The organism is Bartonella grahamii ATCC 700132 (assembly GCF_000518085.1).
Lineage (GTDB): Bacteria > Pseudomonadota > Alphaproteobacteria > Rhizobiales > Rhizobiaceae > Bartonella > Bartonella grahamii.
Genome location: NZ_JACX01000006.1, coordinates 1 through 115,343, shown reverse-complemented (window position 1 = coordinate 115,343; position 115,343 = coordinate 1). Strand labels below are relative to the sequence as shown.

The window sequence follows — 115,343 nt, the reverse complement described above, 5'->3', positions numbered from 1 at the left end:
CATAGCAGTCAATGAGGAAAATGCAGCAGGTGGTCGTGTTGTTACAGCTCCAACAAATGGGGCAGCTGGTGTTGTCCCAGCAGTTTTGCGTTATTATCTTCAATTTAATGATGATTCAGATCGAGAGGGAATACATAATTTTCTATTAACGGCAGCAGCTATAGGCGGTGTTATCAAACATAATGCCTCTATTTCTGGTGCAGAAGTTGGGTGTCAAGGTGAAGTTGGAACGGCATCTTCAATGGCCGCAGCAGGGTTGACCGCAGCGTTAGGTGGAACGCCAGCTCAAATTGAAAATGCGGCAGAAATTGCGCTTGAACATCATTTGGGAATGACATGTGATCCTGTTGCAGGTCTTGTACAAGTTCCTTGTATTGAGCGTAATGCAATGGGAGCTGTTAAGGCGGTAACGGCTTCTTCTCTTGCATTATATGGTAATGGAGATCATTTTGTTTCTCTTGATGCTTGTATAGAAACAATGCGCCAAACTGGTCATGATATGAGTGAACGCTATAAAGAGACAAGTAAAGGTGGTCTTGCAGTCAATACAATATCTTGTTAGGAGCTGAAACATTTTTCAATCCATAACTGGAATTTTTGGGAGGGGGATCGTATTTCCTGATAAAGCTTATGTTTTTTTGTTACTTATAAATCAAAATTCCACTTTAATGCAACAGCAGCTTGAAATAAATTCGAGATGATTCAGTGTTTTCTTAACGAATAGTAGCTTTGGCATGCAAGTTTGGAGGGGGAGTAGTATCAGTATCTATCTGATTTGTCTCTAAAATGGGAAAAAGTCTAATTTAGAAAAAATAAAAAAGCGTAAAGTAAAATTAGTGATCAGTCTGCCATTATTTTTTAGCTGGGTTTTATGGCTTTTAAAAGTTTCCATAGCCATATCTTTTAAGTAATGGAAGATTATACCTGAGTATCCAAGGAAAATTTGTGTTAAATCTGAATAATTATGATGAGGAGAGAGAATTTTAAAGATTTTAATTTTTAGAAGTGAAGATCTTTTGATACCTAGTATGGTAAAAAATACTTTGAAAAGAAATGCTAATTTACAATAATTAAGAGATATATTGGAAATATCTTTTTTATTTATAAATTCTGTACCGTCAAAAAACTAAAATAAATAATAGCGTATACATTAAAAAATATTTATCAAAATTCTCATGAGAATAGAATGCACACGATAGAACATTATCGTGTTACTCATTCATGAGTTTGTTTTAAAGAAATATCTCTCAACGCTCCCAAACTCATTTCGCGATGGCACCTGTGAATGGTATAACAGTAAATCCATTGAGCTGTCCCCATCTTTATGCTTAATAAAAAGAGTACGCTGGCACGATTACACACTTTACCATCCCCCCCTGTATGGGACCAAAGCCCTTGGCATTTAAAACGGTTCATTATAGGCATTTTGAGTCTTTTTGGTACGGTCTCACGCCACACACTAATCTCGCTCGTAATATGCAAGAGAACGGTTTGGATTGATTCAACATAAACAAATTTCAAATGAGAGAATCTTACGATATTCGAGATTCTTATCTAACATGCAAAATAATGAACTATCTTTATAAATCAGTATCTTGCATATGAATAGTGTAATGTAAGTTTTCCATGAATGGTATAAAACCTATAGAGTATTAGCAGCTTTATTTATAGAGGGAGAAGACCAGCACTATCATCCTTTTTTTATAGTTTAATGCCAATCTTGCTCGTGATGAGCAAGCGAACGATTTTGACTGATTGAATATAAGAAGGAAAATAAGAGAATTTTACGAAAACTTCTTATTCAATATGCAAAAAATAAATTATAAATTAAAATCTTATGGAAATCGTTATCATGATATTTAATCTGATAATTTCTTTTACGTTTTTTCATCGATAGTATTTATATTTCCCAATTTTCGTTGTCTGTTAAAAGAAATAAAAGTAAGAGGAGTTAGATTATTTTTTACAGCGTTTATGTTGTAGAGGAGACCGTTATTAAGAGGGAGTTTCTTTATTGAACTTTTACAATAATCCCTAAAATGATAAGCTTTCATCCAATGAAGCTATTCATTTTTTTCCAAAAAGATATCAAGAATAATTTTTATATTAAATCAAAAGTGGAAAAATATTGGGTGTTTTTTATGTCCTTAATAATGGTTTTATTGAAAGCTTGGAGGTATTAGATAGTTGGAAAAGCTGTCAGCACAATTCCATAATTTAAGAAAAAAGTATGTTTATCAAAGGGTTTTCTAAGGCTGTAGATAATGGTTAATAATAAAATAATTTTTTAGAGATGGTCTGTAGAATTAAATATTTGTTGCTCCTAGACGGATTTTAATAGGCACATTACCAGTTTGGCTAGCAACGCGTAAATGAATGCGTACAGGAGGCATTACGAGACGACGATTGCGTATTGTTTGGCAAATGAGAAGGTTAACAAGAGATTGTGTATCTAATGCAGTCGAATTATATTTTAAACCAGTAAGTTTTGCGGCAGCATCGTGAAGAGAACGCAATGAAAGGAGGGATGATTGCTTCAATAAAATTTCTTTTTTATGGAATGAAGCAAAAGCATTATCTGTCATAATACTATCCTTAACGCAGAATTCAAAAATTTTTAGTAGGCTACAGTATAGCAGTTAAAATTTGCTTTCTTTAATGTAGAGCAGGCATCAAATGCAGCTTTTTTTGATTGAAACCCTGTAAAGCGCGCTCGGTAATAACGCTGCCCACTTTTTTCAAACAGTTGCATGTGTGAAGATGCGTGCTTTAAAGTAGAAAAAGCTATATTTTTTGCTTTTAAAAGTAAAGTTTTTGCTTGTTCTTCACTAGGAAGAGAACCAATTTGGATAGCCCATCCGGCATTTGTGGACAAAGAGGCTGTTACAATTTTATGAGTCTCAACTGGTATAGTTTTTTGAGGGTTTGGTATTGGTATAATTACCTTATTTACAGCCGTTATCGCGATATTGGAGTTTTTAGGTTGTTCTGCAAATGCTGTCAACATAGTCGAAATTTCATCGTCAAAATTACTTGAATCAGCTTTAATGGTCGGTATAGGAGTATTGGCGCCAGTCGGTAAGTGATAGCGTACAGAAGCCATTAAACGTTCACCACTTTTCATTTGGCTTGCTTTAGGCAAATATTGATTCAATAGGCTAGCCATATGCTCGTCACGTGCAGTAGATGATTTCCCTCCCATAACAACAGCGACAACAGAGCGCCCATCAAGACGCATTGAAGTTGCTAAATTAGAACCTGACATTTGTGTGTATCCTGTTTTAATTCCATCGACACCTTTCATTATTTTAACGAGTTTATTGTGGCTGTTAATTTTATGCCCACGGAAATTAAAACTTTTTGTTTTGAACAATTTATATTGTTTTGGAAAATGTTTACGTAAAGCTAATGACAAAGTCGCTATATCTCGTGCTGTAGAATAATTGTGCACATCCGGAAGTCCTGAAGCATTTGCGAAATGTGTATGTTTCATGCCAAGTTTACGAGCTTTTATAGTCATCATTTGAGCGAATTTTTTTTCACTACCTCCAAGATATTCTGCAATGGCAGCAGCAACATCATTTGCGGATCTTGTAATGAGTGCTTTAGCTGCTGATTCTGCAGAAATTGTTTGGCCTGCTTTAAACCCAATTTTTGTCGGTGGACGCATTGCTGCATAATGTGAAACGGGAATTGGTGTATTTGGTGTCACACGACGCATCTGCATAGCTTCAAAGAGTAAGTACAATGTCATCATCTTTGTTAAAGAAGCAGGATAACGTTTCAGTGTTGCATTGGCTTGAAATAGAGTTTTTCCCGTAGTAGCATCTATAACAATAGCCGCATACTTATCAGGATAGGCTCCTTGAGGTGTGGCTGATGCCCAACAGTAAGAAAAAGCTAACACAACAAAAGAAATTGCTATTGTTTTACAGTAGCGCATAATTTTTTGATAATTAATATACACTTGCAGTATCCTATTTCTCCATTTATCCTGAAAAACTTCTATAAAGCTTCCTTTTCTGTAATTTGTTGATGCAGTTTAGACGAATGGTATTACTAATTTGTTTACAGAAGTTATTTTATGAGTGAGTGATTGAAGTCTAACCATAGAGGGAATCTTTTTCTAATACATACAGGTATTGCAATAGTCATGAAAGAATTTAAAATTAATAAAAAATGTGCTGCATGGAAAACGATAATGGGACAGATCCTCATAATAAACTCTATAGCTCATATTATGCATAATGAAAAGGGCAAGAATTGGGATGAAGTTAGGCATGGTGCGGTTATAATGCCTAAGGCTAGAGCAAAACTTGAAAAACCTAAATTATGTCGAGTTTTTTTGCTTAATGATGATTACACACCTATGGATTTTGTTGTTTTCGTTTTGAAGAACTTTTTTAAAAAAAGTTTCGAAGAGGCAACGCGAATAATGTTAAATGTTCATCACAGTGGGATAGGAGAATGTGGAACTTATACTTATGAAGTCGCTGAAATGAAAATATTACAAGTGAGGGAATGTGCGCGTCAAAATGAACATCCGTTACAATGTGTAATGGAATGGAAGTGAGGAATTATGCCATCTTTTACACCTAGTCTTGAAGAGGTTTTGCATCGTGCATTAACAATTGCTACTCAAGCACGGCATGAATACGCAACATTAGAGCATCTTCTACTTGCGCTGTTAGATGATGCCGATGCAAATTCCGTTATTCAGGCTTGCCAAGTAGATGTGGAGGAATTGCGAGAGCGCTTAACCAATTATCTTCGCTCAGAGTTAGATGAACAGATTAGAGCTGATGAGGATACGAAGCCTACAGCTTTTTTCCAGCGTGTTATCCAACGTGCGGTGATTCATGCACAATCAGCTGGAAAAGATGAAGTGTCGGGGGCAAATGTTCTTGTTGCAATTTTTTCTGAACGTGAAAGCCATGCAGCATATTTTCTTCAAGAAATGGGAATGACACGCTATGATGCTGTACGTTTTATTTCGCATGGTATCACACGTGATGATGGGTTATCCATGTTACTTGAAGGACTTGAAGAGCAATTAGATCAGCAGATTTCGGATAATGGTGAAAGAGGAACAAGTGCTTTAACGAATTATTGTGTTGACCTCAATTGTAAAGCACTTAATGGAAAAATTGATTTATTAATTGGCCGTGAAATAGAAATTTCACGCATGATTCAGATTTTATGTCGAAGGTCAAAAAACAATCCGCTTTTGGTTGGTGATCCTGGAGTGGGGAAAACCGCTATAATTGAGGGATTAGCAAAGCGCATTGTTGATGGGCAAGTGCCTGAAGTTTTATCAAATGCAACAATATTTTCTCTTGATATGGGGGGACTTGTTGCTGGTACACGTTATCGCGGTGATTTTGAAGAACGCTTAAAGCAAGTTATTAAAGAGTTTGAGCTGTATCCAGATGCTATTTTATTTATTGATGAAATTCATACCTTAATTGGAGCAGGAGCGACATTAGGGGGAAATATGGATGCAGCAAATCTTTTAAAACCTGTATTATCTTCTGGAACTATGCGATGTATTGGTTCGACGACTTACAGAGAATATCGCAAATTCTTTGAACAAGATCGTGCTTTAGAGCGTCGTTTTCAGAAGATTGATATTAATGAACCTTCTGTTACAGATGCGATTAAGATTTTGCAGGGGATGAAGCCTTACTTTGAAGATTTTCATCAGATTAAATATACAGATCAGGCGATGAAGGCATCCGTAGAATTATCTTCACGTTATATAATTGACCGTAGGTTACCTGACAAAGCAATTGATATTATTGATGAAAGTGGCGCAGCGCAAAAGCTTTTGCCACAAAAACAACGCAAGAAGAGTATAGGTGTTAAAGAAATTGAGGCTACTGTTGCTACAATTGCAAGAATTCCACCAAAAACAGTTTCTCGGAATGATCAGAAGATATTGAGTAAGCTTGAAAGAGAACTCAAACATGTTGTTTATGGGCAAGATCAGGCAATTTCCGTCTTAGTTTCATCCATAAAATTGGCGCGAGCAGGTTTACGCGAACCGGATAAACCAATAGGAAGTTATTTATTTTCAGGACCAACAGGTGTAGGAAAAACTGAAGTTGCAAAACAGCTTGCATCATCTTTAGGCATTGAATTATTGCGTTTTGATATGTCAGAATATATGGAACGGCATACGGTAGCACGTTTAATCGGAGCTCCTCCAGGTTATATAGGGTTTGATCAAGGAGGTCTTCTTACAGATGCTGTTGATCAGAAGCCTCACGCGGTCCTATTGCTAGATGAGATTGAGAAAGCACATCCAGAGTTATTTAATATTTTATTGCAGGTAATGGATTATGGTAGATTAACAGACCATAATGGTAAGAAAATTGATTTCCGCAATGTTATTTTGATTATGACAACCAATGCTGGTGCTTCAGATATGGCAAAATCAGCTATTGGATTTGGGAAAGTACATCGTGATGGTGAGGATATAGAAGCAATCAATCGGTTATTTACACCAGAGTTTCGTAATCGGTTAGATGCAATTATTCCGTTTGCACCTTTATCTCATTTAATCATCAATCAGATAGTGCAAAAATTTATTTTTCAGCTTGAAGCACAATTAGCTGATAGGGGAATTTGTTTTGAATTAAGCCCTTCTGCAACTTTATGGCTTTCCAATAAGGGATACGATTCTCAGATGGGAGCACGCCCATTAGGGCGTGTTATACAAGAATATATTAAAAAGCCATTAGCTGATGAAATTTTATTTGGAAAGTTACGCAACGGTGGCATTGTTCGCGTATTGACACAAAAATCAAATGGCAAAAAAGAAAGCTTACAGTTAGAAATTTCATCTTCCGATATATCTGCAAGTTCAAAGAAAAGTAAAATGGAAAATTTTACAAAAAAACGTGTAGGAAAAAAAAGCACAACAACTTAAGAGTGTGTTATAAGGCTGCACGGATTTTCTTTGCATTCTCTTCAAGTATTTCTGTGGGCGTTATTATATTATTATGAGGGGTAAGTTCTATTCCCTCCATACGTGGTATAATATGGAAATGGAGGTGATAAACGGTTTGTTGACTAGCTGCTTCATTAAATTGCATGACAGTTATGCCATCTGCTTGAAAGGCTTTTTTGACGGCATTTGCAATTTTTTGAACAGCTTTAATAACAGGAAATAATGTTTCAGTATCTGCATCAAGTAAGTTTCTAGAGCCTTTTTTAGGAATGACCAGCGTATGACCTGGTGCCTGTGGCATGATATCCATAAATCCAATAACATCATCATCTTCGTAGACACGAACAGAAGGGATTTCATTGCGAATCAATTTAGCAAAAATATTGTTATTATCATAAGCTTGTTTCATACAAATATTTCCTTTTATTGCAAGTTTAAGATTTTAATTAAAAACGAAAAAATACAAATTTTATCAGAGTGTAAGACAAAGAAGTGTTTTGACTTTAGTTATATTTAGGATGGTGCACTGTCTTATATAAAGGCTTAGATTTCTATGATGGCTTCAACTTCTACAGGAACATCCATAGGAAGAGAGGAAACACCAATAGCAGAACGGGCGTGTTTTCCAATTTCACCAAGAATATTGACGAATAAATTAGAAGCTCCATTGGCAACAAAAGGAATATCGGTAAAATGAGAATCTACAGCCACAAAAACAGTAATTTTTACCACACGTTTTATTTTATTTAAGTCACCCAGAGTTGCTTGGAGTTGAGCGAGAATATTGAGAGCGCAAGCTTCGGATGCTTTTTGGGCTTGTTCGGTATTCACAGTTGCACCAACTTTACCGATGGCTATTGGTTTTCCATTAATAAGAGGGAGTTGTCCAGAAATAAAGAGTTGATTGCCACTTTGTGAAGTGGTGATGTAATTGGCAAGGGGGGAGATTACTTCAGGAAGAGTGATTCCGAATTTCTCTAAGTTTTTTTCAATCATATTGGTCATAATTTAAACTCCATAGCTGCTCTATAATACATTCATTGTATAATCTATTTTTTGATTTAAGGAAATGTGTGGTTAATTGAGAAATTAGCCTTTTTTGCCTTATTGTATGATGTTATGCAACGGGGATAAAGTTTGGAATTTGGGAATGATTAGATCATTATTTATAATAATTTTATATATTGTTTTTTTATGTACAGCGAGAGCTGAAGAGCCTATTTTTATTGTGCCTCATCGAGCAATTTATGATTTTCATCTCGATAGCGTTTCTCATGACATGACAATTTCTGCGATGTCAGGGCGAATGGTTTACGAGCTTACTGGTTCGGCATGCCAAGGCTATAGCACACGTTTTCGTTTTATTAGTCGTATTCACATTGAAGATATGCCGGTACGTTTAACGGATCAACAGACGACGAGTTATGAAACAGGAGACAGCCGTACATTTCGTTTTAATATTACAGATCAAGAGGGAGAAGAGGTTGCGCATCGTGCTGAGGGGGTCGCGAAGCGTACTCAAGATGGTATTACAGTTACCTTAAAAAAGCCAAAAGAAAAAGAGTATAAGCTTGCAATGGCTGAATTTCCAATGATGCAACTAAAAAATATTATCCGCCATGCAAAAGCAGGGCATCATTTTTACAATGTTACTGTATTTGATGGGACAAATAAAGCAGATAAAGTTATAAAAGAAAGTATCGTCATAGGGGAAAAGAAGGCGCTTTTATCTGATAGCGAAACGGAAAAAGTGAGAAAATTGGATAAAGATGAATATTGGCCTGTTACAATTTCTTATTTTGATGATGGAGAAAATAAAGATGGTTTGCCGGTTTATCGTAGCAGTTTTCTCTTACATGAGAATGGTATCATGCGTGATCTTCATATAGATTATGGAACTTTTTCAGTGCGTGCAAAATTGAACAGTCTCGAATTCTTGGAACTTGGAAAAGATCTTACTCAATGTGAAAATGCAAATATTAAATGATTAAAGAAAATGACTTGAAAAAGAATCAAATATTAGTATGTTTGCGCTATTCCACACGCGGAGTTTGGGTGTTTGCAAATAATTTGTGAGAAAATTCTAGCAAGCATCTGCCGGTAGTAGGTTTTCCTGCTTTTTCCGCGGAGGTTGAACCGGAAAGGATAAGATTTATGGCACTACCCGATTTTACTATGCACCAGCTTTTAGAAGCAGGTGTTCATTTTGGTCACCAGACTCATCGTTGGAATCCCAAAATGACTCCCTATATTTATGGTCAGCGTAATAATATCCATATTATTGACCTTGCTCAGACCGTTCCGCTTTTACACCAAGCGCTTAAACTTGTTTCAGATACTGTTGCGCGTGGTGGTCGTATTCTCTTTGTTGGTACGAAACGGCAAGCATCTGACATTATTGCTGATGCGGCGAATCGTTCTGCCCAGTATTACGTTAATGCACGCTGGCTTGGCGGCATGCTCACAAACTGGAAAACGATTTCCAATTCGATACATCGTTTGCGAAAGCTTGACAAAATTCTTGCTGCTGAGGCGCAAGGTTTTACCAAAAAAGAACGTTTAAATCTTGAACGTGACCGTGAAAAGCTTAATCGTGCGCTTGGTGGTATTAAAGATATGGGATCTGTTCCAGATCTTATATTTGTCATCGATACGAATAAAGAAAATATTGCCCTTCAGGAAGCAAAACGTTTAGGCATTCCTGTTATTGCTATTATTGATACAAATTGCGATCCTGATGATGTAACGCATCCGATACCAGGTAATGATGATGCTTCACGTGCAATTTCTCTTTATTGCGATCTTTTTGCTCGTGCCGCCCTTGATGGTATTGCACGCCAGCAAGGAGCAATGGGTATCGATTTAGGAGCTCAAGTTGATGCGCCTGTGGAGCCTATTTTGGAAGAAAATGCGGTTGCAGAAGTTTCTGAATAATATAAAACGCCTAATTAAGGTACTTTTATTGTCTAAAGAAGAAGTTATAGGCGTGCAGAGGGGTTTTGCACGCTTTCACTATTACAAAATAAAGAGGCAAATATGAGCATTACTGCTGCACAAGTAAAAGAACTTCGAGAACTATCTGGCGCTGGTATGATGGACTGTAAAGCCGCTCTAGCTGAAACCAGTGGTGATATGGAAGCTGCTGTTGATTGGCTTCGTAAAAAAGGAATAGCTAAAGCAGATAAAAAGGCCGGTCGTACAGCAGCTGAAGGATTAATCGGAGTCGTATCAAAAGATTTAAATGCGGTTTTGGTTGAGATTAATTCTGAAACAGATTTTGTTGCACGCAATGCCGGATTCCAAGATATCGTGCGCAATGTAGCAACTGCTGCTTTAGATACGCCAGGTGATGTTGAATCTGTTTCTGTTTCTCTTTATCCAGGTTCTGAGAAGACTGTAGAGCTTACGATTAAAGATGCAATTGGTACAATTGGCGAAAATATGACATTTCGTCGTTCCGCTAAATTGTCTGTTGAGAATGGTGTTGTTGCGACTTATATACACAATAGTGTAGCTGATGGTCTTGGTAAGCTTGGTGTTTTGGTTGCAATTGAAACAACAGGAAATAAAGAGGCTGCTCTTGCTTTTGGTCGGCAGGTTGCGATGCATATTGCAGCAACCAATCCCTTAGCGCTTACAGCACAAGATGTTGATGCTGCTGCTGTTGAACGTGAAAAAGCAATTTTTTCAGATCAAGCACGTCAGTCTGGAAAGCCTGAAAATATCATTGAAAAAATGGTAGAAGGACGTATGCGTAAGTTTTTTGAAGAGGTTGTTTTGCTTTCTCAAGCTTTCGTTATGAATCCTGATATGACTGTTGAGGCAGCTTTAAAGGATGCTGAAAAATCAATTGGTGCACCAGCAAAAATTACAGGCTTTATTCGTTTTGCATTGGGTGAAGGTGTGGAAAAAGAGGAGTCTGATTTTGCTGCAGAGGTTGCTGCTGCTGTAAAAGGCTAGTTATTGCAAACTCTTGATTAGAGATTTAAAGTCATATCGTTGGTTGTAGAATCTCTGATGGGGACAATGTAATTGTTGAGAGGGCGTCACGTGAAAAAAGTGGTGCCCTTCGTGATGTCAAAAGCAAAAAGTAAATGTGCTTTTGGGGAGATTATTAATGGCATTAGCACTTCCGTATAAACGTATTCTTTTAAAGGCTTCTGGCGAAGCTCTTATGGGGGGGCAAAGTTTTGGCATTGATGTTTCTGTTGTAGATCGTATTGCCGCTGATATTGCAGAAGTGCGCACAATGGGGATAGAAGTTGCGGTTGTTATCGGTGGGGGAAATATTTTTCGTGGCGTTGCTGTTGCTTCACATGGTGGAGACCGAGTGACAGGTGATCATATGGGAATGCTTGCAACTGCTATCAACTCTTTAGCATTGCGAACATCTTTGACAAAATTAGGGGTTGAAACTGTTGTACTCTCTGCGATTGCTATGCCACAAATTTGTGAAAGTTTTTCGCAACGTAAAGCAATAGCTTATATGAATCAGGGAAAAGTTGTTATTTTTGCGGGCGGTACAGGAAATCCATTTTTTACCACTGATTCTGCTGCTACTTTACGTGCAGCTGAGATTGGTGCGGACGTCCTTCTTAAAGGAACACAAGTTGATGGTATTTATTCAGCAGATCCAAAGATAGACCCTACGGCTAAGCGTTTTGACCAATTAACACATGTTGAAGTGTTACAATGGGGATTATCTGTTATGGATTCAACGGCGGTCACTTTAGCACGTGAGAACAATGTACCGATTATTGTGTATTCCATTCATGAAAAAGGCGGTTTGGCTAAGGTCTTGAATGGAACAGGACGCTTTACAATAGTATCAGAATAAGGGTAAGCTTCAAAGGACAATTGAAGGAGACAGAAATATGAATGTTACATCAATTATGGATGATCTGAAACGTCGCATGGATGGTGCTATTACGGCTTTTAAACATGAATTAGGTGGTTTGCGGACTGGACGTGCATCGGCCAGTTTATTAGAGCCGTTGACCGTTGAATCTTATGGTTCTGTTGTGCACATAAATCAGGTTGCTAATATTTCTGTTCCCGAACCTCGGATGCTTTCTGTTTCTGTATGGGATAAAACGATGGTAGGAGCTGTAGAGCGCGCTATTCGCGATTCTGGTCTTGGTTTAAATCCCATAACTGATGGTACGAATTTACGTATTCCTTTGCCTGAGTTGAATGAAGAGCGCCGTAAAGAGCTTGTAAAAATTGCACATCACTATGCAGAGCAAGCGCGTGTTGCTACACGTCATGTTCGTCGGGATGGTATGGACAATTTGAAAAAGTTAGAAAAAGATGGTGAAATTGGACAAGATGAAGCCCATAGTTTGTCTGAAAAAGTTCAAAAACTCACAGATGAAACGATTGCTGATATTGATAAAATTTTAGCCGTAAAAGAATCTGAAATTATGCACGTTTAAGACGATTTTGTTGTTAGAAAAGGATGTTTACTCCCAGCCTGTAAATTGTTTCTATAGATAAGGGAAGTGGTGTGCTCTGTGATAACAAGGTGTGATGCAGGAAGGTATTTTATCATTTTGATATGGGAGAGATTGATTTGAAAGGGCAGATGTTTTAATTTTTTAATCTGCGTGGTAAATCATGTCCTTTGCTGGAAGACGCTATTGAGCAGCATGGTGAAGGCTTTCAGTTTAGCATGTCTTTGTTAAACAGCATAATAAAAGCATTCTTAGAAATTATTTAAATATTCTAAGATGAGGGTTGGGGAAAGAATATAACACAAAAAAACAAGCCTAACCTTTCTCTTATTTTCCATTATAAAACATGTGAGTATAATCGATGAAGCAGATGCTATATGGTGTAATTCGTTTTTTTACGACGAATATTTGATAGAGAAGTGTTTTTATATGAAACCTATATTAGTTAATTTATATGGGGCATAGGTAGCTGCTTTTTCATTTTATATTTGAGAAAATATTAAAAAAATATTTTAGGATCAATCTTGACGGAGATTTTCGAAGCTGTTTTCATTGATTATTTGTCTCATAAGCGCTATCTTGGTAAACTGAATTGTTTATGATAAATTATAAGGGAGATTTATACAAGTATGAAATAAAAATATTGCGTAGGGAGGTTTTTCTTACGTCAATTTTAGAGCTTGCATTTTCTATTTTTATTGTTTGGATGTTGTTTTGTCTAATTTGGTTTATCGTGTTCTGACAGCTTTTGTGCTTGGTTTTATTGCATTGTATCTAACATGGTTGGGAGGAATCTCCTTTTTTTTATTTGTATGGTGTATTGGCGGTTTTGTTCTTTATGAGTGGATGAGTATTACTAAAGAGAAATGGTGTATTTTACAAAAAATATTAGCAAGTACCTTTTATTTGATCTTTGGCTTTTTTTTAGTGTTGAGTGTATCTGCTTCATTGATTTTTTGTGTTTTAATCGTTTTGGCTGCGGTGTTGGCTATTATATCTATAAAAAAGAGTGGTTGGGTTTTTTGTGGTTTTTTATATGCATCTTTTCCTGTTGTTGCTTTATGCTTTCTACGGGATCATGAAATATTGGGGTTCCAAGTTGTTATTTTCTTATTTACGATAGTGTGGGGAACAGATATTGGCGGGTATTTTATCGGACGTGCATTAGGTGGACCTAAATTAGCACCACAATTTTCTCCTAATAAAACATGGTCAGGAGCACTTGGTGGTACATTTGTCGGAGTTTTCGGTGGTATATGGGCTGCTTTTGGATTTTTTGATATAAATTTAGCAAGTTTTTTTGTGCCACTCCTTACACTTGTTTTGTCAATTGTTTCACAATTGAGTGATTTAGGGCAATCATGGCTCAAAAGACGGTTTTCTGTTAAAGATTCTAGTTCTTTATTGCCTGGACATGGTGGTTTTATGGATCGTATAGATGGATTGGTAGGGGCAGCTTTTCTTCTTTATTTAATTGGTTCATTTATGTCTGATATGGATGCACCTTTTAATCTTTTTAGTATGATCTAATTGGGAGAAGGTAGTTTGGGACTTTTAAATTATATCGTCACTATGGGTGATTTTCTTTTAAGAAGTTTGAGTATTCTTTTCATCATTATGATTATCATTTTTGTGCACGAATTTGGGCATTATCTCATTGCTCGATGGTGTGGTATTAAGGCGTTAGTTTTTTCGCTTGGATTTGGGCCAGAAATAGCGAGTTATACAGATAAGCATGGCACGAAGTGGCGCTTAGCACTTATCCCCGTAGGAGGGTATGTAAAGTTTGTTGGGGATGAGGAAAAAAACGATACGGTATCATCCCAATCATCTCTGATTGTTGACGGTTCATTTGCTAGTGCGCATGCTTGGAAAAAAGCAGCAACTGTTTTTGCCGGTCCTTTTTTCAATGCCCTTTTTACTGTTGTTATTCTAACATTTTTTTTCTTTATCTATGGTCGTGTAGCCATTGAGCCCGTTGTTGGTTCTTTGGTAAAAGATAGCCCTGCTCTTCAGTCTGGTTTGGAGTTAGGTGATCGTTTTGTTGAAATGGATGGACGACGGGTTGAAAGTTTTGAAGATTTGATGAATTATGTGGCTTTTCACGGAAGAGAACCCATAGAGTTTAAAATAGAACGCATGGGGCGATTCTTTACAACGGTGATTACTCCGAAAATCGTTGAGCGAGATGATGGATTTGGTAATCGAACACGAAGTGCTATGATAGGTGTAGGTGTTCCTATTGATTTAAATAATCCTGCACATTTAGATCCAACTTATATAAAACATATTCGCTATGGTTTTGTAACAGCTGTAAGAGAAGCGTCAGACCGTACTGTGTTTATCGTCACTCAAACCGTTCTTTTTATGAGTCGTTTAATAGGAGGAAAAGAGGACCGTTGTCGGCTAAGTGGACCTTCTAAAACCGTTAAAATTGCTTGGAAAGTGAGCGAGACAGGTTTTGTCTCTTTGTTGAATTTGGCAGCTTTTCTTTCAATAAGTGTTGGGCTTATTAACCTTTTTCCGATTCTACCGCTTGATGGTGGGCATCTTTTATTGCATGTCATTGAGGTCATTACTGGGAGGGAAATATCTGCTAAAATCCAGGGAATTATTTTTCGTTTAGGTTTTTCCATTCTTCTCCTTTTTATGATCTTTGTCTTTTTTAATGATTATTTTTGTTGGTTTAGCTAATTAAATTATGGAAAACGCTTTATAAATTGAGTAATAATAGCGAAAACAAATTGAAGGTTGTTTACCATGTCTGCAAAATGTTGTGGCGTCGTACATTATAATGAGTAATTAAGGAATGAAAAGTTTCGCTGTAAAAAGGTTGTTATGGCAGTTAGCTTTTTAAGGCATCATGTCCAAGGAACAAGAGTAAGGTAAAAAAGCCAATGACTACAAATTCAAAGTTTTTAAATGCAGCATCTATATTGGTGTTAAAAATGGGGATGATTGCCCCAGCAACGGTTTTTATGTCAATTGCTGCGGTTGGAGAAATACAAGCATCTGTAGTCCGTTCTATTGAGGTTCGTGGGAATAAGTTTGTAAGTTCTCAGGCGATTCGAGACAATATGGGGATTAAGGCTGGACAAGGGGTTTCCAGTGCTGATGTTGATAATGCTGTGAAGAATCTTTTCGAATTGGGTTTATTTTATGATGTTAAAATAAATCCGGTAGGTGATAAATTGGTTGTATTCGTAAAAGAATATGAGGTTGTCAATCAGATATTGTTTCAGGGAAATAAATCTTTTAAAGATCCAGATCTTAAGCGGTTTATTTCTTTAAAACCGAATGAGCCTTTTAATTCTGCTAAGCTTTCTGCTGATATAAATACAATTCGTGAAGCTTATAAAACTCTTGGTCGTAATAATATCACTGTCAACGTTCAAACGATTAACCTTGGAAAAGGGCGAGTTAATGTAGTATTTAATGTTGTTGAAGGGCAAAAAACAAAGATTGGTGATATCACTTTTAAGGGGAATAGTGTCTTTGGAAGTCGCCGTTTGCGTGATGTGATTTCAACAAAAACTTCAGGAATTTTTTCGAAGTTGTTGGGAGGTGATGTTTACAGTGAAGAGCGTCTCGCTGCTGATGAAGAAGCTTTACGTCGCTTTTATTATAATCGTGGTTATGCAGATTTTCGTGTAGTCTCTTCTAAAGCGACTTTTGATGCAGCAAGCAATACATATAAAATTTCTTTCGTTCTTGATGAGGGTGTGCGCTATAAAATTAGTGATATTCAGGTTGAAAGTGATGTTGATGGAATTGACGTTCAATCTGTGAAAAGGGGGCTTAAAACCCAGCCAGGTGATGTTTATAGTGCAGAAGATATTGAACAGTCTGTTGCAATTATTAATAACAAGGTTGCTGATTCGGGATATGCTTTTGCTAAAGTTGAGCCGCGGGGAAATCGTAATTTAGCAAATCATACAATTTCAATTTTATATAATATTGAACAGGGTACACGTGCTTATATTCAGCGTATTGATATACGTGGCAATGAGAAAACGCGTGATTACGTCATTCGCCGTGAGATTGATTTAAACGAAGGGGATGCTTACAATCAAACTTTATTACAGCGGGCAAAACGTCGTCTAGAAAGTTTAGGTTTCTTCAAAGCCGTTAATATTTCAATGGTTCCCACAGATCAATCTGACCAAGTTATTTTGGTAATAGATGTCGTTGAAGCTTCAACAGGAGATCTCTCTCTTTCTGGAGGGTATACAACAGGGGGAACAAGTCCTGGTATGTCACTTGAAGTTTCTGTTACTGAACGTAATCTTGGGGGACGTGGTCAATATGTTCGTTTAGGATTAGGTGCGGGGCAAGAAAAATCTCGTAATTATAATTTATCATTTGTTGATCCTTATTTCTTAGGGTATCGTTTATCTGCTGGCGTTGATGTTTTTCGTAGTACTTATCGTGCTGATAAGGCCTATGATGTACGACAGACAGGTGGATCGCTACGGTTTTCATTACCTATTAATAATCAATTATCTGCTAATGTAGCTTATTCTTATGTACAGGAAGAATATGATTTTGGCGGAGAGTACGATTTTGACAAAGAGAGTGACGTAATAGAATTATATGGGAAATATTCTGGTGCGATTGTTCAAGCTGCAAAACAAAGCCCTTGGAAACGTTCATCAATTAGTTATGGTTTCACCTATAATACGATTGATGATATGAGATCCCCTCATGATGGGTGGTACGTGCATCTTCTTCAGGAATATGCAGGGCTTGGTGGAAGTGCAAAGTTCTTGAAGACCACGGGTAAGGCGATGATGTACAAGACTCTTTCTGACCAGAAGGATATTGTTGGTTTGCTTTCCTTTGGGGGTGGTTATATCCACGGAATGGGCCGAGATGGTGTTCGTATTTTCGATATGTTTAAAGCGAATACTGATATGATTCGAGGGTTCAAATATAATGGAATAGGTCCGCGTCAGGTTTCCAGTAAGGGTGAGGTTTATTTCTTGGGGGGAACAACATATATGAATGCGACTGCTGAAGTACAGTTTCCTATCCCTGTTGTGCCTGAAGGGTTCGGGTTGCGCGGTGCTTTATTTGCGGATATTGCCACGCTTTATGGCAATAATTATAAAGCCGTTTTTAAGGGTGAACCGTCTGTTACCAATACCAAAAGTGCTTGGCGTTCATCTGCAGGTGTGAGTTTGATGTGGGATTCTCCGTTTGGTCCTTTGCGTTTTGATTATGCTTGGCCAATAACGAAGCAGGAAGGTGATCGTTTGCAACAATTGAATTTTGGTATTTCTACGAAGTTCTGATTTGAGCGATTTTAAGAAGGAAAAACTTGAAGAGAATAGCTTAAGCTGGGAGAGAAAGTGTTTTGATGGCGGATACATTTTTTTTTACGCCGTCCCGGCAATTGACAGTTGCAAATGTTGCTGAGTTGACGGGTGCAAAGCTTCTTAATCCAGAGTTTTCTCATAAAGTTATCAATACTCTTTCTTCACTTGAGAGTGCTGTGGAAGGTTCTCTTGTTTTTGTAGAGCATCGGAAGTTTTCTGATGCTTTACTGGACAGTTCCGCTGTTGCTGTTTTTTGTACGAATGAGATTGTTTTTAAAGTTCCCGAAACTATGGCAATTTTGGTAACATCCACACCACAGCGTGACTTTGCTCAGATTGGTCGTATTTTGTTTCCAGATTCTGTCAAGCCAATGCCTTGGTTAGGATCGAAGGGGATTTCATCGCATGCGCATATTCATCCAACGGCTAAGTTGGCACATGATGTGTGTATTGAAGCGGGAGCTGTTATTGGTAGAAATGTTGAGATTGGTGCAGGAACTCTTATTTCATCCACAGCTGTTATCGGTGAAAATTGCCGTATTGGATGTGACTGCTATATTGCTCCTAAGGTAACAGTTCAGTGTTCTATAATAGGTGATAAGGTTCAGCTTTATCCTGGTGTTTGCATTGGGCAAGATGGTTTTGGTTATGTTGGGGGCATTTCTGGAATCGAGAAAGTTCCACAGCTGGGTCGCGTTATTATTGAGGATGGTGTAGAAGTTGGTGCGAACACGACAATTGATCGTGGGACATTTCAAGATACTGTTATTGGTAAAGGAAGCAAGATTGATAATCTTGTACAAATTGCCCACAATGTAAAAATCGGCCGCTATTGTCTTATTGCCGCTCAATGTGGCATTGCGGGAAGTACATCGATAGGGGATATGTCTCAGCTTGGCGGAGGTGTTGGAGTAGCCGATCACATCATAATAGGTAAATGTGTTCAGATTGCTGCTCGTAGTGGTGTTATGAATGACATTCCGGATGGCGAAAAATGGGGAGGTAGTCCAGCGCGACCATTTAAACAATGGTTTCGTGAAGTAGCGACATTGCGCAGTATGGGAAAAGTTAAAAAGGAGAAACGCTGATATGATCAGCAGTGAAAAGACTAAAAACTTAGAGGCTGTCGATATTGAAAAACTATTATCAATATTACCGCACCGTTATCCATTTTTATTAATTGATCGTATCGTTGATATTGATGGTGAGCAAGAAGCGATTGGTATTAAAAATATAACGATTAATGAGCCGCATTTTACGGGACATTTTCCCGCGAAGCCTGTTATGCCTGGAGTTTTGATTTTAGAAGCTATGGCACAAACAGCAGGAGCAATAGCACTTTTAAATTTAGGTAATAAGCAAACAAATTTAGTTTACCTTATGACGGTTGATAATGCAAAATTTCGTAAGCCGGTTATGCCTGGTGATCAGCTCAAGATTCATGTTCAGCTCTTGAAAAAAAGATCTGGTATGAGACGTTTTTCGTGCGTTGCAAAAGTAGAAGATGTCCGCGTCGCTGAAGCAGAAATTGCTGCGATGATTGTCGAACAAGAATAAAAGATATTTGATGGGAATTTAAAAATGTCCGGTACGAAAATCCATCCAACTGCTCTTGTGGAGAATGGAGCGCAGCTTGGTGAGAATGTACAAGTTGGACCGTTTTGTCATATTAGTTCAGATGCTGTTATTGGTGATGGATGCAGTTTGATGAGTCATGTTGTGATAATGGGGAAGACAACGTTAGGAGCCAAGAGTAAAGTATTTTCTCATGCAGTTTTGGGAGCAGATCCGCAAAATAATAAACATAAGGGAGGGGCTACGACTCTTTCGATTGGTGAAAACTGCACGATTCGTGAAGGCGTAACAATGCATAGGGGTTCCGATTCGAGTGTAGGAATGACAGTTGTTGGTGATAATTGCCAATTTTTTTGTTATGCGCATATTGCTCATGATTGCCATGTAGGGAATCATGTAACATTCGCAAATAATGTGATGATAGCTGGTCATGTTATTATTGGTGATTATGTGATTATTGGTGGGGGTGCTGCTGTGCATCAATTTGTTCGTGTTGGGCATCATGCATTTATTGGTGGTGTATCGGCATTGGTTGGTGATCTCATTCCCTATGGAACAGCTGTTGGGGTACAGGCAAAACTTGCTGGCCTCAATATTATCGGCATGAAGCGTGCAGGACTTGAGCGTCAAGATATTCATGCACTCCGTCATGCGGTTGCTATGCTTTTTGATCATAGCAAACCATTTAAAGAGCGTGTCAGTGATGTTGCTTCTTTCTATTCTTCTTCTCAGTCTGTTCTTGATATAGTTAATTTTATTAAGGAAGAAGGAAAACGTTTTTATTGTACACCAAAATTTGAAGGTGATAGAGTAAAAGAACGTAAGGATTAAAAATGCCTATGTGGGGAGCCAGAAGTTTTCTTTCCGGCCGTACTGCTATTATAGCAGGAAATGGTGTTCTACCGATTACTGTTGCGCAGGCTCTTGAGAAGAATGGAGAGAATCCTTTTCTTGTTCTTTTGCGTGGTGAGGCAGATTCTGTTCTTTATCGCTATGAGCATTGCGAGCTATCAATTGTGGAGTTAGCGCGACTCGTTAAAATCTTAAAAGAGGCTGGAGTTTATAATGTTGTTTTGGCAGGTGGTGTGAAAAAGCGCCCACTTCTTAAACAATTGCGACTGGACTGGACAACATTTTTAGCTCTCCCTAAGTTAATCGGAGCTTTGAAGAGAGGGGATGATGCGTTATTAAAAGCTTTTATACGGATTATTGAAGCGTATGGTTTTCGTGTTGTTGGTGCTCACGAGATAGTCGCAGATCTTTTAGCTCCCGTAGAGTTTGATTTAACAGTGCGGCGTGCTACGCGAAAAGAAAAAAAAGATATTTTTTTAGCAGCAGAAGCAGCAAAGCTGTTAGGTCAATTAGATATCGGGCAAGCCGTTGTCGTTGTCCAAGGAAGGGTGGTTGCACTGGAGGGCGCTGAGGGAACTGATAATATGTTGTGGCGTGTTTGTGAAATGCGAGAAAGAGGGCAAATTCCCCTTAAAGGTGGCGTTCTTGTAAAATGTGCAAAACCACAACAGGATAATCGCGTTGATTTACCATCAATTGGGCCCGCGACAATAATGAATATTGCAAAGAGTGGTTTATCTGGTGTTGCGGTGGAGGCAAATAGAAGTCTAATATTATCGGTGAAAACAACAATAGAAAAAGCCAACAAATATTCTCTATTTATAGAGACATTTGAAAAGTTTGGTCATGAATAATTGTTTTTTAAAGATTGCTGTGGTTTCAGGGGAGGAATCTGGTGATTTACTTGCGTCCGATTTAATTTCTTGTTTATCACAACAAACAGGATGCAATATTCATTTGATTGGTGTTGGGGGGAGGCATTTAAAGGCATTAGGTTTAAAAAGCTTTTTTGATTCCCATGATATTGCTTTAATAGGTTTAAAGGAGGTATTGAAAAAACTACCATTATTGTTGCTACATATTCGCAATTTATCCAAATTTATTGCACAAGAACAACCTGATTGCCTCATTATTATTGATAGTCCTGATTTCACGCATCGTGTTGCAAAAAAGGTGCGCGTTTTAGCGCCTTCTATTCCTATCATTAAATATGTTGCACCAACCGTTTGGGCATGGCGTCCAGAGCGCGCTAAAGCTATGCGCAAGTTTGTTGACCATGTTTTAGCGGTTTTTCCTTTTGAAGAAAAGATTATGCAAGATTTGGGTGGTCCTCCCACGACCTATGTTGGACATCGTCTTTTGACATATCCTCCCCTTTTGATAGTTCAGTCAGAAAAAAAATGCCAATTAGAACAAAGAAATTTGATCGATACACAAACATCATCGCCTACATTAGTTATTTTACCAGGATCACGCAATTTAGAAATTCGTTCTTTAATGCCTATTTTTCGAGAAACAGTAGAGATTCTTGTAAAACGTATTCCTCATTTACGTATTATTTTACCAACCTTACCACGTTTAGCGGATAAAATTCGTGATTTTGTACAAGGCTGGAAAAGCAAAGTGGAAATTGTAGTTGGTGAAGATGCAAAATGGCGTGCTTTTGCACAAGCAGATGTTGCACTTGCAGCATCTGGAACGGTTTCACTTGAATTAGCATTAGCTAAAATTCCAACGGTCCTTTGCTATAAACTTGATCGTTTTTCTAAATTCTTTATTTTCCCTAAAATAATTTTATGGAGTGCAGCTCTTCCCAATATTATTTCTGATAAGCCTATTGTACCGGAATATTTTGATGAATTTCTACGCCCAGGCATGTTAGCAAGACAAGTAGAACAACTTTTGTTTAATCCTTTAATACGACAGGCACAACTCGATGCCTTTGAGATGATAGAACAGAAAATGAAAACTGAAGTACCATCGGGGGTTGTTGGCGCACAAACAATTATCACTCTTTTAAAAAGCAGGAATAAAATTGTATAAATAAAGCAATATGTTAATAATTAATATTTAATTTTAGCAAGAAAATTACAAGCACGTTGGCTTTTAGGATTAGTAAAAAATTCTTCAGAGGCTGTATCTTCAATAATTTTTCCATTTTCTAGAAAGAGTATTCTTTCTGAGACTTTACGTGCGAAGCCCATTTCATGGGTAACACAAAGCATTGTGATCCCTGTATCGGCCAATCGAGCCATCACGTCTAAAACTTCTCCCACACTTTCTGGATCAAGAGCAGAGGTTGGTTCATCAAAAAGCATGACTTCAGGTTCCATACAAAGTGCACGGGCAATCGCAACACGTTGCTGTTGCCCACCAGAAAGTTGTAAAGGATATTTTTCACAGTGTTTTTCAATACCAACATGCGTTAAGTAACGAATTGCCCGTTCTTGTGCTTGTTGTTTGGAAAGTCCTTGAACTGTCATAGGTGCTAAAATACAATTTTGTATAACGCTCATGTGGGGAAATAAATTAAAATTCTGAAAGACCATTCCTATCTTACGAAGAACATTTTTTTGCTGTTGTATAGGAGCGGTATGGATATCAACATTATGGATACAGATTGAACCCTTTTGTGCTTGTTCTAATTGATTAATACAACGGATTAACGTTGATTTTCCTGATCCCGATGGTCCACAAATAACGATATGTTCACCAGCTTGAACATTAAAGTTGATATCATGTAGGACCTGAAAGTTTCCATACCATTTATTTAGATTTCGAATAGAGATCACAGGGTTTTTACAGGGAGAGATCGATTTATTATTTTTCAAATTCATCTTATTTTATTCTTTCATTGATGAATAACTTGATTAATTTAATATTTTTGTTTGTAAAGTTTTTTATGATCATTTTATTTACCGTAAATATCGAGTGAGGCGCTGTTCGATAAAAACAATAAAACGATGAATGAGTTCAACGATGAAGAGATAGATAAGAGCAGCCCAAACGTAAACTTGAAAATCGAAAGTCCGTGAATAAGTGAGTTTAGCAACCCCCATTAAATCATAAACAGTAATAAGTGAGGCAAGAGCACTGGATTTAATCATTAAAATCAACTCATTTCCTAGGGGGCGTAATGCTACAATCATTGCTTGTGGAAGAATAACTCTAAAAAATGTGACAGAGTTACTTAGACCTAAAGCTTTTGATGCTTCACGTTGCCCAGTTGTTACGGATAGAAAACTTCCTTTAAAGATCTCAGATTGATAGGCAGCAGAATTGAGAGTAAAAATAAAAAGACAACAATACCACGCGTTTTGAAAAAACCACCACAAACCAACCTTCTGCCAGAAGTCGTTCATTGAACCAAGTCCATAATAAAAAAGGAAGAGTTGAGCTAATAAAGGAGAGCCACGGAAAAAATAGACATAAGCATTTGCACAATACTGTAAAAATGTATTTTTTGATAAACGTGCAAAAGCGATAAGCATACCAAGGAAAAAACCAAGAGAACAAGAAATAGAAACAAGCTCAACAGTAACAATAAAGCCATTAATAAATTTTGGTCCATAATGGCTTAAAAGATCAGGATTGAAAAGGAAATAAAGCCACTCAGGAATCATTGACGTAGCACCTTTTTATCGCCTATTTGAGTGTATGTTTCTAAATGGCGTAAGATTGCAGTAAAAACCGCTGAAAATAACAAATAGAGTAAGCATGCTACAAGATAAAATAGCATGGGTTTATTGGTAGCAGCGACAGCTAAGTTCGTTTGTCGCATGAGGTCAACAAGTGCGATGGTTGAAACAAGGGATGTATCTTTCAGTAAAGTAAGCCAGTTATTAGAAAGTCCTGGCAAGGCATTTCGGATGAGCTGAGGGAAGACAATACGAAAAAATGTGGTTGACCGTGAAAGGCCTAAAGCTTTAGCCGCTTCATATTGGCCTTTATCAAAAATATTAAATGCTCCAAGCCAAACTTCACAAGAAAAAGCTGCAAGAACCATACTAAGCGCAAGAACACCAGCAACAAAAGCATTGATACTGAACATGATTTCAAAATTAAAATAGTCAAAGACATTTTGAATAAGGCTTTGTAACCCGTAGTAAACTAAAAACAAAGTTAAAAGCTCTGGTAGTCCACGAAATACCGTTGAAAAGAGGCGTGCCATCGCTTTGGCCATCTTAATATTGGATCGAATCATCACTGCATTTAGAAGACCTAGAGGAAGTCCTAGAAGTCCACAACATAATGCCAATGACAATGTCATTCCTGCACTAGAAAGTATAACCGCTCCCCATCCACCATTGCTAAATGATAGCAATGCTAAATTTTCAATCATTCTTGTGTTCCTCATGAAAGAGTTAGATAATATTTTTTAGAAATAACTAGCGGGTTTTATTTAAACATCATATTGATATTTAATAGATATCACTTGTAAAATATTTTCTCATAATTTTCTCATAAGTTCCATCTAAACGGATTTCTTTTAGCGCCTTATTGAACTTATTTTTAAGATCATTATTATTTTGACGCAGTGCAATTGCAACAGGAAATTTTGTTTCTTCTAGAGTTCCTAGGAGGAGACAGCAATCTTTTCCTTCATTTTTAAGCCAATTTAATGCTTGTAATTTATCAACAATAATCACATCAAGTCGATGATTTAAAAGGTCACGATTCACTTCTATTGTGGAAGGGTAGAGTTTAATTTTCACCTCTTCAGAAGCATAATGATCTTCTGCATAGAAAGCTTGTGTTGTATTTGATTGTACACCAAGATTTTTACCTCTAAAGTCTTGTGTTGAGATTTCTTTAATTCCCGAAGCTTTGGTAACAATAACAGCCAGTGCTGTATCGTAGTAAGGATCTGTGAAGTCAATTTTTTGTAAGCGCTCTTGTGTGAGAGAGAGGGAGGCAATGATAGCATCATATTTTTTTGCAATAAGTCCAGGAATCATTCCCTCGAAGTCTTGTGTGACAACAGTACACTCAACATTCATTTTTTTACAAAGTGCATAAGATATATCAATATCAAGTCCCTGCAATTTATTATTTGAGTCAATATAACTAAAGGGAGGGTAGGTGCCTTCACTCGCAATTTTTAATGTTTTCGCATCAGCCAATTGGGTGAATAGTGCGGCGCTTATTATAAGAGCTCCTGCTAATAGTTTCATGATGTTCTCCTATTGGATAAGCGGGCAAATATGAAATCACTATGTTTTTATAATCTGTAAGCTTTTTGGGAGCAATTCAAAAATTTATTGATGTTTATTTTAGATCATTATGTTGGACATTATTATCAAAAAAATTATCTTTTTTATTGATAAAAAAAGAATAAATATCTTATTGCTTGTATGACAGGTTAATTTTCACGAAATGATTGATTTAAATCATTTCATGAGTAGAAACTAAGGATTTTTCTTGAAAGTAAGGCTATTCAATTTTGAACATAAAGAAAAAATTAGATTTTGATACGATAAAAATACAACCTTATCGTTGTCATTATATTCTATAAAATGTTTAGATATCGAGGAACAATTAAAAACTATTTTGATAAATGTAAATTTTCTTATAAAACTGCCGAATTTCCAATTATCTTTGCATGTCCAATAAAGAGTTAAAAAATACTCCTTAAATATAAAGACTGAATTTTAATTCATAGTGATATCTAATCGATATTGAAAGTAAAATATTTTTTCATAATTTTTTCATAGGTTCCATCGGCGCGGATTTCTTCTATTGCTTTATTAAAACTGTTTTTAAGATCGTTATTATTTTGACGGAGTGCAATTGCAACAGGAAATTTTGTTTCTTCTAGAGTTCCTAGGAGGATACAGCAATCTTTTCCTTCATTTTCAAGCCAATTTAATGCTTTTAATTTATCAAAGATAATGATATCAAGCCGATGGCTTAAAAGATCACGATTAGCTTCTATTGCTGTAGGATAAAGTTTGATATTCACTCTTTCAGAGGCATAATGATCTTCCGCATATGCAGCTTGTGTTGTATTCGATTGTACTCCAAGATTTTTACCTCTAAAGTTTTGTGTTGAGATTTCTTTAATTCCCGAATTTTTGGTAACGATAACAGCGAGTACAGTATTGTAGTAAGGATCTGTAAAATCAATTTTTTGTAAGCGCTCTTTTGTAGGAGAAAGGGAAGAAACGATAGCATCGTATTTTTTGGCAAGAAGACCAGGAATCATCCCCTCGAAGTCTTGTGTGACAATAGTACATTCAACATTCATTTTTTTACAAAGCGCATAAGATATATCAATATCAAACCCTTGAAGTTCGTTATTTGAGTCAATATAACTAAATGGCGGATAAGAGGCATCGCTTGCAATTTTCAGCGTTTGAGAATTGGCCGATAGGGTAAACAGTGTTGCGCTTATTATAAGAGCTCCTGCTAATAACTTCATTATGTTCTCCTATTAGATAAGCTGGCAAATATGAAACCATCATGCATTTTTATAATCTGTAAGCTCTTTTGGAGCAATGTAAAAAATTTATCTGTGTTCATTTTGCTATCATTATGCTGGATATCATTATCAAAAAAATGATTTATTTTTATCAAGTATGGGAATAAAAAATACAGGAAAGAAGTACACCTCTTGTTGATTATATGATGATTTTTAATATTTTTATTTAAAAATCAATAAGTTAGATTTAAAAGGAAAAATATTAACTTAAATACAAAGAAAATTTCAGCTCTGAACAGGATAAAATGTAAAGTATTTTTATTCTAATCTACTTGAAAAGGGATAAGAAGTTTTTGGCATTTTAAAGAAGCACTTAATGTAAGCCTTTTGCAATTTTATCTGGAGAAGATAGAAAGTAAAATTCTTACATTGCTAGATTTTAATATGTAATAAGGTTTTTAAACATGAGGGAATGACAGGAAATACACTTCCATTAAAGATAATGAGAATTATAAGGTAAAATTTTCAATTTCTTTTTGCTAAATGTTTGGCTAACTTGCAGAAGAGTATTCTCAATTTAAAACTTAGAATTTTTTAGTAAATTTTTATGATGATGTTACCTCTGTAGAAAGAGTTTTAAAATCACGTTTTATAAAAATTCTCAAAGGATATTTTTGGATTATTTCCAATAAAGCTTCAGTAAACTGAAGCTTTATTGATTTCTTTTTTTAATTTGCACGTTCGTCTATAGGAACATAGTCACGCATAGCATAGCCTGTGTAGAGTTGTCGAGGACGACCAATTTTTTGTGCAGGGTCTTCAATCATTTCTTTCCATTGTGCCACCCACCCGACACTGCGCGCCAATGCAAAAAGAACAGTAAACATTTCAGTTGGAAAACCTAGAGCTTTTAATGTAATGCCGGAATAGAAATCAACATTGGGATAAAGCTTTTTCTCAATAAAATATTCATCACTTAAGGCAATTTTTTCAAGTTCTATTGCAATATCAAGAAGTGGGTCATCTTGAATGTTGAGTTCTTTTAAAACTTCATGACAGGTTTTTTGCATGATTTTTGCACGTGGGTCATAATTTTTATAGACACGGTGCCCAAAGCCCATAAGGCGGAAAGGATCATTTTTATCTTTTGCACGTGCAATAAATTCAGGAATTCTTTCAATAGAACCTATTTCTTGTAGCATTTTTAAACATGCTTCATTGGCACCACCATGTGCTGGTCCCCAAAGGCATGCAACACCTGCTGCAATACAGGCAAACGGATTAGCACCCGAGGATCCAGCAAGACGTACCGTAGATGTAGAAGCATTTTGTTCATGATCTGCATGAAGGATAAAGATTTGATCCATCGCCCGAGCAAGCACAGGGTTTGTTTTATATTCTTCACAAGGAACAGCAAAGCACATACGGAGGAAATTTGCAGCATAACTAAGATCATTACGTGGATAAACAAATGCTTGTCCGATACTGTATTTATAGGCCATAGCAGCAAGCGTTGGAACTTTTGAGATAAGACGAACAGAAGCAATCATTCTCTGGTGAGGATCTGTAATATCAATAGAGTCGTGATAGAACGCAGACATAGCGCCAAGGCAGGCAACCATGACGGCCATAGGATGAGAATCACGGCGGAAGCCATGGAAGAAGCGTGCAAACTGTTCGTGTACCATGGTATGCTGCATAATACATCGATCAAATTCATTTTTTTCTTGCTGTGTTGGGAGTTCACCATAAAGTAAAAGATAACAACTTTCGAGAAAGTCTCCTTTTTCAGCTAATTGATCAATAGGATAACCACGATAAAGCAATATGCCTTTATCACCGTCGATATAAGTAATTTTTGATTCACAAGAAGCTGTTGAAGTAAAACCAGGATCATAAGTAAAAATATCGGCTTTTTTGTAGAGAGAAGCAATTTCAATGACTTCAGGTCCACTCGTGCCTTTACGCAAGGGAAGCTCTACTTTTTTATCATTCACAATAATATATGCGTTATTCTCAGACATTCGGTATTCCTTTCAGATCCTTCACTTCTAAAAATTAAGACTCTGCTTCATCAGAGTGGGGGATGTATAACTGAAGCTTTTCTTACTTATATTTAAGGGTAGATTGCCTCTAAAAGTGAGTACATGCAATCTAAAAATATTTCCTTATTGATCATTATTACTCAATAAAAAATGTATTTCAATGATATAACATAAAAAACTCTTCTAGGGCGCGTTGAGATATCTGTATAGATCCCTATTTGAGGAAATATACTCAGTACACATTATGAGCATATTGTTGTGATAAGTTGGTCCTTGATGCGATGAAGGGATTCATCGCGTCCTAATAAAATAAGAACATCCAAAACACTTGGTGATGTTGCAGATCCTGTAAGAGCTGCGCGAAGTGGTTGGGCGATAGATCCAAATTTGAGATTCTGTGTTTGTACACAAGAGCGAAGTGTTTCATCTAGGGTTTTTGTATCCCAAGAGGGGCAAGCTTTCAGGGCAAGATAAAGACCATTTAAAATGGTTCGTCCATTTTTATCTAAGAGCATTTGTGCTTTTTCATCAAGTTGTAAAGGTCGTTGCGTAAAAATGAAGGAGGCATTGTCAATCAGTTCGCACAGTGTTTTTGAACGTTCTTTCAAATGCGGGATTGCTTTTAAAAATTGAACACGGCGTTTTTCATCAAGTCTTTCAATAATTTGTGCTCCCCTATCGGTTTCTGGTAGAATATTAAGAGCGGCATCAAAAAGTTCTTGATCATTACTCATGCGCATATAGTGTCCGTTGATGGAACCGAGCTTTTTGAGATCAAAACGAGCAGCACCTTTGTTAATATCCTCAATGTCAAACCAAGAAATCATATCTTTAAGCGACATCAGTTCGTCATCACCATGACTCCAACCTAAACGGACAAGGTAATTGCGCAAAGCAGCAGGAAGATATCCCATTGTTCGGTAGGCATCAACTCCGAGTGCACCATGCCGCTTTGATAATTTTGCACCGTTCTCACCATGGATAAGAGGAATGTGTGCCATAACAGGAATATCCCATCCCATTGCCTTAAAGATGATCATTTGTCGGGCAGCATTGGTAAGATGATCATCCCCACGTATAATATGTGTGATGCCCATATCATGATCATCAACGACAACAGCATGCATATAAGTAGGCGAACCATCAGAACGCAAAATAATAAAGTCATCGAGATCTTTATTAGGAAAACGAACATCACCTTGAACACGATCATTTACAATCGTTTCTCCTTCTTCAGGGGCTTTGATGCGAATAACAGGCTTAACACCTTTAGGAGCTTCAGAACGATCACGGTCCCGCCAACGTCCATCATAACGTGGTGGGCGCCCTTCTGCACGGGCTTTTTCACGCATTTCAGCTAACTCCTCAGGTGAAGCATAACAATAATATGCTTTGCCGTCTTTGACCAACTGTTCGGCGATTTGTCGGTGACGTTCAGCACGTTCAAATTGCGAAATAGGGGTGCCATCATAACTAAGTCCCATCCAGTGTAAGCCATCTATAATAGCTTTTACAGCTGCTTCTGTTGAGCGCTCTCGGTCTGTATCTTCAATTCTTAAAAGCATTTTTCCACCGGTATGTTTTGCATAAAGCCAATTAAAAAGAGCAGTACGAGCGCCACCAATATGAAGGAAGCCAGTGGGTGAAGGGGCAAAACGAGTAATAACAGACACGAAATATTTTCCTTTAAACTGAGATATTACTTATAGAATTTTATAGAAAAATCATGTTAGCATAGGTGATGGGGTGTGCAATAGCCATATTGCGAGTTAAAGTGGGGGGCGGATGTTTTATCAAAGTAAAGTTAAAGAGGGTTTATCCGAAAAATCTGTTACAGAAAGAAAAAAGCCATGTCAAATAGGGCAGAGTATTTTTTCTAGATATGATGATGCAAAGAACGGCAGTTATAACCAACAAAAACTTTTTTTATTGACACTCTCAAAAGAAGTAATCATTCGTTTTCGCAAATGGCTAGAAGATTGTATCAATAAAGAAGTTTCTTTTGGTATCCTTTTTTCGCTGATTTTAGTCTTTTTTGCCCTAGGAATCATTTTTTACTTTCATTTAGAGTGGGAGCCAAGTTGGGGACAATTGGGGGCGTTGGTCAGTATTTTTCTGGGAATATTCTATGTTGCACGTTTTTATCGAAAAATATGGATTCCCGTGGGATTTTTATTTTGTATTACATTGGGTGCTTTGGCGGCAAAAATAGAAACGTGGCGTATTGCAACACCCATGTTAAGCAGTGACATCGTCACCACATTGACGGGAAGAATTGTTTCTATTGAGTCAGGCACCAAAGGGGGATTTCGTTTAGTTTTGGATGTTTTTAGTACAGAAAAGCCCATATTATGCCATAGTCTTCATCGTATTCGTTTATCGGCAAGATATTTGCCATCTGGCTTAGAAATTGGTGATGGACTATATGGGAAAGTTAAGATTCGTGCATTTTCTGGGCCAGTGCGTCCAGGAGGCTACGATTTTAGTTTTCATAATTATTTTAAAAGAATTGGGGCACAAGGCGTTTATTTAGGAAAACCAAGAAAAATATCGGTTTCGCAGCCTGATGGAATATTCGCTATCATTCTACAGAAAATTGAAAATTTACGCACGAAGATGACACAAAGAATCCGTATAGCCCTTGAAGGAGAAAAGGGGAGTGTTGCTGCTGCTCTCATAACAGGGCAGCGTGCTGGCATTTCAAATGAGACAAATGAAGCATTACGTACGGCTGGATTAGCCCATATTTTATCAATATCAGGTTTACATATGGCGTTGTTAAGCGGCATAGTTCTTTTGAGTATTCGTAGTTTTTTAGCATTTTTTCCAGTTTTTTCTTCCTATTATTCCAGTAAAAAATTTGCTGCTATCGTTGCGTTTATGATAACAGCTTTTTATTTGTTATTGTCGGGCTTAGCAATATCAGCGCAAAGAAGTTTTGTGATGATTGCTGTTATGTTGGTTGCTATATTGTGTAATCGCTCTGCTATAACAATGCGTAATTTTTCTATTGCAGGGTTGATAACTCTGGCGATGACACCCCATGAAATATTAGGTCCTAGCTTTCAAATGTCCTTTTCTGCGACTGCTGCTTTGATAGCTTTTTTTGATTGGTGGAGTGGAAGATCATTTTTTCGTAAAAGAAAAACAACCCCCTCTTATGTTGGAGGAGGAGTGATAAATTTTGCTTTCTTATCAATGCTTTCAACATGTGCTTCTTCCCTTGTTGCAGGGAGTGCAAGTGGAATTTATGCTGCTTATCATTTTTCTAATACGGCATCTTTGAGCATTATCAGTAATGCTTTTGCTTTGCCTGTCATTTCAATTTTTGTCATTCCTTTTGGATTAATTGCAGTCCTCGCAATGTTAGGAGGATTCGAATGGCTCCCCCTTCAAATTATGGGGTTTGGTGTTGATCTTGTGATAAAGATTGCGCATGCTATCAAGGCTATTTCTCCTGATTTGAATCCTGGTTTTATGCCGTTATCTGCGTTGGTTTTATTGAGCATAGGCTTGGTTGGACTGACTTTTTGCAAAACACCCATCCGGCTCTTTTTTAATTTGTTTATTTTGGCTGGTATTTCTATTTGTGTAATGCATTCACCTGTACAACTGATTATAGCAGATAATATGCGTCTCGTGGGCGTTATCTATGATAAAAAATTATATATTGATCGTTACCATATTTCTAAGTTCACGACATCCATATGGAAAAAGTCATTTCGTGTGAATGAAACGATTAAACCAACAAAATATGGTCCTTCATTGCACGGACAATTTATTTGTGATTATCATGTATGTACGTCATTATTAGAGAATGGATTAAAAGTAGTTGTTTTACAGAGAGAAACAGATCAATGTGTAGAGGCAGATATTCTCATTCAGACATTTGTAATGCGTAATCCAACATGTTATAAGAAGGCAAAAATAATATTTACGCCTCAACAATTGTTATCACGAGGAAGCGTTATGATGACCAAAGGTGGAGATATTATTTGGTCTTCGCTAGGGTTTCATAGACCATGGAATATGCACAGACAGCATTCATAAAAAATATAATCTATCATATTTTGCTTCACATTTGGATAATGACAAAACAAAAAATAATAGAAAACTTTTCTGATAAAATTTTGCGGTATTTAAATTAGTAAGTTTATCAAAGTCATTGAAACGAGATAATAACCTACAGTTTTCTAGAAACAGATGATTTTTATATCTGATCATTTTAAATTTTTCAAAAAAATTGATATGTGCATCTTTGTGCATCCTATTGATAGCACAAGATAAATCAAAAATTTTTATTGAATGAGAAAAATGCTAACAAATTTTCTCAAAGAAATAAAAAAGATAATTGTTGATTATTCTATTTTATTCTTATCATATATTTCTATAACGAGTAACATGCTCTTCAAGCAAAAGATGATGGTAAATTTAAATAGATTGCGTCAAGAGGTTATCTTTTATTATCATTATTATCGGTGGTAATAGGGGTGATAAATGCTGCTTATACGGATAAAAGGCAAAGTCATTCATGGATGTTCAGCAGTTAAAAAAAATGGCAGCTATTAAAGCGCTTGAATTTATTGAAGATGATATGCGGCTTGGTATTGGATCTGGTTCGACAGTCAATGAATTTATTCGTCTTCTTGGTGAGCGTGTTTCGGATGGTTTGCGAGTGACTGGTGTTGCTACTTCACGATATTCTGAACAACTCTGTCGTAAGTTTGGAGTGCCTGTTAGCACTTTAGAACAAATACCTGAACTGGATCTTGATATTGACGGAGCAGATGAAATTGGTCCTGAGATGATGCTCATAAAAGGTGGAGGGGGAGCATTGTTGTATGAAAAAATTGTAGCATCGGCATCCCGTGCAATGCTTGTCATTGCTGATGAAACAAAGGTGGTAAAACGACTTGGTGCTTTTGCACTACCAATTGAAGTTAATCCATTTGGTATCCATACAACACGCAGAGCCATCGAAAAAGTCGCTGATGACTTAGGGCTTTCTGGAGAAATTGTATTGCGAATGAATGGAAAAAATCCTTTTGAAACAGATGGGGGGCATTTTATTCTTGATGCATTTTGGGGCTGCATTTTGCAACCAAAACCATTATCGGACGCACTTCTTGCCATTCCTGGTGTTGTTGAGCATGGCCTTTTTTTGGGATTGGCTTCACGTGCAATTGTAGCTATGGTTGATGGTCAAACAAAAATTTTAGAATCTTTTGATTTTTAGAGAAGACAGTTTCATGACGATATGTTAGCACAATACAATAAATCAAAGAGTATTGAAATTTTGAATAAATAACGCATTTGAATTATAATTAATTATCGGGGTAATCATTAAATGAAAACAATATTTTCTTTTCAGCGTTTTGTCGTATATTTAGGTGTAGTTGCAGTTTTTATTGTGAATATTGGAATGGCTTATGCACAAGGTGTGAGCGATCAACATTTAGCTTCAGCTAGAAAGGCTATAAGTGCCATTCACGCAACAGATCAGTTTGATAGTTTTTTACCAAATGCGGTAGATGATCTTAAAACTGCACTGATGAGGGATGATCCAAATTTGGCAGAGGCTATTTCTGATATTGTTGATAAGCAGGCGCTTGCTTTAATTAAAAGGCGCTCTGATCTAGAAAAAGAGATTGCTCATGTATATGCAAAATATTTTACTCAAAAAGAGCTTGATGCAATAACAGCATTCTACAGTTCTGATACCGGTAAAAAGTTTTTGACAGAAGTTCCCAATATCGCACGTGATTCTTATTCAGCATTTGATGTATGGCGTTCTGCGCTTATGCGGGATTTTGTAGAAAATGTGAAAAAAGAGATGTCTGAAATACTTAATTTGAATAATTCTACTATGCCTACAAATATACCTATAAAATCAGAATCTTCAGAAAATAAAAAATAGCTTGATTGATATCATGACAACCACTGGGCAATTTCTGACTTTTTAAATAGCGGCGGTTTTCCCGCCGTTTTTAATATTTTAATGAGAGTAGGTCTTTTTAGAATACGGCTTTATAAAAAAATGCTTCTTCAAAAGAAAAAAAGACTTTCATTTGATAATAAATGATCTTAGCCTATTCTTGCAGATACATAAGAAGGAATAATTCGTGGGCTCTTTTGACTTTGATTTATTTGTTATTGGAAGTGGTTCTGGTGGAGTGCGTGCAGCACGGCTTGCTGGAGGACTCGGTAAGCGTGTTGCTATAGCAGAGGAATATCGGATAGGGGGCACTTGTGTTATTCGTGGTTGTGTTCCCAAAAAACTTTATGTTTATGCATCACAATATGTAAAAGAATTTAAGAAAAGTGTTGGTTTTGGGTGGAAATATGCGGATCCAATTTTTAGTTGGGAAAAGTTGGTTGCAGCTAAAAATAAAGAAATATCAAGGTTAGAAGGGCTGTATCGTAAGGGATTAGAGAATAACAATGTGCATATTTATGAAAGTCGTGCTACTTTTGTAGATGATCACACATTAGAGCTTTCTGCCACGGGTGAGCGGGTAAGTGCAGAAAAAATTTTGATTGCAACAGGGGCAAAAGTTGCACCAAATACTTCCATAGAAGGCGGTGGATTTTGCCTCACTTCTAATGAGATTTTTGACCTTGATCAACTTCCAAAATCAATAGTCATTGTTGGTGGAGGGTATATTGGTGTTGAATTTGCTAATATTTTTCATGAATTAGGTGTAAAAACAACGCTGCTCCATCGTGGTGATTTAATCCTTCGTGGTTTTGATCATGATTTGCGGCAATTGCTCAGCGATGAAATGACTGAAAAAGGGATTTCTATTCTCTATGGTGTAACAATTTCTAAAGTGCAGGCTGCAGAAAATTGTTATGAAGTTATTTTATCAAATGGGCAAACGATTAGTGCCGATCAGATTATGTTGGCTACGGGGCGTGTACCAAATACAACAGGTTTAAGACTTGAGCGAGCAGGTGTTCAAGTGGATGAATTTGGTGCAGTTGTTGTTGATGAAAGAATGACAACGAATGTACCCCATATTTGGGCTGTTGGTGATGTAACAGGTCATATTCAATTAACACCTGTTGCGATTCATGATGCAATGTGTTTCGTGAAGACTGCGTTTGAGAATATTCCCACGACACCTGATTATGATTTAATTACGACGGCAGTTTTTTCTCAGCCAGAGATTGGAACAGTTGGTCTTTCAGAAGAAGATGCGGTACGTCGTTATAAGCGTCTTGAAATTTATCGTACAGTTTTTCGTCCTATGCGTAATGTTCTTTCTGATAGTTCAGAGAAAATGCTTATGAAACTCATTGTTGATGGTGAAAGCCGTATTGTTGTGGGCGCTCATATTTTAGGGGAAAACGCTGGTGAGATGGCACAGCTTATTGGGATAGCTCTCAAAGGAAAGCTGACGAAGGATATCTTTGATGAAACGATGGCAGTGCATCCAACGATGGCAGAAGAATTGGTAACGATGTATAAACCAAGTTATATATATGAAAATGGGAAGAAAATAGAAAGTTAAACAGCATATATTGCGGTAAAAAGCTTTTGATATGCCAATCTGTAAGATTAATCTTTAGAGAGAGTGTAATGATAAAAGAATGGGCACCTGACTCTTGGAGAACAAGGCCAATTAAACAAGTTCCGACTTATCCGGATAAGTCTATGTTAGAGGATGTTGAACGAAAACTGAGAAGTTATCCTCCTTTAGTTTTTGCTGGTGAAGCACGTGATTTAAAAAATGAATTAGCAGCTGTTGCAAAAGGACAAGCTTTTTTATTGCAAGGTGGTGATTGTGCCGAAAGCTTTGCAGAACATGAAGCTGATAATATCCGTGATTTTTTTCGTGTATTTTTGCAAATGGCGATTGTTTTAACCTTTGGTAGTTCTAAACCGGTTGTTAAAATTGGTCGTATTGCTGGTCAATTTGCAAAGCCCCGCTCTTCTGATATCGAAAGCAAAGAGGGAGTTGAATTTCCTGCTTATCGGGGGGATATTATTAATGGCATTGAGTTTGAAGCCGATTCTCGTATTCCAGATCCGCAACGGATGTCTATGGCTTATCGCCAATCTGCGGCAACACTTAATCTATTGCGTGCTTTTTCACAAGGTGGCTATGCTAATTTAGAAAATGTACACACATGGATGTTGAGTTTTGTTTCTAACAGTCCGCAGGGGGAACGTTATGAATTATTGGCAGAGCGTATTTCTGAAGCAATTGATTTTATGCGTTCCATAGGGATTACATCCAAAACACATTCTTCATTGCGTGAAACATCTTTTTATACCAGTCATGAAGCACTTTTGCTTGGTTATGAAGAGGCTTTGACTCGGATTGATTCAACTTCAGGAAATTGGTATGCAACATCCGGTCATATGTTATGGATTGGTGACCGTACACGTCAGATTGACCATGCTCACGTTGAATATTGTCGCGGCATTAAAAATCCTATAGGATTAAAATGTGGTCCTTCCATTGAGTCTGATGAGCTTTTAAAATTAATTGATATTTTAAATCCAGAAAACGAGCTGGGGCGGCTTACTCTCATTACGCGTTTTGGGTATGATAAAGTTGAAAATTATCTGCCTAAACTTATCCGTGCCGTTGAACGTGAGAAGCGTGCGGTTATATGGTCATGTGATCCAATGCATGGCAATACGATTACTGCCAATGGTTATAAGACGCGTCCCTTTGATTATGTTTTAAAAGAAGTAGAGAATTTTTTTGCAGTACATCATGGAGAGGGAACTTATCCAGGAGGTATCCATATTGAGATGACAGGTCGTGATGTTACTGAATGTACAGGAGGGGCGCATGCTATTTCTGTAGACGATTTATCTGATCGTTATCATACGCAATGTGATCCACGGTTAAATGCAGATCAAGCGTTAGAATTGGCTTTTCTTGTTGCTGAACTCCTTAAAAAAAATCGTGTGACTGATTCGTTAGGAATTGCTGTTGGTGGGTAGGAAAAAATTTCCTAATATACTTTTAGGTCATTATGGCAGAAGAGAATTTTTAAAAAAGTGATATTTCCTGATGATGAAGAATAAGTTGTGGTTGCTAAACTGATGAAATGATACAAAGGCTTATGAAAAATGATTTTCGGGTATCAATTGCCCAATTAAATCCTATTGTTGGTGATATTGAGGGGAATTTTTCTTTAGCTGCCATGGCACATCAAAAGGCCAAAGAAGAGGGGGCTGATCTTGTTTTATTCACGGAACTTTTTATAAGCGCTTATCCGCCGGAAGATCTTGTTCTAAAACCTGCTTTTACAAAAACATGTGAAGAGACTGTTAAGAAATTAGCAAAGATAACCGTAGGCGGACCAGGAATTGTCATTGGTCTTCCATTAAGACGCAATGGCAATATTTACAACGGTGTCATGCTTCTTGATGAAGGGCGAGTCATTGCCGAAAGTTTGAAGTTTGATCTACCTAATTATGCTGAATTTGATGAAAAGCGTTTATTTTCTTCAGGCCCACGACCTGAGCCTCTTATCTATCGTGGGGTAGGACTAGGAATAGTGATTTGTGAAGATATTTGGAATGATTCTTCACTTTGTGCGGAGCTTGGTAATAAAGGAGCGGAAATTATTCTTGTCCTTAACGGATCTCCCTACGATCGTAATAAAACCTTAAAACGTATAGATGTTGTTCATACGCAAGCTCTACGATCTGGGGTACCAATTATTTATGCTAATCAAGTTGGTGGTCAAGATGAGCTCGTTTTTGATGGTGGGTCTTTTGCCTTGAATGGAGAAGGAAAAAAGATATTTCAAATGAAGCACTTTGATAGCCATATTGCTTTGAGCCATTGGCAAAAAATAACGACGGGATGGCACTGTATTTCAGGTCCTAATGAAAGTCTTCTCAATGGATTAGCGGCCGATTATCAAGCTTGTGTTTTAGGTTTGAGAGATTACGTTAATAAAAATCGCTTTAAGGATGTTATTCTTGGTCTTTCAGGAGGAGTTGATTCAGCCCTGTGTGCGGCAATGGCGGTGGATGCTCTTGGCTCTGAGAGAGTTCGCACCATTATGATGCCTTATCACTATACTTCACAAGAATCGTTAAAAGATGCTAAAGAGTGTGCACAACTTCTAGGATGTCATTATGAAATAATACCGATTGAGCAACCTGTTGAAGCTTTTTTGAACGCAATGGCGCCAGTTTTTTTAGGGTTGCCGTCTGATGTGACAGAAGAAAATCTTCAAAGCCGTGTACGTGGAACTATTTTAATGGCACTTTCCAATAAATTTGGCTCAATGGTAGTGACAACAGGCAATAAGTCGGAAATGGCTGTGGGATATGCAACACTGTATGGTGATATGAATGGCGGGTTTAATCCTCTTAAAGATATTTATAAAATGCAGGTTTATGCATTAGCTGAGTGGCGCAATAAAAATCACTTGCACAATTTGAAAGGACCAGAAGGAATTGTCATTCCATCCAATATTATAGAAAAAGCGCCTTCTGCAGAGCTGCGGGAAAATCAAAAAGATGAAGATTCTCTTCCGCCTTATCCTATTCTAGATGATATCTTGCAATCTCTTATAGAAAATGACATGAGTATTTGTGATATTATTAAACGTGGGTATTCACGGGAAACTGTTGAGAAAGTTGAACAGCTTCTTTATGGTGCCGAATATAAAAGACGACAATCTGCACCCGGTGTAAAAATCAGTTACAAGAATTTCGGACGCGATCGTCGCTATCCCATAGTCAATCATTTTCGCGATAAAAATTGAGTATTATTTTATGGTTAAAGTTCGTTTTGCTCCCTCTCCAACAGGTTATATTCATATTGGCAATATCCGTATTGCGCTTTTCAATTGGCTTTATGCGCAAGCGCATAATGGAGCATTTATCTTGCGCTATGATGATACAGATGTTGAACGTTCTAAACAAGAATATATCGATGCTATTGCTGTTGACCTTGAATGGCTTGGTATTCAACCAGATGCAATTTATTACCAATCTAAGCGATTTAATCGATATGATGAAGTTGCGGAAATTCTCAAACAACGCGGGCTTCTTTATCCCTGTTATGAGACTGCAGAAGAATTAGAACGGCGTCGTAAAATCCAGCTTTCACGCAAATTGCCTCCTATTTATGACCGTGCAGCATTAAAATTGACAGCAGAAGAGAAAAAAAACTTTGAATCACAAGGTCGTAAACCCCATTGGCGTTTTCTTCTCCCTAATTTTGAAAATGATCCTCTACAAACAAAGCGAACAGAAGTTTGTTGGAATGATGCAGTAAAGGGAAAGCAGACGATTGATTTGGCTTCTCTTTCAGATCCTGTTCTTATTCGTGAAGATGGAAGCTATCTTTATACATTGCCGTCTGTTGTTGATGATGTAGATATGGCTATTACGCATATTATTCGTGGGGATGATCATATTACAAATACAGGCGCTCAAATTGCTCTTTTTAAAGCTCTTAATGCAGAATTACCGGTTTTTGGCCATATCAATTTATTGGCAACAGTTTTAGGAAAAGGACTTTCAAAACGTAACAATGATCTTTCTATTCGTTCTCTACGGGAAGAAGGATTTGAATCTATAGCTGTTCAATGCCTTGCCGTTTTGATTGGGACATCGCAAAATGTGCATCCCTATCCCAATCAAGCAGCGCTTTTAGAGCATTTTAATCTCCAAGATACGTCAAGATCCGTTGCAAAATTTGATATTGCTGATCTTCTTGCTTTGAATAGTCATCTTGTCCATGAGTTAAACTATGAGGAAGTAAAAATGCGCCTTAAAAAACTTTCTATTGAGGGAGATAAGGCGGAATATTTCTGGAATGCGATAAGAAGTAATATTAATAAAGTCAATGATGCTGTTTTGTGGTGGAAAATCATTCATGATGAACAGAATTTTGATACAGTGGCACTAGAGGATCGTGCTTTTGTGCGCCAATCACTCGATTTCTTACCTGAAGGTGCTTTGAATGAGGAAAGTTGGAAAATTTGGACAACAGCATTAAAAGAAAAAATAGGTCGAAAAGGAAAAGCTTTATTTATGCCATTACGTCAGGCACTTACAGGCATGGATCATGGACCTGAAATGGGAAAAATTTTGCAGCTTTTAGGGCGTGAAAAGGTAGCAGAAAGACTCTCTAGGAAATAAGAGCGGCTTTTTTTAAAGCATTTCGTTCATTTTACTCTTAAAGAGAGTAAAGAACGGGTTTATTTACACGTTTTTATAAGCATGAAAGCAGGAATTTCATCACCAAATCCAAGGGGCGTGTAATTCTTATTTTTTCGTGGGCGTTGTTGCTCAGATGGCTTCTCTTTATTATTTGCATTTTTGATATATTCTGTTTTATTCTCTTCTACAGATTTTTTAGTGTGAGCAACAGGCTCTTTTTGAGCAGTTTTCTTTGATGATTTTGAAGATTTTTTCTTTACAACAATATCTTCTGTTTGATCATCGGCTATTAAAGTTGAGAGATCTCCATTGAGCCATTCAATTTTTTCATTACTCATTTCCTCAATGGCATTGATATATTTTTGATCAGCTTTTGTGACAATTGTAAAAGCTTTTCCGCTACGATTTGCACGCCCTGTACGACCAATTCGATGGATATAGTCTTCAGCATGTGTAGGGACATCATAGTTAAATACATGACTTACAGCTGGGATATCAAGTCCACGGGCGGCAACATCAGATGCAACAAGAAGCGTGAGTTTATTGTCTTTAAAATCGGCCAATGTGCTCATGCGCGAGTATTGGTCCATATCTCCATGAAGTGCACCTACACTAAAATTATGCCTGACGAGAGATCTAAAAAGTTCAGAGATATCTCTTTTTCGATTACAGAAAATAATAGCGTTTTGAAGCTCAGCACCTTCATTATGAATAAGTTCTCGCAAAACAGCTCTTTTATCCCATGACTTACTTCCAGATTTGACGAGCCGTTGTGTAATTGTGGTTGCGGTTGAGGATGCTTTTGTAACTTCAACAGATACAGGAGAATGTAAAAATTGTTTCGTTAGTTTTGTAATTTCTGGCGCCATTGTTGCAGAAAAGAACAAAGTTTGACGCGTAAAAGGAGTTAGCTTACAGATGCGTTCAATATCAGGAATAAAGCCCATATCCAACATGCGATCAGCTTCATCAATAACAAGGATTTCAACGCCCATCAGGAGCAGTTTACCGCGCTCGCAATGATCAAGAAGGCGTCCTGGCGTTGCGATAAGAACATCAGCTCCCCGTTCAAGTTTGCGATCTTGGAGTTCAAAAGAAACTCCACCAATCAAAAGAGCAACATTTAAACGATGATTTATTCCGTATTTATCGAAATTTTCTTCAACTTGAGCTGCAATTTCTCGTGTTGGTTCTAAGATGAGCGTACGGGGCATTCGTGCTCTTGCACGACCTTTTTCAAGGAGAGTGAGCATAGGCAATACGAAAGAAGCGGTTTTACCTGTTCCCGTTTGGGCGATTCCTAAAACGTCTTTTCTTTGAAGGACATGCGGAATTGTTTCACTTTGAATAGGTGTTGGAGTTGTATATCCCGCTGATTTCACCGCATTAATAACCTTTGCGGAAAGACCTAAATCATCAAAACTGTTTAAAGATGGTATCATTTTTTTATCAATTGCTCTGTGATTTTAACTGCGCTACCTAAATGATGATTATAACCAATATTCTACACTCTTAAAAAGTGTTAAGATGTTTTCACAAAAAAACTAACTATAACAATCATATACATATAAAACGCATAATACAATCATTAATAGCGAAATTGTTCTGATAAAATGCGCTCATCCCATGAATGATTTGAGTCAAAAAGGATTGAAGCTGTTACTTCTGTTGCCATTGAAATAGTAACTGAATGAACAGATTTAACTTCAATATTATCTGCAGCAGCGTTGACAGGGCGTTTGTCAGGTTCAAGCATATCAAAGCGCACTATTACTGTATTGGGAAGCAAAGCTCCATGCCAACGCCGAGGGCGAAAAGGACTAACGGGAGTGAGGGCCATAAGGGGGGCCATAAGAGGTAAGATAGGTCCTTGTGCTGATAAATTATAGGCGGTCGATCCAGCTGGTGTAGCGACGAGAACACCATCACAACTTAATTGTTCCATGCGTACGTTGTTATCAATGGTGATGCGAATTTTTGCGGCTTGATAAGATTGCCGAAAGAGGGATACTTCATTAATTGCAAGCGCCTCGATAGAATCTTGACATTCAGATTTTGCAATCATGCGCAAGGGATGAATTTCTTTTTTATGTGCGACAGCAATACGATTGGGCAATTTTTTTTCATGAAATTCATTCATAAGAAATCCTACAGAACCTTGATTCATACCATAAATAGGTTTGCCTGTGTTCATGACGTCTCGTACGGTTTGTAACATTGTCCCATCACCACCGATTGCAACAACAATATCAGTTTCTTCCAGAGAAGAATGACCATAAACGGAAATTAATTTATGGGTAGCTTTGATAGCGTCCTCAGTTTCTGCGGAAATAAAATGAAAGCGACTTGGTAATGTAGTCATTAAAAAATTATCCTGATATTTATAATGTATGTTGTAACTTATTTTTGAGAGTTTTGAAGTTGTAACAAAAGCTCTTTTTATAATAAAAAGAGCATTGAATAAAGAGAAGTTATTTCAAGGTAAAGTATCATTGAAAAGTAAGAGGAGTGCGTTGTTAGATAAGTTACAAACAAGTAATTTTTTTATTAGAATGATAATTTAGCATTGAAGCTAAGAGTATGATTAGTTAAAAGACCATAACTGATTTTAATAATCAGTTTTAAGCACCCGTAGCTCAGCTGGATAGAGCGCTGCCCTCCGAAGGCAGAGGTCACAGATTCGAATTCTGTCGGGTGCACCAAATTCTTCAACTTCATATCATCCTAAATAACAATATTACCTAAAAAGAAGCCAATTTCCTCTTTTATGAAAATGGTCATTTGATTTGTTTATTAAGTTTTATAGCGAATAAGCAAATGATTTTAAGAGAAGTAAAATTTACGGCTGCGTATATAATTTTTCGATTAGTCATTTTGAATATCGAGATAAAAAAGCAAGATTATCTAAATATGCTTTCAATTTAACTATAACATATATAACATAAAAATACATATTAATTCAATATGTTATTGTATAATTGATCTGGCGATATTGATAGTAGATAGCTAAATATATTGTTCTGAGCATTAAAATAGATAGCTAAATTTGCTTTTGTTCTATTTTTGGAGCTAAAGGCTGTTATGGTGAGGTGGAACGCGGATGAGGATTATCACCAGTTAAAGGAATATTAATGGGGAAAAAAATAATCGTCAAGATTTGAATTGTTTCAAAACGCTGTATTCGGTATGGTTATTATGGTTTTGAGAATGGGTATCGGGAAATTTCTCTATACACCAATATTGCCGGTTATATTGGATGAGGGATTGTTTACCTTTAATCAACTTTCTTATATAGCTAGCGCTAATTATGGTGGTTATTTAGTTGGGAGTATGTTCGTTACGTTTGGCAGAATTGGGAATATATCTCTTTCTCCTCACATGCTATCTTGTGCAGCTATAGTAATGAGTGCACTTATTATTTCCATGGCGTTAACACTTGGTCCTTTTGATCCGATTTGCTTCTGGTGTTGCGAGTGTAGCAATGATGGTTTTGGGTTCTATAATGGTCATGCAGCATAGCCATAATAGGCGGATTATTGCTTCGTTTTATGCAGGTGTAGGAGTTGGTATTCTACTAGGTAATGAATATGTTATTATTAGTTTGAACAGGACGCTTGATGCGACAAACATTTGGTTTGAAGTCGGCTTAATGTTTGTTCAAAACTTTTAAAAACATACAGGTTTAATTATGACAACAATATCAAAAAATATCCCCGTTATTTATTCCATTGCAAATGAAATCGCTCCTGTTAATAAGAAAAAACATCCCAAAAATATGAATTGACCACTCAAATGGATTTCGTGACTGGTCATATATTATATCGCATTTGTGCTTTAAAAGATTTTGGTGATGTAAAAAAGCGATCTAGATGGTTTTATTGAAAATGAAAGCAACCTCTCTCATGGTGGCAATTACTGGGTTGCTGATAATGCCTGTGTTGTAAAATCTGGTCGTGTTTATGAAAATGCAAGGGGCAATGGCAATGCTGCCATTGGTGGCTATGTGTATGGCAATGCCCTTATATGTGATAAAACCCGCGTGTATTTTGGTGCTCATATTTATAACAATGCTCATCTTTCTTATAACGTTTGAGTTTATCATTATGTGCGGGTTTATGGAAATGCAAAATTATCCGCTAGTCTACCTATTCATAGCAATGCCGAGGTTTATGATCATGCTGTTGTTAGTATGGCAAAGTTTATGGCAATGCCAAGATCTCTAGTTATTTCGTGATTAGAGGTAATGTATATGGCAATGCAAGAATAAAAAGACATAGCGATTTATATTCGCTTCCCATAAATTGTGAGGTTTATGAAAGTGATAATGTTGCCAAGATTGATAAACAGAATAAATGACAGGCGTGGGGAGCGCCTTTTTGATGGCTATAAAAACCTGTCATAAAAGAAAGCTGTGTCAATTGATATGATGCGGCTTTTAAATAGAGGTGCTACAGATCATACAAAAGAAATCAATAATGAATGCATATATACAACATATCATATTGCAAGCGCTCTATTTTATTGATTAAAACTTATCAAAAGGAACATAAATGACAGGTATGATTTTTAATCACTCATTTGAATTACAGAACCTATAAACACTTTGTTTATGGTTATAAAACGTATTAAGAATAACGCCCTCATTTTTGAGGGGGCATTTGAAACAAAGCACATTATCAAAATGCCTCTTTTAAAACGTTTTTTGCTTGTTTGCTTGCGTTATATCATTAAAAGACTTTTGATTTCATAAGACATAACATTATCAATTTTATTATCTGTTGTGATGATACTATCTATATAATGCCAGCTTGTCATTTACTAACTTTTTTAGTAAGCCCCGCTTTAAAATCGACTTGTCTTTAAATCCTTTTATGTGTTCTTAATGAATTAAAATCATATCTTATGATAGCTTCAAATGATTATTTCTTTTAAGGTTTCGCTCAAAAAAAAGTAAAACCCATACTATTCTTTAAGTGCATGCAATTTATGTTATCGATAATTCCAAACGATTACGTTTTTAACAATGCGATTTGTGTGTGATAAAAACGTATCATAAAATTTATGAACTGTTATGAATGATAGCTGCGTTTTACTTCATTTGAATGTTTACATGCCTTATAACACTTGCATCATAATTTGCTTTTTATAGTCTATTCATACATGGCAATTGTTTATAAAAAATGGTCAATTGAATCACGTATAAAGTGTGAATTCTAAATGGAATTCATATAAAATAATTTCACACAAACTATTGACTTTGTTGTTTGTTTTTTATGATAAGATTCCATCTCGTTTAGAGGTTGCAAAAGAAATCACCAAAGACCTTATTGATAAGATTCTTCTCTTATACGGTGTTATCAATTTTATTGCAGAAAGCTGCTTCGCTTTTGACTTTTGATATGGATACAACCTTTTTTGAGGTAGAGCAAAGAATTTTTTAGCCATGGAGAGTGCAACAGCGCTCTTCAAAAATCTTGATTGGTCTGTTGAGAAAATTAAAGAGGTAGATAATTATTCAGCACGTTATCAACTACCAGATCGTGAAGTACAAGTTCTTTATAATGACGCAATTATCAAAGGTTATCCGCAATTTGATGTTGGATTTTCGATTAGTACTGGTATTTTAGCTGCTGCCTGCATGGTAATTGACCCCTATCAATTCTCAGCACTTACAAGATCTAAAACTTGACTTTGATAAAAAGTGGTTGAGAGTTTGTGAAGAAGAAATATATGCGGATTGGTTGAAATTAGAGCTTGATTATGTCTTGAAATGGGTGATGGAAAAAATTGATCTTCATAAATGCTTTTGTTCCAGATATGGAGCACTACCTTGGCAAAAGAGTGAAGTTGAGGCACATAAGGTTATCAAGATAGATGATGCAGATTATAGCTACTTCATATTGGTGCACTGGCTTTATTGGGTGATGTTGCAACCTTACAATCTTATTATCAAAGTTTCAGTGCAGGGGATCATTTAGGCTTTGATGAAAATACCCAAAAGATTCATCTTGAACGTGCATTGGCTTTAGCCAAAGAAGTGGTGAAATCTAAGAAACTCAGCTACACTTTAATTGCAAAAGTAGCAAAAAATATGAGCCATGTGGAAGAAAAAACAAAGTTCTTAATAAGAGCTTTCCAGAGAGGTGGAGCTTCATTCTTGGAAGGAAAAAAATAGCTAAATTTATCGAAACAAAAGATAAGAAATATCAAGAAGATCTCAAAAAATTATAGGAACCAGAGTCTAGTTTAACGCTGCCATTATCAGTTGAGTGAACCCAACAATGGCGGAGTTCTATCCATTGGCGGAAATCTGATGTTTGAAAGATGATTTCTTGATGTGAAGCTAATGTTATAATAAATAATTATTATAAATCAATATGTTGTATATATTCATAATTTTTGAGATTAATGACCAGTGACAAATAATTTTGCATCATTTTTTCTTTTACAGCTTTTTGTAAATCATCAATGAAAATTTTTATAATGGAAAGTTTATTGATAACATAACTTTTGTATGTTCATTACTTTACGCTTAAAAAATATAAAAATAATGAAATGAAATTAAGTCATCAACTTCTTATTCTTTTCAATTTTTAATCATAAAAAAATCTTTTTATTCATCTTGCTTATAAAAAGAATTAGCTTTTTTCTGGTAAGACAATTGGAGAAATAAGGATTTTAGATATGTTTCGGCGTTCCATTTCAATCACTTTAAAGTGTAAACCATCAGTTTCAAAACTTTCTCCCTCATTTGGTAAATGACCAAACTGCCAAAGCATAAAGCCTGCCAGAGTCGTATAACGATCTGCTTCATCCACAAGGTTACGCCCAAGATAACCACTTAAACGGCGGATATCAGCATATCCCTCAACAAGAAGACTGCCATTTTCAAGTCGTTCTGCGATCATGAGTGCTTCATCGTCATCAGGAAAGTCTCCTGCAATAGCTTCAAGAATATCAGTTGGTGTTGCAATTCCTTCAAAAGATCCATGCTCATCAACAATAATTGCAAGCTGAATCGAAGAATGACGTAATTGCTCCATCAATCGTAAAACACTTGTATTTTCATGAACAACGAGGGGTTCTCGCATAGCTTTTTTCCAATTAATCTTTTTCCCCTCAGCCAAATTCAAAAGAAGATCTTTTGTCAATGCAACGCCAACAAATTCATCTACTTTTTCACGCGCAAGAATTAAGCGGCTATGTTTAACCTTTTGTAATTCTTCACGCATTTCATTTTCATCAGCATTTAAATCTAACCACTCAATCTCATTACGTGGCGACATGATAGAGCGAACAGGGCGATCAGCTAAATCGAGAACACCACGAATCATCTCCTTTTCTTCTGGTCTAAACAACTCAGAAGCTGCAGCCTGTTCAGCAATAACATCTACAGTCTCAGCAAGATGACTATCTTTACTTCCTCCTCCTAAGAGCCTCAAAACAGCATCAGCTGTTCTACTGCGTAGATCATTTGTTTTAATCATTTTTTCACGGTTACGACGTCCAATTTGATTAAAAGCTTCGATGAGAACAGAAAAACCAATAGCAGCATACAAATACCCTTTGGGAATATGAAAACCAAATCCTTCAACAATGAGAGTAAAACCAATCATCATCAAAAAACCAAGACAGAGGATTACAATAGTGGGATGACGATTAATAAAACGCATAAGAACACCAGATCCGCACATCATTACTCCCATAGCAGCTATGACTGCGATATACATAACTGTTGCCTGCTCTTTTGCAATCATACCTGTTGCGGTAATAATACTGTCTAGTGAAAAAACGGCATCCAGCACCACGATTTGAACAATTACTTGCCAAAAAACAGCATAAGCAACACCTGTTTTTCTTTCATGTGATACCCCTTCTAACCTTTCATGTAATTCTAGCGTTCCCTTTGCTAGCAAAAAGGCTCCACCACCGATTAAAATAAAGCTATGCCAACTAAAGACAAAAGATGAAAGTGAAAGAATTACCCTATCGAGTCTCATAACCCATCCGATAACAGTAAGAAGGAAGAGCCGCATAATTAATGCTAAAGTAAGACCTAGAAAGCGTGCGCGGTCACGCAAATGCAGTGGCAATTTTTCAGCTAAAATTGCAATAAAGATAAGGTTATCTATTCCTAAAACAATTTCGAGAAAAACCAGCGTGATCAAACCAAACCACGCATGGGGATCAGTGATCCATTCCATCATTCCTTACCTTTTAGAAGCTTAAAAGCGCGCGATTGACAAAAAAAATTCATAGGCTTTTATTCGTATATTGGATCATGAACATTGAATGTAAAAAAATTTATATTCAACGAAAAAAACAGCAAAATATTGCTTGAATGCATGTGATTATTGATAAAACAAAATGATGCCCCATCCCGCTTACAACCACAAGAAGGTTCCTCTAAATTTTGCTCGGGCATTATGCTCGATAATCCTCCAACTATGGGTTCTGTATAACAATCAGAACATTCATTTATAAAGCTTCCTATAATGGGTTTATTTTTATATAAGATCAAGTGGTGAATATCATATTTTTAACCTTACAGACAATGAGTCTATATAACAAACAACAAAATATCTGGACATCGATCCTTAGGAGCGTTATAGAAACGCTCATTCTCATCTTTTGAGAAGCTTATGGGTGATTAGCTCAGTCGGTAGAGCAGCTGACTCTTAATCAGCGGGTCGTGGGTTCGATCCCCTCATCACCCACCATTTGATTTGATACCATAAATAACGTATTGATTGCGTAAATTTTTTAAGATACGAGTTGCTAAATAAAATTGGGAAGTAGGATTTTCCCATATGCGTTTGTTTAAAAGTAAAGATTGTTGATATAGCTTAGTCATCAGGTTTTGTACTTTTAGGGGGCTTAAAGATCTTTTAATGTTGTTTCTTTTTTTTAATCGCAATTGGTAAGGAGAAGTTTCTTACCGACAATTGTGTTATTTAAAGGGGTATAAAAATCAACAGTTTTCACTTCTTTTAATATAAATTGACTAAAATTTTTTGGATTTTTGGCATATTGTTTAAAGATAGAAGAAACTTTACATTTTAGTCGTGTCAGCAGCGTGGATATTTTTTGATAACTCTCCCGCTTAAACAAAAAATCTCTGTAATAATCATCAGTATTCCAAGAGGGTGAATCAAGATAAAACAAAGTAATTAGCTGGACATAACAGGAATAAAATTAGATCAGTTTAATGGTTTAAAGCTAATATCCTGCTAAACGACAGAAAATAAGCTTTAATAAGGATTCAAGTTCTAAAATATTAAACCGTGCAGTTACGTTATGCTGTTTTCCCGTTAGCTTAACCGCTAAAAAGATAAACATTAAGAAAGCTGCTCAGAATCATTATAATATATTGATTTATAATAATTAATTATTCTTTATTTAAAAAAACTTTATTATAATAAACTTCTTTTTTTTCAATCCCTCTTATAATGAATTAATTAAAATTATTACTTCTGCATCATAAATGAGATTAACGTGTGGATAAAGACTATTGAAGAAAAGCATAAAAATGATTCTTATTAACGTTCTTAAGCGTCAAAAGTTATCACAACATTGGAAAAATAGTATAATGGCGCAGGCTTTCTCTTTTATTAAGTATAAAGATGATGGTGCAACAATGGCTTTACTATTATACTATTTATGGGTGTTACTGTGTAATGGGGAAGAGCACTGAGAGATGAAAATTTCGTAAAGTTTTTCTTGTATTTTTATTATGATCGTTTAGGAAAAATTCTTTTATTAAAAGGGTTAAGTATTCTTGATTTATATACTTTTTCTTTTTTTAATAATAAAATGAAGTTATTTTCAGATAGAGGTTTTTAAATTTGAGTATTTTTTTTTGCAATGATGTGCTTTATCCAACATAAAAATCGATTACATAATAAAATAGTACTTTTAATATTCAAGTTTATGGGAGTTTTTTTGAAGGAAAATAGATAAATATTTCTATATTTTTCGTAAAGTAAGATTCTTATAAAAGGGGACCTTCAAGTTTCAATGTAAAAAAGATAAATAAAAATAATGATTGTATTAATTTACATATACAATCGATTAGCATGGATGATAATCCTTTATAGGCACACAAAAAAGAAGTAGTTGATAGCCTTTTATTTATTCAGGAGGTGTTTTGGGGGCTCTTTTCCAGTATTGATGCGCTTCAAAAATGGCGACCACAAATAATGAAATGATAAGCGGTATAATCAAATAAAACATTCTAAAGACAATAAGTGCTGCAATAACATCGGTTGGATTTATATTGGGCATGCCTGTTATGAAGAGAGCTTCAAGAACTCCTACTCCTCCTGCTGGAGCATTGGAGAGAAGAGTTATCGTAAAAGATGCTAGGAAAACACCGAGAACAGAGATAAAATGAATATCTGCGTTGTGTGGGAGAACAGCATATATAATTCCTGCTGCTCCTAAAAGCTCTAGAGGGCTAATGAGAAGCTGTTGAATAACAATTTTCAACCGTGGATAGGAAAGTTGAATTTTCTTACCCAAGCGTAAGGGTTTTAACTGAAGCCAGCTGCCAAACGTATAAAGTGCTATACAGCTGAGTAAAATTGCTCCAACCGTCGTTCCTAGCCATTCAGGAAGTTCTTTATGAATGAGGGTGATAATTTCGGGTTGTAGCACCAAAACGATTCCCAAAAGTAAGACTGTGCCGATTACAAAAGTAAAAGAACAGAAACCTACTAATATTGCGATTTCTGTTCCGTTTAATCCTTTCATTTTATAGGCACGATAACGCACAACGGCACCAGAAAAAACTGAAGCACCGATATTGTGTGAAAGAGCGTAGGTTGTAAATGAACATATAGCGATAAAAATCCAAGAAATTTTATGGCCTAGATGTTGCAAGGCAATTCGATCATATCCAGCAAGAGCAGCATAAGCTAGGAGAGAACATAAGCAGGCTAATAACCAGTGCTGTGCATTTAAATCGCTCAAGCGCTCCAATACATCCCCAAATGAAATGGCAGAGAGTTTCATATAAAGAATCCGAATAGATATCAGCATTGCTAAGATACCAATCAATGGCCATATAAATTGCTTTATTTTCACGATTCTTTACCCATTTTATGTTTTCTGTAAATTTTCATGATTGAGCATATTCTGTACAGATCTTCGTTCCATTATATACTCCATAATGCCATTGGCAACTTCTTCATCATCCGTTACTACAACATCAGCACCTAAATCAATGAGATATGCTGTTTCTGTGTCGGATAATGCATGTGTGATTATCTGGATATCTTTCTTCATACCACGTATATTCACGATACATTCTCCTACTTCAATGGTGCTTCGCATTGTAATAACAACTTTATGTGCATTATTTATATTTGCTGCGTTCATTATTTCTTGTTGAATGATATTGCCGCAAATAGCCTCAAAGCCATCTGCAATCGCTTTATCAGAGAGGCGTTTTGATTCTTCTACGATCACTACAGGGTTACCTCTATTTATTAAAGATAATGCAACACATTTACCAATACGACCATAGCCAATAATTACGATATGGTTATTTTTTAAGGTCATCGGTAAAAAATCTTGGTCAGGATCTTGTGGATCAATATCAATAATTGTTTGGGCATTTTGTGAAGATGCAGAATTTTTTTCTAGACGTTTTTTAATTTTATTACAGGCAATGAAAACAAGAGGATTGAGCAAAATAGAAAAAATTGCTCCTCCAAGAATTAAATCATGAGCGTCATTGTTTAAAAGTCCTAAGCTTAAACTTAAACCAGCAAGGATAAAGGAAAATTCTCCGATTTGGGCAAGGCTTGCAGAAATAGTCAAAGCTGTTGCATTAGAATAGCGAAAAGCCTTAACGATGAAAAAGGCAACAGCAGATTTTCCGATTACGATAATGAATAAGGTTGCTAAGAGAGGAAAAAAATGAGTTAAGAGTTTCTCTGGGTCAAATAACATGCCTACAGAAACAAAAAAGAGAACAGAAAAGGCATCGCGCAGTGGTAAAGATTCTTCCGCGGCACGGTGGCTTAATTCTGATTCGCTCATGACCATACCAGCAAAAAAAGCACCAAGAGAAAGAGAAACACCAAATAAATGAGCAGCTCCGAAAGCTACTCCTAATGCAATAGCAAAAACGCTAAGACGAAATAATTCACGTGATCCCGATTGTGCGCTCATTTTTAAAAGCCATGGGATAACGCGTCGCCCAATGACGAGCATAAGTGCAATAAATACAATCACTTTCAGGATGGTGAGACCAAAAATACCCCAAATACTTAAATCCAACCATTGAACAAGAGGATCCAACGCTTCTTTTTTGGTGTTGCTGAGGGCACTTGCCAAGGAAGGGATGAGGACAAGTATAAGGACCATTGCTAAATCCTCAATAATCAACCATCCAACGGCAATGCGTCCTTTTTCTGTTTCAATAAGATGACGCTCTTGCAAAGCACGTAGAAGGATAACAGTACTTGCTATGGATAAAGCAAGGCCGAAGATCAAACTACCACCGAAGCCCCATCCCATAATCAAACCAAGGCACAAACCTAGAAAAGTAGAAAATGCCATTTGTGCAATAGCAGCGGGGACAGCAATAGCTTTGACAGATAAAAGATCTTTTAATGAAAAGTGGAGCCCAACACCAAACATCAGCAAAATAATACCAATTTCAGCAAGTTGATTAATGATGACGGAATCTATTTTAAATCCGCCTGTATTGGGTCCCACAATAACACCGGCTAACAAATAGCCTACAAGTGGTGAAATACGCAAACGGCTAGCAATCATTCCCAAGAGAAATGCTAAACATAAACCTGCAACAATAGTTGTGATAAGTGGTGTGTCGTGGAGCATGGATTATTTACTATTCTTGATCAAAAAGCGAATAAATGAAAATGACTATATTTCTATGAGAAGAGAAGCGAAATGTATCATATGTATCAAAGGGCATTTTTATTTCACTTTGGTATTTGCACGATTATTTCGCTCACGCCACCAATTTCCTAGCAGGAGTAAAATAGGAGCAGCAATAAAGATAGAGGATGATGTTGCAATAATAATCCCAAAGACCATGGGCAATGCAAAATTATGAACAGCACTTCCACCCCATATCGCCATGGGGAGCATAGCAAGAATTGTTGTGGCTGATGTAAAAAAACAACGTACAAGAACCTGATTAATTGACAGATCAATCAGCTCGCGCAACGGCATTTTTTTATAAAGACGCATATTTTCGCGCATCCTATCATAGACGACAACTTTATCATTTATAGAATATCCAACAATTGTTAAGAGTGCAGCGATAGCCGTTAAATTAAAATCAAATTGAAATAAAGCAAAAAAGCCAATCATTTTTGTGGTGTCTAGAATGAGAGTGATAATTGCTCCAATAGCAAAGAACCATTCGAAGCGTAACCATATATAGAGAGACATGGCAATAGCCGCAAGGATAACAGCAGTAAAAGCAGCTGTGGCAAGCTCGCCTGAAATTTTGGGACCAACAACTTCTATTTGATCGAATGTGGTATCGGGATAGATATTTTGTACAGCTGTTTTTACCTTATCAATGGCGATGGTTTGTTGTGCTTCGCTACCGCTTTGTTTCTGCATGCGAATTAATACGGTGCTTTCGTTATCAATATTTTGCAAGGTAACTTCACCAATATTAAGAGTAGAAAGCTTGGAACGCAGAGTTGCTAGATCTGCTGGTGCTTTCGTGGTAATACTCATTTGGCTTCCGCCAATGAAATCAATTCCGAAGTTCAATCCAGGCTTAAAAAAGAGAAAGACTGAAGCCATTGATAAAACAATTGAGACGCCAATACCAATGAAACGTGCTTTCATAAAGTGGAAAGTTGTGTTTTCTGGCATGATGTTGAAAGCAGAGTGAATATGCAATTTTTTAATTTTCCATTTACGAACGATCCAAATCATGATGATGCGTACAATGGTGATATTTGTAAACATGGAGATGATAATACCAAGCAACATTGTTACGGCAAAACCACGAACGGGACCGGTACCAAACCAAAATAGTAAGACAGTCGCTATAATTGCCGTAACATTTGCATCAACAATGGTTGCAAAAGCGTGTTTAAATCCACGATCTAGGGCTGCAAAAGCACTCACACCTTTTCGACTTTCTTCACGGATACGTTCATTGATGAGAATATTAGCATCAACGGCAATACCGATGCCTAAAATAATACCAGCAATACCAGGTAGCGTAAGCGTAGCTCCCAAAAGACTCAGTGCAGCAAATGTTAAAATCGTGTGCAGAGCTAGTGCTATATTGGCAATTAATCCCCAAATGCGGTAGAGAAGAAAAATAAAAATTGCAACAAGAATAAAGCCAATTATGCCGGTGTAAAGTCCCATTTGGATGGCATCAGCACCAAGATTTGGACCTACGGTTCTCTCTTCAATGACCGTGAGTGGTGCGGGGAGGGAACCAGCACGAAGCAGAGCAGCCAGAGTTGAGGCTTCTTTGGGGTCAAAGTTTCCTGTAATTTGACCTTGTCCATTGGGAATGACACTATTGATGGTAGGAGCGGTTAAAACCTTATTATCCAGAACAATGGCAAAAGGACGGTTAATATTTTGTCGTGTTATATCGGCAAATATTTTTGCACCAGCGGAATCTAGAGTAAATGAAATAATGGAACGCCCTGGTATTTGGGGGTCAAAACCTGCACGGGCATCTTTCAGGACATTTCCATCTAAAGCGATTTGATCATAAATTGCATAGTGTTGTGTTGCATCAGTATATCCAGGAAGAATAGAAACACCTATAGGGGGATTATTGGGGTCCACATTAGAAGGAACAAGATGAAAACTCATCTTAGCGGTTGTTCCTAAAAGATCACGTAGTTGTTTTGGATCTTGTAGTCCGGGCAATTGGACCATAATACGATCGTTTCCGACCTTTTGGATGGCTGGTTCTGAAACACCAACTTGATCTATACGGCGACGGATGATTTCTAAGCTTTGTTCAATAGCATTGCTTACACGGTCTTTTATACCAGCTTCCGTTAATGTGACGCGGAGAGTTTCATTTTGAGCACTGATCGTGATGTTATGTTCTGTTGTACCAAAGCTACTGTGTATGGGGGTTATTAATGTTTTCAAAGCAGAGAGTGCTTTTTCAGTTTGCGATGGATCAGAAATAAGGGCAATAATGCTATCTTCAACGATACGCACACTTGAGGTGCGGATTTGTTTTTCACGCAATACATTGCGTACACTGCTTAAAACTATGTGTAACTGATCGCGTTTTAACGTTTTGCTATCAACCTCGAGCAGGAGAGAAGAGCCTCCTTGAAGGTCAAGACCAAGTGCTACACGGGTGTCGGGTAAGAATTTCGAGTTTTTAACTTGTTCGTATGAAAATAAATTGGGCAAGGCAACATAAATGCTGCTTAAAAGAATAAAACAATAAAGGGTAGTTAACCAACCAGGTGTACGCATGATATATTCCGCTAATAGGCAATCTAACAGTTATTTAAAGTTAAAAGCACAAGTAAAATAAGATGATCGTTTTATAATTCAAGGAAGAGAATTTAAGTGTGTTCATTAGGAGGAGCGCGTTTATTTGAGAAATATTGCGTTTTAACGCTACGAAATCGTGTATCAATAGCTGGAATCTTTACTAAAAAGAAATCCAATGTTAGGATTTTTTGAAAGGTTCTCGTAAAAATAGATTCTGTATGGAGTGTTACAAGTTTTTTGTTTTCAGTTGTGGTAACATTCAACTGATCACATTTATTGTGTAAATCAAATCTATTCGTTTTAATGATATTATTGGTGTGTGATTGTTTGATTAAATAAGCACGCGTTCCTAGGTTGCTCGTCAAGAATACACCTAAACTGGATAGAAAAATCCAAGTTGTCAAAGGAAGAAAATTTTCTTTTTTGCAATAGAGGTGCAAAAAACACATGCTAGAGTGCCTTCTTTAATCTTATTGAGTTCAGCTTATTTATTATTCTTTTCTCTTATTATCAGTATTATAGGATAAGGGAAAGCTTTTATAAGATTATTCTACAAAAGTTGAAAATATCTGCTTTATACCATATTAAGGAGGGGGGGGATAAAATCCTTTTTGTGCGCATAAGGTCGATATGTATTCATTTTGTAGAGAAAACATCCACATACTTTTCCTTCTTTTGGGGATTATCTTTGTATTTAATTCTGGTGCGTGGGGGAATAGGGGTGCACAAAATACAATTGTCGAACAAACAATAGATTCTTATTCAGTTGATGAAATTATTCAACAACAACAGTTGATTATTGAGACTCTTGAAGAAAATAGTGAAACTTTAAAAAGAGATTTTGACAGAAAATCAGAAGATGAGCGTTCTTTAGAAGAATTGCGGTTACGTGCACAAGATATCAGTGAACGTGCTATTGAGGCAGCATTTGTTTTGCGTCCTCCTCTTAATGAGATTAATACACTTCTTGATCAATTAACAGAGCTCCATCGTGACGTAAAAAAACTGAAAAGCTCAGTGAAAGAGTATTCTTACTTGATAGAGCAAAAAGCTAAAATTAACAGTATCATGCTTCGTTTTGAAGAAATTTTCTTAGCGGCAAATAGAATAGCTGAACTTTCTATTTCTCAATCTCGGGAGCTTTTTAAACGCACGCTTACGTATAGGCTTGAGTTTTCGATTCCGATGGTTAAACAGCTCGCCCAAAAAACAAAAGAGGCTTCATCAGATTTTCTTTTTTTGTTAAATTCTTGGTGGAGTTTTATATTTTATTTCAAGTTATTACAACTATTTCTTTCCTTTTTAATTCCACTTTTTATCACTTTGGGTCTTTCGTATTTTTCTCGAAAAGTTCTTGTTCATGTGTATTGCCACTTTAGGAAGTCTAATGAGGAAATATCTTATTTACAACGCTTATTGATCGCCTTTATTTCAGTTCTCTTACCTTCGCTTATATGTACTTTTTGCGTTTATCTTGTGTTGTTTTTGTTTCGTAGTTTTAACTTAGATCTAGGTAAGCTTATAACAGTTTTTGATATGATAGGTTGTCAGATTATTTTAGTATTTTTAATCAATCGCTTAGCAATTGTTCTTTTATCTTCGAATATGCCCCATGCGCGTCTTCTCAGTATTGCACCATCGTCTGCTTATCAATTAGTGATTTTACTCACTTCTTTAGCGGGTGTGTTGGCATTTGATGCTGTTCTTGATAGTATTTATCAAATCATTTCAGCGCCTCTATCTTTGACAATTGCTAAAAGTTTTATTGCTGTTTTTCTTGTAGCGGTATTGCTGTTTATAATATCATTTGTACCTTTGCAATTTAGACGTAGGCGTTTTCAAGGAGAAAAAAAAGAGCCTTACTTTTGTCCATTTTATATACGCATTCCTCTTATTGGCTTGGGATTAGTGCTCTTTGTGTTGAATTTTTTAGGCTATGTTGGTCTTGCACGTTTTATTATGCAGAAAATTATGATTGGTGGAGTATTTTTAGTTCTCATGTATTTAGGAATACAAAGCGCTCAAGCACTTGGAACTAAAGGCCAATTTATGAAAACAACGGTTGGTCATCTTTTGATGCAGAGGTTTCATTTAGAAGAAAAAACGATGAATCAATTGGGAGTTTTTGTGAGCGTTTTTCTCAATTTATTTGTTGTTGTATTTTGTGCAATGCCAATTGCTGTACAGTTTGGATTTTCCTATTCTGATTTGAAAGCAGTACTATGGCAATTGGTTACCGGTTTTCAGATTGGAAATATTACTCTTTCTTTGATTTCTATTGTAACAGGAATTATTTCTTTTTGTGTTTGCTGGTTTCTTATTCGCCGATTTATTGGTTGGTTAGATAGTGTGGTGTTGGTTCATGGAGAGTTCGATTCTGGTATACGTAATTCTATCAAAACAGTGATAAGTTATGGAGGCGTTGTTGTGTCTGCTTTGACGGGATTGTCAATGGCAGGTTTGGATCTTAGAAATTTCGCTCTCATTGCTGGAGGACTTTCACTTGGTATAGGTTTTGGTTTACAGAATATTGTCCAAAACTTTGTCTCTGGACTTATTATTTTAGTTGGAAGACCATTTAAAATAGGAGACTATATAGAATCTGGATCAGTGGGTGGTGTTGTTAAGCGTATTAGTGTGCGTGCAACGGAACTTGAGACCATTCAGCGTAAGACGATTATCATTCCCAATTCAAGCCTTATTAATAACAACGTTAGTAATTGGACTAGACGTAATAAAGTAGGACGAATTGATATACCAGTTACTGTATCATCTAAGGTTGCTCCAGAGCATGTTGCTGAAATTTTGTTGGAGATTGCTTTTGCGACAGAAGGCGTTTTAAAAAATCCTACCCCGCAGGTGAGTTTTACAGCATTTGATCATAAGAGTTTTTCCTTTAATTTAGCTATTTATGTGCCTAATATTACTTCACCTTCTCATGTGACCAATGCTCTTCGATTTGTCTTATATAAGCGTTTTGCTGAGGAAGGAATCTTAGAATGCTGAAATATATTTATGCTTTGATTATAGTTATTCTGTTGAATATTTTTACCATAACAGCTTTTGCCGCAACAGTGAAGAATACAGATTTAAAGGTACAATCTCTCGTTGTTGTCGAGGGAAGTATACCTTCAAAAGTTTCTTTAAATACTCATCAAACAATTACAATTTGTATGAAGGGATGTTTTATAACTTTTCCTAATAAAGACCGTTTTGCAATAAAGGCAGATGATAATATAGAAATCAGTAGGGGAAGAGCAATTTTTAAATAAAATGATTGAGAATTTTTATTTGGAGATAAGATTTAGAAGGATAATGATATTGTCGTATTAATAATCTCATCCTTTAAAAATGGTAGAAAAAAGGTATGATTTTAGTATAAAGTAAGTATATTTTTATACTATATAGAATCTACAGTATGCATTTGGGATATAAGAATATTGAGGTATTTATAATATTTCTAATGAATATCGATTTTCTAAAAATATTTACACCATTTTTAGAATTTTTCTTACGAAAAAAGGTGTAAAATATACTATTTTGTGATTTTTTTTGCATTTATTTTGATACAAAATGTTTTATATTTCCTTGTTTAAAAAATATAATAGGTATTTTTATTAAATAATTTGTTATTTTAAGTATTCATTATTCTAATATTTTAAAATTTATTTGATAATATTAAATTTTGATGTAAAGATATATTAATCTAGTGATAGATTTAAATGTAACTATAAAGGAGTACATGAGATTTTGCAGCATAAGATTTTATAAAACTTTGTTTTTCTATTTTCTAAATGTGATTTTTGATTATATTTAAATTTAGCAATGGGGTATAATTTTATGAATACAAAATTTATAACAGCATCTGTTTTTTCTTTAATTTCACCTTCTATAGTACAGGCTGCAGATGTGGTGGCTCATGAAGAGCCAGTACATGTTGCCTCAGAAGTTGTTGCTTCTTCACCTTTTTCTTGGGCAGGTATTTATTTCGGGGGGCAAGTGGGTGGCTTTTCAAGTAAGACTTCTGCGATAACGCGTGATGTTAATATTCCTCTCTATCCTGATGAAGAGAGTAAAAGTAAACCATGGATACCCGTCGAGAAACAGTATATGCCTGAGCTTTCTGGATTTATGGGTGGTTTTTATGCGGGTGTTAATTTTGATCTCGGTAATAATTTTATTGTGGGGATTGATACGGATATTCTTTTAACGGAAAAAAAGGATACAAAAACAAGATTTCAGGCTGATGAATCAAGTGCTGGTGGTCCTGATACTGGTGGATCAGGTACTGAAGGATCAGGTACTGAAGGATCGGGTACTGAGGGATCGGGTACTGAAGGAGCGGGTACTGAAGGAGCGGGTACTGAAGGAGCGGGTACTGAAGGAGCGGGTACTGAAGGAAAAAGTCGAAAAAGGGCAAAACTTGTCAGTAGACAGGGTAGAGGGTTGTCTCGCTCTGTTGCAGAGGATAAAGACAGTTTAACTTTTAATCATACGTTAAAACAAAAATGGACAGGTGCTACACGGGTACGTGTTGGGTTTTCTGCGGGGCGTGTGATGCCTTATATTGCTGGTGGTGTTGCTTATGGACAGTTTCAAGATATTTTGTCGACAGTAATTACGGGAGGTGAGCCCTTTAATAGGACATCGGATGCAACAAAAACGATGATTGGTTATACTCTCGGTGGTGGTGTTGATTTTGCAATGACAGATCATCTTGTTGTGCGTGCGGAATATCGTTACTCAGATTTTGGTAAAAAGAAATTTAAAGACGAGATTGAAGTTAAGTATAAGACGAATGATTTTCGCGCAGGAATAGCTTACAAATTCTAGCTTTGTAGGATAAAGGAGCTTAAATTTAAGAGGTCCTATCTCTTTGATAGGGCCTTTATTTTTTTAATGTTATGCATTGTAAATGCTATTTTATGGTGAAGAAAGGGTCTTTGATTTTGAGTGATGATGAGGAGATAAGAAAGAATTATTTAAATTCTTAATTGTTAAGAATGAAAATTCTTTGGTTCACAAGGTATAGTTGAAATATTTATTTGCAAAGAAGGAATGATTCGTTTTTTGTATTATTACGATTATCACATGATAATATCGTTATAGCGTTAAAAAAGTAAATTTAAAGATCATTTTTCTATCTAAACAATTAGAAGATAAAGAAAATTCACATAGAGTGGTGCGGATGGCGTGCACGTTTATGCACCAATTTTTTCCCTTAGAATTCTCTACAATATCACCTGATAGCGCGGTTTATCTTTTTTCTATTTAATAACTAATTGTTTTATTTTATTTATTAAATTTTTTTAATATAATCTTGGTATCAGATGAAAGTGCTCCAAGCGCGATTCAAAAGGTGGCTTTTAAAAGGTGGTTCGAAAAATAAGAACATGTGATAGGCTATTAGTCTTATCTGTAAAAAATCTATCTAAAGGCAAATATGCTGACAGAGCTGGTTTATGGCTTATAAAAACTGCATCAGATCAAGGATGATGGATTTTTAGGTTTGACCTCAATAAAAGACGACGAGAAACGGGATTAGGCTTTTGTAGCAATGTATCTTTAAAAGAAGCACGGTTCAAGGCTTCAGCTTGTTATGACTTTTGGGATCAAGGAATTGACCCAATTCACCAAAAAAAAAGAAAATTTGCGTCGGGCAAGGGGGGTATTTCTTTACGAGAAATTGCCTCCGGCACTGTTTGTATGTCTATAACCTATTGTCCACACCCCAATGGCATCTTTATAGGCGTTCAAACGCAAACCTTCCCATTGTTTAATGAGTGCAAGTCCTTCTGATGATATTTTCGCATATGCTTCTTCATAAAAAAAGCTCCGCAAAAAGCAGAGCTGGATTAAAAAATTGACATCTTTCTCATTCGAAAGGATGGCTTATTAAAACCTATGTAGCTTTTTCACTGGAACAAAATAATGTATTTGACAGTATTTATTCTGTATCTGATAAGACACAACTATTTACAGTGTACAAAACAAAATACTTTATGAAATTGCTAGATTATTTAAAAGATGAGATTGCGCAAGCACATGTTGTTACATGGATTGCAAGAATAGAAACAGGATTTCTTGGTAACGCAAAATTCTTTCGTGGAATTGGAGAATTAAAAATAAATCGCGGACTAGGCTATCGTGTTTATTTTTTCAAACAAGGAAAAGAGATTATTTTGTTACTTAATGGCGGCGATAAATCTACTCAGCAAAAAGATATTGAAAAAGCTCTTCAATTAGTAAAGGAAATAAAAAATGGAAATCACCAAGTTTGATACAAGGGAATATTTCAAAACGCCTGAGACTCAGAAAATTCTTTTACAAGATGCTCTTGAAAGCAAGGATAGCAAGTATCTTGCGCATGCTCTTGGCATAATAGTGAAAAATCAAGGAATGAGTAAAATCGCTCAAAATACAGGGTTATCAAGAGAGTCTCTTTATCGTTCTTTAAGCGACAAGGGTGACCCACGACTTTCTACTTTTCTCAGTGTTTTGAGTGCTTTAAATTTGCAGATTAGCTTAACGTCTATCCAGAATAATTGTAAGGAACAAGCGGCTTTAGAAGAAGCAGCTTGATCTGCTTCCCACTTTTAAAGATGGGGGAAGGGAGGTACTTAAGCAACCTTTTTAATGAGGGGCTCTACATCTGGTTTATAACCTATCATGTATCCTCTTTATCCATATGGATGACGCTTTCACTCACGTCACTCATGTAGTTTTTTTTTGATATTGCGGTCGACAGCCTATAGATGCCCACGCAAAATGGCGTCATTGATCGTATCGTCGGTTCTCAACACCGATAAGAAAGCAAATTTTGTATCACTTGAAAGAGTGCAATTGCCCCAAAGACGATAACCGTTTTCGCGGATAATTGTTGTGATGGTTTGTTCATTGAGAAGGTTGGCGCGGCTTGATCTATCATCAATGGAAAAATCAATTGGACGCGCAGTTCCAACAATGCCATTGATTACTTTGTTTTAAGGAGAATGCCAAAAGCCATGTGTAAAATCAGTTTTAGCAATGATACTTGTAACAGCTGCGCTTGCTGGCTATTCTACGATTTCTCCATCACGATTCACCTTTACAAAAGGGGCTTATTGGAGAAGACGGTTTAATTGAAGTCAAATGTCCACAATCAACGACCCATCTTCGTTTTTTATGTATGACGAAATCAAGCCTGAATATCACGCGCAGATGCAATTCCAAATGGCATGCATAGGATGCAAATGGTGTGATTTCATTAGCTATAATCCAAACTTTGTAAGTAAATCTACTGGTTTGAGAATGAAAATCAAACGCATTCTCCGTGATGAGAAACACATTGAAGAGATCAATAAAACTGTTGAAACCTTCTTAGCGGAAATAGAACAAGAGATGCAAAAGATTTTGACAAAAGCTGCTTAAACCTATGGGGGTTCTTCCCCCAACACCCTCGCCCATTTGTATAACATAAAAAAGAGAAAGGTAATGAGATGATACTTGATGATGGAGATAGATATGTAACAACCCGTGAATGTGCAAAGCTTTTTAGTGTATCCACAACCACGATTTGTAATTGGGTATTTCAAAGGGGTATTTCCAGAACTATATAAGCTAGGTAGAGCAGTGAGATGGAGAAAGAAAGAGATCTTAACCGTCACTCCAAAGAAAAATAAGGAGAAAATAGGAGTAAATTAGGTAAAGTTGTATAAACCGTAGAAGGCGGTTTAAAAGGTGGTCTTAAAATGGTTATTTAAAGAAAAAAAATCTATGTATTTCAATACATTAAATATTAAAATGGTGCCCAAAAGAGGACTCGAACCTCCACGCCTTGCGGCACAGGTACCTGAAACCTGCGCGTCTACCAATTCCGCCATCTGGGCTCATAAAATTGATCTAAGCGTATGAAGCAATTCTGTCAATGAAATTATAGAATTTATTTTTTTAGCTTAAAACGATTGAATTGATTTTTTGGGAGATCATGATTTTATAAGTTTAAGGTGCGAGGACTGTCTTCGATAAAATTGTTGAATCCGGATTAAATGTATAAATAATAGGAATGCCGGTCGCTAATTCTTGAGATATAATTTCCTCACCGGAGAGACCTTCAAGCGCCATAATAAGAGCACGAAGAGAGTTTCCATGCGCTGCGATCAAAACAGTTTGGGAGCGCAAAATATGAGGCTGGATGTGGTAAAGATAATAAGGACAGATGCGCGCACCGGTGTCGCGTAGGCTTTCTCCATTCGGGGGCGCAATCGTATAAGAGCGGCGCCACATTTGCACTTGCTCTTGTCCCCATTGTTGGCGTACTTCATCTTTATTTAAACCAGAAAGATCACCATAATTACGTTCATTTAATGCGGGATTTTTTATCACTTCTAAATCTGATTGTCCCATTTGCTCTAAAATGTGCTGAGCCGTTTTTTGAGCACGCTGTAAGGCAGATGTATAAGCGATATCAAACTTCAAACCATATTCTTTCAGTTTTTTTCCTGCTGCTATCGCTTCTGCATGACCTTTTTCTGTTAAATCGGGATCTTTCCAACCGGTAAAAAGGTTTTTGAGATTCCATTCACTTTGTCCATGACGAATTAGTACAAGTATGCGTTCCATTATGAATTGCCTCTATTCTATTGATTGTTTAAAATTCATCGTTCAAACCCAAAACATCGAGCATTGAATAAAGACCGTTTTCATGATTTTTTGCCCACAAAGCTGCTTTTAATGCGCCATTGGCAAAGATAGAGCGTTCTTGCGCTGTATGTGAAAGAATAATGCGCTCATGGGAACCGGCAAAAATGACACTGTGTTCTCCAACAACTGTTCCACCACGTGAACAAGAAAAGCCAATGGAGCCTTTTTCGCGTTTACCTATATGACCATTGCGTTCGTTGACACGCACATTTTTAAGCATAACATTGCGCCCTTCAGCTGCTGCTTGGCCAAGAAGAAGGGCTGTTCCAGAAGGGGCGTCAACTTTGTTCGCGTGATGCATTTCATAAACTTCGATATCAAAATCATCGGCGCCTAATGCTTTAGCGGCTTTCTTTACAAGGTTGGCCAAAAGATTTATTCCAAGGCTCATATTTCCGGATTTGACAATTGTTGTATATTTCGCAAAATCTGCAATTTTTTCTTCTTCTGTTTTGCTAAATCCTGTGGTGCCAATAATATGGACAAGGCTTTTTTGAGCAGCGTAGTTAGCATAAAGAATACTGGCTTCTGGTTGAGAAAAATCTAAAAGACCTTCTGTGTTAGAAAAGGCATTTTCAGGATCGTCAGTAATGCCAATTCCAAGAGAATCTGAACCAATTAAGGCACTGGCATCTTTTCCTACAAACGGTGAACCTTTGCGTACAAGAACAGCACAAAGCTCTACATCTCTCCTCTGTTGGATTGCTGTAATGAGTTCACGTCCCATTCTTCCATTTGCACCAACAACTGTAAGGCGCATTCTTATCTCCTTATGACATTTCACTGTGCAGTATAGGCAAATTCTTGCCTTCTTTCCAATGGTTCTTTTTCTTTATAGGAAAAAAATTTCCTGCTTTAATTTATCTTGTTGTGCTGTAAAACACTGTTGTTTAGAGAAAGTAATATATGATCTACAAATCTAAATAGAGATGTTTTTCGTTAGAGTGTGTGATGAATATTCCTAAGTAAGGTTTGCTTATGAAACCTAATGAAGATTGTGTATTCCTTCACGTTTTTGTTTCTTTCGTTCTTTAAGGGGAGGGGCGTTCTTCATGCAAAACAAGATCTCCCAAACAAATACACTTATGTTGTCAATTCATGCGCTTGTCTTAAAGAAATATTTCTCAATACTTCTAAACTTATTTTATGATAGTGCTCGTGAGTGGTATCACGAGAGAGTATCCATGAATAATATAAAATCTATTCTGCGCCACTATCTTTATGCTTCATAACAGAGAAAATTAGCACTACCGTACGTTTTGTTAGCCTTTAATGTTTTAACAATCCTTGGTACTTAGGCATTTCCATTCTTTTCTTTAATATTTTTTCACGAACCAATTCCATGTGTGACGCATAAGCAAGCGATTTGGATTGTTTCAAATGTGATGAAGGTAATGAGAAAAAGGTATTTGGAATTGATGATTCAAGTTAAAAAAACGATTATTTATCGTTGTATGTCAATAGGTTATACATAAATAAAATCACGTAAAAGAGGTGTAGAAATAAGGGGACGAACAAGAAGTTGGATTGTTTACACACGAGAGTTGGTCGGATTCTTTATCTTTTAGGAAAGTCAGTTGAAAAAATTGTTATGTTGTAAAAACGCATGATGAGGCTTTGTTTATTATAGAGCAAAGAGTATATATGTTATGCAATGCGTTTTTTCATATATTGGGGAGAATGGAGGATAACATGCGTTAAGTATTGTTATTTCATTTTCCTAGCTTCCAGTGATGCTACAGCTCTTATATTTAAAGAGAGTATTTAAAATCCTTTCTTATTATTCCTATGCTAATCTTTTTTGTGACACGTCAAGAAAGTGATTTTTTTCATGCATTATAAGGGGGGATAAAATAAGAAAATATTATGGGGGGCTTATTCTCTGTTTAATATGATTCTAAATCAATGTATTATCGTATTGTTTATACGCATGCATAAAAATTCATAAGCCTATAAATATTCTTTAGATAAAATATCGTTTTTACTTTTGTTTGTGGGAGAAGGCTAGAAATCAAGATCTGCATAGTGAGCACTTGCAACAATTCCGCGGACGCGATCTGTTAAAAGAGAACGAAAAGAAGGGCGTGATTTAATTCTCATATACCAGTCTTTGGCAGCAGGAGATTGTTCCCAGTCAATTTCCCCTAGAAAGTCAAGTACAGAAATAGAGGCTGCTGCTGCTAGGTCTGCATAGGACAAGGCAGAACCGACTAAGCTATCGCGAGAGGCACAGAGCCAGTTGAGATAGTTCATATGTGGTAAAATATTGGCACGCGCATTGCGTAAAATTTGTGAATTAGGAGCACCACCACCAATGGCAAGTGGCATTTCACGTTTATGGATTCGTTCTCGTACGATATGGCGCGTTGCTTCATTTTCGAATTTATTTAAGAACCAGTCATTGAGACGGCGTACTTCCGCACGATCTAAAGGATTTTCCGGAAAGAGCTTATTGTCTTGTCGTAAACTTCCATGTGTTTCGTCTAAATATTCGCAGATAACAAGAGGACCTGATAATGGAACCTCGTGTTCATCGAGAAAAACAGGAACATGACCAGCGGGATTGAGAGCTAGAAATTCGTGTCTTCTTGCCCATTCATATTCTTCAATCAGTTGAGTGGTTACACCATATTCCCCAAGAATGAGGCGTATGAAGCGCGAGGAAGCGGATAGGGGAGAGTGAAAAAGTGTCAGCATAATTTACACTATCAAATAGAGTTGATGAGAATTCTTTCAAGTAATCATTTTTATAAAGATGCTTGACTAGAAGTACAAGATCATTAGCAGCTGCTAGTAATTATAATTAATAAATTGTTAATAATAGCAATTGTTCTTTTATGCGATGGTTTGCAAAATGGCAGCACGTAATTCTTCTAAACCGAGAGCTTTTTCTGAAGAGGTTACAAGAAGCTCAGGATAAGCTGCCGGACGTTTGAGAAGCTTTGTTTGTGTGCTCATAATTAATTTTTCCAAGGCATTTGATTTGATTTTATCGCTTTTTGTCAAAACAATTTGATAAGAAACGGCTGCTTTATCAAGGAGAGAAAGAACATCTTCATCATTATTTTTGATTCCGTGCCGTGAATCAATTAAGATATATACACGTTTTAATGTTGTGCGCCCCCGTAAATAGCTAAAAATCAAATTTGTCCACGCATCAACCAGACTTTTAGGAGCAGCAGCGAAACCATAACCAGGCATATCTACTAATGCTAGAGGGGGAAGATCTCCCAGCTGCCCACTGAAGCCATCGGGGACAAAATAATTAAGCTCTTGAGTCCGTCCTGGTGTATTTGAGGTGCGTGCTAAGCTTTTTTGTTGGACGAGTGCGTTTATTAAAGATGATTTTCCAACATTGGAACGTCCTGCAAATGCAATTTCTGGTGGTCCTTCAGGGGGGAGAAAGCGTATTGCTGGTACACCACGAATAAAAATCCAATTGCGAGAAAAAATTCCAGAAAGGGAAGAATCTCTTGTCATTCATGCACTTCTTTTTTGGGTGATTTTCTCCACATGGTTTTCAGATTATCGAAAAGCTCAATTTTAACTCCTTGGCGCTTCATCATGATACCTTGCTGAATGATTGATAATATATTGTTCCATGCCCAATAGATAACGAGACCAACAGGAAAAGAGGCGAGCATAAAAGTAAAGACAACAGGCATCCATGTGAATATCATCGCTTGGGTTTGGTCTTGAGGAGCGGGATTCATACGCATTTGTAAAAACATCGTTATTCCCATAATCAAAGGCCATGCACCAATCATAAGGAATGTTGGAGTTGTATACGGTAAGAGACCAAACAAGTTAAAAAGAGAAGTTGGATCGGGTGCCGCTAAATCTTTAATCCAGCCAAAGAAAGGGGCATGGCGCATTTCAATGGTGATATAGAGAACTTTATAAAGAGCAAAGAATATTGGGAATTGAACCAACATTGGCCAACAACCAGCAAGGGGATTAATTTTTTCGGTTTTATATAGTTCTATTATCGCTTGTTGTTGCTTGGTTTTATCATCGGGATATTTTTCTTTTATTTCTAGCAACCGCGGTTGTAAAAGCTTCATGCGTGCCATAGATTTATAAGATTTATTGGCTAGAGGAAAAAGAAGAGTTTTTAAGAGCACCGTGACAAGAAGGATGGCGATACCAAAATTTCCTGTTTGTTTATAAAGAACATCAATGAGAGAAAACATTGGTTTGGTGATGAAATCAAACCAACCCCAGTCAATTAAAAGAGCAAACTTTTTGATTTTTAGATCATTTTGATAGTTATTAATAATTTCAACTTGTTTTGCACCAGCAAAAAGCCGATTTGTAATAGTTTTTGTTTCATTTGGAGCAATCGTTAAAAGCGATCCTAGCAAGTCAGACTGATAATGCGTTTGCAAACGATCAAAATAAATAAAACGGCTTGTATATTCTTTATTTTGCGGGGGAATAACTGCTACAGCCCAATATTTATCGGTAATACCAATCCAACCTCCTGTTACTTTAGAAAAAGTCATACTTTTCTGCCCATTATCAGGATTCGGGTCAAGCTCTGCTAAGGTTTTATATTTTTCAGTTTTGAGCGAATCTCCTGCAATACCTATCATACCTTCATGAAGTAAATAGGTTGCATTTGTATGTTCTGGTGGTGCTGCACGTGCAACGCGGGCATAGGATGAGAGATATATTGGTTGATCACTTTCATTGCTGATAGAATCTTCAATGGTAAACATGAAATGATCATCAACAGAAAGAATACGCCGGAAGATCTGTCCTTGTCCATTATTATAAATTAAAGTGATGGGTGTTGAAGGAGTCAGGATTGTATTGTTTCCCTCTATTTGCCATTGTGTATCCGATTGTGGCAAAGCTTTTGCTGGCAAAGATGCACTTGCAAAACCAAATTCAGCAAGGTAGGTCGTTTTGAAACCCTTAGGATTCAGCAAATCGATTTCCGGTGATTTTTTATCGACTGTTAAACGATATTTTTTGAGGTGAAGATCATCAAATTGTGCACCAACAAGATTAATAGAGCCTTCCAGTTCATTGGTTTTGATCGCAATACGCTTTGTTTTGGCCAATACAGCTTTCCGGATTTCAGGTGTCATTGGCTGTTCGATGATAGATGTTGCTTGATGCGTTGAGGTATCGTCAGAAAAATTCGTCGTGGTAGTAGAAAGGGTTGATTGTTGTTTTGACAATTGCTGTGTGATGACTTGTTGTTTTTGTAACTTTGCTTGTTTGGGAGCAACATGAAGAAATTGCCATGCGATGAGCACTACGAAAGATAAGCCAATAGCGATAAAGAAATTGCGGTTATATTCCATCCGTACACCCTTGTTGTTGTTGCTGATGTTTTATTTTTGGTTTTATTCGCCGATTTAATTCACTAATTAAGGATGTAAAAGGCGCATGTAACGCATCACGATATGCTACAATGACATAGTCTGTTCCTGCTTCCATGTGGTTTGTTACACCAACTCTTACGGCTTCACGCAAGCGCCTTTTGATACGATTACGTTTCACAGCATTACCGTTTTTACGAGTAACAGTGAAGCCTACACGTGCAACAAGAGAATCTTTTCTTTCTGTTGTTTGTTCACGAGATTTAACTTCGAGCAAAAATAAAGGACCACGCCGCTTTTCTCCTGTACGGACAGCCAAAAAGTCTGCTCTTTTGCGAATACGGCAGGGATGTTTTTTCTTCATAAAAGAACATTTCGCAATTTCACTAAATGCCTGCAAGCAAGCATTAGAGGTTCATAACAAAAGTTTCACAACGAAGAAATGGTGAGCAATCCTCAACGGTTGTGAAAATTTAAATGGTTAAGCAGAGAGCCGCTTACGTCCACGAGCACGTCTTGCAGCAATAACTTTACGTCCTCCAGCTGTAGCCATGCGTGCACGAAACCCATGGCGGCGTTTACGGACAAGTTTAGAGGGTTGGTAAGTACGTTTCATTTATTTAAATACCGCGGAGTGCGGCCCTTCTTAATCTTCGTTTTATGAGCAGTTATGCGCGAGATGAACGATTTTATCCTATCATACGGCTGTTAACCCATAAGGAAAAATATAAAAAAAGTCAATCTTAGATTGTTTTTCTCGCTCTTGAAAGAATACAAAACACCTTATAACTGTCTGTGATACTTTTTTTACGATACTGTAAAAGTGTCAGAAATAACGATTGAGTCTACAGAAAATAAATGACTAGGGCTTTAAAGAATTAAAGAAAGTGTTACTGATTACGGTATACTCAATTTAAAGTATCCTTTAACATTAAAAATTTTTTTCAGTTTTTGTTTTTACAAAATTTTTATCAGAACATTCATTAAAGTGGTTGTAGACAAACACGATTGATAGGATTTTATAGCAGATTTTATGTTTGAGATTCTTTATTTAAGGATGGTTTCATATTTTTAAAGAGAAAAGATATAAGTAATTTATACTTTATAATTTTGAGTAAAGTAGAAAATTATCAGGTGATGAACCTGTAAGTATTTTTCGTTCTTATGCTTATATTTGCTGGTATTTTTATAGAGAGGAAAGAACGTGGATTCTATTACAAGTGAGGCTGTCCGCAACGTATTACGTAAAATCAAAGGACCAGATCTTGAAAGTGATATTGTGTCGTTGGGGCTTCTTTCAGAAATATTGATTGCTGATGGTAAGGTTTTTTTTTCCATTACAGTTCCTGATGGAGGTGTGCAAGAATGGGAATCATTGCGTCGTTCTGCTGAAAAGATGGTATGTGCTTTGGAGGGAGTGGAATCTGTTGTTGTCACACTTACAGCAGAAAAAACAACAAAGGCAGCACCTAGACGGAGAGCAAATCTCTTGCCGATCAAAATGCCCATAGAAGGTGTGCGGCATGTGATTGCTGTTGCTTCTGGAAAAGGAGGGGTCGGAAAATCTACGATGGCAATAAATATCGCCTTAGCTTTACAAGATTCTGGTTTCAAGACGGGGGTGATGGATGCTGATATTTATGGTCCATCTTTGCCGCGTTTGACAGGACTTGTTAATCAAAAACCACAGCTCATTGGAGAAAAAAAGATTCAACCTCTTGAAAAATTCGGACTTAAATTGATGTCGATGGGATTTTTGGTTGAGGAAGAAAAGCCGGTAGTATGGCGTGGTCCTATGGTTATGGCAGCGGTAACGCAATTGTTACGAGACGTTTTATGGGGACCTCTGGACGTTTTAGTCGTTGATATGCCGCCCGGTACAGGGGATGCACAACTAACGCTTGCACAACAGGTACAATTAACAGGTGCGTTGGTTGTCTCTACGCCCCAAGATCTTGCTTTAGTGGATGCGCGTAAAGCAATAGAAATGTTCATGAAAGTCAATGTTCCTATTTTAGGAATTATTGAGAATATGAGTTATTTTATCGCTCCTGATACGGGAAAACGCTATGATATTTTTGGCTATGGTGGTGCACGGGCAGAAGCGGAACGTCGAGAAGTCCCTTTCTTAGCGGAAATACCGCTTGATGCAGCTTTACGATTTTCTTCAGATGAGGGGATCCCTATTTTTGTTGCTAAGCCTAGTAAAGAGCATACTAAACTGTATCGTAAAATTGTTGATCAAATAAAAAATCAACTCTTTTAAATGGATATTTGTTTGAGAAAGTTTATTAAAACACAATCATGGAAGACGTAAAAATAGTTGCTTCTTTGTAAGGGGAAGTTTTAATGTGTGAGTGGAGTATATAGGTTAAATAAACAAAAAATTATTCATGCGTTTGGATAACCTGAAGGGGACCCAAATTAGAAGAGATAGAGCCATGAGGTAGGAAAAATATTGGTACTGAGGATAAAAGAAGAAGACAGAAAATAAAAATAATTTAGAAAAATTGTAAAAGGTTGTAAAAAATATTTTAAAAATCAATTCTTTTCATAAGATGATATCTTTTTCAGGTGTAAAAAGCATTTTTCGATATGAGTTTTCTTGATATAAATCTTCAACATTTAGCTCTTTCTTATTGAGATGATAAAAAAATGTTGGTCAAGTCTTTTTAGACGCATTCATTTTTTGCAAAGTAGCCTCAAGAGCCGTTGTTAAAGCATTCCTTCCCCCTTGATGAGAAAAGTAATTTGACAAAAATTCATTTGTTCCACCCTTTGTTGAAAACTCTTTTTCAAGCAATGCAAAATCGAGAAATGCAGAACGATTCGTTGCTATAATTTTACGCATTTCATCCGTAAGATTTCCAAACATCATGGTAAGGAATTCTGCTGATTGCTGTTTTTTTAACCCCTGTGTTATAAACCACTGATGGGCTGTTTCTATAAAATTAAAATATACTCCCATCAGAGAACCAGCTGTCATAAAAAGATTAAATTGCTCTTCCTTATCCAGCACCAATGTGCCCCCCAATGCATCAAATAAAGTGCGTAAAAAGGGATGATCGGGATAGATTGGTGTCAAATTTTTGCATTCTGCAACAAAAGGTAATGGAACAGCACGATAAACTTTATGATTAATCCACTCTTCTACTTCTGCTGCTTTTGCCATAGCAAGTACGGAAATAACCAGCTGTTCTGGACGAAAATGAAGAGAGCGCAAAACGCCTTCTGCAATTTGGTTGGGCAAGCAAAGAAAAATACAATCACTAACATCGAGCAACGCTTGGTTATTTTCAGCAATTATAACTTTATCATAAGTGTTTGAAAGGTGCTCTGCTGTTTGTGCATTGCGAGGTGAAACAATAATGGAAGAAACATCAAAGGTGCTTGTCATGAGTCCATTCACCATTGAAGCACTGATTGTACCCGTTCCCAAAAAGCCAAGTTTCATTTCTATTTCTCAGTTTTATATTTTAAAAGGAATCTCAATCAAGATCTCAGGTGTTTTAACTAACATAAGCGCTAATTGAAGAGGCAACACATATCATAGCAAGAATAATCAAGCCCAAATAGATTTTTGGTTTGTCAAAGAGAACGGCAAAAGCAGAAAACCAACCAACAACAGCTGCGGCTAATGCAAATAAAAAACCTGGTTTATTCATAAGTACAATATGCATTGCCATTAAACCACCAATAATCAGCGCTCCAAAAACAATGAGTAAACCTGTTGCAAACTTTTCATAATCATCCATATTTCACTCCTTATAGCGCTCAAACGGTTACACACTTTTTAACGCATATGCACATAAAAACGAAATGTTTTTTATTGAGTATGGTTAAAATGGGGTCTGCCTCTTATTGATCAGATGTAAAAAATGCAGGGATATGCTGTGGCCAACGCCAAGGTAAAATTGCAATCACATCAAAGCGTACAGATAAAAGGGCATAATCTTTTTGCCGTGCGAGCCAAATATCGGCTGCTGCCTCAATTCGCCTTTCATTCATTCGGGAAACCGCTTCCATTGCTTCAGCCAACGTTGAACGTGCTTTAACTTCAACAATTAACACAAGATTTCCACGTCGTGCAATTAAATCAATTTCCCCACATTTTGTTTTAAAACGCATTTCGGCAATGTGAAACCCTTTGCAACGTAGCCACCAAGCTGCCAATTTTTCTGCACGGATCCCTCTATAAAAAGACTTTTGTCTGCGTTTTTTTTGTATCATCTTACGCATTTTTTAAAAAAACTAACCGCTGAAAAAGTTCCTGCTTTTTAAAACCGGTCTCTTTTGCAACCAAAGCTGCTGCTTGAGCAGCAGAATGTGTCTGCGCGCGTTCTAATAGCATTTCATCAATTTCTTGATCACTTATCACATTTAAAGAAGAGGATGATTCTCCAACAAGCACAACAATTTCCCCACGAATATGTGCTTGTTTTCTGTAATTTTCCAACAAATTCCCTAAATTGGAAACATCTACTGTTTCAAACTTCTTTGTTAATTCACGACAAATGGCAGCAGGTCGATCAGCCGAAAAAAGAGTGACCATATCCTGTAAAGTTTCAACAAGACGATGCGGTGATTCATAAAAAATCAAAGTTGCTGGAATCTCTTTTAATTGTTCCAACCGTTTTCTGCGCTGTAGCTTGCGTGCACTCAAAAAACCTGCAAAAAAAAAGCTATCAGTAGGAAGCCCTGTCGGTATAAGAGCGGCTAAAAGAGCGGATGCTCCAGGAATAGGAATAATTTTATGACCAGCTTTACGGGCTTCTTCCACCAATCTAAATCCGGGATCAGAAATAAGTGGTGTTCCCGCATCTGAAACAAGCGCTACTGTTTTGTTTTCTGCTAAAGCCGCTAAGAGCTTCGGACCCGCTTTTTGCGCATTATATTCATGATAGAGAAAAGTTTTTTTTTGAATACCGTAACGTTCCAACAAAACACGTGTTACCCGCGTATCCTCACACGCTAAAATATCAATTCCTGCAAGCACTTGCAAAGCACGAAGCGTAATATCTGCAAGATTTCCGATAGGCGTTGCCACAAGATAAAGCCCTGATTCTATAACGGGTGCAGAATAAGCATGCGCACCTATAAAATATGCTTTTTCACACATGCTCTTTTCTTTTCATCAAATTTCCCTCACCACAAGATTTTTATCCATACTCATAAACCATTTTGGCTCATTTTTACCAGCACATTTTTATCCTTATAAAGGCTTACCTTACTCGAATAATCGATTACACTTCAATAAGATGATCTCATCTTTAACGTCTTAATCTAACATTATTATCTATTTTGATCCGCGTTATTTTTTTTTAGTAAAACAAATTCCAGATGTAACCAATATTCTATCAGCTCCATGATTTTCTATAAAGTTTTTCATTCGAGAACCAAAAAAACAATTTTACCTATGCCTCCATCTCACGCTTGGCTGTGCTCTTTTAAAAGCTAAGCTTTTTAGATTATTTCCATAACGCCCATCTTTCAAATATTCTATTGATATCAAAACTGTTTTTCTGAGCAAATGTAAACAGCCCCTTTTGAAACATAAATAGCTAACTGCATTGTTATTGATCAAATATAAGCCCTTATCAGAAAAATATTTCATTTTGTCATATTCTCTACAGCTTTAACAATATAATAAATACCTTAGAAACGTTTAAGGATAACTTTTATCTTAAAGATTTGATTTATAATTGATAATTTATCGTTTTGCATATTGATTAGGAGCTTTAAATATCGTAAAATTATCTCATCTCAACTCTTCTTATAGTCAATTAATCAAAATCATTTACGTGCATTTTGAAACCTTCTCAAAGCAAAGATTATCGCATCATTGGGGCTCGCAGAGAAAATGACGCTGTTAGCTTGTACTTTTTATTTCGTAAATATGGAAGTGTTTGTTCACAGGGGGACGTTATACTTTTTTTGAATAGTGTCGCAAAATAATTGTTCGATATGTGTTAAGAGCTATCTCTTAAAAACAAGCCCATGAATGAACAACACAAGTCTGTTTTAATTTGGGATGCCTTATTTTTCTGAAGGATATACTCCCATAAAAAAACGTAAGTAATAAAAGCAGGGGCAATTTGTGGTTTCTTCTTTTTAAAAGATACTGTGATGCTTTTGAAAGTTCTAAAACCGAATGGACAGATGATAGTAAAGGGGAAAACAGGTTTCTCTTCTTTCAGATTTCATATTCTTGCTAAATGAAGCTGTATTTTCGTTTCAGAGATTAATCAAATAGAATACGCAATATTTTTGCTCTAACTACAAAAGCTGGAACGGCGTGCAGAGCTTTCATTTACCTTAATCTTTCTTTTAAATATACCACTTGTGTTAAATTTGGATGTTGATTTACAAGAAACAGAGAATGCACAAGCTTTATAAGAAAAACAACCCTATAAAACGCGTGATAGAGTGGTCATGAAAGCTATTTTGGCTTTTTATTAGATGGTTTTGCTAATAGCGATAGTCTCCATGGTTTGGCATCTGCTTATTTTTACGGTGTTTGTACATATTCATTGCAGTATATTGGTAAAGGTTAGATGCAAGGCGATTATCCTTGATGAAAAAATAAAAGGTCAATGTGATACTAAAGATTTTTTCGTGTCATTATTAGTAGAAACATTGAAATAGCTTGAACAAGCATGCTCTTTATCTCGTTATCTCGCAATGTTTTTTCTACATTTTTCTGTGATTTTCTTTAGTGAGCATTACTTGGCAAAGTGTAAGAGAAAAAATAAACTTGAAGCTCATCGTCATGGATTTTGTTCTTGGCTAGTTAAAACAATTGATGTTTCTTATGAGGGGGCTAAAAGCATTTTGGATCATGTAGGAGAGGGGGCAAAGTAGAGCGGACTTATTTTCCTTCAGATTTTCGAGAAGCGCGGCTGTTTCTTTATCGCAGAATTGTCAAGATATATTCATTATTGTTTTGTCATTTAGATAAAAAATTTTTGATAAAAATATGTTATGTTTTGCTATTGAAAAAAGTCATGCGGTGGGGAGAGTGTTTTATATGAAAATAGAGTCCTTTTTACATTGTGAAAGAACGTATACAGGAAGGGGATTGATAGATTTCTGATCTGAGGGAAATATTTTTATTTATTACGTTTTGTATATTTCAATTTTAGGAGAATGAACAATGATTATACATTGGGGCATTACATATTGGGATAGAAGGGGCCCTCATTGCCTTGCGGACAGGTCCAAGTGATATTTTGGTTCGGATCTTTGATATCGCATGTTTTACAATGTATGCAATTTGAAGCGTTGATAATATAAGTCAGATGATCATTATACTCTAGCCACTCGTAGACAGCGGCGGGGCAATAGTGTGTGGAAGGTGCCCCATAGATTGCATATTCGGAGTCTTTTTGTTTTCTTAATGAGGCTATTTTTAAATGGCAAGGTTGATTTTCTTCATGGTGCGTATTGGAAAGGGCAACACTTGAAAGGCGATCAAAGGTTACAACACCATCTGGTTTTGGGTAAGCAATAGGTTGAAATTTTTTTGCTGGTTCAAGATATGCATAATCTTCCTTTTTGTGGGGGAGTGTTTTAAATAAGGAAAATCCGAACAGCTGTTGCCACCACATATCAAAACCGGCAAGTTTAATTCCATATTTTGTCCCATATTGTGCCCAGAGCGGTTTGGCATTTCGCACTTTATAAAGATCTTTGCCAATGGGACCTTTTCGCCACTGTTCTTCGATTTCTTTGACCTCATCATGGGCACGTCCTTGCGCGAGAGCGGTAGCGATTTTATCGGCAGCTAATATGCCAGATAAGATGGCATTGTGTGAGCCTTTGATACGAGGAACATTGACAAAGCCAGCAGAGCAGCCAATAAGTGCTCCACCAGGAAAGGTGAGTTTTGGTACAGATTGCCAACCTCCTTCGCTGATAACACGTGCACCATAGGAAAGACGTTTTGCACCTTTGAAGATTTCATAGAGTTTTGGATGTGTTTTAAAACGTTGAAATTCTTCAAAAGGAGAAAGATAAGGATTTTTGTAATCTAAGTGCACAACAAAACCGACAGAAATGACATTGTTCTCTTGGTGATAAAGAAAGCCACCACCACCGGTATTATTGTCTAAGGGCCAACCAGTGAAATGTTGCACTAAACCGCGTTGGTGTTTATGGGGATCAATTTCCCAGAGTTCTTTGAGTCCAAGACCAAATTTTTGTGGTTCACGATTTTTGCTAAGGTTGAAATGTTTTATCAGTTGTTTTGCAATTGAGCCGCGTGCTCCTTCCGCAATCAGAGTATATTTTGCCAATAACGCCATACCAGGCATATAATTTTTTCCAGGGGTTCCATCTTTGTTAAGCCCCATATCACCGGTGAGAACACCAATGATAGCTCCGTTATCTTTTTGGATAATGGGCTCTGTTGCTGCAAAACCAGGATAGATTTCAACACCCAACGCTTCAGCTTTTTTGCTTAGCCAGCGGCAGACGCTCCCAAGCGAAACGATATAACATCCGTTATTTGATAAGATTCTGGGATGCAAAATATTGGGCAATAGTGTCGCTTTTTGAGGCTTTAGAAAAAAAAATTGGTCCTGGGTGACAGGGGTTGTGAAGGGATGGTCGTTGTCATTTCTCCATTCTGGTAAGAGTGTATCGATACCAATGGGGTCAACAACTGCGCCCGAGAGAATATGTGCACCAACTTCGGTCCCTTTTTCAACAATTGTAACAGAAAGCTCAGGATTAATTTGTTTAAAGCGAATTGCGGCAGAAAGCCCTGCAGGTCCTGCTCCGACAATGACTATGTCAAACTCCATACTTTCACGTTGGTCATGCGGAAATGCATTCATAACTTATAAAGCTTTCTCTAATTCTGGAATAATTTGGTGGAGATCACCTACAAGGGTGTAATCGGCAATTTGCATGATGGGAGCTTCTTCATCTTTATTAATGGCAACAATAATTTGTGCATCCATTATACCGGCTAAATGCTGGATTGCACCGGAAATGCCAACGGCGATATAGAGTTCAGGGGCAACGACTTTTCCTGTTTGTCCAATTTGCCAGTCATTGGGAGCGTAGCCTGCATCAACTGCTGCGCGGCTGGCACCTAAAGCGGCATCTAATTTGTTTGCAAGGGGAAGAAGAAGTGCCATAAATTGTTCTTGAGAACCAAGACCACGCCCGCCTGATATAATAACACGTGCAGAGGTAAGATCAGGACGATCAATTTTGTTGGTTTCTTCTTTTACGAAAGAAGAAAGATTTGGATTGGGAGCTGGTGTTATTATTTTAATGGGAGCAGAATTATTTTGGGAAGGCGTTGGTGTGAAAGAAGCTGTGCGAACTGTTATAATTTTTTTATGATCATTGGTACGGACAGTTTCAAGTACATTGCCTGCATAAATGGGTCGTTTGAAGGTATCGGGTGAAAGAACGGCGGTAATATCTGAAATTTGCATAAGATCAAGAAGGGCTGCTACACGTGGCATCACATTTTTTCCAGTGCTGCTGGATGCAGCCATGATCACATCATAATCATTTGCTAACGTGAGAATTGTATCTGCCATAGGCTCGGCAAGTTGATGGGCTAAATAGTCTGCTTTTGCAATAAGAACTTGCCGCACACTACTAAGTTTAGCACTATTTTCCGCTATCGTTTGAATTTTTTCTCCGCAAACCAGAATATCGATATCATTACTGAGTGCGCGTGCAGCGGTGAGCGCTTTTGCTGTTTCTTCTGTATTATGATCAGCCAATAAAAGAATTGCCATAAGTTTTTGCCCTTTTATGTGAGTGTTGCTTTTACTCTAGTGGTGAGAATATTAAATGCAGTTCTTTTGTTTTAGCGCACTGACAAGCTCTACTACATTCGCCACTTTAATACCGGATTGACGGGGTTTTGGCTCTTCAACGCTTAAAATTGTTAAGCGTGCTTCCGTATCGATGCCAAGATCAGCAAGAGATTTTTGCTCAATGTTTTTCTTTTTTGCTTTCATGATATTGGGGAGAGAGGTGTAACGCGGTTCATTGAGCCGTAGATCGGCAGTCATAACCATGGGAAGGGGAAGACAAAGAGTTTGTGTTCCATTATCAACTTCACGAGTAACTGTAGCATGTCCATTTTCTATGTTAAGATGTGAAGCGAAAGTTGCCTGTCCCCAACCAAGAAGAGCTGCGAGCATTTGTCCTGTTTGGTTGCTATCATCATCAATTGCTTGTTTTCCTAAAAAGACCATATCGGGTTTTTCTTCATCAACAATAGCTTTGAGAACCTTAGCAATTGCTAAGGGTTCAAGTGTTTGATCCGTTGTGACAAGAAGTGCGCGATCAGCGCCCATTGCAAGTCCTGTTCGTAGAGTTTCTTGGGCTGCTTCTGGGCCAATTGAAACAAGAAGAACTTCTGAAATTTTACCGGATTCTTTCTGGCGAATAGCCTCCTCCACGGCTATCTCATCAAAAGGATTCATAGACATTTTTACGTGAGACAGATCAACACCTGTACTATCGGGTTTGACGCGTATCTTGATGTTATAATCAACAACACGTTTGACAGCGACAATTATCTTCATAATGATCCTCTTTGTTTGTATGACCACAAGTTTATAGCAATACTCATAAGAAACCAAATTGTTTAGAATGAAGTCTCATTTATAACTTGTGTTATCTTTCATATAAGCTTTTTTTACGTTTACTTGTACTTTCTCGTCGTTATTTTCAATCTTCATATTTTTGCATTGCTATAATTGCTTTATTTGCTTGAATAAAAAGTAAAAAAACAATCTGTCTTGCGAGAATATTCTTTTTTAGTTTCTTATGCTTTGTTTATAATGGTGCAATAGGTTCTTTATACAATGAAAAATTAAGTGAAAAAGATAAAAATGGGGGAATGATTTTGCCCTTCAAATTGTGAAGACAGAAAAATTAAAGACCTGTCTTTCAAATATTTTGATAAAGATTGGGGAAAATATTTCTAACAAAAAAATTTTTAGGAGTTCTTAAAGCTCTATTTACTAAAATAGAGCACACTTTCTCATCATTTGTTGCGATTCTTTTCAAAAAGGTTAATGAGGGGTAGGCGTTTGTGAATACGAAGGGTCATACGATCGATCAGGCGACCAATCAGGTTAGGAATGGTAAATTATTTTCTTTTGTTGAACAGAAAGAAAGAATGGATACTTCTGTAGAAGTAACGATGTCGGATATTGCTCAAAAATTACGCACCGTTTATACGCAAATGCAAATGAAGCATCCGCCCCGTTCTTTGATGCAGCAGAGTTCTGTAGAAGAGCATTTTAAATCTTACTTAGACGATATTAGTCGAGCCATTTTGGCTGAACATTATATACGTCGTCAAAGAGAAAAAAAGCTTTTTGAGTCTTTAGAGCAGATTAAAACAATTGTCAAAAGTTTGCAGAGTGAAAAAAAAAGCTTAGAAGAAGAAGCGGTAACACGACGGGTATCTCGTTCAAAATCACCTGATTCTGTTGTACAAAAACTTGCTCATATGGAATGTCAGGAAAATCAAGAACGTTTGTTTCTTCAAAAGATGCAAAATTTTTCGAAACAAAACGGTATAATTCCACTCCAAACAAATGTTGAAAATACGTTGCAGCAAGAAAATAGAAGCTCTTTGCCCAGTGATGCTCTGAAACCTTCTTTTAAAAAGGATGAGGGAGTAGTGAAGCGTGATGTGATAGAAGAAAAGGGTATGATGGATGTTCAGGTATCTAATCATTGCAGTGAGAATGATTTTTCTTCTTTAAAGGTGCAGTCTCGGGAACATGTCTCGTTTTTATCTTATTTGGTAAAAAAAAGTGTTCTTTGTTTTTTAACCGTTGTATTTGTGGTAGCGATAACGTTATGTCTCTATAGCTTTTTAAAAGGAGCTCATTTTTTTTAATTTGTATGATGTTGATGTTAATAGATGTGAAATGTATTGCGCATTCGTGTTTGTACGAAAGCTATAGCAACTAAAATTATTCTTTTAAACACGCAACAAAGATTATTGGAAAAGAGGATAATTGGAGAAGGATTCTCTAATTGTTAAAAAAACCTCAGATTATCTTGAAGGTTCTGTAAGTGAGTATTTATTTACCAATTGCTGAAATGTCACTCAATATGCTGATCTTGATTGGTATGGGAGTCGTTGCTGGTTTTTTTTCAGGCCTTTTTGGAATCGGTGGTGGGTTTCTCATCACACCGTTATTGATTTTTTATAATATTCCTCCTGCTATTGCTGTTGGAACAGGTGCTAACCAGATGATTGCATCATCTGTAACAGGAGCAATTACACATTTTAGAAGACGTACGCTCGATATTAAACTTGGTATTCTTTTGGCGATTGGAGGAGGGGGGGGGGCTTTAATCGGGATTCAGGTTTTCTCTGTTTTGAAAAAGTTAGGTCAATTAGACTTAATGATTTCGCTTCTTTATGTGATTCTTCTTGGAAGTGTAGGAAGCTTAATGATCGTTGAAAGTTGGTATGATATGATGCGCAAGCGTAAGGCAGGAAAAGCCAATATTCGTCTTGCTGGTCGACATAACTGGATTCATCGCTTACCCTTAAAAATGCGTTTTCGGACATCTATGATATATGTTAGCATTATTCCAGTTTTAGGGATTGGTCTCATTGTGGGGTTGTTGTCTTCTATTATGGGAATTGGTGGGGGGTTCTTTATGATACCAGCATTGATTTATCTTCTGCGTGTTCCAACCAGTGTGGTGATTGGGACTTCACTTTTTCAGATTACATTTGTGTCTTCTTTCACGACAGTTTTGCAAAGTATGACTAATCAGTCCGTTGATATTGTCTTGGCTTTTTTGTTAATGCTTGGAGGAAGTATTGGTGCGCAATATGGAACAAGGGCTGGAAGAAAGTTAAAGGCTGAACAATTGCGTATGGCGCTTGCATGTTTAGTGTTGATTGTGTGTATGCGTCTTGCTTTTCAATTATTTATACGCCCTGATAATCTTTTCTCTCTGGATATTCTTATGAGATAAAAATGGGTAGATTACTTTCTTTATACATCATTGCAGGTTTTTTTTGTTTTATTTCTTTTTCTACATGGTCACATGTTGGGACGCCAGCTACATCCATTGATCAACTTGACCACGAAACTGTCCAAATTATCGTAACAACGAATACGATTACTGTGGATGCAAATTTTGCTGGTCGTGATCTTTATATTGCTGGTGTTTTGGAAAATATTGATCCGTTATATTCTCGACAAAACCGTTATGATATTGTTGTAAGCTTGGAGGGACAAGATCGGACAATGGTGATGCGAGAAAAAAAACGCAATGCCGGTGTATGGGTTAATACAGATTCTCTTATTTTTAAAAAGGTTCCTCTTTTTTACTCTATGGTCACAACACGTGAAATTGACGATATTACGAGCATTGAAGATTATAAACGCTTGGGGTTAGGATTACTCTATTTGCCATTACAGACGGATGAACAAGACCAGAAAAAAATACAAAGCTTTCGCGATGAACTTATAAAATTGCAAAAAGCTAAAAGCCTTTATTACGAGGAAGTAGGTGGTGTTCGTTTTGGTTCTGACACACTTTTCACAGCACATTTTCGTTTGCCAGCAAATATTCCTGTTGGACATTATAAAGTTCGTGCTTATCTTTTTCGTGATGGACAGTTTATTGATAGTGCAACAACGACTCTTGAAATTGTTAAAGCACATATCGCTTATACAATTTTTTATGCAGCGCACAAGTATCGTTTTTTATATGGTATTGTTGCAGTGATTATTGCTATTACTACAGGATTTTTATGTCGTTTGATTTTTCGAAAAGATTAGCGCAAGGAAAATGTTAAGGCTTTTATTTTTTATGAAAAATTCGTAAGATAAGAAAAATAGGTACAACAACAATAGCTCCCGTCATAGTTATATGAAAGAAATTTGTAAGCGTTATAAATCCTGCTTTCCATAGTGATTGAAAAAAATCTACTATTCTTTGTATGAGGTTTCGAGGTGTCCATCCCAAAAAATTCATTACGATGCCAATGAAGAATGAAAGGATAAGCAATTTTAGACTAGCACGGTTTAATGTTCCTCCAAGAAACGCATGAGAAGAATTTAACAACTTTTTCTTTCGGTTCATTTTAATATACTTTCGAAGATCGTGTTTTTTATACTATTATCATAGTACAGCGATGTTACTAGCATAAAAGAAAAACATTTTTTATTTTTTCTTACTTTTTTAAGTTCACTACCTTAGTACTGGTGTAATAACAGTGCTGTTTTTTGAAATATACGCGTATTTTATTGCATTTTCGCGATATTTTCAGGGCGCTTCATTTAATGAAATGAAGGGGTATCCTTTTTTTTCTGAGAATTTGTAGAGAAATTTTATAACGTTTCGATATTCCGCGTCAGGGTGAGAGTTTTTGTTCGTTGAAGATTTTGTAACCGACTTATTATTGTTGTGTATAGAAATAATATTTCAAGACAGTTTACTTAAAAAAAGACTATCTATTCTGATAAGGGTGTGCTTATATAGGTATTATATTTAGGTATTTCAACCTTAGTCATTGAAAAGATTTTTTTCTGAAAAAATGCAAGCAATGAATTGTGTGTTGTTAAAGGAGCAAAGGTATTTAAAATACAATATTGAAAAAAGTTTTGTTATGTACGGACGCGTGAGGGAATGTCAGAGTTTTGTGGTGCCCGTGCTCCTTTTATTTGGAAATAAGATATAATGAGAAGCTGTTATTTAGTGGGGAATTATGGAAAAATCCAAAATTCCTTTTGCAGAAGGGGTAGAGGTGGTTGATGTTGGGCGATGGGCAAATTTTTCTGTTTTGTTGAAATATCAAATTATTATGAAGGCTCTTTGTTATTAAGGTTTTTGAGCTAACAGGGGATTGTCCTTTGATGGCATAAAAACGCTAGAGTAAAGAAGAGCTGAACTTGTCCGACAAGAGAGACGAAATCTTTGTCTTATAGCCTTCAATGGTAGACGTTGTAATATCATCAATAATTGGTGATGGGTTATGTCGTTCATCATATATTAGATTGTTTTTCGGTGCATATTGGGGGGGTGACTATGGGCAGGAGGAGTGGTTGATAAGTGATGTTATTTGAAAGTTCTAAAACGTTATCTCTCAGAGCCTATGGTTTGTCTAATTTTATTATTTTGCACATTCTTGTTGCGTGGGGAATTTATACAATAAACTTTAAAAGGAAAAGTCTATGAACTTAAAAAGAAAAATATTGAAAAGTAGCGGATCTCTTGTTTCTGCTCTTATTGCACTGGGGGTAGTTGTACAACAGGTTTCTGCAAAAACACCGGCTGATACCCTTGTGATGGCTTGGAATCTTGATGCAATCAGTACATTTGATCCTGCGCAGCTCACGGATGTTTATGGAAGTGAAATTGTTCGCAATGTTTGTGATAACTTAGTCAGTACTGCGACAGATGATCCTGCTAAAATGGTTCCCGCTTTAGCAACTCATTGGGATGTTTCAGGTGATGATCACAGTACGGTGATTACCTTTCATTTGCGTGATGGTTTGAAGTTTAATAATGGCAAGCCAGCCAATGCCAATGATCTTGTTTGGGGTATGAGGCGGGTTGTCAAATTGAAGATGGGTAATGCGGCAATTTTTAATGAATATGGAATTACAGAACAAAATGTTGATGATGCTTTGCAAGCTGTTGATGAGAAAACAGTGGTGATGAAATTTGATAAGCCTTATCCAGCAGAGCTCATTCTTAATAATATTGTTGCAAGTCCTGCAACAGCTTTGCTTGATCGTAAGACGATCATGAAACACGAAAAAAATGGTGATTTGGGAAATCAGTATTTGAAAACTCATGCTGCTTGCGTTGGTCCTTATCAGTTAAAAAGTTGGCGCCCTGGAGAAGCGATTTTGTTGCGTGCAAGTTCTCACTATTGGGGACAAGCACCTAAACTAAAGCAGATTTAATTTAGACATGATATTGATGTTGCTCGTAATTTGACACCTGAAGATCTTGCAGATCTGCAAAAAACAACAGATGTTAAAATCAAAGAAGTGTTAGAACCATCCATGATGTATTGGGGGTTCAATACGACGAATCCCATTTTTGCTAAGGAAAAAGTACGTTTGGCGATGCGTTATCTTATAGATTATGAAGGTCTTGGCAAGAAACTTCTCAAAGGGATTGGTATTCCACGGGCAAGTTTTGTTCCTCTTGGCAATTTTGGGGCTTTGGATGAAAAAGAAGGGCAACCCTTTAAGCTTGATATTCAAAAAGCCAAGCAGCTTTTAGCAGAGGCCGGTTATCCGAACGGATTTGAGGCAAATTTTCTCGTATCAAATGCTCCTTATACTTTGTTACTTGCTCAGTCACTCCAAGATAGTGCTGCGCAGGCGGGTGTGCGTCTTAAAATTGAGCGATTGGCAGGTACACAGTTGTTTTCCAAACTTTATGCCCGAGCTTTTGATACAATTTTTGTTGGGTGGAATAATGATTCTGCGGATCCTCATACAATGGCTTCACGTCTTGTTTATAATCCAGATAATCGGTTTGAGGCAAAAAATACAGCTTATCCTAGTTGGCAGCATGGATATTTTGATGCCAAGATGAATCAAAAAGTTGAAGATGCGTTGTTTCAAAAAGATCCGCAAAAACGGGCGCAAATATATGCTGATTTACAACGTGAACTTATGCAAAAAGGACCTTATGCGTTTATCTATCAGAAATATGGCGTCGTCGCGATGACACCGGATATCAAAAAGTGGGTTTGGAATAGTGCACCGCATATTTTTTATAGTAAAATTGAAAAATAAGCGTGTCTTCAATGGTGTTCAATAGATAAAGGACATCGTCATGATATATTCGGCGTATTGTATAAATTTTTAAGCTTTGCAATACGTCGAAGATCATAGGTAATGCGTGATATATTGTTGAATGTCTTTTCAAGACATTCGTTTAAAGAGATTTTTCATTCTCATTAGAGGTGTATTTGTGTGGATGTTAAGATTGAATATTTCAAATTCTCTGAATTGAAAAGTGGTCAATTTATTTGTTAAAAAGCTGAGTGTAACATAAAAAACTAAGTGTAACAAATGTCGCGGAATTTAGTAGTGCTAAAGGTGCAAAGGTTTTGCGATGTTGAAAGAAAGTTTTGTTATGGGGGGTACACAAGGGGTATCAGTTTTTTATGGTGTTCATATTTTCTTTTGCTTTGAAAGATGATGAGATGCCAATTGGAGGGAGTTATTTTACGGGGAGTGATGAAAAACAATCAAATTTCCTTTTGAAGAAGGAATAAAAGTCGTTGCACTTAGCAAACTAACGAATTTTCCTGTTTTATCAAATCGTCAAATTATTATGAAAGCTCTTTGTTATTAAGGTACTTGAGCCGAAAGGACTAGTGCTTTGATGGTATGCAAAACGCCGGAAGAAATAAGAGACAAGCTTGCTTAACAAGATAGAGAAAAAATATTGGTTTTATAGTCTTCAATAGTAGGCGTTATGATATCGTGGATAAGCTCTGTTGTTGGTGAGCGTTCATTGTATATCAGAGTGTTTTCCTTTGTATGTTTTGGTTTGGCTTATAAGTGTAGGCAGGAGGAGTCATTGGCAAGAGGTGCTTGTTCTTGAAGATTTTAAAGCTTGGTCTTTAGGAGCCTATAGTTCGTCTAAACTTAATTATTAAGCACGTTTTTCTGCATGGGGAATTTATACAATAAACGTTAAAAGGAAAAGTCTATGAACGTGAAAAGAAAAATATTGAAAAAGAGCTGTTCTTTTGTTTCTGCTGTTTTTGTAATGGGGGTGTTTGTGCAACAAGTTTCAGCAAAAACACCTACCGATACGCTTGTAATGGCTTGGAATCTGGATCCAATAAATACATTTGACCCTGCACAACTCAATGACCGTTATGGAATTGAAGTGGTTAACAATATTTGTGATAATTTGGTCGTTTCTGCTACAGATGATGCAGCTAAAATGGTTCCTTCTTTGGCAAAGAGTTGGGATGTTTTAAGTGATGACCAGAGTACGGTGATTACTTTTCATTTGCGCGATGGTTTAAAGTTTAACGATGGTAGATTAGCCAATGCCAATGATCTTGTTTGGGGTATGAAGCGGGTTGTGAAATTGAAATTGTCCAATGCGGCAACATTTAATGAATATGGGATTACAGAACAAAACGTTGATGAGGCTTTTCAAGCACCGGACGACAAAACGGTGGTGATGAAATTTGATAAACCTTATCCAGCAGAGCTCATTCTTAGCAATATTTCCACTAATCGCACTGCTGCCTTGCTGGATCGTGAGACACTCATGAAAAACGAACAAGATGGCGATATGGGAAACCGGTATTTGGCAAGTCATTCTGCTTGTGTTGGTCCTTATCAGTTAGAGAGTTGGCGTCCTGGAGAAGCTCTTTTATTGCGTGCAAGCTCCAATTATTGGGGGGAAGCGCCTAAATTGAAGAAGATTTTAATTCGCCATGTTGCGGAGCCTGGAACGCAACGTTTATTATTGGAAAAACACGATATCGATGTTGCACGTAATCTGATGCCAGAGGATTTGTCAGATCTCCAAGCAACAACGGATATTAAGGTTGAAAAAGTGTTGGCGCCCTCCATGATTATATGGGGTTTTAATACGACGAACCCTATTTTTGCCAATGAAAAAGTGCGTTTAGCGATGCGCTATCTTATTGACTATGAAGGACTCGGTAAGACCCTTCTCAAAGATGTTGGTATTCCCCGTGCAAGTTTTATTCCTCTTGGTAATCTTGGGGCTTTGGATGAAAAAGAAGGACAACCCTTTAAACTTGATCTCCAAAAAGCAAAGGAACTTTTAACAGAGGCAGGTTATCCGGATGGTTTTGAGGCCAATATTTTTGCAGGGGCATCTCCTTATCCTTTTGCTTTGCCTATTGCTCAGTCTCTCCAAGACAATGCAAAAAAGGTTGGGGTACATTTTAAAATTGAACGTTTTGTAGGTACGCAGTTGTTTTCAAAATTTTATGCGCGTGGTTTTGATACGATTTTTTTCGGATGGAATAATGGCTCTGCGGACCCCCATACAATGGCTTCACGTCTTATTTACAATCCTGATAATCGGTTTGAGGCAAAAAATACAGGCTACGCTAGTTGGTGCCATGGGTATTTTGATAAAAGTATGAATCAAAAGGTTAAGGATGCGTTGTTTGAAAAAGATCCCCAAAAACGGGTGCAAATGTATGCTGATTTGCAACGTGAATTTATGCAGAAAGGACCCTATGCTTTTATTTATCAGACATATGTTTCTGTAGCGATGACACCTGATGTCAAAAAATGGGTTTGGAATAGTGCCCCACGTATTTTTTATAGTGCAATTGAAAAATAAGAAGGTATCAGGTTTATAAAATATAAAAAACATGATCATGATATATTTGACGTATTGCAAAGTTCTTAAATGCTTTGCAATGCGTTGAAGATTGTGAATAATAGAGGATATATTGCTGAGTGTCTTTTCAAGATTTCTATTTCAAAAGAGATCTTTCATTCTCATTAAAGATGTGTTTGCTTGGATGTTTAAGACTTAATATTTCAACTCCCATGAATTGAAAAGTGGTCAATTCATTTGCTGAAAAAATTAGTACAACAGATGTTGTGGCATTTAGCATTGCTAAAGGAGAAAAGACTTTGCAATATTGAAGAAAAGTTTTGGTGTGGAGGTGAAGAGAAATATCAGTTTTTTATGATGCCTATGTTATGGTTCCTTTTGTTTTGAAAGATAACACTCCGCAATTGGAGGGTATTATTTTATGGGGAGTGATGCAAAAATTCAAATTTTCTCTTGAGAAGGAGGGTAGATGATCAATTTCAGCAAATTACAATTCATTCAAAATCATCAAAATATCAAATTTTTATTGAGGCTCTTGAAGTAACCGGAGGTGGTGTTTTCGCGACACTTTTTAGAAAATCAAAAAAGAAATTTGAAGCAAAAGGTCTGATTGATAAAGCAAAAGGAAACTTTGCCCGATATGTCCTAAATTGTAAGCACTGCGATATCTCCAACAGATGCTGTTATGCCTAATACCTTCGTTTTATATCAGATCGTTTTCTGTTGAGTTTTTTTTATTTTATTTCGAGGAGGTGTGTTTTCTAAGTCTGATCTTATTATTTCTTGCACGTTATTGTTGCATGGAGAACTTATACAATAAATTTTAAAAGGAAAAGTCTATGAACTTGAAAGGAAAAATATTGAAAGGGAGCGGTTCTTTTGTTTGTGCTGTTATTGCACTGGGGATCTTTGTGCAACAAGTTTCAGCAAAAACACCTGCCGATACGCTTGTAATGGCTTGGAATCTTGATTCAATAAGTACATTTGATCCCGCACAAATCAATGACCGTTATGGTAATGAAGTTCTTGTCAATGTTTGTGATAATTTAGTTGAACCAGCTAAAGATGATGCAGCTAAACTTGTTCCCTCATTGGCGAAGAGTTGGGATGTTTTAAGTGATGATCAGCGTACGGTGATTACTTTTCATTTGCGTGATGGTTTGAAGTTCAATGATGGTCGTCCTGCAAATGCCAATGATCTAATTTGGAGCATGAAGCGGGTTGTTAAATTGAAGATGGCTACTGCGGCGACATTTAATGAATATGGTATCACAGAACAGAATGTTGATGAGGCTTTTCAAGCACCGGACGACAAAACGGTGGTGATGAAATTTGATAAACCTTATCCAGCAGAGCTCATTCTTAGCCATTTTGCCACTAGTCGTACTCTTTCTTTGCTTGATCGTGAGATACTCATGAAACACGAAAAAAATGGTGATATGGGAAACCGGTATTTGGCAAGCCATTCTGCTTGTGTTGGTCCTTATCAGTTAGAGAGTTGGCGTCCTGGAGAAGGGATTTTATTGCGTGCAAGCTCCAATTATTGGGGTGAGGCGCCTAAATTGAAGAAGATTTTAATTCGCCATGTCGCGGAGCCTGGAACACAACGTTTATTGTTGCAAAAACACGATATCGATGTTGCACGTAATCTAATGCCAGAGGATTTGGCAGATCTCCAAGCAACAACGGATATTAAAGTTGAAAGAGTGTTAGAGCCATCCGTGATCATATGGGGTTTCAATGTGACAAATCCTATTTTTGCCAATGAAAAAGTGCGTTTAGCGATGCGCTATCTTATTGACTATGAAGGACTCGGTAAGACTCTTCTCAAAGATGTTGGTGTTCCACGTGCAAGTTTTATTCCTCTTGGTAATCTTGGGGCTTTGGATGAAAAAGAAGGACAACCCTTTAAACTTGATCTTCAAAAAGCAAAGCAACTTTTAACAGAGGCGGGTTATCCAGATGGTTTTGAGGCCAGTATTTTTGCTGGTACTTCTCCTTATCCTTTTGCTTTGCCTATTGCTCAGTCCCTTCAAGACAATGCAAAAAAGGTTGGGGTACGTTTTAAAATTGAACGTTTTGTGGGCACGCAGTTATTTTCAAAACTATCTGCACGTACTTTTGATACGATTTTTTTCGGATGGAATAATGATTCTGCGGATCCTCATACAATGGCTTCACGCCTTATTTACAATCCTGATAATCGGCTTGAGGCTAAAAATACAGGCTATGCGAGTTGGTGCCATGGGTATTTGGACGAAACTATGAATCAAAAGGTTCAAGATGCGTTGTTTCAAAAAGATCCCCAAAAACGGGCGCAAATGTATGCTGATTTGCAACGTGAATTTATGCAGAAAGGACCTTATGCTTTTATCTATCAGACGTATCACACAATAGCGATGACACCTGATGTCAAAAAATGGGTTTGGAATAGTGCCCCACGTATTTTTTATAGTGCAATTGAAAAATAAGAAGGTATCAGGTTTATAAAATATAAAAAACATGATCATGATATATTTGATGTATTGCAAAGCTCTTTAACACTTTGCAATACGTTGAATTTTATCGGGAATGGATTACTATGTTGTGTAGAGAATTTTATTTCAGGAATTCTTATGAAATATGTGTTTGTGTGGATGTTAAGATTGAATATTTTAACTTCTATTGATACGGCTTTCGGATGGAATAATAACTCTGGAGATCCCCATACAACGGCTCCAAGCTTTTTTATAACTCGGATAATCGGTTTGAAATTCGAAATATAAGCTGTTCTAGCCGGTGTTATGGATATTTTGATGAAGCTATAAATAAAAATTTTAAAGATTGTGTTGTTTCAAAAAGATTTACAGAAACGGGCGTAAAGAATTGAAAAATGGTAAGTTTGTTTAGTGAAAAAACAGGTGTAACAAATGTGGCAGAATTTACTGTTTCCGAAATAGCAGGAGCTCTAAAGCGTGTTGTTGAAGAAAAGTTTGGTTATGTACGGGTGCGTGGGGAGATATCAGGTTACCGTGGTACTCATGCTTCGGGACATGCTTATTTTGCTTTAAAAGATGATAAGGCACGGTTGGAAGCTGTTATTTGGCGTGGAGTGATGGAAAAGCTCAAATTTCCTCCTGAAGAAGGGATGGAAGTGATTGCTGTTGGTAAACTTACAACTTATCCAGGGTCATCGAAATATCAAATTGTCATTGAGGCTCTTGAACCAACGGGGGTTGGTGCTTTGATGACACTTCTTGAAAATCGTAAGAAAAAGTTTGTGGAAGAAGGCTTATTTGATGAAGCAAAGAAAAAACCTTTGCCTTATATGCCTCGAATTATAGGCGTTGTCACATCACCAACAGGTGCTGTTATTCGTGATATTATTCATCGTATATCCGATCGTTTTCCGTTACATATTTTGGTTTGGCCTGTACGTGTTCAGGGGGAAACAAGTGGGAGAGAGGTAGCTGTTGCTGTTGAAGGTTTTAATGCTCTTTCTCCAGGAGGACTTATTCCAAAACCTGATCTTATTATTGTTGCACGGGGAGGGGGAAGTTTAGAAGATTTGTGGGGGTTTAATGACGAAGCTGTTGTTCGTGCTGTTTATGCCTCTGCTCTTCCTGTTATTTCTGCTGTTGGGCATGAAACGGACTGGACTTTGATTGATTATGTCGCTGATTGGCGTGCTCCAACTCCTACAGGAGCTGCAGAAAAGGCTGTTCCCGTTAAGCTTGATCTTGAAGTGTGTGTTGCGTCTCTTGGGGCGCGTTTGCGCAAGGGACTTGTACGTTCTTTTGATTTTCATCAACAAAAGTTGCGTGCAGCCAGACGAGGTCTTCCCACTGTCGACCAACTTTTCGCTCTACCACGGCGTGGTTTTGATGAAATTTCAAATCGATTACAGCGTGCTCTTTGTGTGAGTTACGATAAAAAATGTTTTTCTTTTCATACTCTTCGTTTACGTCTTTCGCTACGTTTGTTAAATAGTGAAAAAGCACAACGCAATACAAAGGAATATACGGCGCGCCTTCATCGTGCTTTTGTGCGTAGTGTGGAAAAACAACGTGCCCAAATGGAACTTGCATTTAGGCTTTTAAAAAGCACTTCTTATCAGAATATTTTAGAGCGTGGTTTTGTTTTGGCTTTGGGGCAAGATAATAAGCCCATTAAACGGTTGATTCAGTTTCCTGACACAGGGCAAATAAGTTTACGCTTTTTTGATGGTGATATCAGTGTTGCAATACAAGAACCTGTTTTTTCTAAACGTTCAAAACACAAGCAGATAAAGTTGCCAAGCGATGATCAAGGAACTCTCTTTTAATACGGTTAATGCCATGCTTGCGGAAGGTCTTCTTAAGGGAGTGGATGGAAAAGTTCGTTGCGCATGGGCTGGAACGGATCCACTTTATTGTGCTTATCATGATAACGAATGGGGAAAACCTGTTTTTGAGGATATCTGTTTGTTTGAAAAAATTTGTCTTGAAGGTTTCCAAGCGGGACTTTCTTGGTTTACAATTTTAAAAAAACGCTCTTTTTTTCGCATTGCATTTGATCACTTTGACTTTGAAAAGATTGCTCATTATGATGAGCTAAAGGTGAAAATGTTAATGCAGAATAAAGACATTGTTCGCCATCAAGGAAAAATTCAATCAGTGCTTAATAATGCACTTAGAGCACAGGAAATTATAACAGAGTGGGGGAGCTTGTCCCGCTATTTTTGGTCTTTTCAGCCACCACAATCAGAGCGTTATGAAAAGATAGACTTTCAAACACTGTCGGCTCATCCTACAACCCCTGCTTCTCTTCGTCTTTCTCAAGACTTGAAGAAACGTGGCTGGACATTTATTGGTCCCACAATTTGTTATGCTTTTATGCAGTCCGTAGGGATTGTTAATGATCATCTTGAAGGATGTTTTTGTCGATAAATTAGCCAATGTTCTTTTGTAAGGGTAATGATCAATAGGATAATAATTGAATTGTTTAATAAATGTATAGATTATACAACTCCACTGTACAAGATAATTAAAATATATAAACTATACAATATCAATGATTTCCTACTATTGTTGGCACTCAAAACGATAAAGGTATAATTTTGAAGATGAAAAAACAGATGCAAAAAGGAGTGATACCTTAACTGTCATGTATCTGAAGTTAGATAATGGTAATGTCTTGTATGTTTTAAAGAAACATCTAGTGTATCAAAGCCCATTTTGCGACGCAGCCCATGAATGGTATAATAGTCAATCCATTGTGCACTCCATCTTCACGCTTATAAAGGAGCAAATCGGCACCATCACACACTTTACGAGCATTCAATGTTGTGCAACAGTTTTTGGCATTTGAAATGGTTCAGAAGAGGTGTTTTTATTTCTGTTAATGACATAAGCGTTATAATAAGTAATGAATATTTTATTCATGTTTATTGACGAATGCAAAGTGGTTTTTAGAGGGCTGCTGTTGTTGCATTGTTATATTTTACTTTGGTTGTATGGTAGTTGGTTTATTTGTGTGTAGGTCGATTGTCCAATACTTACCTAGGCAATAAAAATAAAATGCAGCGATGAAAAATTAAAGTTAAATGACTCAAGCTGCTTGTGTTGGGGTTTATTATCTGATAGTTTTCTTCTATTAGAGGGTGATCTTGCCGCGTGTGCGCTCCAATTTTTGGGAAGGTGATTAAGCTCAGGCAGGCTTGTATCCACTGCATTGCTTAGTTGAATCTCTGTATGTTTCTGCTGGAAACAAGAGTTTTGTTGCAGTATGTTGTTTTCTGTTCTATTTTTATAGTGGTAAAGCAATAATGCACACTAAAGTTTAGAAGGGTTTATATTCGTTATGTCTTTGGGGGGTAGTCTAATGAATTTTGTTTTTATCAATAGAGAAGTGCATTTTAGTGTGTATTCTTTTATTGCAAGCTTTATCTCTCAAAAGACAAAGCTTGAAAGGAGTGCTTCTTCTCATTGTTCCTTTGTTTTCGTTAAAGTGTTTGGTTTTGTTGGTAAAAACGTAAGGCTTTTGACACTTTGTTTTCAAAAGATGAAGCAGATTTTTGTGGGGGGTAGAGTTTTAGAAAAGATCTTTTCTTGTTCCTTTCTACTGTTTTAGTGCAGTTTTGATCATGTAGTAAAGATGCGCCGCATCTTGAAATTGAGTGTTTGAGGAGAATGACGATTTTTAAAGTTTGCATATTTTATTTTAAATACCGCCTAAAGGAATAGAATGGTGAATTCATAAATTTTTGCGCAATGATTTTTTTAAAAGCTTACCATTTTGGGGGCTAGAAGGCTTATCGTTTTGATGATTAATGGGGCTAGTATACGGCATTATCGTATGTAAAGAAAGGTTATGAAAGAATGTGATATTGGTTAGCAAAACATATATTTCATGTCCGCTATGGTTTGATTGAGATGTAAGTCAATGAATTTATAAAGTAGATGACTCTCTGTATAGGCGATTAGAATGTATTTGTTCAATGTGTATAATTATAAAAATGTGTATAATTATAAATTTGCCATGTTATTTCAGCGTCATTAATTAATAAAAAATAAATAAAGGGAAACGTTTATGAACTCGAAGAAAACAATATTGAAAAGTAGCAGCTCTCTTGTTGCTGCTCTTGTGGCACTGGGAGTAGTTGTACAACAGGTTTCAGCAAAAACACCGGCTAATACTCTTGTGATGGCTTGGAATCTTGATGCAATCAGTACATTTGATCCTGCCCAAAGCAATGATGTTTATGCAAGTGAGATTATTGGAAATGTTTGTGATAATTTGGTCAGTACTGCGACAGATGATCCAACGAAAATAGTTCCGTCTTTAGCAACGCATTGGGATGTTTCAGGTGATGATCACAGTACGGTGATTACCTTTCATTTGCGCGATGGTTTAAAGTTTAACGATGGTAGATCAGCCAATGCCAATGATCTTGTTTGGGGTATGAAGCGGATTGTCAAATTGCAGATGGCTAATGCGGCAATTTTTAATGAATATGGAATTACAGAACAAAATGTTGATGATGCGTTGCAAGCTGTTGATGAAAAAACAGTGGTGATGAAATTTGATAAGCCTTATCCAGCAGAGCTCATTCTGAATAATGTTTTTGCGAGTCGTGCGACAGCTTTGCTTGATCGTAAGACGATCATGAAACACGAAAAAAATGGTGATTTGGGAAATCAGTATTTGAAAACTCATGCTGCTTGCGTTGGTCCTTATCAGTTAAAAAGTTGGCGCCCTGGAGAAGCGATTTTATTGCGTGCAAGCTCTCATTATTGGGGACAAGCACCTAAACTAAAGCAGATTGTAATTCGCCATGTTGCGGAGCCTGGAACACAACGCTTGTTGTTGCAAAAACATGATATTGATGTTGCTCGTAATTTGACACCTGAAGATCTTGCAGATCTGCAAAAAACAACAGATGTTAAAGTTGAAAAAGTGTTGGTGCCAACCATGATGTATTGGGGGTTCAATACGACGAATCCCATTTTTGCTAAGGAAAAAGTGCGCTTGGCGATGCGTTATCTTATAGATTATGAAGGTCTTGGCAAGAAGCTTCTCAAAGGGATTGGTATTCCACGGGCAAGTTTTATTCCTCTTGGCAATTTTGGGGCTTTATCTAGTATTCAAAAAGCCAAGCAGCTTTTAGCAGAGGCCGGTTATCCGAACGGATTTGAGGCAAATTTTCTCGTATCAAACACTCCTTATACTTTATTACTTGCTCAGTCACTCCAAGATAGTGCTGCGCAGGCGGGTGTGCGTCTTAAAATTGAACGTGTGGCAGGTACACAGTTGTTTTCAAAAGTGAATGCACGGGCTTTTGATACGGCTTTTGTCGGATGGAATAATGATTCTGCGGATCCTCATACAATGGCTTCACGTCTTGTTTATAATCCAGATAATCGGTTTGAGGCTAGAAACACTGCCTATCCTAGTTGGAAACATGGGTATTTTGATGCCAAGATGAATCAAAAAGTTGAAGAGGCGTTGTTTCAAAAAGATCCGCAAAAACGGGCGCAAATATATGCTGATTTACAACGTGAACTTATGCAAAAAGGACCTTATGCGTTTATTTACCAGCAATATAGCGTTATAGCGATGACACCGGATGTCAAAAAATGGGTTTGGAATAGTGCACCGCGTATTTTTTATAGTAAAATTGAAAAATAAGAGTGTCTTTTCGTGTTATCAAAGATAAAAATAGCTTGATCATAATTGCATGATGAAAATATTCTTTCACATAAAAGTTCTTCAGTTTTTTAAAGGATGAAACTGTGATGGATGTTTGTGCTGTATATGATGGAGGTCGTTTATTAAGGAGGGATGAATATAGAAAGTTATATTGGAGAAGATCTTTGTTTGTGGCTACAGATTCTCTGCATCCCGAATATAGATTGATGTATGAGAGAATTATTTTATAGATGCTTAGTTTGATTAAATAAAGTTGATGTTTGATACTATGCTGTTTAAAAGATGAAAGAGCAAAATTACAACAGCTATGTGTGAAAAGGTATAAGAATATAATAGGAAAAAATGGGAAAAAAATGTTGAAAAAATTTTCTGTTTTATTAGGGATAACAGCTTTTTTAAATGGGGCTATAACATCAGCGTTTAGTGCTTCATCTAAAGATATATTGGTGATGGCATGGAATATTGATTCAATGAGTAGTTTTGACCCAGCGCAAACTGTTGAAGTTGTGACGAGTGAGTTATTGACGAATATTTGTAGCGCGTTAGTGCAATATGATGAGCATGATCCTACAAAAATTCGCCCTGCTATGGCAAAATCTTGGGATGTTTTAGATAATGGCAAAAGAATAGTTTTTCATCTTCGTGATGATTTAAAGTTTAATGATGGAAGAACAGCAACGGCGCAAGATTTGGTATGGTCGATGCGGCGGATTATTAAATTAGGATTGAGCTATGCCCAATCTTTAATGGATTATGGATTTACTAAAAACAATGTTGAAACAAATATTCAAGCTCTTGATGATAAGACTTTGCAATTAAAATTAGATAAACCCTATCCTATTCAGCTCATATTGACTGTTATTGGACAGTCTTATGCTTCTGCTTTGCTTGATCGGAAAACAATTGAAGCGCAGAGTATTAACGGTGATATGGGGAATAAATATTTAGCGACACATTCGGCTTGTGTTGGACCTTATAAATTGGTGAGCTGGTCTCCAGGAGATAAAGTTGTATTAGAGGCTACACAGCATTATTGGGGCGATGTGCCTAAAATTAAGAAGATTGTTGTGCAGCACGTAGCAGATTCATCAAGTCAAAGACTTCTTTTGGAAAAAGGTGATGTGGATATAGCGCGTGATCTTTCTTCAGAGGATATTTTAGATCTTGAAAAAAAGGGAGGCCCAGTCAAAATTAGTCGTGTTTTGCGCCCCCAGATTATTTATCTATCATTAAATAATAAGAATGCAATTTTTGCAAACGAAAAGGTTAGATTGGCACTTCGTTATTTGGTTGATTATGAAGGTCTTGGAAAAACTGTTTTGAAGGGGATTGCTATTCCGCGGGCAACTTATATGTCCTTGGGTGTTCCTGGTGCTTTGGATGAAAAAGAAGGTCTGCCTTTTAAGTTGGATTTGAAAAAAGCAAAACAGTTAATTACTGAGGCTGGTTATCCGAACGGTTTTAAAGCTAATCTTTTAGTTGGAAGCCTTAGTTATATGTCGTCTGTTGCACAGTCTATTCAAGCCAATGCACGTAAAATTGGTGTTGAGCTGACAATTGAAAAAATGGCACAAAATCAATTGTTGAGCCGTGTACGTGGTGGAAATTATGATACTGCTATTATGGGGTGGGGGAGTGCCGATCCTGATGGACATCCTGCCTCATTAAATCACGTGTTTAATCCTGATCCAACATTTACAAAAAAGCACAATATGTATTTGGCTTGGCGCGCTGGGTATTATGATGAAAATATTAATAACATGGTGATGGATGCTTTGTTTGAGAAAGACCCCAATAAGCGTATCATGCAATATCGTACTTTACAGCATTATGTGCTAGAGCATGGTCCTATGGTTTATTTATTTCAGACATATTATACCGTTGGTATGGGACCTGATGTCAAAAAATGGATTTGGAACAGTTATAGACTTTATTACAATGAAGCAGAAAAATAAAAAGAAGCATGTTATAGAGAAGGATTGTAGAACATGCTTAATAAGAGGTTGTTTCGTTATATAAAAAAAGGTATTTGCTTTATGTTTTGTCGCTACAGAGGGGATTTTTATAATGGTTTTGCCACTTTCAGAGACTGAAAGAGCTGTATCAGAAAAGCAGAAAAGATTATTTTTATGGGATTTTTTATGCAAAGGATTGAAACTTCTTATTTCAGTTTTTATCACATTGCTTGGGTTGGTGACGATCACTTTTTTTCTTGGTCATCTTCTTCCTCTAGATCCAGTTCTGTCTATTCTTGGTGATAATATCAGTCAGGAAGCTTATGATGCAATGTATTATAAGCTTGGTCTTGATAAGCCGTTGATTGTTCAATATTGGAAGTATCTTCATAATGTATTTTTATTTGACTTTGGAGATGCTTTAACTTCTGGGCGTCCTGTTCTAGCTGATATTATGCGTGTATTTCCTGCAACATTAGAGCTTGCAACCGTTGCTATTGTTATTGGCACAAGTCTTGGAATTCCATTTGGTGTTTTTGCAGCAATGTATCGCGATTCATTTATTGATTATGTTGTTCGTGTTTTTACACTTGTAAGTTATTCTACTCCAACGTTTTGGCTCGGGTTAATGGCTTTGTTAATATTTTACGCCAAGCTTGGCTGGGTTGGTGGTCCAGGACGTATTGATTTTCTTTATGAATATTCTTTCGAACCAAAAACAGGATTTTTCCTTTGGGATACTGCAAGCCAAGGACAATGGGAGGCTTTTGGTAATGTTTTTAGTCACATTATTATGCCTGCTTTGATCTTAGCTTTCGGTGCTATGGCTTATATTAGCCGTATGACTCGTGGGTTTATGATTGAGCAGCTTAATCAGGAATATATCATTACTGCACGTGTAAAGGGGTTATCGTGGGCGCGAACGGTATGGGGACATGCCTTTAAGAATGCTGCGGTTCAGGTTATTACCGTTGTTGCGCTTTCTTATGCTTTTTTATTAGAAGGGGCTGTTTTAACGGAGACAGTTTTTGCTTGGCCTGGTTTTGGACATTACTTGACAAATGCTCTTTTAGCTGGAGATATGAATGCAGTTGTAGGATGTACTTTACTTGTAGGATTTATCTTTGTCGCCATTAATTTATTTTCTGATTTGCTTTATCGCATTTTTGATCCGAGGACACGTTGAATATGACAGTAAGTAATCATCATAAATCGCAATCATCATCTTTTTTGGGCGGTTGGTTAAACGACCCTGTTCCAAGCTCCATAATTCAGGCGAACATACAAAGAATTTATCACGCACTGGTTAAGTTTTTTCATAACTTTTCGGCTGTATTCGGTCTGCTTATTATTTGTATTATTATCATATGTGCATTTTTTGCTCCTTGGATTGCTACGCATGATTTTCTTAGCAATGATCTAGGGCATCGGTTGCAGCCACCCTCCATGGCGCATTATTTTGGAACAGATGAATTAGGACGTGACATTTTTAGTCGCCTTGTTTTTGGTTCCCGTATTACTCTTTATGTTGTTTTTCTTACAACCATTATTGTAGGTCCAATAGGGCTTATTGTTGGAACTGTATCTGGTTATATGGGCGGATGGGTTGATACTGTGCTCATGCGCATTGTCGATATTTTTCTTGCTTTTCCAGGTTTGATTTTAGCTCTTGCATTTTCAGCCGCATTGGGACCAGGGATTGAAAATGCTTCTATTGCAATTTCAATTGCAGCATGGCCTCCAATTGCACGTTTAGCACGTGCTGAGACTTTGACAATACGTTCTTCTGATTATGTTTCTGTCGTTCGCTTGCAAGGGGCTTCTGCTTGGAGAATAATTTTGTTTCACGTTGCGCCCATGTGTATTCCTTCAGTGATTGTACGATTAACTTTAGATATGTCTGGAATTATTTTAACGGCTGCTGGTCTTGGTTTTTTAGGGTTGGGAGCTCAACTTCCAAGTCCTGAATGGGGTGCGATGCTTTCTTCAGGGCGGGAATTTATGATGACAAATTGGTGGTTGGCGGCAATACCAGGCTGTGCAATATTATTTGCAAGTCTTGCTTTCAACCTTTTAGGTGATGGTCTTCGTGATGTATTGGATCCACGCAATGGGTAATAAATTATTAGAAGTAGAAGATTTACGTATTTCTTTTCCTACAACGCGCGGCATTTCAGAAGTTGTGCGTGGCGTTAGTTTTTCTGTTGGAAAAGAAAAAATTGGAATTGTTGGTGAATCCGGATCTGGAAAATCGATGACTGGGCGCGCAATACTAAGGTTGAGTCCAAGAGCAGCCATTGTTAAAGCTAAAAAAATGCGCTTTGAGGATGTTGATTTATTGACCGCAAGTGAACCTCAGATGCGAAAAATCCGCGGGAAGCGTATTTCAATGATTTTACAGGACCCAAAATATTCACTTAATCCATTAATACGGATTGGTGAGCAGATTATGGAGGCTTACCGTATTCATTACCGCGTTTCAAAAGTTGAAGCGCAGGAACGGACTATATCTATGTTAGAATCTGTTCATATTCGTGATCCTGAACATGTGATGCGCCTATTTCCTCATGAAATATCAGGGGGGATGGGGCAGCGTGTGATGATTGCAATGATGCTCATTCCAAAACCTGATTTAATTATTGCCGATGAGCCAACATCTGCACTTGATATTACGGTCAGACGACAAGTTTTATCTGTATTAGATGAACTTGTGACAAAATCTGGAACGGGACTTATTTTCATTAGTCATGATTTGAATATGATTGCTGATTTTTGTGATCGTATTTTGGTGATGTATGCAGGCCGTGTGTTAGAAGAGTTGCCTGCTTCTGATTTGTCTCACGCTTGTCATCCTTATACGAAGGCATTGCTCGCGAGTTTGCCACGGCTTGATAATCCTGTTGATGTTTTGGCTGTTCCTGAGCGTGATCCTGATTGGTTACATAATCCTACGATTGTTAATGGTGTTGAGGAGGTTCCTCATGACAAATTGTGAGAATATTATTGATGTTTCTAATTTATCTGTAACTTTTGGTCATAGGCATAAGGCAGTAACAGTTGTTAAAAATGTTAATTTTCATATTAAGCGTGGTGAAGCTTATGGTTTGATTGGTGAATCCGGATGTGGAAAATCAACAATTTTGAATACATTGGTGGGGCTTATTCCAGATTATAGTGGAAAGTTCCTTTTTGCTGGACAAGAAGTCGAAAAGAAAAGAAGTAAGGATTTTTTACGCTGTATTCAAATGGTTTTTCAAGATCCTTATGCTTCACTTCATCCAAGAAAAATGGTCCATACGGTTCTTTCTGAATCTCTCAAAATCCATGGGATGGATAACCAAAAGGAGCGGGTGGAGGATGCTTTAGATTCCGTTGGTTTAGATTCTTCATTTCTTTATCGTTATCCTCATGAGCTGTCTGGAGGGCAGCGTCAGCGTATTGCTCTTGCACGTGCTTTAATTATTGAACCAGAGGTCTTGTTGCTTGATGAGCCAACATCTGCATTGGATGTATCGGTACAGGCTGAAATTTTAAACTTGTTGAAATCGTTGCGAGCGAGAAAAAAGCTTACTTATTTGATGGTATCCCATGATCTTGCTGTTGTTGCACATATTTGTGAACGTGTTGGAATTATGCATAAAGGGATTATTCTTGAAGAGCTTAGCAATGATGAATTGCGTAATCTACATGCGCAACACGATTATACAAAGGAGTTTTTTGAAGCAAGTATAGAGCCTATTGTCCATAGAGAGCAAAGAGTATGATCGATTTTCCAAAAGAGAAAATACATTTTTCTGTTTTAGGTTTCGAGAAGTATTTAGTATCTTTGTTGTAATAGAGAGTTTTTGTATTTTTTATAGTGTGAAATCTTATCGATATAATTTATTGAGAGAAATTTTAGCTCTCATATTTTTCACTTTATTAGTTGTACAACGTTATGAGTCATCTGCATGACTCATAACGCGCATTATGTATTTTTTTGTATAATTTGTTAATTATAAATTTATGTCTAGAAGTTTTCATTGTAGATGAGCATTAAACTTGTAAAAAATAATAGGTGATTAATAATGCTATGTTTTCTAGGAAAATTTATTCTTTAGAGTATAGTTTGATTTTTATTGTTTTGATTTGTTTATTCTTTTTTACAATGTTAGCTCTTATTTATCAGAAAATGCTAAGTTTTATTCTTTGCAAAAGAAGAAGCTGTTATGAAAATTTTTCAATGGTACATGAGAATGATTCAACTATTTTTGTTGTTTTTTATTCTTAAAAAGAGATTATTTGAAAGAAAAATAGATTTTATAAATAAAAAAGTAGCATATTTTGTTGCCATTTTTGATAAAGTGTATACAGATAACAATACGTCTGTTGTTATAGCCTTGATTTAAAACTGATAGTATATTCCACCTGAAAAACTTGCTCCGAATATACCAGTTTTTTGAAGCTGTTGTTAATAGCTGATTTCAATTTTGCAGTTTTGTCAATGATGGCATTGATGATATCTTCTTTTAGGATTTCATAGGATAAACAGCGTATCAAGATAGAAACCACTGTCACGCTGTTTACTGCCATAGGCGGTGAGTGAAATGACCATTTATTCAATATGCTCTTACTTGCTGTCTTGCATATTCTTTGGAGTGCAAAGAGAGTTGTCCATAGGTTTCTATAAGAGCAAAATGTGTTGTAGATATTTTTCCCTTCTAGCGCGACAAAGTTAACAGCTCCTTGTAGAGCAGCATAACGAAGATGAGCACTGTTATAACCATATCTACTAGAAGTACTACTTATCAAAAAATAAGCTTCCTGTTTTTCCATAGGTGTATAAGAAAAAGCCATTCCGTTTGTTTTATTCTTTCCTTAAGACAAATGTCGCATATTGGTTAACAGTTGCACTTTGCTTAGCCATATTGGTCAATCCAGCATACAAGAGAGCACTGGGCATGATCAAAGAGTTTGTATTTATGGCACGATGTTTTTTACTTTTGAGTCGCTATCAAGCAGTACTGGTTGCAAGCGAAAATCCCAAAAATTTTTATTTTCTCCTAAAAGGTTTTGTTCAGTATTTGTTTTACTGTGGTTTGATTTTGGTCCATAAGCTTTCAGTATATATTTATAAGGTGAACCACTTATTGTGATATAGCCATTTGCAAGTTTGAAAGAGTTTTGATTTACTTTTCCAGACACTTGAATGAGTGAAAGACCACGTACACTGGTAAGAGCAGAAGTGTCTGCTTTAATATTGTTCTTTTCTAAATGTCCAGTGATATAAATCAGTGTAGTCCCTGAAACATCACCGTGAATCAGAAGATGGTCAGCTTTTTGTTTGTTTACGGCAGCGCTATCACTCCATTCGACATTGAAATGAATTTCTGCTTTTCCTGTAGCATTGTAGACTTTTTTAGTATTTGGTCTGCCAGATCCTATGTGCAACGTGTGATAATGATCTTCTGTTGGCTCTTCAAAAACAATAGAGCTGTCATTGATGTTAAGGACAGAAATATCAGAACGTACTCTTTGAGCAATATCAAGCAGTTGTTCGTTCTGGCTTTTTTTATTTGTGCTTGTTTTCAATGTCCATTTCGTATTGTTTTGCAAATCAAAGATTGTTTTGAATTTTTTTTTCGGTGCTCACTTTGCCGTCTAAGATGGAGTGATCGGCGTTTAGTGTAAAAGTGAAATCATTTTTTTTCGTTGAAGCTTCGGTTACTAATAAAACATTGGCACGGATTTCTGAATTTTTGAGATTGACTTTACCAATTGATTCATTTGCATTAATTCCAGTACCATTTTTAATGTGAAGTTTTGTATTGGTTAAATTGATTTCTGATGTTTTATTGTTCTTGGATTTTTCAAATGCTATAGCTCTATCTTCTGCTGTGGCAGAAACATCTGTCACATCAATATGTCCATTATTATTTACAACAAATGCACTATTTTCGGCAATTACTGTTCCTCCGATCATTTTAATCATCCCGTCATTTTCTGAAGAAAGTCCGATCTCAGCATTTTTAATCGTTGTATCGCCATATAATTCAACTAAACTGCCAACATCTTGGCTTTCCGCACCGGATCCGTTGCTATCTGCTGTTATTAGAGTAACATTCGTGGCTTTAATACGTCCACCATTTTGGGCAGATAATGCAGTAGTTTTACCTTGTACTGTTCCTCCCGTTACGGTAACGATAGATTTTGAGTCTTTTGCATAGAGTCCTGCTTCATCATATGACGTAATTTGAGCATTGTCCGTTAAGGTGATGCTGCTGCCGTTTTGAGCACATATTGTTGCATAGCTTGAATCAAATGATCCTCCAGAGATTGTTATGTTAGAACGATTATTTGCAATTACGCTGTTGCCTGTTTGAGTCACTTTTACATTTTTTAAAGTGAGTCTACTTTCTTTCTCTAGACGTATTCCGTTGCCTGAATTTTTATCTTTACCGGTTGATATTATTACATTTTCTAGTTTATTTTCGGTGCTCTTACTGTTCACGAAGCCAACACCAGTTGCAGAAGCCGTAATGGTTCCCCCTATCATTTTAATTACGCCATCATTACTTGCCAAAAGCCCGACAGTAGCATTCTTAATCGTTGTATTTCCATATATAATTCAATCATACTATTAGCGCTATCAACTCCTGCTCCTCCCCCATTGCCATTTGTTGTTGTTAGAGAAACATCTGTGACCTTAATATGCCCACCGTTTTCTGCATTTAATGCTAATTCTCCGGTTACTGTTCCCCCCGTCATTGTGATGGTAGAATGTAAACCATTTGTATAGAGTCCTTTGCTATTCGATGATGATGATGTAACTTGCACATTGCCTTTTTTACTACTAGTTAAAGTAATGTTACTACCGTTTCCAGCGTATACTCCTACGGTTTTCCCCTCAAATGATCCTCCAGAAACCGTTACTTTAGAATGATTATTCGCAGCTATGCCGCTTTTTGCCTGCGTAACTGTTACATTTTCTAAAGTGACTTTACTTTCCTTGTCGGCACCTATTCCTGTGATTTTAGGCTATTTATCGTTACTGCTCGATATTTTCACATTTTCTAGCTTGTTTTCATCGCTCTTACTATTGTAGAAACCAGCACCGGTTTCAGAAGCTGTAATGGTCCCTCCGATCATTTTTATCATTTCACTGTTTTGTGCATGAAGACCGACTACAGCATTCTTAATTGTTGTATTCCCATGCAATTCAATCATGCTGTTCGGACCGCCGGCGACAACTGTTCCGATTTTATCATTCGTCGCTGTTAACGCAACATCCGTGACCTTGATATGTCCACCGTTTTCTGCAACCAACGCCATTTTTTCTGTGATTACGCTTCCTCCCGTCATTTCGATTGTGGTTTCTGAATCTGTTGCATGAAGTCCAGTGCCATGAGATGATGTAGCTTGAACATTGTTGGTCAGAGTTATGCGACTGCCATTGTAAGCAGATATTGCTGCCTTTGTGGCATCAAATGATCCTCCCAATACCGTGATTTCAGATTTATTATTTGCAGTAACGCTATTCATTGCCTTAGTCACTTTTACATTTTCTAAAGTGACTTGACTGCCATTGTACGCAAATACACCACCGGATAGTGGTGCTTTGCCCTTGCCACTTGATATTATTATATCTTTTAGCTTGTTTCCAGCGTTCTTACTATTATTGAAGCTAGCACCAATATAGGAAGCGTTAATGGATCCTCCAGTCATTTTGATCATAGCATTATCTTTTGCAAAAAGTCCACCTCCATCACCGCTAATGGTTGTATTTCCGAGCAACTCAATTATGGTATCAGAATTGTAAGCATTGACAGTGAAAGTTGGGCTATTTATTATTTTTAAGGACACGTCTGTGACTTGAATATGGCCACCTTTGGTTGCAGATAATGCGGCATCTTTTCCTGTTATATTTCCTCCCGTTATTGTGATCTTGGCTTTTGAGCCTTCTGCATAGAGATCAACGTTATCAGATGATGTAATTTGAGCATTGTTAGTTAAAGTAATCGTGCCGCTGCTTAGAGCATGTATTGATGCACCTTTTGCATCAAATGATCCTCCAGAGATTGTGACCTTAGACTGATTATTTGCGACGACGCTATTCATTGCCTTACTCACTTTTAGATTTTCTAAAGTGATTTCACTGTCTTTGTCTGCAACTATTGCAAAATTTAGTGGTGCTTTGCCTTTGCCACTTGATATTATTATATCTTTTAGCTTGTTTTCAGCATTCTTACTGTTCAAGAATTTAGCGCCAGTGTTGGAAACTGTAATAGTTCCCCCAGTCATTTTTAGTGTAGCACCATCTTTTGCTACAAGACCGAAGAAAATGCTAGAACCAGTTCCTTTAATGGTTGTACCATCCAGTAATTCAATCGTAGTGTTAGAACCTTCAGCTGTTATAGCGTGCGTATTTGTACTTATATTGGTGTTTGTTTTTTTGTTTCCGATTATCGTCAAATGCTTGCCGATAATTTGGCTACCTTTTTTTGCGTGAATAATTTCATAGGTTTCGTTGGAAACTTCTTTTTTACTTTCTGAAATTTCAAGATTTTTAGCTTGTGCATTAAGATGGATACCAGACAGTACAACTGCCACAATTGCTGTGCAGGATAGAAGAAATTTTTTAGGCATCAATCCACTCCTTTTAAAGCCCCCAACATTCATTTTCCCGCCGACTTTATAAGAAGAAGTGAAAATAGATGGTTTTCAATAAAATAACCGATTCAGCCTATTTTGTTTATTATTACCTGTCAAATTAAAGTATATGATAATATAATTTATATTCAATTAAAATGTATTATTAAATAATAATTCTTTTTTTAGCTTATTATTTAGTAATTAAATATTTATTATAAATATAAAATTAATATTCAGCAACAATATTTTAAGTGAATTTTAGCTTATGTAGATTTTTGTTGAAGGCGCATAATATCGGTTACAATTTTTTCCGCATTAAGGAAAAAGGGGAGGGCAAGCGCTGTTGGGAGCAATAAGCAAAAATGAAAAAAGTTTCCTCATTTTGGATTTAAAACGCGTTTTCTGTTTAAGATAAAGAATACTGCTTGATGTGTTTTTACAAAGCGTAGCATTCTTCTTGAATGTGTCGCATAAATTTGTTGAGGATTCTTGTTATGTTTATTGTATCTGATTGAATAAGTTTCGTAGAAGAATGTTCTGCGCTGCATTTTTCACATGAATAGAAGAGAGATCCTTGAAAAGAGAAAGACGGCTTTAATATACAAAAAAAGGCAGCATATTGTGCTGCCTTTTGTTAAGTTAAATAGAATGATAGGCTATTTTTACAGTCTTTCCTTAAAACTGATAGCGTATTCCACCTGAAAAGCTTGCACCACTTATACCAGTTTTCTGAAGCTTTTGTTGATAGCTTACATCACCATGAAGGGAGAAATTGTGAGACAGTTGTGCATTGATGCCAATGCCGCCTTCAATTGCAGGTCCCATAGGATCAAGGTCAAAGTCTCTACCAATATGAATGGTGCCATCATCACCAAAAGTTTTGATCAAGTTTACTTTTCCATAGAAAGACATAGGACGGCTGTTTTCAGTGGAAATGGTTTTGGTCAAACGTCCACTAACACGGATCAACCATTGAGAAGGATTGTTCATATCAATGGTAAGGTTATCAGCATCTTCAATGGTGTTAAACATCAAATGTTGATAGGCAACTTGTGCTTGTGGCTCAAATGTTAAACCTTCCATTCCGGTTGCAAATTCTTTGCCAACAGTGGTGGAAATACTCAACATTTTGGCATCGTTCAACTTTGCGGTATTGCCTCTGAGAGCATTGGCGATATGCCCTTTTAGGATACCGTAGGATAAGAGTGCATCAATGTAGAAACCATTGTTGTATTGTATACTACCATAGGCTGTCAGTGACCATTTATCCAGCGTGTTCTTACCGGCATCTGACATGTCCTTTGGTGTAAACGACAGCTGCCCATAGGTACCTACAAGACCGAGATGTGTTGTGGTATTTTGCCCTTCAATTGCTGCCAATGTAACACCGGCTTGGAGAGCAGCATAGCGAATATCAGCACCATAACCATATTTGAGAGGACCACGCTCAGAAGATAAAGTTCCTGTGCTTCCGTAAGTGTAGAGGAAGAAACCTGTTTGTTTATCTTCTTCTTTTCCTAAGACGGATGTTCTGATATTGGCTAAGAGCGCGTTTTGTTTAGCCATATCGGTTAATCCACTGTAGAAAAGAGCATTTGGCATGACCAAATAGCTTGCTGTTTGTGGTACAGGGGCAACGGCAGGGATATTTGTTTCAGGATCAGGAGTTGAACCCGAACCCGAGCCAGAACCATTTCCAAGCAGTTCTGGTTGCAAACGGAAATCCCAGAAATTTTCATTCTTTTCATCAAACAGGTTTTGCGCAATATTGGCTTTGCCTTGGCTTGAGTCTGGTCCATAGGCACGTAGTGTATACATATCTGGTAAACCACCTCTTGTGGTGTAGCCATTTACAAGTTTGAAAGAGCTTTCTTCTGCTTTTCCAGAAACTTGAATGAGTGAAAGACCACGGACATTGGCAGCAGCAGAGGTGTTTGCTTCGACATTGTCATTTTCTAAGCGCCCCGTAACATAAACTGATGTTGTTCCAGAGACATCCCCATTGATCAAAAGTCTATCGGTTTTTTGCTCATTTATTGCAGCTCCATCACTCCATTCTGCGTTGAAGTAAATCTTTGCATCACCCGTTGCATTGTAGACTGCTGTGCTGTCTGGTTTACCAGAACCTATATGCAATGTTTGGTAATGCTCTTCTGTTGGTTTGCTAAAAATAATGGAGCTATTATCGAGATGAAGCGTGGAAATATCAGAACGAGATCTTTGAGCAATATCAAGGAGATTGCCATCATCATCTTTTTCATGTGCACTGTTTTTTAAGATCCATTGCGTATTGTTTTTCAGATCAAAGTGTACATTTCTGTCTTTAGCAATATTAGCTCTGCCTTCTAGAGTAGACTGATCAGCGCTTAATGTAAAAGTGCCGTTGGAGATCGCTTTCATTTCTTTATCATGCCACGAATTTTTACCTTTCCATGACGTTTTGTCCCAAAAAATACCATCTCCTAACAATACGTCAGCATGAACTTCTGATTTTTTAAGATTGACTGTGCCGATTGATGGGGCTGCCGCATCTTCGATGCTTTTTTCAACAAAAGCTCCAACGAGAATTCCAGTATCATTTTCAGCATGAATCTCTGCATTGGTAAGATTGATCTCATTGCTATGATATTTTTGTGGGTAATCTGGGCCATTTGGATCATTATCAGAGAAAGTTGCGAATTGTAAACCGGCAACTTCTGCTGTGGCAGAAACATCTGTCAGATCAATATGTCCGCCATTTATTACAACCAGTGCAGCTTTTTTTGCTTCTATTTTATTTTTCTTCCCATTTTGAGGAGTGTCGGATTGGGTATCTAGACCTTCAGAATTAGTATCAACAGTGCCATTGCTCGTTTTAATTGTACTACCTTCAATAGCAAGAAGACCAGTACCAACATTTTGAATGGTTGTTTTGCCATTTAATTCAACTATACTATTAAGCTCCGAAGTGCTTACACCAATGGTTGCTTCTTCGGACTCACCACCGATTATTGTTAAATCTCCGCTAATGATTTTACTTCCACTATCAGCGTAAAGACCTTCATCAAAATTTTGAATGGTTGTTTTGCCCGTTAACTGAATTTCACTACCAGAGTCCCCCGTCCATACACCAGATCGTGCTTCATCGGGGTCTTGATCAATTACTTTACCACCGACTATTGTTAAATCTCCGCTGGTAATTTTACCACCATTATAGGCTCCAAGACCGTACGAAACTTTTTCAATGGTTGTATGACCCTTTAATTGAATTTCACTATTGGGATCAATGGCTATTATACCAGAAATACTGTATTCTTGGTTTTCATAAGCAGTTATTGTTAAATCTTCGCTGGTGATTTTACCACCTTTTTCTGCTCTCAGTCCGTTTCTAACTTTTTCAATGCTTGTTTTGCCTTTTAATTCAATTATGCTTCCAAAGCCATTGGCATTTGCACCGTTTCCGAAGTTATTGGTTGTTAGAGTAACATCCGTAATTTCAATACGTCCACCATTTTCTGTAAATAATGCGCCTCCATGTCCATTCAAACTTCCTCCTATGACAGCTCCTCCTTTCATTGTGATCTTGGATTCTATACCATCTGCATGGAGTGCATTACTCTTAGATGATGCGACTGTAACATTGTTGTTTAAAGTAATGGTACTGCCGTTCCCAGCATATACCCCATCAGTGTCCCCATCGAGTGACCCTCCAGACACTGTTATTGTTGAGTGATCCTCTGCAAATATGCCTATTAGTGCTTGAGTAACGGTTACATTGTTCAAGGTTACTGTGCTGTTTTTAGCACTTATTCCTAAGGGTAGTAAAAGGTTATCGTTTTCACTTGATATTACCACATCTTCCAGCTTGTTTTTTTTACTCTTACTGTCAGAAAAGGAAGCACCAGTGCTAGATAAAATGCCAGATGAGGAGGCACCCGTTCCAGAATATGTAATTGTTCCCTTAGTCATTTGAAGTGTAGCACCGTCTTTGGCTTCAAGGCCTAAGAAAATACCAGAACCAGTGCCTTTAATGGTTGTGCCCTCCAGTAACTCAATTGCACTGTTAGCACCTTCTGCTGTTACAGCATAGACGGTTTTGTTCGTGTCTTGGTTTATATCTTTATTCGTAACAATGGTTAAATGTTTTCCAATGATTTTTCCGCCATCTTTTGCGTGAATAGTTTCATAGGTTTTATCGGATACTGGTACTGTTTTTCCATCAGAAACTTCGAGGGTTTCAGCATGTACACTGAACTGGATGTTGAACAGGATGATAGCGGCTGCAGCCGTGCATGATAAAAGGGATGTTTTATACACCAATATTCTCCTTATGAGAGCCCCAAAATATTCATTCCCCCGAAAACTTCATAAGAAGAAGTGAAAATGGATAGTTGTTATTAATTTCGATAATTGTCTTTAGTTTTGTAAGATATTTTTGGTTTCTTGTCAAAATTAAAAATTAACTGATATTAACCTTATATGAATTTATATTTAATACACAATGTTATTATAATTGTTTATATTATATAATTAAATTTAATGTAAATATATAATATATAAATTTAAATATTATTATAATACTTACATATTTTATATTATTTTTTTGTAAAGTAATAATAATTTTTTTTATGATACTTATGCAGTTTTATATTTTATCAAAGTGAGTTATGACTGTAATACTTAAACACTGTTTCTAGAACTTTTTATTATTTCTACCTTATTTATCATAAGATTCTAATGTATTTGATCTTGATATCCAAAGGAGTTGGCGACTCTAGCATACAGAACACATTTTTTCTTCTGTTGGGGATATTTTAATAGTATACGAACATTTGATAAGTTTTGATAAATAACTAGTTTTTTGTATCTGTTGATGTATCGATGGCATTTGACAGAGCCCAAGCTCATAAATCTCAATAAATTAAAGTGCTTGAAGTTGAAGGTTTGAAACCAACAGTGCTTTTATATCATCAAAGTGCACCTTCATTGAAGGATCATTGCTTTCGTTCTTTTGAATTTTTGACACACTCTTGACAAGAAAATCTAAAAAATTGCTTCTGAAGAATTTTTTATAATATAATAAAATATGTAACGTTTTTATGGTGATAGGTTTATGAGATATAAAGTTAAATTGGTAATCACCGTGATTGCTTTTACTCTCTCTGGTTGTTTTAACCTTGATTCTGAAAAGTTAAGAAGGGACGAGAGGCTTTATCATGATGCATTCATGGGCTGGTCTATGAAAGAAAAGTCTCTTGCAAAAAATTATACTGCTATCATTATGGCTGATCCGCAACCGTGGCGTTTAAACTCTGGTGATGCCAATGGAATATCAAACAGAGAGCCATGGTTAAAGATAAATGAGCAGGTTGCTGGTGTGATAAAAGCGCACAAGGCCGCGTTCCATATTGTCAATGGTGATCTGACGGAGTTTGGACAACAAAAGAACTATGATGATTATAAAAATGTTTATAAAAATCTTGGAGCGCCTGTCTATGAGGGTCTAGGGAATCATGATTATGCCAATAATGTTGGTAATTGTACAAATCCTCAAGAATTTAGTTTTTACAAAGATGCTTGTGCTATAAGTGCAGTTTCAAGAATGGTATCGGAAATCAAAAAATATCGTAGTCAATTATCGCATTTCAATGCAGATGTTACTGAAAGTTTGGTTCCCATTTCGGGTGGAAATATTCGCTTGATAAGGGGAAGCTTGAGTTATTCTTGGGATTATGGAGATGTTCACTATGTGCAGCTTCACAATTATCCAAGCTATACGGTTCGTTTGATGGGACAGTCTATGCAGGTGCAAATCAATAAATCTTTAGATTGGCTTAGGAACGATTTAGCTGCTGCTGATGCAAGAGGTAAAGTGACAATCATTAATTTTCATGATGCGCGTGCTGCTTCCATTGATGGTGAATCCTTTTTTATTCGTAAAAAGAATGCTAAAGATTTGTCGGTCTTTAAGTCAATTATTACCTCTCATAATGTTAAGGCAATCTTCGTGGGTCACACGCATTATCAGTCTTATTGCCGTGCGAAAAATGATAAGGTTTTTGGAAATATCCCTATCTATACAGCTGGTGCGCTTTTTAATGGAGATTATTACCTCATAGATGTGAAGGGAAAGACCATTCACGTTAAAGCCTATAATGGAGAAATAGGAAAACCGCTTTTAATTAAAGATCTTGGTGTTATAGGGAAAGACACCCAATTTTCCGCAAGTTGCAGTCAGTTATAATAGTTTTTTTCTTTGTTTTAAGGATGAGGGAAAAACGTATTATATGCGCGGACTTGAAGAGCAATGATAGAGTGTCTAAGTGTCACTTAAAAATAGAATGAAAAATCAGACATCTTTTTCATATTTTTTTCAAAAATACTAAAATATCAGGTTAAGCGCTATAAGTACAATGGTTTAATGTGAACAGAGCTTTAATACAAAGCGGAATAATGGTTTGTTATTCTATTTTTTCTTTTTAGGCTTTCATCTTTGAAAAGAAGAGGAGGGTGTCGAGGAAGTATCCAGAATTACCAAGAAAGCTTTTTGTTTTGATTAATTTTTTACTTATAATCTTCAAACAATTGATGTTTTGTGATGCTGTACAATTTTATCTTCTTCTTTTATACATAAGTAAATAGATACAATACGATACAAATATTGGAGTCTGTTTATATTGGTTATGGTCTCACGCAATTATCCTTAGATGACACTCACATGTCTTGACAGTTTTATCTTTGCTTGGAGAAAAGTGTAAAAAGGGGATTTTAAGAAGTTTCAGTTTAGAAAGAGTTTTTTTGCCCGCGAAAAGCTCTCTGATGCTGCCAAGGCAAGTATGGAACAAGCAGGGGAAGATTTAGCGAGTTGGATTATCGATGGTTTTATGGGCACCATCTCACAATTGACAGATTTTTTTAAATCTTTGCCAAGCCGCATCAGAGAATGGATTGGCAGTGTTGATTTATCGGACCTTTTCCATTTGCCCAGTTGGCTTGGCGGCAA

At 36.8% G+C, this 115,343-nt stretch carries 86 protein-coding genes, 3 tRNA genes and 6 pseudogenes (1 of these 95 running past the window's edge); 53 read left to right on the top strand and 42 right to left on the bottom strand.

The window, feature by feature from the left end; all coding sequences use genetic code 11:
• A protein-coding gene (locus tag U736_RS0103330; protein WP_012755033.1) for an L-serine ammonia-lyase crosses the window boundary here: on the top strand, positions 1 to 562 show its final stretch. 830 nt of this gene lie to the left of the window's left edge; 562 of the gene's 1,392 nt are visible here — the last part of the coding sequence; its start codon lies beyond the left edge, outside the window; the stop codon is at positions 560 to 562.
• A gap of 1,744 nt (positions 563 to 2,306) precedes the next feature.
• Here U736_RS0103330 and U736_RS0103315 read toward each other — a convergent pair.
• Entirely contained in the window at positions 2,307 to 2,585 is a 279-nt protein-coding gene (locus U736_RS0103315) for a hypothetical protein (protein WP_012755034.1), read from the bottom strand.
• A gap of 32 nt (positions 2,586 to 2,617) precedes the next feature.
• A complete protein-coding gene (locus U736_RS0103310; RefSeq protein WP_012755035.1) occupies positions 2,618 to 3,967 on the bottom strand; it encodes a D-alanyl-D-alanine carboxypeptidase in 1,350 nt (449 codons plus the stop codon).
• 234 nt (positions 3,968 to 4,201) lie between these two features.
• On the opposite strand from U736_RS0103310, the gene clpS reads away from it, so the two are divergent.
• Both clpS and clpA read left to right on the top strand, forming a co-directional pair.
• Complete coding sequence (clpS, locus tag U736_RS0103305; protein WP_026500299.1) at positions 4,202 to 4,573, top strand: ATP-dependent Clp protease adapter ClpS; 372 nt, start codon at positions 4,202 to 4,204, stop codon at positions 4,571 to 4,573.
• A 6-nt stretch (positions 4,574 to 4,579) separates the two neighbouring features.
• A complete protein-coding gene (gene clpA / locus U736_RS0103300; RefSeq protein ID WP_012755037.1) occupies positions 4,580 to 6,931 on the top strand; it encodes an ATP-dependent Clp protease ATP-binding subunit ClpA in 2,352 nt (783 codons plus the stop codon).
• A 7-nt stretch (positions 6,932 to 6,938) separates the two neighbouring features.
• Here the strand turns inward: clpA and U736_RS0103295 are convergent, their stop codons facing one another.
• Positions 6,939 to 7,361 carry an HIT family protein gene (locus tag U736_RS0103295; protein ID WP_012755038.1) on the bottom strand — a complete coding sequence of 141 codons (423 nt, stop codon included), beginning with the start codon at positions 7,359 to 7,361 and terminating at the stop codon, positions 6,939 to 6,941.
• A 134-nt stretch (positions 7,362 to 7,495) separates the two neighbouring features.
• The gene (locus U736_RS0103290; protein WP_012755039.1) at positions 7,496 to 7,957 is read right to left on the bottom strand and encodes a RidA family protein; all 462 of its coding nucleotides are present in this window, start codon (positions 7,955 to 7,957) and stop codon (positions 7,496 to 7,498) included.
• A 145-nt stretch (positions 7,958 to 8,102) separates the two neighbouring features.
• Here U736_RS0103290 and U736_RS0103285 point away from each other — a divergent pair, with 145 nt between their 5' ends.
• From U736_RS0103285 to lpxB, 13 genes are all read left to right on the top strand, one after another.
• Positions 8,103 to 8,939: a cell envelope integrity EipB family protein gene (locus U736_RS0103285; protein ID WP_012755040.1), complete on the top strand. Its 837-nt coding sequence runs from the start codon at positions 8,103 to 8,105 to the stop codon at positions 8,937 to 8,939.
• 167 nt (positions 8,940 to 9,106) lie between these two features.
• On the top strand, positions 9,107 to 9,886 hold the full coding sequence (rpsB, locus tag U736_RS0103280; protein WP_012755041.1) for a 30S ribosomal protein S2: 780 nt from the start codon (positions 9,107 to 9,109) through the stop codon (positions 9,884 to 9,886).
• Between the two features lie 102 nt (positions 9,887 to 9,988).
• Complete coding sequence (tsf, locus tag U736_RS0103275; protein WP_012755042.1) at positions 9,989 to 10,912, top strand: translation elongation factor Ts; 924 nt, start codon at positions 9,989 to 9,991, stop codon at positions 10,910 to 10,912.
• A gap of 157 nt (positions 10,913 to 11,069) precedes the next feature.
• Complete coding sequence (pyrH, locus tag U736_RS0103270; protein ID WP_012755043.1) at positions 11,070 to 11,789, top strand: UMP kinase; 720 nt, start codon at positions 11,070 to 11,072, stop codon at positions 11,787 to 11,789.
• Between the two features lie 37 nt (positions 11,790 to 11,826).
• The gene (gene frr, locus U736_RS0103265) at positions 11,827 to 12,387 is read left to right on the top strand and encodes a ribosome recycling factor (RefSeq protein WP_012755044.1); all 561 of its coding nucleotides are present in this window, start codon (positions 11,827 to 11,829) and stop codon (positions 12,385 to 12,387) included.
• A 732-nt stretch (positions 12,388 to 13,119) separates the two neighbouring features.
• Positions 13,120 to 13,935 carry a phosphatidate cytidylyltransferase gene (locus tag U736_RS0103260; protein ID WP_012755045.1) on the top strand — a complete coding sequence of 272 codons (816 nt, stop codon included), beginning with the start codon at positions 13,120 to 13,122 and terminating at the stop codon, positions 13,933 to 13,935.
• Between the two features lie 15 nt (positions 13,936 to 13,950).
• Entirely contained in the window at positions 13,951 to 15,099 is a 1,149-nt protein-coding gene (locus tag U736_RS0103255; RefSeq protein WP_012755046.1) for a M50 family metallopeptidase, read from the top strand.
• A gap of 203 nt (positions 15,100 to 15,302) precedes the next feature.
• Positions 15,303 to 17,699, top strand: a complete 2,397-nt coding sequence (gene bamA / locus U736_RS0103250; protein ID WP_026500298.1) for an outer membrane protein assembly factor BamA — start codon at positions 15,303 to 15,305, stop codon at positions 17,697 to 17,699.
• 65 nt (positions 17,700 to 17,764) lie between these two features.
• Entirely contained in the window at positions 17,765 to 18,811 is a 1,047-nt protein-coding gene (gene lpxD, locus U736_RS0103245) for a UDP-3-O-(3-hydroxymyristoyl)glucosamine N-acyltransferase (protein ID WP_012755048.1), read from the top strand.
• A gap of 1 nt (position 18,812) precedes the next feature.
• Positions 18,813 to 19,280 carry a 3-hydroxyacyl-ACP dehydratase FabZ gene (fabZ, locus tag U736_RS0103240; RefSeq protein WP_012755049.1) on the top strand — a complete coding sequence of 156 codons (468 nt, stop codon included), beginning with the start codon at positions 18,813 to 18,815 and terminating at the stop codon, positions 19,278 to 19,280.
• Between the two features lie 24 nt (positions 19,281 to 19,304).
• Positions 19,305 to 20,129, top strand: coding sequence for an acyl-ACP--UDP-N-acetylglucosamine O-acyltransferase (gene lpxA, locus U736_RS0103235; RefSeq protein WP_012755050.1), 825 nt, complete (start codon positions 19,305 to 19,307; stop codon positions 20,127 to 20,129).
• 2 nt (positions 20,130 to 20,131) lie between these two features.
• A complete protein-coding gene (locus U736_RS0103230) occupies positions 20,132 to 21,004 on the top strand; it encodes an LpxI family protein (RefSeq protein ID WP_012755051.1) in 873 nt (290 codons plus the stop codon).
• Positions 20,997 to 22,193, top strand: a complete 1,197-nt coding sequence (gene lpxB, locus U736_RS0103225; protein ID WP_012755052.1) for a lipid-A-disaccharide synthase — start codon at positions 20,997 to 20,999, stop codon at positions 22,191 to 22,193. The genes U736_RS0103230 and lpxB overlap by 8 nt, the downstream gene beginning before the upstream one ends.
• A 20-nt stretch (positions 22,194 to 22,213) precedes the next feature.
• Here lpxB and U736_RS0103220 read toward each other — a convergent pair whose 3' ends face one another.
• From U736_RS0103220 to gltX (U736_RS0103190), 7 genes are all read right to left on the bottom strand, one after another.
• On the bottom strand, positions 22,214 to 22,987 hold the full coding sequence (locus U736_RS0103220; RefSeq protein WP_012755053.1) for an amino acid ABC transporter ATP-binding protein: 774 nt from the start codon (positions 22,985 to 22,987) through the stop codon (positions 22,214 to 22,216).
• A gap of 78 nt (positions 22,988 to 23,065) precedes the next feature.
• Positions 23,066 to 23,773 (bottom strand): ABC transporter permease, encoded by a 708-nt coding sequence (locus U736_RS0103215; protein WP_012755054.1) that lies wholly within the window; start codon positions 23,771 to 23,773, stop codon positions 23,066 to 23,068.
• On the bottom strand, positions 23,770 to 24,492 hold the full coding sequence (locus U736_RS0103210) for an ABC transporter permease (protein ID WP_012755055.1): 723 nt from the start codon (positions 24,490 to 24,492) through the stop codon (positions 23,770 to 23,772). Before U736_RS0103210 ends, U736_RS0103215 begins: the two co-directional genes overlap by 4 nt.
• A gap of 79 nt (positions 24,493 to 24,571) precedes the next feature.
• Entirely contained in the window at positions 24,572 to 25,324 is a 753-nt protein-coding gene (locus tag U736_RS0103205) for a transporter substrate-binding domain-containing protein (protein ID WP_012755056.1), read from the bottom strand.
• A 494-nt stretch (positions 25,325 to 25,818) separates the two neighbouring features.
• Entirely contained in the window at positions 25,819 to 26,571 is a 753-nt protein-coding gene (locus U736_RS0103200; protein WP_012755057.1) for a transporter substrate-binding domain-containing protein, read from the bottom strand.
• Between the two features lie 728 nt (positions 26,572 to 27,299).
• Entirely contained in the window at positions 27,300 to 28,595 is a 1,296-nt protein-coding gene (gene gltA, locus U736_RS0103195; RefSeq protein WP_012755058.1) for a citrate synthase, read from the bottom strand.
• Between the two features lie 263 nt (positions 28,596 to 28,858).
• Entirely contained in the window at positions 28,859 to 30,289 is a 1,431-nt protein-coding gene (gene gltX, locus U736_RS0103190; RefSeq protein WP_012755059.1) for a glutamate--tRNA ligase, read from the bottom strand.
• A gap of 112 nt (positions 30,290 to 30,401) precedes the next feature.
• Here gltX (U736_RS0103190) and U736_RS0103185 point away from each other — a divergent pair, with 112 nt between their 5' ends.
• The 7 genes from U736_RS0103185 to gltX (U736_RS0103155) all read left to right on the top strand — a co-directional run bounded on the left by U736_RS0103185 (position 30,402) and on the right by gltX (U736_RS0103155) (position 40,746).
• Entirely contained in the window at positions 30,402 to 32,666 is a 2,265-nt protein-coding gene (locus tag U736_RS0103185; protein ID WP_012755060.1) for a ComEC/Rec2 family competence protein, read from the top strand.
• Positions 32,667 to 33,147: 481 nt separating this feature from the next.
• On the top strand, positions 33,148 to 33,852 hold the full coding sequence (rpiA, locus tag U736_RS0103180) for a ribose-5-phosphate isomerase RpiA (protein ID WP_012755061.1): 705 nt from the start codon (positions 33,148 to 33,150) through the stop codon (positions 33,850 to 33,852).
• Between the two features lie 111 nt (positions 33,853 to 33,963).
• Positions 33,964 to 34,533 carry a DUF2059 domain-containing protein gene (locus U736_RS0103175; RefSeq protein WP_012755062.1) on the top strand — a complete coding sequence of 190 codons (570 nt, stop codon included), beginning with the start codon at positions 33,964 to 33,966 and terminating at the stop codon, positions 34,531 to 34,533.
• 205 nt (positions 34,534 to 34,738) lie between these two features.
• On the top strand, positions 34,739 to 36,130 hold the full coding sequence (gene gor, locus U736_RS0103170; protein ID WP_012755063.1) for a glutathione-disulfide reductase: 1,392 nt from the start codon (positions 34,739 to 34,741) through the stop codon (positions 36,128 to 36,130).
• Between the two features lie 68 nt (positions 36,131 to 36,198).
• Positions 36,199 to 37,578, top strand: coding sequence for a class II 3-deoxy-7-phosphoheptulonate synthase (locus tag U736_RS0103165; protein WP_012755064.1), 1,380 nt, complete (start codon positions 36,199 to 36,201; stop codon positions 37,576 to 37,578).
• A 122-nt stretch (positions 37,579 to 37,700) separates the two neighbouring features.
• Positions 37,701 to 39,362 (top strand): NAD+ synthase, encoded by a 1,662-nt coding sequence (locus U736_RS0103160; protein WP_081429757.1) that lies wholly within the window; start codon positions 37,701 to 37,703, stop codon positions 39,360 to 39,362.
• Positions 39,363 to 39,372: 10 nt separating this feature from the next.
• Positions 39,373 to 40,746 (top strand): glutamate--tRNA ligase, encoded by a 1,374-nt coding sequence (gene gltX / locus U736_RS0103155; RefSeq protein WP_012755066.1) that lies wholly within the window; start codon positions 39,373 to 39,375, stop codon positions 40,744 to 40,746.
• Between the two features lie 59 nt (positions 40,747 to 40,805).
• Here the strand turns inward: gltX (U736_RS0103155) and U736_RS0103150 are convergent, their stop codons facing one another.
• Positions 40,806 to 42,209: a DEAD/DEAH box helicase gene (locus tag U736_RS0103150; protein WP_012755067.1), complete on the bottom strand. Its 1,404-nt coding sequence runs from the start codon at positions 42,207 to 42,209 to the stop codon at positions 40,806 to 40,808.
• Positions 42,210 to 42,355: 146 nt separating this feature from the next.
• Positions 42,356 to 43,129: an NAD kinase gene (locus U736_RS0103145; RefSeq protein WP_012755068.1), complete on the bottom strand. Its 774-nt coding sequence runs from the start codon at positions 43,127 to 43,129 to the stop codon at positions 42,356 to 42,358.
• A 263-nt stretch (positions 43,130 to 43,392) separates the two neighbouring features.
• On the opposite strand from U736_RS0103145, the gene U736_RS0103140 reads away from it, so the two are divergent.
• From U736_RS0103140 to U736_RS12160, 5 genes are all read left to right on the top strand, one after another.
• Positions 43,393 to 43,469 (top strand) — tRNA-Arg (locus tag U736_RS0103140).
• Between the two features lie 484 nt (positions 43,470 to 43,953).
• Positions 43,954 to 44,286, top strand: coding sequence for a YbfB/YjiJ family MFS transporter (locus U736_RS13070; protein ID WP_425351852.1), 333 nt, complete (start codon positions 43,954 to 43,956; stop codon positions 44,284 to 44,286).
• On the top strand, positions 44,204 to 44,437 hold the full coding sequence (locus U736_RS13155) for a YbfB/YjiJ family MFS transporter (RefSeq protein WP_274532018.1): 234 nt from the start codon (positions 44,204 to 44,206) through the stop codon (positions 44,435 to 44,437). Before U736_RS13070 ends, U736_RS13155 begins: the two co-directional genes overlap by 83 nt.
• A 1,773-nt stretch (positions 44,438 to 46,210) precedes the next feature.
• Positions 46,211 to 46,456 carry a hypothetical protein gene (locus U736_RS12165; protein WP_026500295.1) on the top strand — a complete coding sequence of 82 codons (246 nt, stop codon included), beginning with the start codon at positions 46,211 to 46,213 and terminating at the stop codon, positions 46,454 to 46,456.
• A 228-nt stretch (positions 46,457 to 46,684) separates the two neighbouring features.
• Positions 46,685 to 46,942 carry a type III secretion system chaperone family protein gene (locus tag U736_RS12160; RefSeq protein WP_012755071.1) on the top strand — a complete coding sequence of 86 codons (258 nt, stop codon included), beginning with the start codon at positions 46,685 to 46,687 and terminating at the stop codon, positions 46,940 to 46,942.
• A gap of 463 nt (positions 46,943 to 47,405) precedes the next feature.
• Here the strand turns inward: U736_RS12160 and U736_RS0103100 are convergent, their stop codons facing one another.
• A complete protein-coding gene (locus U736_RS0103100) occupies positions 47,406 to 48,974 on the bottom strand; it encodes a TerC family protein (protein ID WP_034451627.1) in 1,569 nt (522 codons plus the stop codon).
• Between the two features lie 437 nt (positions 48,975 to 49,411).
• Here U736_RS0103100 and U736_RS0103095 point away from each other — a divergent pair.
• Positions 49,412 to 49,487: transfer RNA gene (locus tag U736_RS0103095), tRNA-Lys, on the top strand.
• Between the two features lie 1,411 nt (positions 49,488 to 50,898).
• Here the strand turns inward: U736_RS0103095 and U736_RS0103085 are convergent.
• From U736_RS0103085 to U736_RS0103070, 4 genes are all read right to left on the bottom strand, one after another.
• Positions 50,899 to 51,852, bottom strand: a complete 954-nt coding sequence (locus U736_RS0103085; RefSeq protein ID WP_012755073.1) for a lysylphosphatidylglycerol synthase transmembrane domain-containing protein — start codon at positions 51,850 to 51,852, stop codon at positions 50,899 to 50,901.
• Between the two features lie 15 nt (positions 51,853 to 51,867).
• Positions 51,868 to 53,619: a cation:proton antiporter domain-containing protein gene (locus U736_RS0103080; protein ID WP_026500294.1), complete on the bottom strand. Its 1,752-nt coding sequence runs from the start codon at positions 53,617 to 53,619 to the stop codon at positions 51,868 to 51,870.
• Between the two features lie 99 nt (positions 53,620 to 53,718).
• Positions 53,719 to 56,232: a protein translocase subunit SecD gene (gene secD / locus U736_RS0103075; RefSeq protein ID WP_012755075.1), complete on the bottom strand. Its 2,514-nt coding sequence runs from the start codon at positions 56,230 to 56,232 to the stop codon at positions 53,719 to 53,721.
• A gap of 92 nt (positions 56,233 to 56,324) precedes the next feature.
• Positions 56,325 to 56,702, bottom strand: coding sequence for a hypothetical protein (locus U736_RS0103070; protein ID WP_012755076.1), 378 nt, complete (start codon positions 56,700 to 56,702; stop codon positions 56,325 to 56,327).
• A gap of 181 nt (positions 56,703 to 56,883) precedes the next feature.
• On the opposite strand from U736_RS0103070, the gene U736_RS0103065 reads away from it, so the two are divergent.
• From U736_RS0103065 to U736_RS13065, 4 genes and pseudogenes are all read left to right on the top strand, one after another.
• Positions 56,884 to 59,259: a mechanosensitive ion channel domain-containing protein gene (locus tag U736_RS0103065; protein WP_026500293.1), complete on the top strand. Its 2,376-nt coding sequence runs from the start codon at positions 56,884 to 56,886 to the stop codon at positions 59,257 to 59,259.
• Positions 59,253 to 59,525, top strand: coding sequence for a hypothetical protein (locus U736_RS0103060; protein WP_012755078.1), 273 nt, complete (start codon positions 59,253 to 59,255; stop codon positions 59,523 to 59,525). Before U736_RS0103065 ends, U736_RS0103060 begins: the two co-directional genes overlap by 7 nt.
• 568 nt (positions 59,526 to 60,093) lie before the next feature.
• Positions 60,094 to 61,086: an outer membrane protein gene (locus U736_RS0103055; RefSeq protein WP_012755079.1), complete on the top strand. Its 993-nt coding sequence runs from the start codon at positions 60,094 to 60,096 to the stop codon at positions 61,084 to 61,086.
• Between the two features lie 666 nt (positions 61,087 to 61,752).
• Positions 61,753 to 61,887: pseudogene (locus tag U736_RS13065) on the top strand (integrase); the annotation flags it as partial.
• Positions 61,888 to 61,935: 48 nt separating this feature from the next.
• Here the strand turns inward: U736_RS13065 and U736_RS13150 are convergent.
• Positions 61,936 to 62,094 (bottom strand): annotated as a pseudogene (locus U736_RS13150) (lysozyme); the annotation flags it as partial.
• A 104-nt stretch (positions 62,095 to 62,198) separates the two neighbouring features.
• Here U736_RS13150 and U736_RS0103045 point away from each other — a divergent pair.
• Both U736_RS0103045 and U736_RS0103040 read left to right on the top strand, forming a co-directional pair.
• On the top strand, positions 62,199 to 62,534 hold the full coding sequence (locus U736_RS0103045; protein ID WP_372440016.1) for a type II toxin-antitoxin system RelE/ParE family toxin: 336 nt from the start codon (positions 62,199 to 62,201) through the stop codon (positions 62,532 to 62,534).
• On the top strand, positions 62,515 to 62,835 hold the full coding sequence (locus U736_RS0103040) for an addiction module antidote protein (RefSeq protein ID WP_012755081.1): 321 nt from the start codon (positions 62,515 to 62,517) through the stop codon (positions 62,833 to 62,835). Before U736_RS0103045 ends, U736_RS0103040 begins: the two co-directional genes overlap by 20 nt.
• 170 nt (positions 62,836 to 63,005) lie before the next feature.
• Here the strand turns inward: U736_RS0103040 and U736_RS13060 are convergent.
• Positions 63,006 to 63,350 (bottom strand): annotated as a pseudogene (locus U736_RS13060) (phage tail sheath subtilisin-like domain-containing protein); the annotation flags it as partial.
• Between U736_RS13060 and U736_RS10850 the strand changes: the two are divergent.
• A pseudogene (locus U736_RS10850) lies at positions 63,350 to 63,663 on the top strand (YqaJ viral recombinase family protein); the annotation flags it as partial. The pseudogenes U736_RS13060 and U736_RS10850 overlap by 1 nt on opposite strands.
• A gap of 68 nt (positions 63,664 to 63,731) precedes the next feature.
• A pseudogene (locus U736_RS12720) lies at positions 63,732 to 63,936 on the top strand (helix-turn-helix transcriptional regulator).
• A 100-nt stretch (positions 63,937 to 64,036) separates the two neighbouring features.
• Here U736_RS12720 and U736_RS0103020 read toward each other — a convergent pair.
• The 8 genes from U736_RS0103020 to rpmH all read right to left on the bottom strand — a co-directional run bounded on the left by U736_RS0103020 (position 64,037) and on the right by rpmH (position 70,884).
• A tRNA-Leu gene (locus tag U736_RS0103020) sits at positions 64,037 to 64,121 on the bottom strand.
• A gap of 112 nt (positions 64,122 to 64,233) precedes the next feature.
• Positions 64,234 to 64,854, bottom strand: a complete 621-nt coding sequence (locus tag U736_RS0103015) for a 2,3-bisphosphoglycerate-dependent phosphoglycerate mutase (RefSeq protein ID WP_015856273.1) — start codon at positions 64,852 to 64,854, stop codon at positions 64,234 to 64,236.
• A 28-nt stretch (positions 64,855 to 64,882) separates the two neighbouring features.
• Positions 64,883 to 65,695, bottom strand: coding sequence for a 4-hydroxy-tetrahydrodipicolinate reductase (gene dapB, locus U736_RS0103010; protein ID WP_015856274.1), 813 nt, complete (start codon positions 65,693 to 65,695; stop codon positions 64,883 to 64,885).
• A 1,244-nt stretch (positions 65,696 to 66,939) separates the two neighbouring features.
• Entirely contained in the window at positions 66,940 to 67,632 is a 693-nt protein-coding gene (locus U736_RS0103005; protein WP_015856275.1) for a glutathione S-transferase family protein, read from the bottom strand.
• A gap of 138 nt (positions 67,633 to 67,770) precedes the next feature.
• The gene (gene yihA / locus U736_RS0103000) at positions 67,771 to 68,415 is read right to left on the bottom strand and encodes a ribosome biogenesis GTP-binding protein YihA/YsxC (protein WP_026500292.1); all 645 of its coding nucleotides are present in this window, start codon (positions 68,413 to 68,415) and stop codon (positions 67,771 to 67,773) included.
• On the bottom strand, positions 68,412 to 70,250 hold the full coding sequence (gene yidC / locus U736_RS0102995) for a membrane protein insertase YidC (RefSeq protein ID WP_026500291.1): 1,839 nt from the start codon (positions 70,248 to 70,250) through the stop codon (positions 68,412 to 68,414). Before yidC ends, yihA begins: the two co-directional genes overlap by 4 nt.
• On the bottom strand, positions 70,240 to 70,632 hold the full coding sequence (gene rnpA / locus U736_RS0102990; RefSeq protein ID WP_015856278.1) for a ribonuclease P protein component: 393 nt from the start codon (positions 70,630 to 70,632) through the stop codon (positions 70,240 to 70,242). Before rnpA ends, yidC begins: the two co-directional genes overlap by 11 nt.
• A 117-nt stretch (positions 70,633 to 70,749) precedes the next feature.
• A complete protein-coding gene (rpmH, locus tag U736_RS0102985) occupies positions 70,750 to 70,884 on the bottom strand; it encodes a 50S ribosomal protein L34 (RefSeq protein WP_005864709.1) in 135 nt (44 codons plus the stop codon).
• 588 nt (positions 70,885 to 71,472) lie between these two features.
• Here rpmH and U736_RS0102980 point away from each other — a divergent pair.
• Complete coding sequence (locus tag U736_RS0102980; protein ID WP_015856279.1) at positions 71,473 to 72,534, top strand: Mrp/NBP35 family ATP-binding protein; 1,062 nt, start codon at positions 71,473 to 71,475, stop codon at positions 72,532 to 72,534.
• Between the two features lie 396 nt (positions 72,535 to 72,930).
• Here the strand turns inward: U736_RS0102980 and U736_RS0102975 are convergent, their stop codons facing one another.
• The 7 genes from U736_RS0102975 to U736_RS0102940 all read right to left on the bottom strand — a co-directional run bounded on the left by U736_RS0102975 (position 72,931) and on the right by U736_RS0102940 (position 80,827).
• Positions 72,931 to 73,722: a pyrroline-5-carboxylate reductase gene (locus U736_RS0102975; protein WP_015856280.1), complete on the bottom strand. Its 792-nt coding sequence runs from the start codon at positions 73,720 to 73,722 to the stop codon at positions 72,931 to 72,933.
• A 55-nt stretch (positions 73,723 to 73,777) separates the two neighbouring features.
• Positions 73,778 to 74,023: a hypothetical protein gene (locus U736_RS0102970; RefSeq protein ID WP_015856281.1), complete on the bottom strand. Its 246-nt coding sequence runs from the start codon at positions 74,021 to 74,023 to the stop codon at positions 73,778 to 73,780.
• Between the two features lie 103 nt (positions 74,024 to 74,126).
• A complete protein-coding gene (locus U736_RS0102965; protein WP_172607526.1) occupies positions 74,127 to 74,495 on the bottom strand; it encodes a YraN family protein in 369 nt (122 codons plus the stop codon).
• 4 nt (positions 74,496 to 74,499) lie between these two features.
• A complete protein-coding gene (gene rsmI / locus U736_RS0102960) occupies positions 74,500 to 75,387 on the bottom strand; it encodes a 16S rRNA (cytidine(1402)-2'-O)-methyltransferase (RefSeq protein ID WP_015856283.1) in 888 nt (295 codons plus the stop codon).
• Between the two features lie 2,053 nt (positions 75,388 to 77,440).
• Entirely contained in the window at positions 77,441 to 79,105 is a 1,665-nt protein-coding gene (locus U736_RS0102950) for an electron transfer flavoprotein-ubiquinone oxidoreductase (protein WP_015856284.1), read from the bottom strand.
• 3 nt (positions 79,106 to 79,108) lie between these two features.
• Entirely contained in the window at positions 79,109 to 80,029 is a 921-nt protein-coding gene (locus tag U736_RS0102945) for an electron transfer flavoprotein subunit alpha/FixB family protein (protein WP_015856285.1), read from the bottom strand.
• Between the two features lie 51 nt (positions 80,030 to 80,080).
• On the bottom strand, positions 80,081 to 80,827 hold the full coding sequence (locus U736_RS0102940) for an electron transfer flavoprotein subunit beta/FixA family protein (protein WP_015856286.1): 747 nt from the start codon (positions 80,825 to 80,827) through the stop codon (positions 80,081 to 80,083).
• A gap of 512 nt (positions 80,828 to 81,339) precedes the next feature.
• Here U736_RS0102940 and U736_RS0102935 point away from each other — a divergent pair.
• The 3 genes from U736_RS0102935 (at position 81,340) to U736_RS0102925 (ending at position 84,070) form a co-directional block, all read left to right on the top strand.
• Complete coding sequence (locus U736_RS0102935) at positions 81,340 to 82,158, top strand: hypothetical protein (RefSeq protein WP_026500290.1); 819 nt, start codon at positions 81,340 to 81,342, stop codon at positions 82,156 to 82,158.
• Positions 82,159 to 82,337: 179 nt separating this feature from the next.
• The gene (locus U736_RS0102930; protein ID WP_026500289.1) at positions 82,338 to 83,258 is read left to right on the top strand and encodes a sulfite exporter TauE/SafE family protein; all 921 of its coding nucleotides are present in this window, start codon (positions 82,338 to 82,340) and stop codon (positions 83,256 to 83,258) included.
• 2 nt (positions 83,259 to 83,260) lie between these two features.
• On the top strand, positions 83,261 to 84,070 hold the full coding sequence (locus U736_RS0102925) for a TIGR02186 family protein (protein ID WP_015856289.1): 810 nt from the start codon (positions 83,261 to 83,263) through the stop codon (positions 84,068 to 84,070).
• A gap of 22 nt (positions 84,071 to 84,092) precedes the next feature.
• Here U736_RS0102925 and U736_RS12715 read toward each other — a convergent pair whose 3' ends face one another.
• The gene (locus U736_RS12715; protein ID WP_026500288.1) at positions 84,093 to 84,374 is read right to left on the bottom strand and encodes a DUF6460 domain-containing protein; all 282 of its coding nucleotides are present in this window, start codon (positions 84,372 to 84,374) and stop codon (positions 84,093 to 84,095) included.
• Between the two features lie 1,091 nt (positions 84,375 to 85,465).
• On the opposite strand from U736_RS12715, the pseudogene U736_RS10835 reads away from it, so the two are divergent.
• The 11 genes and pseudogenes from U736_RS10835 (at position 85,466) to U736_RS0102845 (ending at position 103,494) form a co-directional block, all read left to right on the top strand.
• A pseudogene (locus U736_RS10835) lies at positions 85,466 to 87,049 on the top strand (ABC transporter substrate-binding protein).
• Between the two features lie 925 nt (positions 87,050 to 87,974).
• On the top strand, positions 87,975 to 89,606 hold the full coding sequence (locus U736_RS0102900; protein WP_026500287.1) for an ABC transporter substrate-binding protein: 1,632 nt from the start codon (positions 87,975 to 87,977) through the stop codon (positions 89,604 to 89,606).
• Positions 89,607 to 90,445: 839 nt separating this feature from the next.
• Positions 90,446 to 92,077, top strand: coding sequence for an ABC transporter substrate-binding protein (locus U736_RS0102890; protein WP_015856293.1), 1,632 nt, complete (start codon positions 90,446 to 90,448; stop codon positions 92,075 to 92,077).
• A gap of 401 nt (positions 92,078 to 92,478) precedes the next feature.
• On the top strand, positions 92,479 to 93,909 hold the full coding sequence (gene xseA, locus U736_RS0102885) for an exodeoxyribonuclease VII large subunit (protein WP_026500286.1): 1,431 nt from the start codon (positions 92,479 to 92,481) through the stop codon (positions 93,907 to 93,909).
• Entirely contained in the window at positions 93,887 to 94,513 is a 627-nt protein-coding gene (locus U736_RS0102880; protein ID WP_015856295.1) for a DNA-3-methyladenine glycosylase I, read from the top strand. The genes xseA and U736_RS0102880 overlap by 23 nt, the downstream gene beginning before the upstream one ends.
• Before the next feature lie 1,642 nt (positions 94,514 to 96,155).
• Positions 96,156 to 97,754 carry an ABC transporter substrate-binding protein gene (locus tag U736_RS0102870; RefSeq protein ID WP_026500284.1) on the top strand — a complete coding sequence of 533 codons (1,599 nt, stop codon included), beginning with the start codon at positions 96,156 to 96,158 and terminating at the stop codon, positions 97,752 to 97,754.
• Between the two features lie 374 nt (positions 97,755 to 98,128).
• Entirely contained in the window at positions 98,129 to 99,730 is a 1,602-nt protein-coding gene (locus U736_RS0102865; RefSeq protein WP_026500283.1) for an ABC transporter substrate-binding protein, read from the top strand.
• 112 nt (positions 99,731 to 99,842) lie between these two features.
• Positions 99,843 to 100,916: an ABC transporter permease gene (locus U736_RS0102860; RefSeq protein WP_015856298.1), complete on the top strand. Its 1,074-nt coding sequence runs from the start codon at positions 99,843 to 99,845 to the stop codon at positions 100,914 to 100,916.
• A gap of 2 nt (positions 100,917 to 100,918) precedes the next feature.
• The gene (locus tag U736_RS0102855; RefSeq protein WP_015856299.1) at positions 100,919 to 101,848 is read left to right on the top strand and encodes an ABC transporter permease; all 930 of its coding nucleotides are present in this window, start codon (positions 100,919 to 100,921) and stop codon (positions 101,846 to 101,848) included.
• The gene (locus U736_RS0102850; protein ID WP_015856300.1) at positions 101,841 to 102,725 is read left to right on the top strand and encodes an ABC transporter ATP-binding protein; all 885 of its coding nucleotides are present in this window, start codon (positions 101,841 to 101,843) and stop codon (positions 102,723 to 102,725) included. Before U736_RS0102855 ends, U736_RS0102850 begins: the two co-directional genes overlap by 8 nt.
• Positions 102,712 to 103,494 carry an ABC transporter ATP-binding protein gene (locus U736_RS0102845; RefSeq protein ID WP_015856301.1) on the top strand — a complete coding sequence of 261 codons (783 nt, stop codon included), beginning with the start codon at positions 102,712 to 102,714 and terminating at the stop codon, positions 103,492 to 103,494. The genes U736_RS0102850 and U736_RS0102845 overlap by 14 nt, the downstream gene beginning before the upstream one ends.
• A 607-nt stretch (positions 103,495 to 104,101) precedes the next feature.
• On the opposite strand, the gene U736_RS11535 is transcribed toward U736_RS0102845, so the two are convergent.
• The 6 genes from U736_RS11535 to U736_RS0102810 form a co-directional block, all read right to left on the bottom strand.
• On the bottom strand, positions 104,102 to 104,566 hold the full coding sequence (locus U736_RS11535) for a hypothetical protein (RefSeq protein WP_026500281.1): 465 nt from the start codon (positions 104,564 to 104,566) through the stop codon (positions 104,102 to 104,104).
• 123 nt (positions 104,567 to 104,689) lie between these two features.
• Positions 104,690 to 105,301, bottom strand: coding sequence for an autotransporter outer membrane beta-barrel domain-containing protein (locus U736_RS11530; RefSeq protein ID WP_143711774.1), 612 nt, complete (start codon positions 105,299 to 105,301; stop codon positions 104,690 to 104,692).
• A 25-nt stretch (positions 105,302 to 105,326) separates the two neighbouring features.
• The gene (locus tag U736_RS11525; protein WP_155914967.1) at positions 105,327 to 106,292 is read right to left on the bottom strand and encodes a hypothetical protein; all 966 of its coding nucleotides are present in this window, start codon (positions 106,290 to 106,292) and stop codon (positions 105,327 to 105,329) included.
• Positions 106,271 to 106,546 carry a hypothetical protein gene (locus tag U736_RS11520; RefSeq protein ID WP_143711775.1) on the bottom strand — a complete coding sequence of 92 codons (276 nt, stop codon included), beginning with the start codon at positions 106,544 to 106,546 and terminating at the stop codon, positions 106,271 to 106,273. The genes U736_RS11525 and U736_RS11520 overlap by 22 nt, the downstream gene beginning before the upstream one ends.
• A 201-nt stretch (positions 106,547 to 106,747) precedes the next feature.
• Complete coding sequence (locus U736_RS11515) at positions 106,748 to 108,355, bottom strand: autotransporter outer membrane beta-barrel domain-containing protein (protein WP_026500277.1); 1,608 nt, start codon at positions 108,353 to 108,355, stop codon at positions 106,748 to 106,750.
• Between the two features lie 681 nt (positions 108,356 to 109,036).
• The gene (locus U736_RS0102810; RefSeq protein ID WP_026500276.1) at positions 109,037 to 112,657 is read right to left on the bottom strand and encodes an autotransporter outer membrane beta-barrel domain-containing protein; all 3,621 of its coding nucleotides are present in this window, start codon (positions 112,655 to 112,657) and stop codon (positions 109,037 to 109,039) included.
• Positions 112,658 to 113,453: 796 nt separating this feature from the next.
• Here U736_RS0102810 and U736_RS0102800 point away from each other — a divergent pair.
• Complete coding sequence (locus U736_RS0102800; protein ID WP_015856303.1) at positions 113,454 to 114,584, top strand: metallophosphoesterase; 1,131 nt, start codon at positions 113,454 to 113,456, stop codon at positions 114,582 to 114,584.
• The last annotated feature ends 759 nt before the right edge of the window (positions 114,585 to 115,343 follow it).

Bases quoted from the DNA above. Each gene is read 5' to 3' on its own strand.
- U736_RS0103315 (WP_012755034.1), bottom strand. From the start codon at position 2,585: ATGACAGATAATGCTTTTGCTTCATTCCATAAAAAAGAAATTTTATTG.
- clpS (WP_026500299.1), top strand. From the start codon at position 4,202: ATGGGACAGATCCTCATAATAAACTCTATAGCTCATATTATGCATAAT.
- clpA (WP_012755037.1), top strand. From the start codon at position 4,580: ATGCCATCTTTTACACCTAGTCTTGAAGAGGTTTTGCATCGTGCATTA.
- U736_RS0103295 (WP_012755038.1), bottom strand. From the start codon at position 7,361: ATGAAACAAGCTTATGATAATAACAATATTTTTGCTAAATTGATTCGC.
- U736_RS0103290 (WP_012755039.1), bottom strand. From the start codon at position 7,957: ATGACCAATATGATTGAAAAAAACTTAGAGAAATTCGGAATCACTCTT.
- U736_RS0103285 (WP_012755040.1), top strand. From the start codon at position 8,103: ATGATTAGATCATTATTTATAATAATTTTATATATTGTTTTTTTATGT.
- rpsB (WP_012755041.1), top strand. From the start codon at position 9,107: ATGGCACTACCCGATTTTACTATGCACCAGCTTTTAGAAGCAGGTGTT.
- tsf (WP_012755042.1), top strand. From the start codon at position 9,989: ATGAGCATTACTGCTGCACAAGTAAAAGAACTTCGAGAACTATCTGGC.
- pyrH (WP_012755043.1), top strand. From the start codon at position 11,070: ATGGCATTAGCACTTCCGTATAAACGTATTCTTTTAAAGGCTTCTGGC.
- frr (WP_012755044.1), top strand. From the start codon at position 11,827: ATGAATGTTACATCAATTATGGATGATCTGAAACGTCGCATGGATGGT.
- bamA (WP_026500298.1), top strand. From the start codon at position 15,303: ATGACTACAAATTCAAAGTTTTTAAATGCAGCATCTATATTGGTGTTA.
- lpxD (WP_012755048.1), top strand. From the start codon at position 17,765: ATGGCGGATACATTTTTTTTTACGCCGTCCCGGCAATTGACAGTTGCA.
- fabZ (WP_012755049.1), top strand. From the start codon at position 18,813: ATGATCAGCAGTGAAAAGACTAAAAACTTAGAGGCTGTCGATATTGAA.
- lpxA (WP_012755050.1), top strand. From the start codon at position 19,305: ATGTCCGGTACGAAAATCCATCCAACTGCTCTTGTGGAGAATGGAGCG.
- U736_RS0103230 (WP_012755051.1), top strand. From the start codon at position 20,132: ATGCCTATGTGGGGAGCCAGAAGTTTTCTTTCCGGCCGTACTGCTATT.
- lpxB (WP_012755052.1), top strand. From the start codon at position 20,997: ATGAATAATTGTTTTTTAAAGATTGCTGTGGTTTCAGGGGAGGAATCT.
- U736_RS0103220 (WP_012755053.1), bottom strand. From the start codon at position 22,987: ATGAATTTGAAAAATAATAAATCGATCTCTCCCTGTAAAAACCCTGTG.
- U736_RS0103215 (WP_012755054.1), bottom strand. From the start codon at position 23,773: ATGATTCCTGAGTGGCTTTATTTCCTTTTCAATCCTGATCTTTTAAGC.
- U736_RS0103210 (WP_012755055.1), bottom strand. From the start codon at position 24,492: ATGATTGAAAATTTAGCATTGCTATCATTTAGCAATGGTGGATGGGGA.
- U736_RS0103205 (WP_012755056.1), bottom strand. From the start codon at position 25,324: ATGAAACTATTAGCAGGAGCTCTTATAATAAGCGCCGCACTATTCACC.
- U736_RS0103200 (WP_012755057.1), bottom strand. From the start codon at position 26,571: ATGAAGTTATTAGCAGGAGCTCTTATAATAAGCGCAACACTGTTTACC.
- gltA (WP_012755058.1), bottom strand. From the start codon at position 28,595: ATGTCTGAGAATAACGCATATATTATTGTGAATGATAAAAAAGTAGAG.
- U736_RS0103185 (WP_012755060.1), top strand. From the start codon at position 30,402: ATGTTTTATCAAAGTAAAGTTAAAGAGGGTTTATCCGAAAAATCTGTT.
- rpiA (WP_012755061.1), top strand. From the start codon at position 33,148: ATGGATGTTCAGCAGTTAAAAAAAATGGCAGCTATTAAAGCGCTTGAA.
- U736_RS0103175 (WP_012755062.1), top strand. From the start codon at position 33,964: ATGAAAACAATATTTTCTTTTCAGCGTTTTGTCGTATATTTAGGTGTA.
- U736_RS0103165 (WP_012755064.1), top strand. From the start codon at position 36,199: ATGATAAAAGAATGGGCACCTGACTCTTGGAGAACAAGGCCAATTAAA.
- U736_RS0103160 (WP_081429757.1), top strand. From the start codon at position 37,701: ATGAAAAATGATTTTCGGGTATCAATTGCCCAATTAAATCCTATTGTT.
- gltX (WP_012755066.1), top strand. From the start codon at position 39,373: ATGGTTAAAGTTCGTTTTGCTCCCTCTCCAACAGGTTATATTCATATT.
- U736_RS0103150 (WP_012755067.1), bottom strand. From the start codon at position 42,209: ATGATACCATCTTTAAACAGTTTTGATGATTTAGGTCTTTCCGCAAAG.
- U736_RS0103145 (WP_012755068.1), bottom strand. From the start codon at position 43,129: ATGACTACATTACCAAGTCGCTTTCATTTTATTTCCGCAGAAACTGAG.
- U736_RS13070 (WP_425351852.1), top strand. From the start codon at position 43,954: ATGGTTATTATGGTTTTGAGAATGGGTATCGGGAAATTTCTCTATACA.
- U736_RS12165 (WP_026500295.1), top strand. From the start codon at position 46,211: ATGGAGAGTGCAACAGCGCTCTTCAAAAATCTTGATTGGTCTGTTGAG.
- U736_RS0103100 (WP_034451627.1), bottom strand. From the start codon at position 48,974: ATGATGGAATGGATCACTGATCCCCATGCGTGGTTTGGTTTGATCACG.
- U736_RS0103080 (WP_026500294.1), bottom strand. From the start codon at position 53,619: ATGCTCCACGACACACCACTTATCACAACTATTGTTGCAGGTTTATGT.
- secD (WP_012755075.1), bottom strand. From the start codon at position 56,232: ATGCGTACACCTGGTTGGTTAACTACCCTTTATTGTTTTATTCTTTTA.
- U736_RS0103070 (WP_012755076.1), bottom strand. From the start codon at position 56,702: ATGTGTTTTTTGCACCTCTATTGCAAAAAAGAAAATTTTCTTCCTTTG.
- U736_RS0103065 (WP_026500293.1), top strand. From the start codon at position 56,884: ATGTATTCATTTTGTAGAGAAAACATCCACATACTTTTCCTTCTTTTG.
- U736_RS0103060 (WP_012755078.1), top strand. From the start codon at position 59,253: ATGCTGAAATATATTTATGCTTTGATTATAGTTATTCTGTTGAATATT.
- U736_RS0103055 (WP_012755079.1), top strand. From the start codon at position 60,094: ATGAATACAAAATTTATAACAGCATCTGTTTTTTCTTTAATTTCACCT.
- U736_RS0103040 (WP_012755081.1), top strand. From the start codon at position 62,515: ATGGAAATCACCAAGTTTGATACAAGGGAATATTTCAAAACGCCTGAG.
- U736_RS0103015 (WP_015856273.1), bottom strand. From the start codon at position 64,854: ATGGAACGCATACTTGTACTAATTCGTCATGGACAAAGTGAATGGAAT.
- dapB (WP_015856274.1), bottom strand. From the start codon at position 65,695: ATGCGCCTTACAGTTGTTGGTGCAAATGGAAGAATGGGACGTGAACTC.
- U736_RS0103005 (WP_015856275.1), bottom strand. From the start codon at position 67,632: ATGCTGACACTTTTTCACTCTCCCCTATCCGCTTCCTCGCGCTTCATA.
- yihA (WP_026500292.1), bottom strand. From the start codon at position 68,415: ATGACAAGAGATTCTTCCCTTTCTGGAATTTTTTCTCGCAATTGGATT.
- yidC (WP_026500291.1), bottom strand. From the start codon at position 70,250: ATGGAATATAACCGCAATTTCTTTATCGCTATTGGCTTATCTTTCGTA.
- rnpA (WP_015856278.1), bottom strand. From the start codon at position 70,632: ATGAAGAAAAAACATCCCTGCCGTATTCGCAAAAGAGCAGACTTTTTG.
- rpmH (WP_005864709.1), bottom strand. From the start codon at position 70,884: ATGAAACGTACTTACCAACCCTCTAAACTTGTCCGTAAACGCCGCCAT.
- U736_RS0102975 (WP_015856280.1), bottom strand. From the start codon at position 73,722: ATGAAACTTGGCTTTTTGGGAACGGGTACAATCAGTGCTTCAATGGTG.
- U736_RS0102970 (WP_015856281.1), bottom strand. From the start codon at position 74,023: ATGGATGATTATGAAAAGTTTGCAACAGGTTTACTCATTGTTTTTGGA.
- rsmI (WP_015856283.1), bottom strand. From the start codon at position 75,387: ATGTGTGAAAAAGCATATTTTATAGGTGCGCATGCTTATTCTGCACCC.
- U736_RS0102950 (WP_015856284.1), bottom strand. From the start codon at position 79,105: ATGAATGCATTTCCGCATGACCAACGTGAAAGTATGGAGTTTGACATA.
- U736_RS0102945 (WP_015856285.1), bottom strand. From the start codon at position 80,029: ATGGCAATTCTTTTATTGGCTGATCATAATACAGAAGAAACAGCAAAA.
- U736_RS0102940 (WP_015856286.1), bottom strand. From the start codon at position 80,827: ATGAAGATAATTGTCGCTGTCAAACGTGTTGTTGATTATAACATCAAG.
- U736_RS0102925 (WP_015856289.1), top strand. From the start codon at position 83,261: ATGGGTAGATTACTTTCTTTATACATCATTGCAGGTTTTTTTTGTTTT.
- U736_RS12715 (WP_026500288.1), bottom strand. From the start codon at position 84,374: ATGAACCGAAAGAAAAAGTTGTTAAATTCTTCTCATGCGTTTCTTGGA.
- U736_RS0102900 (WP_026500287.1), top strand. From the start codon at position 87,975: ATGAACGTGAAAAGAAAAATATTGAAAAAGAGCTGTTCTTTTGTTTCT.
- U736_RS0102890 (WP_015856293.1), top strand. From the start codon at position 90,446: ATGAACTTGAAAGGAAAAATATTGAAAGGGAGCGGTTCTTTTGTTTGT.
- xseA (WP_026500286.1), top strand. From the start codon at position 92,479: ATGGTAAGTTTGTTTAGTGAAAAAACAGGTGTAACAAATGTGGCAGAA.
- U736_RS0102880 (WP_015856295.1), top strand. From the start codon at position 93,887: ATGATCAAGGAACTCTCTTTTAATACGGTTAATGCCATGCTTGCGGAA.
- U736_RS0102870 (WP_026500284.1), top strand. From the start codon at position 96,156: ATGAACTCGAAGAAAACAATATTGAAAAGTAGCAGCTCTCTTGTTGCT.
- U736_RS0102865 (WP_026500283.1), top strand. From the start codon at position 98,129: ATGTTGAAAAAATTTTCTGTTTTATTAGGGATAACAGCTTTTTTAAAT.
- U736_RS0102860 (WP_015856298.1), top strand. From the start codon at position 99,843: ATGGTTTTGCCACTTTCAGAGACTGAAAGAGCTGTATCAGAAAAGCAG.
- U736_RS0102855 (WP_015856299.1), top strand. From the start codon at position 100,919: ATGACAGTAAGTAATCATCATAAATCGCAATCATCATCTTTTTTGGGC.
- U736_RS0102850 (WP_015856300.1), top strand. From the start codon at position 101,841: ATGGGTAATAAATTATTAGAAGTAGAAGATTTACGTATTTCTTTTCCT.
- U736_RS0102845 (WP_015856301.1), top strand. From the start codon at position 102,712: ATGACAAATTGTGAGAATATTATTGATGTTTCTAATTTATCTGTAACT.
- U736_RS11535 (WP_026500281.1), bottom strand. From the start codon at position 104,566: ATGGCTTTTTCTTATACACCTATGGAAAAACAGGAAGCTTATTTTTTG.
- U736_RS11515 (WP_026500277.1), bottom strand. From the start codon at position 108,355: ATGCCTAAAAAATTTCTTCTATCCTGCACAGCAATTGTGGCAGTTGTA.
- U736_RS0102800 (WP_015856303.1), top strand. From the start codon at position 113,454: ATGAGATATAAAGTTAAATTGGTAATCACCGTGATTGCTTTTACTCTC.